Source organism: Aeromicrobium marinum DSM 15272 (assembly GCF_000160775.2).
Lineage (GTDB): Bacteria > Actinomycetota > Actinomycetes > Propionibacteriales > Nocardioidaceae > Aeromicrobium > Aeromicrobium marinum.
This window is the reverse complement of record NZ_CM001024.1, coordinates 54,686-160,915: the sequence shown is the minus strand read 5'-3', so window position 1 is coordinate 160,915 and position 106,230 is coordinate 54,686. Positions and strand designations below refer to the sequence as shown.

General features: G+C 69.8%; 121 protein-coding genes, 1 tRNA gene and 2 pseudogenes (1 of these 124 running past the window's edge). 71 read left to right on the top strand and 53 right to left on the bottom strand.

Features of this window, described 5'->3' with window-relative positions; genetic code table 11:
* On the bottom strand, window positions 1-1,105 hold a 1,105-nt coding region (locus tag HMPREF0063_RS00925; protein ID WP_156793994.1), incomplete at its 3' end, for a S8 family peptidase.
* Between the two features lie 192 nt (window positions 1,106-1,297).
* The gene (locus HMPREF0063_RS15495; protein ID WP_007076760.1) at window positions 1,298-1,927 is read right to left on the bottom strand and encodes a TetR/AcrR family transcriptional regulator; all 630 of its coding nucleotides are present in this window, start codon (window positions 1,925-1,927) and stop codon (window positions 1,298-1,300) included.
* A gap of 78 nt (window positions 1,928-2,005) precedes the next feature.
* Between HMPREF0063_RS15495 and HMPREF0063_RS00915 the strand changes: the two genes are divergently transcribed.
* Window positions 2,006-2,644, top strand: coding sequence for a hypothetical protein (locus HMPREF0063_RS00915; protein ID WP_007076759.1), 639 nt, complete (start codon window positions 2,006-2,008; stop codon window positions 2,642-2,644).
* Between the two features lies 1 nt (window position 2,645).
* Here HMPREF0063_RS00915 and HMPREF0063_RS00910 read toward each other — a convergent pair whose 3' ends face one another.
* Entirely contained in the window at window positions 2,646-3,119 is a 474-nt protein-coding gene (locus HMPREF0063_RS00910; protein ID WP_040320010.1) for an SRPBCC family protein, read from the bottom strand.
* Window positions 3,120-3,224: 105 nt separating this feature from the next.
* Here HMPREF0063_RS00910 and HMPREF0063_RS00905 point away from each other — a divergent pair, with 105 nt between their 5' ends.
* Window positions 3,225-4,337: a ferredoxin--NADP reductase gene (locus tag HMPREF0063_RS00905; protein WP_050760867.1), complete on the top strand. Its 1,113-nt coding sequence runs from the start codon at window positions 3,225-3,227 to the stop codon at window positions 4,335-4,337.
* A gap of 97 nt (window positions 4,338-4,434) precedes the next feature.
* On the opposite strand, the gene HMPREF0063_RS00900 is transcribed toward HMPREF0063_RS00905, so the two are convergent.
* A complete protein-coding gene (locus HMPREF0063_RS00900; RefSeq protein ID WP_040320009.1) occupies window positions 4,435-5,607 on the bottom strand; it encodes an aminotransferase class V-fold PLP-dependent enzyme in 1,173 nt (390 codons plus the stop codon).
* A gap of 113 nt (window positions 5,608-5,720) precedes the next feature.
* Between HMPREF0063_RS00900 and egtB the strand changes: the two genes are divergently transcribed.
* From egtB to HMPREF0063_RS00885, 3 genes are all read left to right on the top strand, one after another.
* The gene (egtB, locus tag HMPREF0063_RS00895) at window positions 5,721-7,007 is read left to right on the top strand and encodes an ergothioneine biosynthesis protein EgtB (protein WP_040320008.1); all 1,287 of its coding nucleotides are present in this window, start codon (window positions 5,721-5,723) and stop codon (window positions 7,005-7,007) included.
* Window positions 7,008-7,083: 76 nt separating this feature from the next.
* Entirely contained in the window at window positions 7,084-8,061 is a 978-nt protein-coding gene (egtD, locus tag HMPREF0063_RS00890; RefSeq protein WP_007076754.1) for an L-histidine N(alpha)-methyltransferase, read from the top strand.
* Between the two features lie 12 nt (window positions 8,062-8,073).
* Window positions 8,074-8,901: a hypothetical protein gene (locus tag HMPREF0063_RS00885; protein ID WP_156793993.1), complete on the top strand. Its 828-nt coding sequence runs from the start codon at window positions 8,074-8,076 to the stop codon at window positions 8,899-8,901.
* A 46-nt stretch (window positions 8,902-8,947) separates the two neighbouring features.
* Here the strand turns inward: HMPREF0063_RS00885 and HMPREF0063_RS00880 are convergent, their stop codons facing one another.
* From HMPREF0063_RS00880 to HMPREF0063_RS00860, 5 genes are all read right to left on the bottom strand, one after another.
* On the bottom strand, window positions 8,948-10,258 hold the full coding sequence (locus tag HMPREF0063_RS00880) for an ABC transporter substrate-binding protein (protein WP_007076752.1): 1,311 nt from the start codon (window positions 10,256-10,258) through the stop codon (window positions 8,948-8,950).
* 80 nt (window positions 10,259-10,338) lie between these two features.
* Window positions 10,339-11,433 (bottom strand): branched-chain amino acid ABC transporter permease, encoded by a 1,095-nt coding sequence (locus HMPREF0063_RS00875; protein WP_007076751.1) that lies wholly within the window; start codon window positions 11,431-11,433, stop codon window positions 10,339-10,341.
* Entirely contained in the window at window positions 11,430-12,329 is a 900-nt protein-coding gene (locus tag HMPREF0063_RS00870) for a branched-chain amino acid ABC transporter permease (RefSeq protein ID WP_007076750.1), read from the bottom strand. The genes HMPREF0063_RS00875 and HMPREF0063_RS00870 overlap by 4 nt, the downstream gene beginning before the upstream one ends.
* A 12-nt stretch (window positions 12,330-12,341) precedes the next feature.
* Window positions 12,342-13,064 carry an ABC transporter ATP-binding protein gene (locus HMPREF0063_RS00865; protein ID WP_007076749.1) on the bottom strand — a complete coding sequence of 241 codons (723 nt, stop codon included), beginning with the start codon at window positions 13,062-13,064 and terminating at the stop codon, window positions 12,342-12,344.
* Window positions 13,061-13,795 (bottom strand): ABC transporter ATP-binding protein, encoded by a 735-nt coding sequence (locus HMPREF0063_RS00860; protein ID WP_050760866.1) that lies wholly within the window; start codon window positions 13,793-13,795, stop codon window positions 13,061-13,063. The genes HMPREF0063_RS00865 and HMPREF0063_RS00860 overlap by 4 nt, the downstream gene beginning before the upstream one ends.
* Before the next feature lie 272 nt (window positions 13,796-14,067).
* On the opposite strand from HMPREF0063_RS00860, the gene HMPREF0063_RS00855 reads away from it, so the two are divergent.
* Complete coding sequence (locus HMPREF0063_RS00855) at window positions 14,068-15,042, top strand: winged helix-turn-helix transcriptional regulator (protein WP_007076747.1); 975 nt, start codon at window positions 14,068-14,070, stop codon at window positions 15,040-15,042.
* On the opposite strand, the gene HMPREF0063_RS00850 is transcribed toward HMPREF0063_RS00855, so the two are convergent.
* Window positions 14,997-15,983: a winged helix-turn-helix transcriptional regulator gene (locus HMPREF0063_RS00850; protein ID WP_007076746.1), complete on the bottom strand. Its 987-nt coding sequence runs from the start codon at window positions 15,981-15,983 to the stop codon at window positions 14,997-14,999. The two genes, HMPREF0063_RS00855 and HMPREF0063_RS00850, sit on opposite strands and share 46 nt — an antisense overlap.
* Window positions 15,984-16,072: 89 nt before the next feature.
* Between HMPREF0063_RS00850 and HMPREF0063_RS00845 the strand changes: the two genes are divergently transcribed.
* The 4 genes from HMPREF0063_RS00845 to HMPREF0063_RS00830 all read left to right on the top strand — a co-directional run bounded on the left by HMPREF0063_RS00845 (window position 16,073) and on the right by HMPREF0063_RS00830 (window position 22,238).
* The gene (locus HMPREF0063_RS00845; protein ID WP_007076745.1) at window positions 16,073-17,311 is read left to right on the top strand and encodes an acetyl-CoA acetyltransferase; all 1,239 of its coding nucleotides are present in this window, start codon (window positions 16,073-16,075) and stop codon (window positions 17,309-17,311) included.
* 99 nt (window positions 17,312-17,410) lie between these two features.
* Complete coding sequence (locus tag HMPREF0063_RS00840) at window positions 17,411-18,928, top strand: carotenoid oxygenase family protein (protein WP_007076744.1); 1,518 nt, start codon at window positions 17,411-17,413, stop codon at window positions 18,926-18,928.
* A 421-nt stretch (window positions 18,929-19,349) separates the two neighbouring features.
* Window positions 19,350-20,918 (top strand): acyl-CoA synthetase, encoded by a 1,569-nt coding sequence (locus HMPREF0063_RS00835; RefSeq protein WP_007076742.1) that lies wholly within the window; start codon window positions 19,350-19,352, stop codon window positions 20,916-20,918.
* Between the two features lie 156 nt (window positions 20,919-21,074).
* Complete coding sequence (locus HMPREF0063_RS00830; RefSeq protein ID WP_007076741.1) at window positions 21,075-22,238, top strand: acetyl-CoA C-acyltransferase; 1,164 nt, start codon at window positions 21,075-21,077, stop codon at window positions 22,236-22,238.
* Window positions 22,239-22,712: 474 nt separating this feature from the next.
* On the opposite strand, the gene HMPREF0063_RS00825 is transcribed toward HMPREF0063_RS00830, so the two are convergent.
* Together HMPREF0063_RS00825 and HMPREF0063_RS00820 are read right to left on the bottom strand one after the other, a co-directional pair.
* On the bottom strand, window positions 22,713-24,266 hold the full coding sequence (locus tag HMPREF0063_RS00825) for an acyl-CoA carboxylase subunit beta (protein ID WP_007076740.1): 1,554 nt from the start codon (window positions 24,264-24,266) through the stop codon (window positions 22,713-22,715).
* Complete coding sequence (locus HMPREF0063_RS00820) at window positions 24,263-24,487, bottom strand: acyl-CoA carboxylase biotin carboxyl carrier protein subunit (RefSeq protein ID WP_007076739.1); 225 nt, start codon at window positions 24,485-24,487, stop codon at window positions 24,263-24,265. The genes HMPREF0063_RS00825 and HMPREF0063_RS00820 overlap by 4 nt, the downstream gene beginning before the upstream one ends.
* Window positions 24,488-24,572: 85 nt before the next feature.
* Between HMPREF0063_RS00820 and HMPREF0063_RS00815 the strand changes: the two genes are divergently transcribed.
* Window positions 24,573-26,210, top strand: a complete 1,638-nt coding sequence (locus tag HMPREF0063_RS00815) for an AMP-binding protein (RefSeq protein WP_007076738.1) — start codon at window positions 24,573-24,575, stop codon at window positions 26,208-26,210.
* A gap of 258 nt (window positions 26,211-26,468) precedes the next feature.
* On the opposite strand, the gene HMPREF0063_RS00810 is transcribed toward HMPREF0063_RS00815, so the two are convergent.
* From HMPREF0063_RS00810 to HMPREF0063_RS00795, 4 genes are all read right to left on the bottom strand, one after another.
* Complete coding sequence (locus HMPREF0063_RS00810; protein WP_007076737.1) at window positions 26,469-26,756, bottom strand: GIY-YIG nuclease family protein; 288 nt, start codon at window positions 26,754-26,756, stop codon at window positions 26,469-26,471.
* 336 nt (window positions 26,757-27,092) lie between these two features.
* The gene (locus HMPREF0063_RS00805; RefSeq protein ID WP_007076736.1) at window positions 27,093-27,875 is read right to left on the bottom strand and encodes an enoyl-CoA hydratase/isomerase family protein; all 783 of its coding nucleotides are present in this window, start codon (window positions 27,873-27,875) and stop codon (window positions 27,093-27,095) included.
* Window positions 27,872-28,588 carry a VOC family protein gene (locus tag HMPREF0063_RS00800; RefSeq protein WP_040320005.1) on the bottom strand — a complete coding sequence of 239 codons (717 nt, stop codon included), beginning with the start codon at window positions 28,586-28,588 and terminating at the stop codon, window positions 27,872-27,874. Before HMPREF0063_RS00800 ends, HMPREF0063_RS00805 begins: the two co-directional genes overlap by 4 nt.
* Before the next feature lie 2 nt (window positions 28,589-28,590).
* Window positions 28,591-30,303, bottom strand: a complete 1,713-nt coding sequence (locus tag HMPREF0063_RS00795) for a class I adenylate-forming enzyme family protein (RefSeq protein ID WP_007076734.1) — start codon at window positions 30,301-30,303, stop codon at window positions 28,591-28,593.
* A 264-nt stretch (window positions 30,304-30,567) separates the two neighbouring features.
* Here HMPREF0063_RS00795 and HMPREF0063_RS00790 point away from each other — a divergent pair, with 264 nt between their 5' ends.
* Genes HMPREF0063_RS00790 through HMPREF0063_RS00780 form a run of 3 tightly spaced genes read left to right on the top strand, consistent with a single transcriptional unit; the run spans window position 30,568 to window position 33,232 of the window.
* The gene (locus HMPREF0063_RS00790; protein WP_007076733.1) at window positions 30,568-31,377 is read left to right on the top strand and encodes an enoyl-CoA hydratase-related protein; all 810 of its coding nucleotides are present in this window, start codon (window positions 30,568-30,570) and stop codon (window positions 31,375-31,377) included.
* Window positions 31,378-31,387: 10 nt separating this feature from the next.
* Window positions 31,388-32,350, top strand: coding sequence for an NAD(P)H-dependent flavin oxidoreductase (locus HMPREF0063_RS00785; protein WP_007076732.1), 963 nt, complete (start codon window positions 31,388-31,390; stop codon window positions 32,348-32,350).
* 24 nt (window positions 32,351-32,374) lie between these two features.
* The gene (locus tag HMPREF0063_RS00780; protein ID WP_007076731.1) at window positions 32,375-33,232 is read left to right on the top strand and encodes an enoyl-CoA hydratase-related protein; all 858 of its coding nucleotides are present in this window, start codon (window positions 32,375-32,377) and stop codon (window positions 33,230-33,232) included.
* 18 nt (window positions 33,233-33,250) lie between these two features.
* On the opposite strand, the gene HMPREF0063_RS00775 is transcribed toward HMPREF0063_RS00780, so the two are convergent.
* Complete coding sequence (locus tag HMPREF0063_RS00775) at window positions 33,251-33,658, bottom strand: nuclear transport factor 2 family protein (protein ID WP_007076730.1); 408 nt, start codon at window positions 33,656-33,658, stop codon at window positions 33,251-33,253.
* Entirely contained in the window at window positions 33,655-35,391 is a 1,737-nt protein-coding gene (locus HMPREF0063_RS00770; protein WP_007076729.1) for a class I adenylate-forming enzyme family protein, read from the bottom strand. The genes HMPREF0063_RS00775 and HMPREF0063_RS00770 overlap by 4 nt, the downstream gene beginning before the upstream one ends.
* Before the next feature lie 183 nt (window positions 35,392-35,574).
* Between HMPREF0063_RS00770 and HMPREF0063_RS00765 the strand changes: the two genes are divergently transcribed.
* From HMPREF0063_RS00765 to HMPREF0063_RS00750, 4 genes are read left to right on the top strand one after another with little or no spacing between them, the layout of a single operon-like run.
* Window positions 35,575-36,132 carry a nuclear transport factor 2 family protein gene (locus HMPREF0063_RS00765; RefSeq protein ID WP_007076728.1) on the top strand — a complete coding sequence of 186 codons (558 nt, stop codon included), beginning with the start codon at window positions 35,575-35,577 and terminating at the stop codon, window positions 36,130-36,132.
* Window positions 36,129-36,899, top strand: coding sequence for an SDR family oxidoreductase (locus HMPREF0063_RS00760; protein WP_040320004.1), 771 nt, complete (start codon window positions 36,129-36,131; stop codon window positions 36,897-36,899). Before HMPREF0063_RS00765 ends, HMPREF0063_RS00760 begins: the two co-directional genes overlap by 4 nt.
* Window positions 36,896-37,951: an NAD(P)H-dependent amine dehydrogenase family protein gene (locus HMPREF0063_RS00755; RefSeq protein WP_007076726.1), complete on the top strand. Its 1,056-nt coding sequence runs from the start codon at window positions 36,896-36,898 to the stop codon at window positions 37,949-37,951. Before HMPREF0063_RS00760 ends, HMPREF0063_RS00755 begins: the two co-directional genes overlap by 4 nt.
* A 26-nt stretch (window positions 37,952-37,977) precedes the next feature.
* Window positions 37,978-39,567 carry a long-chain-fatty-acid--CoA ligase gene (locus tag HMPREF0063_RS00750; RefSeq protein WP_211208744.1) on the top strand — a complete coding sequence of 530 codons (1,590 nt, stop codon included), beginning with the start codon at window positions 37,978-37,980 and terminating at the stop codon, window positions 39,565-39,567.
* A gap of 157 nt (window positions 39,568-39,724) precedes the next feature.
* Here the strand turns inward: HMPREF0063_RS00750 and HMPREF0063_RS16465 are convergent, their stop codons facing one another.
* The 8 genes from HMPREF0063_RS16465 to HMPREF0063_RS00715 form a co-directional block, all read right to left on the bottom strand.
* Complete coding sequence (locus tag HMPREF0063_RS16465; RefSeq protein WP_156793991.1) at window positions 39,725-41,203, bottom strand: hypothetical protein; 1,479 nt, start codon at window positions 41,201-41,203, stop codon at window positions 39,725-39,727.
* Window positions 41,204-41,289: 86 nt separating this feature from the next.
* The gene (locus tag HMPREF0063_RS00745) at window positions 41,290-42,114 is read right to left on the bottom strand and encodes an IS3 family transposase (protein WP_007076723.1); all 825 of its coding nucleotides are present in this window, start codon (window positions 42,112-42,114) and stop codon (window positions 41,290-41,292) included.
* Window positions 42,115-42,161: 47 nt separating this feature from the next.
* Window positions 42,162-42,449 carry a transposase gene (locus HMPREF0063_RS00740; RefSeq protein WP_007076722.1) on the bottom strand — a complete coding sequence of 96 codons (288 nt, stop codon included), beginning with the start codon at window positions 42,447-42,449 and terminating at the stop codon, window positions 42,162-42,164.
* A 370-nt stretch (window positions 42,450-42,819) separates the two neighbouring features.
* Complete coding sequence (locus HMPREF0063_RS00735) at window positions 42,820-44,781, bottom strand: serine/threonine-protein kinase (protein WP_040320003.1); 1,962 nt, start codon at window positions 44,779-44,781, stop codon at window positions 42,820-42,822.
* Between the two features lie 188 nt (window positions 44,782-44,969).
* Complete coding sequence (locus tag HMPREF0063_RS00730; RefSeq protein WP_083788822.1) at window positions 44,970-47,627, bottom strand: type I restriction endonuclease subunit R; 2,658 nt, start codon at window positions 47,625-47,627, stop codon at window positions 44,970-44,972.
* On the bottom strand, window positions 47,627-48,883 hold the full coding sequence (locus HMPREF0063_RS00725; protein WP_083788821.1) for a restriction endonuclease subunit S: 1,257 nt from the start codon (window positions 48,881-48,883) through the stop codon (window positions 47,627-47,629). The genes HMPREF0063_RS00730 and HMPREF0063_RS00725 overlap by 1 nt, the downstream gene beginning before the upstream one ends.
* The gene (locus tag HMPREF0063_RS00720) at window positions 48,880-50,625 is read right to left on the bottom strand and encodes a type I restriction-modification system subunit M (protein WP_007076718.1); all 1,746 of its coding nucleotides are present in this window, start codon (window positions 50,623-50,625) and stop codon (window positions 48,880-48,882) included. Before HMPREF0063_RS00720 ends, HMPREF0063_RS00725 begins: the two co-directional genes overlap by 4 nt.
* 272 nt (window positions 50,626-50,897) lie before the next feature.
* Window positions 50,898-52,157, bottom strand: coding sequence for a hypothetical protein (locus HMPREF0063_RS00715; protein WP_156793989.1), 1,260 nt, complete (start codon window positions 52,155-52,157; stop codon window positions 50,898-50,900).
* 209 nt (window positions 52,158-52,366) lie between these two features.
* Here HMPREF0063_RS00715 and HMPREF0063_RS00710 point away from each other — a divergent pair, with 209 nt between their 5' ends.
* Together HMPREF0063_RS00710 and HMPREF0063_RS00705 are read left to right on the top strand one after the other, a co-directional pair.
* Complete coding sequence (locus tag HMPREF0063_RS00710; RefSeq protein ID WP_050760865.1) at window positions 52,367-54,529, top strand: AAA family ATPase; 2,163 nt, start codon at window positions 52,367-52,369, stop codon at window positions 54,527-54,529.
* Complete coding sequence (locus HMPREF0063_RS00705) at window positions 54,526-55,599, top strand: 5-methylcytosine restriction system specificity protein McrC (RefSeq protein ID WP_007076715.1); 1,074 nt, start codon at window positions 54,526-54,528, stop codon at window positions 55,597-55,599. The genes HMPREF0063_RS00710 and HMPREF0063_RS00705 overlap by 4 nt, the downstream gene beginning before the upstream one ends.
* Window positions 55,600-55,705: 106 nt before the next feature.
* On the opposite strand, the gene HMPREF0063_RS00700 is transcribed toward HMPREF0063_RS00705, so the two are convergent.
* Both HMPREF0063_RS00700 and HMPREF0063_RS00695 read right to left on the bottom strand, forming a co-directional pair.
* The gene (locus tag HMPREF0063_RS00700) at window positions 55,706-56,110 is read right to left on the bottom strand and encodes a hypothetical protein (protein ID WP_007076714.1); all 405 of its coding nucleotides are present in this window, start codon (window positions 56,108-56,110) and stop codon (window positions 55,706-55,708) included.
* 44 nt (window positions 56,111-56,154) lie between these two features.
* Complete coding sequence (locus tag HMPREF0063_RS00695) at window positions 56,155-56,691, bottom strand: TetR/AcrR family transcriptional regulator (protein ID WP_007076713.1); 537 nt, start codon at window positions 56,689-56,691, stop codon at window positions 56,155-56,157.
* A gap of 93 nt (window positions 56,692-56,784) precedes the next feature.
* Between HMPREF0063_RS00695 and HMPREF0063_RS00690 the strand changes: the two genes are divergently transcribed.
* The 5 genes from HMPREF0063_RS00690 to HMPREF0063_RS16710 all read left to right on the top strand — a co-directional run bounded on the left by HMPREF0063_RS00690 (window position 56,785) and on the right by HMPREF0063_RS16710 (window position 60,783).
* Window positions 56,785-57,735 carry an alpha/beta hydrolase gene (locus HMPREF0063_RS00690; protein ID WP_007076712.1) on the top strand — a complete coding sequence of 317 codons (951 nt, stop codon included), beginning with the start codon at window positions 56,785-56,787 and terminating at the stop codon, window positions 57,733-57,735.
* Window positions 57,732-58,526 carry an SDR family NAD(P)-dependent oxidoreductase gene (locus tag HMPREF0063_RS00685; RefSeq protein WP_007076711.1) on the top strand — a complete coding sequence of 265 codons (795 nt, stop codon included), beginning with the start codon at window positions 57,732-57,734 and terminating at the stop codon, window positions 58,524-58,526. The genes HMPREF0063_RS00690 and HMPREF0063_RS00685 overlap by 4 nt, the downstream gene beginning before the upstream one ends.
* Before the next feature lie 53 nt (window positions 58,527-58,579).
* Window positions 58,580-59,653 (top strand): helix-turn-helix domain-containing protein, encoded by a 1,074-nt coding sequence (locus HMPREF0063_RS00680; RefSeq protein WP_007076710.1) that lies wholly within the window; start codon window positions 58,580-58,582, stop codon window positions 59,651-59,653.
* A 4-nt stretch (window positions 59,654-59,657) separates the two neighbouring features.
* Window positions 59,658-60,401: a nucleotidyl transferase AbiEii/AbiGii toxin family protein gene (locus HMPREF0063_RS00675; RefSeq protein ID WP_007076709.1), complete on the top strand. Its 744-nt coding sequence runs from the start codon at window positions 59,658-59,660 to the stop codon at window positions 60,399-60,401.
* Between the two features lie 97 nt (window positions 60,402-60,498).
* Entirely contained in the window at window positions 60,499-60,783 is a 285-nt protein-coding gene (locus tag HMPREF0063_RS16710; protein ID WP_007076708.1) for a helix-turn-helix domain-containing protein, read from the top strand.
* Window positions 60,784-60,859: 76 nt separating this feature from the next.
* Here the strand turns inward: HMPREF0063_RS16710 and HMPREF0063_RS00665 are convergent, their stop codons facing one another.
* Genes HMPREF0063_RS00665 through HMPREF0063_RS00645 form a run of 5 tightly spaced genes read right to left on the bottom strand, consistent with a single transcriptional unit; the run spans window position 60,860 to window position 66,942 of the window.
* Window positions 60,860-61,576, bottom strand: a complete 717-nt coding sequence (locus HMPREF0063_RS00665) for a VOC family protein (protein WP_040320001.1) — start codon at window positions 61,574-61,576, stop codon at window positions 60,860-60,862.
* The gene (locus HMPREF0063_RS00660; protein WP_007076707.1) at window positions 61,573-63,132 is read right to left on the bottom strand and encodes a long-chain-fatty-acid--CoA ligase; all 1,560 of its coding nucleotides are present in this window, start codon (window positions 63,130-63,132) and stop codon (window positions 61,573-61,575) included. The genes HMPREF0063_RS00665 and HMPREF0063_RS00660 overlap by 4 nt, the downstream gene beginning before the upstream one ends.
* Window positions 63,129-64,145 (bottom strand): winged helix-turn-helix transcriptional regulator, encoded by a 1,017-nt coding sequence (locus tag HMPREF0063_RS00655; RefSeq protein ID WP_007076706.1) that lies wholly within the window; start codon window positions 64,143-64,145, stop codon window positions 63,129-63,131. The genes HMPREF0063_RS00660 and HMPREF0063_RS00655 overlap by 4 nt, the downstream gene beginning before the upstream one ends.
* 10 nt (window positions 64,146-64,155) lie before the next feature.
* Window positions 64,156-65,673: a carotenoid oxygenase family protein gene (locus HMPREF0063_RS00650; RefSeq protein ID WP_007076705.1), complete on the bottom strand. Its 1,518-nt coding sequence runs from the start codon at window positions 65,671-65,673 to the stop codon at window positions 64,156-64,158.
* A 33-nt stretch (window positions 65,674-65,706) separates the two neighbouring features.
* Window positions 65,707-66,942, bottom strand: coding sequence for an acetyl-CoA acetyltransferase (locus tag HMPREF0063_RS00645; protein ID WP_007076704.1), 1,236 nt, complete (start codon window positions 66,940-66,942; stop codon window positions 65,707-65,709).
* Between the two features lie 97 nt (window positions 66,943-67,039).
* Between HMPREF0063_RS00645 and HMPREF0063_RS00640 the strand changes: the two genes are divergently transcribed.
* The 4 genes from HMPREF0063_RS00640 to HMPREF0063_RS00625 are packed head-to-tail and all read left to right on the top strand — an operon-like array spanning window position 67,040 to window position 70,868.
* Window positions 67,040-68,251: an acetyl-CoA C-acyltransferase gene (locus HMPREF0063_RS00640; RefSeq protein ID WP_007076703.1), complete on the top strand. Its 1,212-nt coding sequence runs from the start codon at window positions 67,040-67,042 to the stop codon at window positions 68,249-68,251.
* Window positions 68,248-69,141 carry an SDR family NAD(P)-dependent oxidoreductase gene (locus HMPREF0063_RS00635; protein ID WP_007076702.1) on the top strand — a complete coding sequence of 298 codons (894 nt, stop codon included), beginning with the start codon at window positions 68,248-68,250 and terminating at the stop codon, window positions 69,139-69,141. The genes HMPREF0063_RS00640 and HMPREF0063_RS00635 overlap by 4 nt, the downstream gene beginning before the upstream one ends.
* 39 nt (window positions 69,142-69,180) lie before the next feature.
* Entirely contained in the window at window positions 69,181-70,011 is an 831-nt protein-coding gene (locus tag HMPREF0063_RS00630) for a DUF1295 domain-containing protein (RefSeq protein WP_007076701.1), read from the top strand.
* Window positions 70,008-70,868, top strand: a complete 861-nt coding sequence (locus HMPREF0063_RS00625) for an acyl-CoA thioesterase (RefSeq protein ID WP_007076700.1) — start codon at window positions 70,008-70,010, stop codon at window positions 70,866-70,868. The genes HMPREF0063_RS00630 and HMPREF0063_RS00625 overlap by 4 nt, the downstream gene beginning before the upstream one ends.
* Window positions 70,869-71,339: 471 nt before the next feature.
* Here HMPREF0063_RS00625 and HMPREF0063_RS00620 read toward each other — a convergent pair whose 3' ends face one another.
* The 4 genes from HMPREF0063_RS00620 to HMPREF0063_RS17180 all read right to left on the bottom strand — a co-directional run bounded on the left by HMPREF0063_RS00620 (window position 71,340) and on the right by HMPREF0063_RS17180 (window position 73,963).
* Window positions 71,340-72,200 carry an RNA polymerase sigma factor gene (locus tag HMPREF0063_RS00620; protein ID WP_007076699.1) on the bottom strand — a complete coding sequence of 287 codons (861 nt, stop codon included), beginning with the start codon at window positions 72,198-72,200 and terminating at the stop codon, window positions 71,340-71,342.
* Window positions 72,200-72,550, bottom strand: coding sequence for a hypothetical protein (locus HMPREF0063_RS00615; protein ID WP_007076698.1), 351 nt, complete (start codon window positions 72,548-72,550; stop codon window positions 72,200-72,202). Before HMPREF0063_RS00615 ends, HMPREF0063_RS00620 begins: the two co-directional genes overlap by 1 nt.
* 448 nt (window positions 72,551-72,998) lie before the next feature.
* Complete coding sequence (locus HMPREF0063_RS00610) at window positions 72,999-73,733, bottom strand: GAF and ANTAR domain-containing protein (protein ID WP_007076697.1); 735 nt, start codon at window positions 73,731-73,733, stop codon at window positions 72,999-73,001.
* 95 nt (window positions 73,734-73,828) lie between these two features.
* Window positions 73,829-73,963: a hypothetical protein gene (locus HMPREF0063_RS17180; protein ID WP_007076696.1), complete on the bottom strand. Its 135-nt coding sequence runs from the start codon at window positions 73,961-73,963 to the stop codon at window positions 73,829-73,831.
* A 129-nt stretch (window positions 73,964-74,092) separates the two neighbouring features.
* On the opposite strand from HMPREF0063_RS17180, the gene HMPREF0063_RS00605 reads away from it, so the two are divergent.
* Genes HMPREF0063_RS00605 through HMPREF0063_RS00595 form a run of 3 tightly spaced genes read left to right on the top strand, consistent with a single transcriptional unit; the run spans window position 74,093 to window position 76,122 of the window.
* Window positions 74,093-74,704, top strand: coding sequence for a flavodoxin family protein (locus HMPREF0063_RS00605; protein ID WP_007076695.1), 612 nt, complete (start codon window positions 74,093-74,095; stop codon window positions 74,702-74,704).
* 3 nt (window positions 74,705-74,707) lie between these two features.
* A complete protein-coding gene (locus HMPREF0063_RS00600; protein ID WP_007076694.1) occupies window positions 74,708-75,127 on the top strand; it encodes a hypothetical protein in 420 nt (139 codons plus the stop codon).
* Window positions 75,124-76,122 carry a DNA topoisomerase IB gene (locus HMPREF0063_RS00595; protein ID WP_040320366.1) on the top strand — a complete coding sequence of 333 codons (999 nt, stop codon included), beginning with the start codon at window positions 75,124-75,126 and terminating at the stop codon, window positions 76,120-76,122. The genes HMPREF0063_RS00600 and HMPREF0063_RS00595 overlap by 4 nt, the downstream gene beginning before the upstream one ends.
* 12 nt (window positions 76,123-76,134) lie before the next feature.
* On the opposite strand, the gene HMPREF0063_RS00590 is transcribed toward HMPREF0063_RS00595, so the two are convergent.
* Complete coding sequence (locus HMPREF0063_RS00590; protein WP_007076692.1) at window positions 76,135-76,824, bottom strand: GAF and ANTAR domain-containing protein; 690 nt, start codon at window positions 76,822-76,824, stop codon at window positions 76,135-76,137.
* Window positions 76,825-77,273: 449 nt separating this feature from the next.
* Here HMPREF0063_RS00590 and HMPREF0063_RS00585 point away from each other — a divergent pair, with 449 nt between their 5' ends.
* Window positions 77,274-77,942 (top strand): sigma-70 family RNA polymerase sigma factor, encoded by a 669-nt coding sequence (locus HMPREF0063_RS00585; protein WP_169309960.1) that lies wholly within the window; start codon window positions 77,274-77,276, stop codon window positions 77,940-77,942.
* A 75-nt stretch (window positions 77,943-78,017) separates the two neighbouring features.
* Here HMPREF0063_RS00585 and HMPREF0063_RS00580 read toward each other — a convergent pair whose 3' ends face one another.
* From HMPREF0063_RS00580 to HMPREF0063_RS16885, 4 genes and pseudogenes are all read right to left on the bottom strand, one after another.
* Window positions 78,018-78,317 (bottom strand): DUF4235 domain-containing protein, encoded by a 300-nt coding sequence (locus HMPREF0063_RS00580; RefSeq protein ID WP_007076690.1) that lies wholly within the window; start codon window positions 78,315-78,317, stop codon window positions 78,018-78,020.
* Window positions 78,317-78,583, bottom strand: a complete 267-nt coding sequence (locus tag HMPREF0063_RS00575; protein WP_007076689.1) for a DUF3618 domain-containing protein — start codon at window positions 78,581-78,583, stop codon at window positions 78,317-78,319. Before HMPREF0063_RS00575 ends, HMPREF0063_RS00580 begins: the two co-directional genes overlap by 1 nt.
* A pseudogene (locus HMPREF0063_RS17040) lies at window positions 78,580-78,968 on the bottom strand (phage holin family protein). Before HMPREF0063_RS17040 ends, HMPREF0063_RS00575 begins: the two are co-directional and overlap by 4 nt.
* Window positions 78,961-79,260, bottom strand: coding sequence for a hypothetical protein (locus tag HMPREF0063_RS16885; protein ID WP_007076686.1), 300 nt, complete (start codon window positions 79,258-79,260; stop codon window positions 78,961-78,963). Before HMPREF0063_RS16885 ends, HMPREF0063_RS17040 begins: the two are co-directional and overlap by 8 nt.
* A gap of 181 nt (window positions 79,261-79,441) precedes the next feature.
* On the opposite strand from HMPREF0063_RS16885, the gene HMPREF0063_RS00560 reads away from it, so the two are divergent.
* A complete protein-coding gene (locus HMPREF0063_RS00560; protein ID WP_007076685.1) occupies window positions 79,442-79,873 on the top strand; it encodes an SRPBCC family protein in 432 nt (143 codons plus the stop codon).
* Complete coding sequence (locus HMPREF0063_RS00555; RefSeq protein WP_040320000.1) at window positions 79,870-80,547, top strand: alpha/beta hydrolase; 678 nt, start codon at window positions 79,870-79,872, stop codon at window positions 80,545-80,547. Before HMPREF0063_RS00560 ends, HMPREF0063_RS00555 begins: the two co-directional genes overlap by 4 nt.
* Before the next feature lie 3 nt (window positions 80,548-80,550).
* Here the strand turns inward: HMPREF0063_RS00555 and HMPREF0063_RS17280 are convergent, their stop codons facing one another.
* Window positions 80,551-80,739: a Rieske 2Fe-2S domain-containing protein gene (locus tag HMPREF0063_RS17280; protein WP_425358315.1), complete on the bottom strand. Its 189-nt coding sequence runs from the start codon at window positions 80,737-80,739 to the stop codon at window positions 80,551-80,553.
* A 266-nt stretch (window positions 80,740-81,005) separates the two neighbouring features.
* Window positions 81,006-82,043 (bottom strand): annotated as a pseudogene (locus HMPREF0063_RS17035) (NAD(P)/FAD-dependent oxidoreductase); the annotation flags it as partial.
* A gap of 207 nt (window positions 82,044-82,250) precedes the next feature.
* Between HMPREF0063_RS17035 and HMPREF0063_RS00545 the strand changes: the two are divergent.
* Window positions 82,251-82,703, top strand: a complete 453-nt coding sequence (locus HMPREF0063_RS00545) for an SRPBCC family protein (protein WP_007076683.1) — start codon at window positions 82,251-82,253, stop codon at window positions 82,701-82,703.
* 257 nt (window positions 82,704-82,960) lie between these two features.
* Here HMPREF0063_RS00545 and HMPREF0063_RS00535 read toward each other — a convergent pair whose 3' ends face one another.
* The 4 genes from HMPREF0063_RS00535 to HMPREF0063_RS00525 all read right to left on the bottom strand — a co-directional run bounded on the left by HMPREF0063_RS00535 (window position 82,961) and on the right by HMPREF0063_RS00525 (window position 84,542).
* Window positions 82,961-83,599 carry an RsmD family RNA methyltransferase gene (locus HMPREF0063_RS00535; protein WP_007076681.1) on the bottom strand — a complete coding sequence of 213 codons (639 nt, stop codon included), beginning with the start codon at window positions 83,597-83,599 and terminating at the stop codon, window positions 82,961-82,963.
* A complete protein-coding gene (locus HMPREF0063_RS16460; protein WP_007076680.1) occupies window positions 83,596-83,832 on the bottom strand; it encodes a hypothetical protein in 237 nt (78 codons plus the stop codon). The genes HMPREF0063_RS00535 and HMPREF0063_RS16460 overlap by 4 nt, the downstream gene beginning before the upstream one ends.
* Window positions 83,829-83,969: a hypothetical protein gene (locus HMPREF0063_RS16455; RefSeq protein WP_007076679.1), complete on the bottom strand. Its 141-nt coding sequence runs from the start codon at window positions 83,967-83,969 to the stop codon at window positions 83,829-83,831. Before HMPREF0063_RS16455 ends, HMPREF0063_RS16460 begins: the two co-directional genes overlap by 4 nt.
* Before the next feature lie 75 nt (window positions 83,970-84,044).
* On the bottom strand, window positions 84,045-84,542 hold the full coding sequence (locus HMPREF0063_RS00525; protein WP_007076678.1) for a hypothetical protein: 498 nt from the start codon (window positions 84,540-84,542) through the stop codon (window positions 84,045-84,047).
* 126 nt (window positions 84,543-84,668) lie between these two features.
* Here HMPREF0063_RS00525 and HMPREF0063_RS16450 point away from each other — a divergent pair, with 126 nt between their 5' ends.
* From HMPREF0063_RS16450 to HMPREF0063_RS00480, 10 genes are all read left to right on the top strand, one after another.
* Complete coding sequence (locus tag HMPREF0063_RS16450; protein WP_007076677.1) at window positions 84,669-84,809, top strand: hypothetical protein; 141 nt, start codon at window positions 84,669-84,671, stop codon at window positions 84,807-84,809.
* Window positions 84,799-85,068: a DUF7218 family protein gene (locus HMPREF0063_RS00520; RefSeq protein WP_007076676.1), complete on the top strand. Its 270-nt coding sequence runs from the start codon at window positions 84,799-84,801 to the stop codon at window positions 85,066-85,068. Before HMPREF0063_RS16450 ends, HMPREF0063_RS00520 begins: the two co-directional genes overlap by 11 nt.
* A 34-nt stretch (window positions 85,069-85,102) precedes the next feature.
* On the top strand, window positions 85,103-85,318 hold the full coding sequence (locus HMPREF0063_RS00515) for a hypothetical protein (protein WP_007076675.1): 216 nt from the start codon (window positions 85,103-85,105) through the stop codon (window positions 85,316-85,318).
* Window positions 85,315-85,974: a cysteine hydrolase family protein gene (locus tag HMPREF0063_RS00510; RefSeq protein WP_007076674.1), complete on the top strand. Its 660-nt coding sequence runs from the start codon at window positions 85,315-85,317 to the stop codon at window positions 85,972-85,974. Before HMPREF0063_RS00515 ends, HMPREF0063_RS00510 begins: the two co-directional genes overlap by 4 nt.
* Window positions 85,961-86,917, top strand: a complete 957-nt coding sequence (locus HMPREF0063_RS00505; protein WP_007076673.1) for an iron-containing redox enzyme family protein — start codon at window positions 85,961-85,963, stop codon at window positions 86,915-86,917. The genes HMPREF0063_RS00510 and HMPREF0063_RS00505 overlap by 14 nt, the downstream gene beginning before the upstream one ends.
* The gene (locus HMPREF0063_RS00500; RefSeq protein ID WP_040320362.1) at window positions 86,914-87,162 is read left to right on the top strand and encodes a CDGSH iron-sulfur domain-containing protein; all 249 of its coding nucleotides are present in this window, start codon (window positions 86,914-86,916) and stop codon (window positions 87,160-87,162) included. The genes HMPREF0063_RS00505 and HMPREF0063_RS00500 overlap by 4 nt, the downstream gene beginning before the upstream one ends.
* Complete coding sequence (locus HMPREF0063_RS00495) at window positions 87,159-88,031, top strand: SDR family oxidoreductase (RefSeq protein ID WP_007076671.1); 873 nt, start codon at window positions 87,159-87,161, stop codon at window positions 88,029-88,031. The genes HMPREF0063_RS00500 and HMPREF0063_RS00495 overlap by 4 nt, the downstream gene beginning before the upstream one ends.
* A gap of 27 nt (window positions 88,032-88,058) precedes the next feature.
* Window positions 88,059-89,000, top strand: a complete 942-nt coding sequence (gene ku / locus HMPREF0063_RS00490) for a non-homologous end joining protein Ku (RefSeq protein ID WP_007076670.1) — start codon at window positions 88,059-88,061, stop codon at window positions 88,998-89,000.
* Window positions 88,990-91,323, top strand: coding sequence for an ATP-dependent DNA ligase (locus HMPREF0063_RS00485; RefSeq protein ID WP_007076669.1), 2,334 nt, complete (start codon window positions 88,990-88,992; stop codon window positions 91,321-91,323). Before ku ends, HMPREF0063_RS00485 begins: the two co-directional genes overlap by 11 nt.
* Window positions 91,324-91,463: 140 nt before the next feature.
* The gene (locus HMPREF0063_RS00480) at window positions 91,464-92,084 is read left to right on the top strand and encodes an FMN-binding negative transcriptional regulator (RefSeq protein WP_007076668.1); all 621 of its coding nucleotides are present in this window, start codon (window positions 91,464-91,466) and stop codon (window positions 92,082-92,084) included.
* A gap of 123 nt (window positions 92,085-92,207) precedes the next feature.
* Here HMPREF0063_RS00480 and HMPREF0063_RS00475 read toward each other — a convergent pair.
* Window positions 92,208-92,278 (bottom strand) — tRNA-Thr (locus tag HMPREF0063_RS00475).
* Window positions 92,279-92,356: 78 nt separating this feature from the next.
* On the opposite strand from HMPREF0063_RS00475, the gene HMPREF0063_RS00470 reads away from it, so the two are divergent.
* The gene (locus HMPREF0063_RS00470; protein ID WP_040319999.1) at window positions 92,357-93,595 is read left to right on the top strand and encodes a tyrosine-type recombinase/integrase; all 1,239 of its coding nucleotides are present in this window, start codon (window positions 92,357-92,359) and stop codon (window positions 93,593-93,595) included.
* On the opposite strand, the gene HMPREF0063_RS16445 is transcribed toward HMPREF0063_RS00470, so the two are convergent.
* The 3 genes from HMPREF0063_RS16445 to HMPREF0063_RS00455 are packed head-to-tail and all read right to left on the bottom strand — an operon-like array spanning window position 93,592 to window position 95,018.
* Entirely contained in the window at window positions 93,592-94,140 is a 549-nt protein-coding gene (locus tag HMPREF0063_RS16445) for a hypothetical protein (RefSeq protein ID WP_007076666.1), read from the bottom strand. The genes HMPREF0063_RS00470 and HMPREF0063_RS16445 overlap by 4 nt on opposite strands.
* A 48-nt stretch (window positions 94,141-94,188) precedes the next feature.
* On the bottom strand, window positions 94,189-94,647 hold the full coding sequence (locus HMPREF0063_RS00460; protein WP_007076665.1) for an ImmA/IrrE family metallo-endopeptidase: 459 nt from the start codon (window positions 94,645-94,647) through the stop codon (window positions 94,189-94,191).
* Window positions 94,644-95,018 (bottom strand): helix-turn-helix domain-containing protein, encoded by a 375-nt coding sequence (locus HMPREF0063_RS00455; RefSeq protein WP_040319997.1) that lies wholly within the window; start codon window positions 95,016-95,018, stop codon window positions 94,644-94,646. Before HMPREF0063_RS00455 ends, HMPREF0063_RS00460 begins: the two co-directional genes overlap by 4 nt.
* 98 nt (window positions 95,019-95,116) lie before the next feature.
* Between HMPREF0063_RS00455 and HMPREF0063_RS00450 the strand changes: the two genes are divergently transcribed.
* Together HMPREF0063_RS00450 and HMPREF0063_RS00445 are read left to right on the top strand one after the other, a co-directional pair.
* On the top strand, window positions 95,117-95,356 hold the full coding sequence (locus HMPREF0063_RS00450) for a helix-turn-helix domain-containing protein (protein ID WP_169309959.1): 240 nt from the start codon (window positions 95,117-95,119) through the stop codon (window positions 95,354-95,356).
* Window positions 95,353-95,559 carry a helix-turn-helix domain-containing protein gene (locus HMPREF0063_RS00445; RefSeq protein ID WP_007076662.1) on the top strand — a complete coding sequence of 69 codons (207 nt, stop codon included), beginning with the start codon at window positions 95,353-95,355 and terminating at the stop codon, window positions 95,557-95,559. The genes HMPREF0063_RS00450 and HMPREF0063_RS00445 overlap by 4 nt, the downstream gene beginning before the upstream one ends.
* A gap of 254 nt (window positions 95,560-95,813) precedes the next feature.
* Here HMPREF0063_RS00445 and HMPREF0063_RS00440 read toward each other — a convergent pair whose 3' ends face one another.
* Window positions 95,814-96,011 (bottom strand): hypothetical protein, encoded by a 198-nt coding sequence (locus tag HMPREF0063_RS00440; RefSeq protein ID WP_007076661.1) that lies wholly within the window; start codon window positions 96,009-96,011, stop codon window positions 95,814-95,816.
* Window positions 96,012-96,100: 89 nt separating this feature from the next.
* Between HMPREF0063_RS00440 and HMPREF0063_RS00435 the strand changes: the two genes are divergently transcribed.
* From HMPREF0063_RS00435 to HMPREF0063_RS00325, 22 genes are all read left to right on the top strand, one after another.
* On the top strand, window positions 96,101-96,532 hold the full coding sequence (locus HMPREF0063_RS00435; protein WP_211208742.1) for a hypothetical protein: 432 nt from the start codon (window positions 96,101-96,103) through the stop codon (window positions 96,530-96,532).
* A gap of 200 nt (window positions 96,533-96,732) precedes the next feature.
* Window positions 96,733-96,978 carry a hypothetical protein gene (locus tag HMPREF0063_RS00430; RefSeq protein WP_007076659.1) on the top strand — a complete coding sequence of 82 codons (246 nt, stop codon included), beginning with the start codon at window positions 96,733-96,735 and terminating at the stop codon, window positions 96,976-96,978.
* Entirely contained in the window at window positions 96,975-97,538 is a 564-nt protein-coding gene (locus tag HMPREF0063_RS00425; RefSeq protein ID WP_007076658.1) for an ASCH domain-containing protein, read from the top strand. Before HMPREF0063_RS00430 ends, HMPREF0063_RS00425 begins: the two co-directional genes overlap by 4 nt.
* Window positions 97,535-97,741, top strand: a complete 207-nt coding sequence (locus tag HMPREF0063_RS00420; protein ID WP_007076657.1) for a hypothetical protein — start codon at window positions 97,535-97,537, stop codon at window positions 97,739-97,741. The genes HMPREF0063_RS00425 and HMPREF0063_RS00420 overlap by 4 nt, the downstream gene beginning before the upstream one ends.
* 271 nt (window positions 97,742-98,012) lie before the next feature.
* Window positions 98,013-98,201 carry a hypothetical protein gene (locus HMPREF0063_RS00415; RefSeq protein WP_007076654.1) on the top strand — a complete coding sequence of 63 codons (189 nt, stop codon included), beginning with the start codon at window positions 98,013-98,015 and terminating at the stop codon, window positions 98,199-98,201.
* Between the two features lie 2 nt (window positions 98,202-98,203).
* Complete coding sequence (locus tag HMPREF0063_RS00410; RefSeq protein ID WP_007076653.1) at window positions 98,204-98,455, top strand: hypothetical protein; 252 nt, start codon at window positions 98,204-98,206, stop codon at window positions 98,453-98,455.
* 26 nt (window positions 98,456-98,481) lie between these two features.
* Window positions 98,482-98,667, top strand: coding sequence for a hypothetical protein (locus HMPREF0063_RS00405; RefSeq protein ID WP_156793987.1), 186 nt, complete (start codon window positions 98,482-98,484; stop codon window positions 98,665-98,667).
* On the top strand, window positions 98,667-99,413 hold the full coding sequence (locus HMPREF0063_RS00400; protein WP_007076651.1) for a hypothetical protein: 747 nt from the start codon (window positions 98,667-98,669) through the stop codon (window positions 99,411-99,413). The genes HMPREF0063_RS00405 and HMPREF0063_RS00400 overlap by 1 nt, the downstream gene beginning before the upstream one ends.
* Window positions 99,410-99,682: a hypothetical protein gene (locus HMPREF0063_RS00395; protein ID WP_007076650.1), complete on the top strand. Its 273-nt coding sequence runs from the start codon at window positions 99,410-99,412 to the stop codon at window positions 99,680-99,682. The genes HMPREF0063_RS00400 and HMPREF0063_RS00395 overlap by 4 nt, the downstream gene beginning before the upstream one ends.
* On the top strand, window positions 99,679-100,404 hold the full coding sequence (locus HMPREF0063_RS00390) for a ParB/RepB/Spo0J family partition protein (RefSeq protein WP_007076649.1): 726 nt from the start codon (window positions 99,679-99,681) through the stop codon (window positions 100,402-100,404). The genes HMPREF0063_RS00395 and HMPREF0063_RS00390 overlap by 4 nt, the downstream gene beginning before the upstream one ends.
* Window positions 100,401-100,610, top strand: a complete 210-nt coding sequence (locus HMPREF0063_RS00385) for a hypothetical protein (RefSeq protein ID WP_007076648.1) — start codon at window positions 100,401-100,403, stop codon at window positions 100,608-100,610. Before HMPREF0063_RS00390 ends, HMPREF0063_RS00385 begins: the two co-directional genes overlap by 4 nt.
* Window positions 100,610-100,855: a hypothetical protein gene (locus HMPREF0063_RS00380; RefSeq protein ID WP_007076647.1), complete on the top strand. Its 246-nt coding sequence runs from the start codon at window positions 100,610-100,612 to the stop codon at window positions 100,853-100,855. Before HMPREF0063_RS00385 ends, HMPREF0063_RS00380 begins: the two co-directional genes overlap by 1 nt.
* Window positions 100,852-100,989: a hypothetical protein gene (locus HMPREF0063_RS16440; protein WP_007076646.1), complete on the top strand. Its 138-nt coding sequence runs from the start codon at window positions 100,852-100,854 to the stop codon at window positions 100,987-100,989. The genes HMPREF0063_RS00380 and HMPREF0063_RS16440 overlap by 4 nt, the downstream gene beginning before the upstream one ends.
* Window positions 100,986-101,645: a hypothetical protein gene (locus tag HMPREF0063_RS00375; RefSeq protein ID WP_007076645.1), complete on the top strand. Its 660-nt coding sequence runs from the start codon at window positions 100,986-100,988 to the stop codon at window positions 101,643-101,645. Before HMPREF0063_RS16440 ends, HMPREF0063_RS00375 begins: the two co-directional genes overlap by 4 nt.
* On the top strand, window positions 101,642-102,301 hold the full coding sequence (locus HMPREF0063_RS00370; RefSeq protein WP_007076644.1) for a helix-turn-helix domain-containing protein: 660 nt from the start codon (window positions 101,642-101,644) through the stop codon (window positions 102,299-102,301). The genes HMPREF0063_RS00375 and HMPREF0063_RS00370 overlap by 4 nt, the downstream gene beginning before the upstream one ends.
* Window positions 102,298-103,092, top strand: coding sequence for a hypothetical protein (locus HMPREF0063_RS00365; protein WP_007076643.1), 795 nt, complete (start codon window positions 102,298-102,300; stop codon window positions 103,090-103,092). The genes HMPREF0063_RS00370 and HMPREF0063_RS00365 overlap by 4 nt, the downstream gene beginning before the upstream one ends.
* Window positions 103,089-103,871, top strand: a complete 783-nt coding sequence (locus HMPREF0063_RS15480) for a hypothetical protein (RefSeq protein WP_007076642.1) — start codon at window positions 103,089-103,091, stop codon at window positions 103,869-103,871. The genes HMPREF0063_RS00365 and HMPREF0063_RS15480 overlap by 4 nt, the downstream gene beginning before the upstream one ends.
* A gap of 435 nt (window positions 103,872-104,306) precedes the next feature.
* Window positions 104,307-104,630, top strand: coding sequence for a hypothetical protein (locus HMPREF0063_RS00345; RefSeq protein ID WP_007076639.1), 324 nt, complete (start codon window positions 104,307-104,309; stop codon window positions 104,628-104,630).
* A complete protein-coding gene (locus tag HMPREF0063_RS00340; RefSeq protein ID WP_007076638.1) occupies window positions 104,623-104,916 on the top strand; it encodes a hypothetical protein in 294 nt (97 codons plus the stop codon). Before HMPREF0063_RS00345 ends, HMPREF0063_RS00340 begins: the two co-directional genes overlap by 8 nt.
* Entirely contained in the window at window positions 104,909-105,169 is a 261-nt protein-coding gene (locus tag HMPREF0063_RS00335; RefSeq protein ID WP_007076637.1) for a hypothetical protein, read from the top strand. Before HMPREF0063_RS00340 ends, HMPREF0063_RS00335 begins: the two co-directional genes overlap by 8 nt.
* A gap of 14 nt (window positions 105,170-105,183) precedes the next feature.
* Window positions 105,184-105,528, top strand: a complete 345-nt coding sequence (locus HMPREF0063_RS00330) for an HNH endonuclease (protein ID WP_050760985.1) — start codon at window positions 105,184-105,186, stop codon at window positions 105,526-105,528.
* Window positions 105,525-106,230 carry the 5' portion of a hypothetical protein gene (locus tag HMPREF0063_RS00325; protein WP_007076635.1) on the top strand. It continues 284 nt past the right edge of the window, so 706 of the gene's 990 nt are visible here — the first part of the coding sequence; its start codon is at window positions 105,525-105,527; its stop codon lies off the right edge, out of view. Before HMPREF0063_RS00330 ends, HMPREF0063_RS00325 begins: the two co-directional genes overlap by 4 nt.

Below are 106,230 nucleotides of genomic sequence, written 5' to 3'. Positions count from 1 at the left end.
GTGCGGGCGCTGGAGCGGCGGGTGGAGCGCCCCCGGCGACGAACAACAGCGACCGGGTCGACCCGGGGCCGGCGTCGGCGACGACGCCGGGCGTGGCCGCGGACACGACCGCAGCCTGGGCGGCGGACGCCGACAGGCCCGGGTTCGCGCCGCGCACCACGGCCAGGGCACCGGCGACGTGCGGCGCGGCCATCGACGTCCCGCTGAGCGTCCGCGATCCCGTGGTCGAACGGTGGGCCGCGCCCTCGATCCGGTGGCCCGGCGCGAACACGTCGACACAGGTCCCGGTGTTGGAGAAGTCGGCCCGCTGGTCGGTGCGCGTGGTGGCGCCCACCGTCAGCACGCCGGGCACCGCACCCGGGGAGAAGCGGCAGGCGTCACTGGAACTGTTGCCGGCCGCGACGCTGACGGCGATGCCGGAGTCGAGCAGGCGCCGGGTCGCCCGGTCCAGGTCCGCCGACCGCCCCGAGCTGCCCAGCGACAGGTTGACGACGGCGGGCCCCTGCTGGTTGCGCATCACCCAGTCGAGGCCGGCGAGGATCGCCGCACCCGTCCCGGAGCCCCGGCAGTCGAGCACCCGCACGGCATGGACCGTGGCCCGCTTCGCGACGCCGTAGGTCGAACCGACGGCCGTCGACGCGACGTGGGTGCCGTGACCGTTGCAGTCGCCCCAGCCTGCCGGGTCGAGACCACCGAGCAACCCACCCGACACGAAGTTGCGGCTCACACCGACGCGTCCGGAGAAGTCGGCGTGCCCGGCGTCGAGACCGGTGTCGACGACGTACACGTGGGCGCCCGCCCCGGCCGCGTCAGGGAAGCTGTACCCGCCGTCGAGCGGCAGGGCCCGCTGGTCGGAACGGTCCAGCCCCCAGGGCGCGTCGGACTGGGTGCCCGAGGCGGTGACCTCGATGTCGGGGCGGACCGACTCGACCTCGGGGTCGGCGCGCAGCGCCTCGGCCTCGGCTGGGGTGAGCTCGGCCGCGAACCCGTAGGCGGCCTCGGTGTACACGTAGGTGGGTCCGGCCGAGCCGGGCGACAGCAGGCGGTTGACGACCTTGAGCACGTCCAGCAGGGCCAGCACCCCGGGATCCTGCGCTTCCTTCAACTGCACGATGTAGCCGTCGGACTCCGGCGCCGTGGGCTCGGCCGCTGCCGGGGGGCGCGAGCGCGAGGCCGGTCATGATCATGGCCGCGACGAGCAGCAGGGTCGGTCGGGTCCGCCGGTCCATCGTTCCTCCATCGGCTCCCACCTGCCCGAAGGATACAACGCGTCTGTGACCTGGGCCACAGATCCGGATCAGGCGGGACGTACCACCGACTCGATCGCGGCGGTCAGGAGGCTCACGAGTCCCTCGGTCATCCGCTGCCGGGTGATCCGGTCGGGATGCGACAGCCAGTGCGACACGACACCGTCGGCCATGCCGACCAGACCGACCGCGAACACGTCGTCGAGCGGCACCCCGAGCTCGTCGGGTTCCTCCATCAGCTCGGCCGCTGCGGCAGCGACGACCGCGACGACGACCGCACGGATGCGGTCGACGACCTCGGCCCCGGGCCGGCCACGGTCGGCCGAGCGGGTGAAGTCGTAGAGGTGACGGTGCTGCAGCACGAAGTCCAGGTAGGTGTCGACGGCCCGCCGCAGGCCCGCCTCGATGCCGCCGTCGGCGCTGAGCCGGCCCTGCAGGTGGTCGAGCAGCATCAGCGAGCACCGGTCCGCGATCGCCCGGTCGAGGTCGTCCCGACCGTCGAAGTGCCGGTACAGGACGGGCCGCGTGATGCCGCACGCGGCGACCACGTCGGCCACGGACGCCGTGGGGCCGACCCGGGAGATCACCTCGACCGCCGTGTCGACGATCTCGGTCCGCCGACGCTCACGCTGGCCGCGCCACCGGGCGGTGCGGCCGTCGACGACGTTGGCGGTGCTCACGTGACGCACTCTACCTTGTCTGCTACCTCATGTAACTGATACTTTGCGTCGCAGACAACGTCGTCGAGAGGCACCACCATGAATCCGCTCAGCTCCCTGCCCCCGTGGGCCACGCGCGTCATCGCGGTGCAGCTGGTCGTGGTGCTGACCCTGGCGATCGTCGGGTTGGCCATCTCGGTCCCGTTCCTGGTGCAGCTGGCGCGCACCGCCCCCGAGCTCACGACGGCAGCCGGAGTCGTGCAGGACGCCCCCGAGACGATCGAGCAGGTCGAGCGCATCGACGGCAACGTCCAGGACGTCGTGCCGTCGGTGCTGGAGGTGGTCGAGCAGATCCCCCTCGTCGGCGACCAGCTGACGCAGCTGCTGGAGGTCGCCACCGGACTCTCCAGCAGTGCGGCCGGCATCGAGGTCGCAGCCGGTACGCTAGCCACCCTGAGCGACGAGATCGGCCCCATCCGCGAGCAGATCGCCGCGCTGCAGGCCCAGCTGGCCGCACTGGAAGCCATCGGCGCACCGCTGGACTCGTTGGCGGTCTCGGCCGAGCCGCTCCCCGGCCAGCTCGCCGATCTGACCACGGCCGCCGTGACGATCGCCAGCCTCGTCGACGTCGTGCCGCAGCTGCTCGCGGCGATCGAACGCATGGAACAGCACGTGGCCAACCTGGACCGCAAGACCGGCCCGGTGCTGCTGCCCGACCTGACCGGCGTGCGCCGCTAGGTCAGACCGTCCGCGCCTCGGCAGCCGCGGCGATGTCGGCCAGGTCGGTCCGCATGACCTTCGACGTCAGCTTCAGGCCGAGACCCCCGAACGCCCGCCACACCAGCCGCTGCACGACCGACGGCGTGCCGACCTGCTCCCCGCTGAACCGGAACACGATCGTCGTCCCGGAGCCGTCGGGGACCAGCTCGAACTCGCTGCGGTAGTGCACGCCCCCGCCGTCGGCCTCGACGACGGTGCGCGAGGTGGGCTCGACCGCCGTGACCACCATCTCCTCGCTGGCCGACTTGCCCATCATGGTGCGCGTCTCGCGCCACCGGGTGCCGACGGCGTAGCCCGGCCCCTCGATCCGTTCGACCCGGTCGACCCCGCTGAGGACGTCGGGGGCCGCGTCGAGGTCGGTGATGACGTCCCAGACGGCGGCCGGCGGGGCCGTCGTGGCCTGGGTGAGCTCGATGCTGTGGGAGGTGGCCATGACCCATGCTGGCACAGCTCGTCCACCTCATCCGGTATTCGACATTGGTCAATGGCACATCAGGCGCTAGGATCGTTCCATGCTGATCTCCCAGGACCGACAGTGGTGAGCGCGACCGGGCTGATCGGTTCGGGTGTCAGGGAGGGTGCACGCCTGCTGGCGTCCATCGCCCCCGGACCGCGGACGAGCCCGCGGTCGGCCGCCGCGCCCCGCCGCATCACGTGGGAGGTCACCGACGTCCGGCCCCTCACCGGGTCCTCCGCCGCCCTCACCCTGCATCCGGCCGACGGCCGGGAGGTGACCTTCCGCCCCGGCCAGCACGTCACCCTCGACCTGCCGGTGGGTGGCACGACCCTCACCCGCTCGTACTCGTTGTGCGGCCCTCCCGGCGAGGGAGCGATCACGATCGGCGCCAAGCGCACCGCCGACGGCCGCGGATCCGCGTGGCTGCTCGACGAGGCCCGACCCGGCACCCGGGTGCGGTCGTCGGTGCCCAGCGGCACCTTCGTGCCCCGCGACCTCGACCACCGCTTCCTGCTGGTCGCCGCCGGCAGCGGCATCACCCCCGTGCTCGGCATCGCCCGCACCGTGCTGGCCGGTGGCACCGGCCGCGTGGTGCTCCTGCGTGCCGACACCACGGCGGCCGAGGTGATGTTCGCCGAGGACGTGGCGCAACTGCAGGCCGAGCACCCCGACCGCCTCGAGGTGGTGTCGAGGTACGACGACACCGACGGGCTGCCCCACCCCGACATCTGGGCCGAGCTGCTGCGCGACCGCGTCGATGCCGACGAGCTGTTCGTCTGCGGTCCACCGGCGTTCCTCGCGGTGATCGAGTCGGCCGCCGAGCGTCTCGGACTCGGGCCCGACCGGTTCCGCACCGAGCGGTTCAGCGTCGCCACCTCCTCCGCCGCCCCGCCGCCGGGTGCGGTGGTCGCGGGACCTCCCGTGGAGGCCCTGGTGGAGGTAGGTGGCCACCACAGCAGGGTCAGCTGGTCGCGGGACCGGGTGCTGCTCGACCCGCTCATCGACGCCGGGCTGGACATCCCGTACGTGTGCCGCGAGGGGCACTGCGGTGGTTGCCTCTTCACGCTCGTGTCCGGCGAGGTCACCCTGCTGGAGGGCCACAGCCTGGACGGCGTCGACCTCGCCGCAGGACGACGGCTGGCCTGTCAGTCCCTCCCCGTCAGCGACTCGATCACCGCCCGCTTCACCGACTGACCCCCTCGCTGATTCCCAGGAAATCCCAGAAAACTGTCACCTGACCCCTGTTGCAACCTGTGATCGGTGTCAGTTTCCCAGGATTTCCTGGGAAACCTCAGCGGAGGTGGGCGACGGCTGCGGCGGCCTGTTCGAGCTGGGCGTCGGTGACGAAGTAGTGGGGCGAGGCCCGCACGATGCCGGTGAGGCCCCGGGCCGTGAGGTCGAGGAGGGTCGAGTGCCGGCCGCCGACCGTCACGGTCACGCCGTCGGCCTCCAGCCGGCCCTTCACCTGTGCCGGGTCGATCCCGTCGACCGTGAACGTCACGATCCCGCACAGCGGGTCGCCGTGGTCGTGGACGTTCACCCCCGGCACCGCTCCCAGCAGGGACCGCAGGGTGTGGCCACGCGCAGCCACCGCTCGCTCGACCTCGGCCGGCCCCAGCCGCAGCAGCAGCTCGGCGGCGACGCCGAGCCCCAGCCGGCCGGCGACGTCGCCCTCCCACAGCTGGAAGCGGGTCGCATCCGCCGCGAGCTCGTAGGCGTCGGCGCCGGTCCAGGTACCTCCGTGCAGGTCGACGACGGCCGGCTCCAGGGTCGACGCCAGGCCCGGCCGGACGTACAGGAACCCGGTGCCGCGCGGTGCCCGCAACCACTTGCGACCCGTCGCCGACAGCGCGTCGACGCCGAGGGCCTGCACGTCGACGTCGATCTGCCCGACCGACTGGCAGGCGTCGAGCACCACGAGCGCTCCGTGCCGGTGGGCGAGGTCGACGACCTCCCGCACCGGGTTGACGATCCCGCTGGTCGACGGCACGTGCACCAGCGAGACCAGGCGCACGCGGTCGTCGATCATCGCGTCGAGCGCCTCCAGGTCGACCCGACCGGCGGCGTCGCTCGGCACGACCTCGACCGAGATGCCGGCCGCCCGCACCCGCTGCAGCAGCATGATCGCGTTGCTGGCGTACTCGACCCCGGTGATCAGCACCCGGTCCCCGCGCTCCAGCGGCACCGCGGAGACGAACTGGGCCCAGGCGCGGGTGGCACTGTCGGTCAGCGCGATGGTGCCCGCCTCGCCGCCGACGACCCGCGCGAGCGCGAGCGGCAGCGCGGCCAGGTCCTCGGCGCGCTCGGTCGCGGCCCGGTACCCGCCGACCTCCGCCTCCCGCCGCAGGTGGCCCACGACGGTGTCGACCACCTGGCGCGGCGGCAGCGAGGAGCCGGCGCTGTCGAGGAACACCTGGTCGGCACACGCGGGGGTGTCGGCCCTGACGGTCTCGATGTCGATCACCGTCCCAGCCTGCCACGACAGATGGTGAACACCTCCTGACATCGGGTACCGACACCGTGCACATGTCCGAGCCGGTGCCTAGGCTGGAAGAACGCTGCTGCGAGGAGCCCCTCATGACGACGTCGTCCGACGCCGACACCTTGATCGCCCGGTACGACGAGGTCCGGTCCCACACCGAGACGCTGGCGGCACCGCTGTCGCCGGAGGACCAGACCGTCCAGTCGATGCCCGACGTCTCCCCCACCAAGTGGCACCGCGCCCACGTCACGTGGTTCTTCGAGACCTTCCTGCTGGCCGAGGCCGAGCCTTCCTTCGCGCCCTTCCAGGACACCTACTGGTTCCTGTTCAACAGCTACTACGAGGCCGTCGGCCCCCGCTACTCCCGCTCCGAGCGCGGCCACATCACCCGGCCCGGCGCGCACGACGTGGGCCTGTACCGCGGCAACGTCGACGCCCGGGTCCGCGACCTGGTCACCACGATGGACGGCGGCATGCTCGACAAGCTCTCGGCCACGATCGAGCTGGGCTTCCACCACGAGCAGCAGCACCAGGAGCTGCTGCTCATGGACATCAAGCACGTGCTCTCGGTCAACCCGTTGCAGCCGGTCTACGCCGGGTCGCCCCTGCCGCGCAGCGAGCCCGACACCGCCGGGTGGGTCGACGTCGAGGGCGGACTGGTCGAGGTCGGCCACCCCGGCGGCGGGTTCGGCTTCGACAACGAGCTGCCGCGCCACCGGCAGTGGCTGGAGCCGTACCGGATCGCCGACCGGCTGGTCACCAACGGCGAGTGGATGCACTTCATGGCCGACCGCGGCTACGCCCGGCCCGAGCTGTGGCTGTCCGACGGCTGGGCCGCGGTGCAGGCGCAGGGTTGGTCCTCACCGTTCTACTGGACCGAGCTCGACGGGGTCTGGCACGAGCACACGCTGCACGGCACCCAGCCGGTCGACCCAGGCCTGCCGGTCACCCACGTCAGCCACTACGAGGCCGACGCCTACGCCACGTGGGCCGGTCGCCGGCTGCCGACGGAGGCCGAGTGGGAGCACGCGGTGGTCGCCGACGGCCAGGGCGACGCGTCGGTCGCGGGCGGCAACCTCGCCGATCTGCAGACGTTCCACGCCCGTCCCGCCGGGCCGGCCACCGGTCACCTGCGCCAGGTCTACGGCGACTGCTGGGAGTGGACCAGCTCGTCGTACCTGCCCTACCCGGGCTTCCACCCGGCGGCCGGCGCGATCGGCGAGTACAACGGCAAGTTCATGTCGAACCAGATGGTGCTGCGCGGCGGCTGCGCCCTCACCCCGCCCGGTCACGCCCGCCTGACCTACCGCAACTTCTTCCCGCCCGGCGCCCGCTGGGCGATGTCCGGCGTCCGCCTCGCCGACGGCGGGGTGCCGGCATGAGCGAGCGTCAGCGAGTGAACCAAGGAGCCTTCATGCCGGTGACTGCGTACCGTGCCTTTCCCACGCAGGTGCCGGCATGACGAACCGTCGAGAGCCCGTCGTGTCAGTGCTGCTGGATCCCGACTGGGCGTCCGGCAGCCTGGTCGACGACGTCCGTCGCGGACTGGGCGGATTCCCGCGCACCCTGCCGCCCAAGTGGTTGTACGACGACCGCGGGTCCGAGCTGTTCGACCGCATCACCCGGCTGCCGGAGTACTACCCCACCGAGGCCGAGCGTGCCCTCATCGCCGCCCACGCCGACGAGATCGTCACGCTCACCGGCGCCGACACCGTCGTCGAGCTCGGCAGCGGCACCAGCGACAAGACCCGCACCCTGCTCGACGCGTTCAGCAGCGCCGGCGCACTCGACCGGTTCGTGCCGGTCGACGTCTCCGAGGCCACGTTGCGCACGGCGGCCGCCGAGCTCGCCGAGCGGTACCCCGGCCTGCTGGTCGAGGCCGTGGTGGGCGACTTCACCCTGCACCTGGGGCACCTGCCCGCCGGGGGGCGCAAGATCGTCGCCTTCCTCGGCGGCACGATCGGCAACCTGTACGTCGAGGAGCGGGCCGCCTTCCTCGGGGCCCTCGCCGACTCGCTGGCGCCCGGCGACTTCGTGCTGCTCGGCACCGACCTGGTCAAGAGCAGCGACCGGCTGATCGCCGCCTACGACGACTCCCAGGGCGTCACCCGGGAGTTCGTCACCAACGCGCTGCACGTGGTCAACCGTGAGCTCGGCGCCGACTTCGACGCCGGCTCCTTCAGCTACGTCCCGTTCTGGGACCCCCACATGGAGCGCATGGACCTGCGCCTGCGGTCCGAGATGCCGCAACGGGTCCGCATCCCCGGTGCCGACCTGCAGATCGACCTGGCCAGCGGGGAGGAGATCCGCGTCGAGATCTCCACCAAGTTCCGCCCCGACGGGTTGCGTGCCGAGCTCACCGCTGCCGGGTTCGCGGTCGACCAGCTGTGGAGCGACGGCGACTTCGCTCTCACCCTCGCGCGCCGCAGCGACTGATCCGCGACACCGATGCGCAGACTGGTGGCAGGACTGATGGTCCTGGCGTGGATCGTCGCGCTGCCCGCCGCGGTGTCCGCGGTGTGGCTGGAGGCGCGGGTGGCCGACACCGACCGGTACGTCGCCACCGTCGGCCCGTTGGCCGACGACCCCGACGTCGTCGCGGCCCTGTCCGAGCTGTCGACCAGCACCGCGCGGGACCAGGTGGCAGACCTGCTGGGGCCCGACATCGCCGACCTCGCCGGTGGTCTGGTCGCGGACTCCGTCGCCGCGGTGGTCGCCAGCCCGCAGTTCCGGCCCGTGTGGGAGGCGGCCAACCGGTCGGCCCACGAGCAGACGATCGCCGTGCTGCAGAGCGACGCGCCGGTCGAGGGCGGTGCCGACGTCACCCTGGACTTCGGCGCGATCCTGGCCGACACGATGACGTCGCTGGGTCCGCTGCCGACTGCCGACCTCCCACCGCTCACCGTGTCGTTCACGGTGCTGCCGGCCTCGACGGTCGACACCGTCCGCGACGACTACCGGCGCCTCGACACCCTGGCGCGCGTGCTACCGCTGGTGGCCGCGGGCCTGGTCGTCGCCGCTCTGGTCATCTCACCGCTGCGCACCCGGACCGTGCGGAGCCTGGCGGTCGGAGGGGTGCTGGGCGCCGCGCTGGTGTGGCTGGCGGTGGTCCGGGCCCGGTCCCGCCTGACCGACGCGGCGGCACCGGAGAACCGGGCCCTCGTCGACGCCGTGGTCACCTCCACCACCGGCTCCCTGCTGACCGTCGCCGCGGTCCTCGCTGCCGTGTCGGCCGCGGTCGCCGTGCTGACGCTGTTCGTCGGTCGCCGTACATGACGACGGGACCGCAGCCGGTGGCTGCGGTCCCGTCGCCTGACTCAGATCACTCCGGGCGGATCGAGATGACCTCTCCGGCCGGCTCGAAGCGCTGCTCGGCAGCGTTCCAGGTGATCGGGCGGAACCCGTCGATGCCGGTCAGCAGCTCGGGGGTGCTGTACCACTGGATGCCGTTGATCAGCATCGGCGAGGCGTAGTCCTGGTCGCGGGCGGCGGCCATGACGCTGAGGCGCGTCAGTCCGTCGTCCGAGGCAGCAGCCTGCTTCAGCGTGTTGATGACCAGGTCGGCCTGGGTCCAGCCCGACACGGCCACGGCGTTGCCGATGACGTCCTCCGGGACACCGGCGGCCTCCATCTGCTCACGGTAGAGGGCGACACCCTCGTCGTCGGCGTTCTCGGGGGCGTTGGGGTCCTTGCCGAACGCACCCAGCTCGATGCCGTCCGCGGCGTCACCGGCGGAGATGTACTCCACGGCGTTGACGCAGTTGCTGGGCTTGAGCACCAGGTCGGGCTCGTAGCCCACGCGGCCGCTGGCGATGTCGAACGCGGCACAGGTGCCGGTCACGCCACCGTGGTAGACGACCTCGACGTCCTGCGACAGCAGCTCGGTCGCCGCGGCGACCGGGTCGGCGTCGGAGACGATCGCGGTGATCTCCAGCCCGGCGTCCTCGGCGGCGGCCTGGAAGGCCTCGCTCTGGACCGAACCCGACGCGGTCTCGTTCTCGGCGATGCCGACCTTGACGTCCTCGTCGTAGCGGTCCTGGATCAGGTCGACGAGGAACTTGGCCTCGTTCTCGGCCAGCGGCAGGATCGTGGTGGTCCACGGGAACTCTTCGATGTCGACGTAGTCCTTGGTCGACGAGCTCGGGTACAGCATCGGGACGCACGCGGCGTTCTGGTCGTCGACCATCGCGCTCAGCGGGCCGGTGCCGAAGGTCGCGAGGGCGTCGACGCCGATGCTGTCGATGAACTCGGTGCCGTTGGCCTTGGCCTTGTCGGGCGCGAACGCGTCGTCCTTGTAGATGACCTCGATCATGACGCCGTCGATGCCGCCGGCCTCGTTCTCGGCGGCGATGCGGGCGTCGTAGCCGGCCGTGGCCAGCTCGACCGCACCGGCGACCGGACCGGACAGCGGGGCGCTGTAGCCGATCGTGAAGGTGTCGGTGATCTCCTCGGTGACCGCGGCCGGATCGGTGCAGTCGTCGAGGTTGATGCTGAAGTCGGCCGGGTCGATCGCCGAGTCGGCGGCCTCTCCGGACTCCTCGCTGCCGGACCCGCAGGCCGAGAGCGTCAGCAGGGCGGCTGTCGCGAGGGGAAGGGCGATGCGGGTGTACCGCGTGCCGGGGGTGGTCTTCATGGCTTACCTTTCTGCGTTTCTGCGCGGCGGGGTGCGGGGGTGCATCCCGTCGGGACAACTGATGAGGGTGGAGCGGGTGTCTAGGTGGCGCGCTCCTTCTTCGATCGGCGCGGATCGGACGGCACGATCACGAGGACCTTGCGGACCGCCTTGGTGACGCCACCGGCGATGCCGGACGGTGCCACGAAGATGACGAAGATCAGGACGACCGCGAACAGCACGGCGGCCGACTGACCCTGCCCGATGTCGGACGTGTAGTAGGGCACGTACACGACGGCGAGCGCTCCCAGCAGCGGTCCGCTGCGGGTGGCCTCACCCCCGATGACCAGGCCGATCAGCAGGGTGATGCCGGCCAGCAGGGTGAACGAGCCCTCGGCGAACAGGCTGCCGAGGTACATCGCGAAGAGGCTGCCGCCGACCCCGGTGATCGCACCGGAGACGCCGAACGCCGTGGTCTTCATGACGGCGATGTCGATGCCGGACGCCGAGGCGGCGACCTCGTTCTCGCGGATCGCGATCATCGCCATGCCGTAGCGGCTGCGCACCAGGTTGTGGATCAGCAGCATCACGATCAGCAGGACGACGACGCACAGCCAGTAGAGCCACTGGGTCCGCTCACCGAGGGTGAAGCCCGACCACTCCGGCGGCCGCAGGTCGGTGCGGCGGATGATCATGCCCTCCGCGCCACCGGTGAGGTCGTCGAAGTGCGCGATGATCTCGGGGAACGCGACACCGAACGCCAGCGTCACCATGGCCAGGTAGAGCCCTCGGATCCGCAGTGCTGGGAGCCCCACGAACAGACCGACGATGAAGCACAGCACGAGCGCCACCGGGATCGTGGTGAGCGGGTCCCAGCCGTAGCTGACGACCAGGACTCCGGTCGTGTAGGCGCCCAGGCCGAAGAAGGCCGAGTGGCCGACGGACAGCAGGCCGATGTAGCCGGTGGCCACGTTGAGGCCGGCGATCGCGATCGCGAAGATCGCGACCCGGGTCAGCTGGCCCTGGTTGAAGGCGCCGAGGCCGCTGCCCCAGAGGATCACCAGCAGGGCGGCCACCGCACCCACGGCGAGCAGGATCGTGTGCGGCCGGGTGCCCCGCTCGATGACCCGCGGGCCCTTGCCGGCGGGGGTGGGCTCGGACTGCGTCTCCGCAGGCGAGGCGATGTCGGTGCTCACACGCGCTCCAATCGTCGGGTGCCGAAGAGTCCGGTGGGCCGGACGGTGAGGACGAGCACGATCACGATGAGCGCGAACGTCAGGGAGAGGGTCCCGCCGATGAAGCTGACGTAACCGTTGATCAGGGCCAGCCCGACGCCCAGGATCAGGCCGCCGACGACGGCACCCTTGATGCTGTCGAGCCCGCCGAGCAACGCCGCGGCGGCGGCGAAGATCAGGATGTGGAACATCGAGGCCAGGTTGAGCTGGCCGGGCGGGATGGTCGGCACGAGCATGACGCCGGCGAGCGACCCGATGGCGGCCGAGAGGCCCCAGCTGAGGGTCAGGATGCGGCCGACCTTGATGCCGCACAGCGCCGCGGACTCCGGACTGGTCGCCACGGCCCGCATCTGCAGGCCCAGGTTGGTGCGGGTGAACAGCAGCGTCAGCCCGAGCACCACGGCCGCCGTGGTGATCATGACCAGCAACGAGTCGTAGTGCAGGCGGGCGCCCATGATCGTGAAGTAGGTGCCCTCGGCCGAGGGGAACATGTTCGGGAAGACCTTCTCGTCCGAGCCCCAGATCCAGCCGTCGAGGCCGTTGAGGCCGGTGAAGAGGCCGAGTCCGATGATGAGGATCGCGGTCTCGTCACGTTTGCGGACCGGCCGGATCAGGAACCGTTCGGCCAGGGCTCCCATGATGAAGCCGAGGATGATGACCGGCAGCAGGACGACCCAGATGTTCAGGCCGCGCTCGGTCAGCCACCACGCGACGTAGGTGGTGAACAGGGCGAACTCACCCTGCGCGAAGTTGATGGTGCTCGAGCTGCGGAAGACGACCACGAGGGCCAGCGCGATCAGGATGTAGATCGAGCCCGAGGTCATGCCCGCGAACACGCGGGAGAGGAGAATGTCCATGGAAGTCGTGTCCTAGTAGCCGAGATACGCTTGACGGATGTTGTTGTTCTCGCGGAACGACGCGGCCGTCCCCGAGGACGCCACCTCGCCGACCTCGAGCAGGTAGACGCGGGCCGCGATGTCCAGCGCCAGCTCGGCGTTCTGCTCGACCATGAGCAGCGCCGTGCCGGACTCGACGCTCACGGTGCGCAGCGTCTCGAAGAGCTCCTGCACGATCAGCGGGGCCAGACCCAGGCTGATCTCGTCGCACAGCAGCAGCCGCGGACGGCTCATGAGCGCCCGGGCGATGGCGAGCATCTGCTGCTCGCCGCCCGACAGCGTGCCGGCGACCTGCTTGCGTCGCTCGGCCAGCCGCGGGAAGACCCCGAACCAGCGGTCGATCTCGTCGTCGACCTCGCCCCGGTTCGCCAGTGCCGTGCCGCCGACGCGCAGGTTGTCCTCGACGTCGAGGGCGGTCAGCGTGCCGCGTCCCTGGGGGACGAGGCTGAGGCCACGGTCGAGCATCTGGTCGGGACGGGCGTTCGAGACGACCTGTCCGTCGACCCGGATCTCGCCGGTGTGGCCGATGAGGCCCGAGACGGCCCGCAGCAGGGTGGTCTTGCCGGCACCGTTGGCGCCCAGCACCACCACGGCCTCGCCGGTGCCGACGGTCAGGTCGATGTCGTGCAGCACCGACACCTGGCCGTAGCCGGCGCCGAGTCCGCGGACCTCGAGCAGCGGGGCGGCGGCGTTCACGCGGCACGCCCCAGGTAGGCGGCGGCCACGGCCGGGTCACGCTGCACGTCGGCGGGCGAGCCGTCGGCGATCACGCGACCGAAGTCCATGGCCACGACGTGGTCGGAGATGCCCATGACCAGCCCCATGTGATGCTCCACGAGCAGCGCGCTGAAGCCGTAGTCGCGGCGCAGCTGCAGGATCAGCTCGCCCAGCTCGTTGACCTCCGAGTGGGTCAGGCCGCCGGCGGGCTCGTCGAGCAGCAGCAGCGACGGGCGACTGATGAGGGCACGGGCGAGCTCGACCCGCTTGAGGGTGCCGAACGGCAGCCCGGCCGCGGGGTGGTGGGCCAGGTCGGCCAGGTCGAGGCGCTCCAGCAGGTCCCAGGCGTCGAGCTCGACGGCCTTGCGGGCCTTGCGGGTGGTGGGCAGGCCGAGCATCGTCGGGATGAGGTGCGGCTTCTTGACGCTGTGCGCGCCGACCATCGTGTTCTCGAGGACCGAGAGGGTCGGGAAGAGCGCCAGGTTCTGGAAGGTGCGCACGATGCCGTGCTGCACGATCTGGTGGCGGCGGGCCGAGAGCAGGTCCTCGCCGTTGAAGGTGACCGTGCCCTCGTCGGGGCGGTAGACGCGCGTGACGCAGTTGAACAGCGAGGTCTTGCCGGCTCCGTTGGGGCCGATCAGTCCGCAGATCTCGTTGTCCGCGACGGCGAACCCCACGCTGTCCAGCGCGGTGACTCCGCCGAACCTCATCACCAGATTCGATATCTCCAGCACCTGTTCGCCTCTCCTGGTCGGGCTGATCACCCCGACTACCGGAGCGTGATCACCGTCACTATAGTTAGCAACGTGACCAAGGTATACCCCATCAGGTTCAGCCGGTCAACAACCCGGGCACGACCTGCCAGCAGCACACCGGAGCCTCGCCCCGGTGCCCGTGTCGAGCCCTGCAACGGCGGGCCTCACACGGCATCGGAGCAGTTTCAGGGGGCGCTGTCGCGACCTTCATCTGATACTGATGTGCCATGACCAGCGCCCCGGACGTCCGCCTGGACGAGCACGGCGAGGTGACCCCGCTCGAGGCGGGAGGACCCAACGCCATCGCCGTCTCGAACGGCGTGCTGGCCGACGAGTGGTCGCTGTGGATCATCCGGCACGCCCTCTGGGGTGCGACCCGGTACACCGACTGGATGAACCTCGGACCGATCCCCGGATCGGCCCTCACGACCCGGCTCGCCTCGCTCGTCGCAGCCGACATCCTGCGCAAGCAGCCGTACAGCGAACGGCCCGTGCGCCACGAGTACGTGCTGACCGCGCGCGGTCGTCAGGTGTGGCCGATCCTCATCGCGATCTGGGCCTGGGAGCGCGGCTGGGTGCACGAGGTCGACCTGCCCCGCATGCGGCACACCACCTGCGGCGAGTTCTTCGACCCCGTGCTGACCTGCGGAGGCTGCCGGCACCCGATCCAGTGGCGCGAGGTCGACGCCAAGATCGGCCCCAGCGGCGACTGGAACCGCAACCTGCCGACCACCGCGCGGCGTCAACGGTCACGCAACGACCCGCGCCCCAGTGAGGTCATCGACGAGACCATGGAGCTGATCGGCAACCGCTGGTCCAGCGCCATCCTCGGTGCGTCGTTCCTCGGGGCCACCCGGTTCAGCGACTTCCAGAAGCGACTGTCGGCCTCACCGACGATCATCGCCGACCGGCTGCGCGTGTTCGCCGAGCTGGGGGTGCTCGCCCAGACGCCGACCGCCGAACGCGCCGACTGGATGGAGTACCGGCTCACGGCCAAGGGGCAGGCCTTCCTGCCGGTCGTGCTGCTGATGATCGAGTGGGGTCACCGCTGGTACGAGGCACCGGACGGACCGGCGCTGCTGCTGCACCACATCCCCTGCACGGCCACGCTGCACTCGATCCTGCACTGCAGCGCGTGCAACGAACCGCTCAACGGTCACGCCATCGAGGCCGTGCCCTCCGACGGCACGTCGTCGGTCTGACTGCCGGCCACGATCCCGGGCCCCTCGAACCGGATCTGTCGTCGCTCCAGCACGCCGTTGCAGGAGTTGCAGGTGAACTGCGGCTCCAGCTCGGCGCCGCAGGCCGAGTGCACGAGCGACAGCCCCGACCGGCCGTCGTCGGCGAACCAGCGCGCCGCCCAGCTGTTGAGGGTCGTGGACACCGAGAAGAAGTCCAGACCCTTGGGCGTGAGGCGGTACTCCTGACGGCGGGCTCCGGCGCTGACGGCCTCACGCGTCATCATGCCGGTGTCGACGAACAGCCCCAGCCGCTGCGTGAGCGTGACCGGTGAGATCTTCAGGTGCGCCTCGAACTCGTGGAACCGCCGGCTGCCCATGAGCGCGTCGGACAGGATCATCGTCGACCACCGGTCCCCCAGCACGCCGGCCGCGTCGATCGGGCTGCTCATCGCCGGTGAGCGGCGGGAGCGGCGACTGACCACGTCGAGCAGGAGCCGGTCGTCGACCGTGCCCACGACGTCACGCGCGGTCAGGCCGATCGCACCGCAGCGACCGCACCCGAAGACCGGCCGGGTGGAGTTGCCGCACACGAGGTGCCGCAGCCGCAGACCGGCGTCGGGGTGGTGCGGCCCCGCCCAGGTCCGGTCCCAGGTCCACAGCGCGACCATGACCCGCCACAGGTCCAGACCGGCCTCGGTCAGCAGGTACTCCGACCGCGGAGGTTTGAGCTGGTACTCCCGGGTCGTCAGCAACCCGTCGCCGACCAGTCCGCGCAACCGGCGCGACAGGACCGGGTCGGAGATCGCCAGCGCGTCGCGCAGGTCCTGGAACCGACGCTGGTCGGCGAACACCGCCCGGACCAGCCGGACGGTCCACATGTCCCCCATGAGCACCAGGGCACGGCCCAGGGGGGACGCCGATCCGGTCCGCTCGTCGACCTCGGCACCGCCGCGCGTCGTCATTCGGCCCAGCGTAGTGCACCCGGACCCGCCTACCGTGACGACGGGCAGGATCCATTGACATGTCACTGTTCTAACTGTAGTAATGAATCATGGACCAGGACCTGTACGTGCTCGGAGGCGCCCAGACCGACTTCGCCCGCAACTGGGCGGCCGAGGGGGTGGGGCTGTTCGAGGTGCTGACCGAGGTCCTGCCCGCGACCTTCACCGACGCCCGGGTCGTCCCCGGCGACGTCGAGGTCATCCACGTCGGCAACCTCGCCGCCGAGATGTTCGCCGGACAGGCGCAGCTGGGCGGGCTCGTGGTGGCGGCCGAGCCGCAGCTGGCCGGGCTGCCCTCGACCCGCCACGAGGCGGCGTGCGCCTCGGGCAGCACCGCGATCGTCGCCGCCGGCGCCGACATCGCCTCGGGCCGCTACGACGTGGCCCTCGTGGTGGGCATCGAGCAGATGCGCAACGTGCCCGCCCAGACCGCTGCCGACCACCTCGGCACCGCGGCGTGGGCCGGTCGCGAGGCCCTCGATGCCACCTACACGTGGCCGGCACTGTTCGCCGACGTGGCCGAGGAGTACGACGCCCGCTACGGGCTCGACCACGACCCCCTGGGCCGTTTCGCCGAGATCGCCTTCGCCAACGCGGCCGACAACCCCCTGGCCCAGGCCCGTGACTGGTCGTTCGGCACCGGCAGCTTCTCCGAGGACGACGACGCCAACCCGCTCGTGGAGGGCCGCCTGCGGCGCACCGACTGCGGCCGCATCACCGACGGCGCGGCCGCCGTGGTCGTGGCCGGTGCCGCGTTCGCGCGGCGGTGGGCCGCCGAGCACGGTCTCGAGCTCGACCAGGTCCCCCGCATCAGCGGCTTCGGCCACCGCACCGACACCCTGCTGCTGGAGGACAAGTTCGCCGCGTCACGCGGCGGCGAGCACCTCTTCCCCCACCTGCACGGCACCGTGCACGACGCCTACCGCCGGGCCGGACTGTCCGGCATCGACGACATCGACGTCGTCGAGATGCACGACTGCTTCAGCATCACCGGCCTGGTGACCCTCGAGCACCTCGGCCTCGTCGGCGGCGGCAAGGGGCCCGAGCTGATCCATGACGGCTCGATCGAGCGCACGGGACGGCTGCCGGTCAACCCGGGCGGCGGCCTGCTGGCCGCCGGACACCCCGTCGGCGCCACCGGCGTGCGCATGGTGCTCGACGCCGCCCGCCAGGTGACCGGCACGGCTGGCGCCCAGCAGATCGAGGGCGCCCGGCGCGTCCTGACCGTCAACGTCGGCGGCTCGTTCACCACCGCCGTCTCGTTCGTGGTCGAGACCACCTCCCCCTGACCCCAACCCAGAAGTGCTCCCACATCCACCCTTTTCCCATCTCAAACGGTTGATGTAGGAGCACATCTGGGTGCCTCTTCCATCGATCAAGGAGCCCCCATGGACCTCGACGTCGTCGGACGCCTGCTGTCGACCCTGCCCGCGGACGACGACCACCCGTACCGCACCGGTCCGTGGCAGCCGCAGACCACGGAGTGGAACGCCGAGAACCTCGACGTGGTGCAGGGCGAGATCCCGGCCGACCTGGACGGCGTGTACCTGCGCAACACCGAGAACCCGCTGCACCCGGCGATCCAGAACTACCACCCGTTCGACGGCGACGGGATGGTGCACGTGGTGGGGTTCCGCGACGGCACCGCGTTCTACCGCAACCGGTTCGTGCGCACCGACGGCCTGGCGATGGAGGCCGACGCCGGGCACGCCCTGTGGGCCGGCCTGGCCGAGCGACCCAGCCAGTCGCTGATGGATCACGGCTGGGGTGCCCGCACGCGCATGAAGGACGCGTCGAGCACCGACGTCATCGTCCACAACGGCGTCGCGCTCACCAGCTTCTACCAGTGCGGCGACCTCTACCGGGTCGACCCGCTGACGGCCGAGACGCTCGGCAAGGAGACCTGGAACGGCGCGTTCCCCTTCGACTGGGGCGTCTCGGCCCACCCGAAGATCGACGACGCGACCGGCGAGATGCTGTTCTTCAACTACAGCACCGAGGCGCCCTACATGAACTACGGCGTGGTCGACGCCGCCGGCGAGCTGGTGCACTACACGCCGGTGCCGCTGCCCGGCCCCCGCCTGCCGCACGACATGGCGTTCACCGAGAACTACGCGATCCTCAACGACTGCCCGCTGTTCTGGGACCCCGAGGGGCTCGCCAACGGCGCCTACGCGGCCCGGTTCCACCGCGACATGCCGATGCGGCTCGGCGTCATCCCGCGGCGCGGCGGACCCGACGACATCCGGTGGTTCGACGCCGAGTCGACCTTCGTCCTGCACTGGGTCAACGCCTACGAGGACGGCGACGAGATCGTGCTCGACGGGTTCTTCGAGAGCGACCCGTCGCCGGCCGACAACGGCATGGGCGACAAGTGGCAGCGGGCGTTCCGGTTCCTCGCCAACGACCGCATGCAGCCTCGCCTGCACCGGTGGCGGCTGAACCTCGTGACCGGCTCGGTGCGCGAGGAGTCACTGACCGACACGATCACCGAGTTCGGGATGATCAACGGCTCCCACGGCGGCCGCAAGCACCGGTACGCGTGGGCGGCCACGAGCAAGCCGGCGTGGTTCCTGTTCGACGGCATCGTCAAGCACGACACGTGGACCGGGCAGGAGCAGCACTTCCGCTACCCGGAGGGGGTGTACGGCAGCGAGTCGGCCATGGCGCCGCGCGTCGGCAGCACCGCGGAGGACGACGGGTATCTGATCACCCTGACGACCGACATGAACGCCGACGCGTCGTTCTGCCTGGTCTTCGACGCCTCCGACATCACCGCCGGCCCGGTGTGCACGTTGCGCCTGCCCGAGCGGATCTCCAGCGGCACGCACTCGACCTGGGCACCGGGCCACGACCTGCCCACCTGGGCGACGGCCGACGACCCCGCGACCGCCGTCGGCCTGTGAAGCCGTTCGCCAGCCCGAGGAACGAGGGCCTGAACGCAGCTGATCCGTTCGCCAGCCCGAGGAACGAGGGCGTGAGCGCAGCTGATCCGTTCGCCAGCCCGAGGAACGAGGGCGTGAGCGCAGCTGATCCGTTCGCCAGCCCGAGGAACGAGGGCGTGAGCGCAGCTGATCCGTTCGCCAGCCCGAGGAACGAGGGCGTGAGCGCAGCGAGGCGAACCCCACGCGAGAGCCGCCTCGGGCTCCGCCCTCACGGTCGCTCCGCTCCCTGGCGACCACACGAGTTGCGTTCGCCAGCGACGAGCTCTGCGAGGAGCGTAAGCGCAGCGAGGCGAACCCCACGCGAGTGTCGCCTCGGGCTCCGCCCTCACGGTCGCTCCGCTCCCTGGCGACCACACACCCGCGCAACGAGGGTGACCCAGCCATGACGTACCCGTCGGCCCACGCCGCGATGTTCCCCGACAAGCCGGCCGTCGTCGTGGCCGAGTCGGGCGAGACCCTCACCTACCGCGAGCTCGACGACGGGTCGATGCGGCTGGCGCAGCTGCTGCACGCCGCCGGCCTTCGTCCCGGCGACCACCTCGCGGTGCTGGTCGGCAACCACCTGCGGTTCCTGGAGGTGTACTGGGCCGCGATGCGGTCCGGGCTCTACTTCACCCCGGTCAACACGTACCTGACGGGCAGCGAGGCGCGGTACGTGGTCGAGAACTGCCAGGCGTCGGCGCTCGTGGTCGAGTCCCGTCTGGACGACGTGGCGGCCGAGCTCGCGGACCTGCCGCTCAGCGTGAGGCTGAGCCTCGACGGCGCGATCCCCGGGTTCGACGACTACACCACCGCCGTCGCGGGGTACCCGGCCGAGCCGCTCGCCGACGAGCCGCTCGGCGCCCACCTGCTGTACAGCTCGGGCAGCACCGGGCGGCCGAAGGCGATCACCCGCGAGCTCACCGGCAAGCACGTGTCGGAGGGCAACGAGGCGCTGCGCATCTGGATCAACCAGGCCTACGAGGTGGAGCCCGGGACGGTCTGCCTCAGCCCGGCCCCGCTGTACCACGCCGCACCCCTGTCGTTCTGTGCCGCCATCTCGTCGATCGGCGGCACGATCGTGCTGATGGAACGGTTCGACGCCGCGGGAGCACTCGACGCGATCAGCCGGTACCGGCCTTCCCACGCGCTGCTCGTGCCGACCATGTTCATCCGGTTGTTGCGCCTCGACGACGCGACGAAGGCGGCAGCCGACACCAGCTCGTTGCGCTACGTGGTGCACGGGGCGAGCCCGTGTCCGGCGAGCGTCAAGCGCGGCATGATCGAGTGGTGGGGCCCGGTGATCCACGAGTACTACGCCGGCAGCGAGGACAACGGATCCACCCTCATCGACTCCCGGGAGTGGCTGGAACGGCCGGGGTCGGTCGGCACGGCCAGCCCGGGCTGCACCGTGCACGTCTGCGACGCGCTGGGCCGGGAGCAGCCGGCCGGCACCGACGGCGTCATCTACTTCGAGACCGACGGCGCCGAGCGGGCGTTCGAGTACCGCGACGAGCCGGCCAAGACCGCCGCCACCCGGCACCCGGACCACCCCACGTGGACGACGCTCGGCGACGTCGGTCACCTCGACGCGGACGGCTACCTCTACCTGACCGACCGCACCGACTACATGATCATCTCCGGCGGCGTGAACATCTCACCGCAGGAGATCGAGGACGTGCTGATCGAGCACCCGGTCGTGCTCGACGTGGCGGTGTTCGGGATCCCCGACGACGAGTTCGGTGAGCAGGTCAAGGCCGTCGTGCAGCTGACCGACCCGGCGGGCGACCCCACCGCCGTTGCCGCCGAACTACGGGAGTTCGCGCGTGGACGGCTCGCGCGGCACAAGGTCCCCCGCACCGTCGACGTGATCGAGGAGATGCCGCGGTCGCCGGCCGGGAAGCTCTACAAGCGCAGGCTGCGCGACACCTACCTGTCCCCCCGCTCGCCAGCCCGAGGAACCAGGGCGTGAGCGAAGCGAGGGGTGGTTTCGAGGCTCGCAGGCTCGCACCTCAACCACCGAGGACGCGCGGCCCCGTGTTCGCCAGCCCGAGCTTGCGAGGGCGTGAGCGAAGCGAGGCGAACCCACCACCGCGCACCCCACTCCAGCCAAGAAACGAGGCACCCCATGGATGACGCCGTCATCGTCGCGACCGCCCGCACCCCGATCGGCCGGGCCTTCAAGGGCTCGCTGCGCGAGGCCCGACCGGACGACCTCGGCGGCTTCGTGGTGCGCGGGCTGCTCGACCAGGTGCCGCAGCTGGACGGTGCGGAGGTGGAGGACGTCATCGTCGGGACCGCGGTGCCGGAGGGCGAGCAGGGCCTGGGCATCGGCCGCATCGTCGCCGCGCTGAGCGGGCTTCCCGAGACCGTCCCCGGCAGCACCGTGAGCCGAGCCTGCGCGTCGTCGCTGCAGGCGATCGCGGCCGCGTTCCACGCCGTGCGCGCCGGTGAGGGCGACGTGTTCGTGGCCGCCGGGGTCGAGTCGGTGTCGCGGGTCCCCGGCGGTGACCCCTCCGGCCACCTCAACCCGCGCTTCCTCGACGACTCCCGACCGGACTTCGTCAGCCGGATGTACACCTCGATGCTGCAGACCGCGGAGAACGTCGCGGTGCGCCACGACGTGTCCCGCGACCGGATGGACGAGTTCGCGATGCTGTCGCAGCAGCGCGCCGCCAAGGCCACCGGTGACGGCTTCTTCGCTCGCGAGATCCTGCCGTGGACGACCCCCGACGGCACCGTGGTCGACTCCGACGACTGCCCCCGCCCGGGGACGACCCTCGAGGGTCTCGCCGCGCTGAGCCCGGCGCTCGGCGAACCCCACCGCGTCACCGCCGGCAACGCGTGCCCGCTCAACGACGGGGCGGCGGCAGTGCTGGTGATGTCGGCGACCCGGGCCCAGCAGCTGGAGCTGCGCCCGATGGCGCGGATCGTCGCGTCAGCCGTGTCCGGGCTGGACCCGGAGTACATGGGGGTCGGTCCGATCGAGGCCTGCCGCAAGGTGCTGGACCGCGCGGGCATGACGATCGGCGACGTCGACATCGTCGAGCTCAACGAGGCGTTCGCGGCGCAGGTGCTGGCCGTCACCGACGCGCTGGGCGTCTCGGTGGCCGAGCAGCTGAACCCGCACGGCGGCGCGATCGCCCTCGGTCACCCGTTCGGCATGACCGGCGCGCGCATCATGACGACGCTGCTGAACGGGCTGCGGACCCGCGACCAGCAGATCGGCCTCGAGACGATGTGCGTCGGCGGCGGCATGGGTATGGCCATGCTCGTCGAACGCCTCGACTGACCACCGTTCGCCAGCCCGAGCCTGCGAGGGCGTGAGCGAAGCGAGGCGAACTCACTCGAGTGTCGCCTCCGCCTCGGGCTCGTTCCTCGCCCTCACGGTCGCTCCGCTCCCTGGCGACCACACACCCGCGCAGCACGGTCAACTGGCGCGACCCGCGTTCGCCAGCCCGAGCCTGCGAGGGCGTGAGCGCAGCGAGACGAACCCCCACCCGAGCCTCCGCCTCGGGCTCGTTCCTCGCCCTCACGGTCGCTCCGCTCCCTGGCGACCACCACCCGCGTTCGCCAGCCCGAGCCTGCGAGGGCGTGAGCGCAGCGAGGCGAACCACCACCACCTGCGTTCGCCAGCCCGAGCTTGCGAGGGCGTGAGCGAAGCGAGGCGAACCTGACGCGAGTGTCCGCCTCGGGCTCGTTCCTCGCCCTCACGGTCGCTCCGCTCCCTGGCGACCGCATGCGCGCGCAGCGAGGCGAACCCAACTCAGGGACGCAGGCCGTGGCCTGTCGCTCCGGGTCGCCGCAGCTTCGCCGCGTCGGCGGCGAACTCGCACAGCAGCGCCCGCGACTCCCGCGGGTCGACGATGTCCTGGATGTCGAACGCCTCCGCGGTGCGGAACGGCGACATGAGAGCGGCGACCTCCTCACGCTTGGCCCGCACGAACTCCGCCGGGTCGTCCGACGCCTCGATCTCGGCCCGGTACGCCGCCTCGATGCCACCGGTCGAGGGCAGCGAGCCCCACTCCGCCGACGGCCAGGCGAACCGTCTCTGCAGCCGCCGGTGGTGCGACTGCCCGGCCCCACCCACGCCGTAGACCTTGCGGAGCAGCACCGAGCACCACGGCACCGACGCCTGGTAGATCGCGGTCAGCGCCCGCATGCCGTGCCGGATCGACCCGGCCCGCTCGCCGGCCGTCCCGATCATGAAGCCCGGGTTGTCGACCAGGTTGACCACGGGCAGGTGGAACGTGTCGGCCAGGTCGATCAGCCGGATCGCCTTGGCCGCCGACGTCTCGGTCCAGCTGCCGCCGTACACGTAGGGGTCGCCGGCCATCACGGCCACCGGCCAACCGTCGAGGCGCGCCAGACCGGTCACCACCGACCGGCCGTACGAGGCGCCCAGCTCGAAGAACGAGCCGGTGTCGACGAGCGACTCGATGATCGGCCGGACGCGGTAGACCTGCCGCGGGTTCCGCGGGATCGCGTCGGCGAGCCAGTCGTCGGCGCGTGCCGGGTCGTCGGTCACCGGCCCCCGCTCGGCCACCTCGTGCACCGACGACGGCAGGTACGACAGGAAGCGTCGGGCGCTGGCGAACGCCTCGTCCTCGGAGTCGACGACGGCGTCGACGGTGCCGTTGGGCCCGTGCACGTCGACCCCGCCGAGCTCCTCCTTGGTCACGTCCTCGCCGATGCCGGCGACCACCGGCGGGCCGGCCACGAACGTCTGACTGAGACCCCGGACCATCACGCTGTGGTGGCTCATCACCAGCCGCGCGGCGCCGAACCCGGCGACCGGACCGAGCCCGAGGGCGACGACGGGGACGGTCGACAGGTTCTGCACGGTGAACTCGAACCCGGGCAGGTAGGGCACGTAGCTGCGGCCCATCTCCTCCAGGCTGCGGATGCTGCCGCCGCCGCCGGTTCCGTCGAGCAGGCGCACCAGCGGCAGCTGCAGCTCGTGCGCCATCTGCTCGCAGTAGGCGAGCTTCTCGACGACGGACCCGTCGGAGGCGCCACCCCGCACGGTGAAGTCATCGACCCCGAGCACGACCTTGCGACCGTCGAGCCGTGCCGTGCCGGTGACGAAGTTGGCCGGCACGACCTCGTCGGGACCGCCCTCGACCGGGCGACGCTTGGCGGCCAGCACGCCGACCTCGCGGAAGCTGCCGTCGTCGACGAGCCGGTCGATGCGTTGGCGGGCGTCGAGCTTGCCGCGTGAGTGCTGCCGCTCGACCTTCTCGGGCCCGCCCAGCTCCAGCGCGGCCGTTCGCCGACGGGCGATCTCGTCGAGCTCGTCCTGCCAGACCGAGTCGCTCATGACGCCGTGGTGACGACGGCGACGACCTGGTTCTCGGCGACCTGGTCGCCCACCGCGACGTGGACGGCCGAGACGGTTCCGGCGGCCGGGGCCGGCACGGGGATGTCCATCTTCATCGCCTCGACGAACACGAGCGACGCGTGCGCGGCGACCTCGCTGCCGACGGTCGTCCCCACGTGGGTGACCGTGCCGGCCACCTCGCTGCGCACATCGATCTCCATGCCCGCTCCTCTCGCCGTCCGGCCGGAGCCATGACAGGCACTAGTGACTTACGTTACTGTAGCGCTAAGCGACGGAGGAGGGCTGATGACGACACCCGCGTCGCGTCCGGACGCCGAGGATCTCGACGGTATGACGGCCCCGGAGCTGATCGCCCACCGGGCCTCCACGAGTCCCGACGAGGTCTTCCTGCGCGACACCGCCGGCGCGGAGATGACCTACGCCGACCTGCACCTCACGGCGCTGGCCTGGGCCCGGGCCCTCGACCGCGACGGCGTGTCCGCCGGCACCGCCGTCGGGTCGATGCTGCCCAACTCGCCCGAGCACTACGCGGCATGGCTGGGCATCGCGTGGCTGCACGCCCACGAGGTGGCCATCAACGTCGACCTGCGAGGAGGGGTGCTGCACCACGTGCTGCGCTCGGCCCGGGTCGAGGTGCTCGTCGTCCACGTCGATGCGGTCGACCGGGTCATCGGACTCACCGACGACCTGCCCGACCTGCGTCACGTGGTCGTCGTCGGCGCCGACCGGGTGGAGCCCGACCCGCGGTGGCGGACGTCGGTTCGTGACGACCTGCTCGCCGCTGCCGCCGACCACCCGGTCGAGCTGGTGCCCCCCGCTCCCCACGACGTGGCCTCGGTGCTGTTCACCTCCGGCACCACGGGACCGTCGAAGGGGGTCGTGGTCCCGTGGGCGCAGCTGCGCGCGGGTGCCGTGCCCACGGTGCGGTTCGCGACCCGCGACGGAGAGGACCGCTTCTACGCGACCGGATCACCGAGTCACGTGGTGTCGAAGGGCGCGTTCTCCACCATGGCGCTCACCCGCGGTCAGCTGGTCGTCCGACCGGTCTTCAGCCTGACGGAGTTCTGGTCGGACGTACGTCGTTTCGGCATCCGGTCCACCGTGCTGGTGGGGGCGATGGCGGACTTCCTGCTGTCGGCAGGGCCTCGGCCCGACGACGCCGACACAACCCTGACGAATGTCCTGATGGCGCCGGTCACGCCGCGGCACCACGAGTTCGAGCTGCGGTTCGGCACCCGCACGTGGACGGCCTACAACATGACCGAGATCAGCGTGCCGTTCGCGTCGACCGACTGGGGCATCGACGACCCGCGGTCGTGCGGCCGGCTGCGCACCGACTTCCCGTACTACGAGGCGCGACTGGTCGACGAGCACGACCACGAGGTGCCCGTGGGCGAGGTCGGCGAGCTGGTGGTGCGCACCGCGGTGCCGTGGACCGTCACGCCCGGCTACCTGCACCTGCCGGAGGCGACGGCCGCCGCGTGGCGCAACGGCTGGTTCCACACCGGCGACGCCTTCACCCTCGACGAGTCCGGCCGGTACTTCTTCGTCGACCGGATGAAGGACACCATCCGGCGACGCGGCGAGAACATCTCGTCCTTCGAGGTGGAGGCCGAGGTGCTGCAGCACCCTGCCGTGGCCGAGTGCGCGGCCGTCGCGGTCCCGGCGGACGAGATCGAGGACGAGATCAAGATCGTGGTGGTCGAGACGCCTGCGGGCGCACTGGACCCGGCCGACCTGGTCGAGTTCCTCACCGACCGGGTCCCCCGCCACATGGTGCCCCGCTATGTGGAGATCGTGGCCGAGCTGCCCCGCACACAGACGCTGCGGGTGCAGAAGTCCGAGCTCCGCCGGGCCACCGCGTCCGGCCACATCTGGGACCGCACCGCCGCACGTTCGCCAGCCCGAGGAACGAGGGCGTGAGCGAAGCGAGGCGAACCTGACGCAGGTGTCCGCCTCGGGCTCGTACCTCGCCCTCACGGTCGCTCCGCTCCCTGGCGACCGCATGCTCGCGCAGCGAGGCGAACCCCACCCGACCACGCGTTCGCCAGCCCGAGGAACGAGGGCGTGAGCGCAGCGAGGCGAACCCCACCCGAGTGTCCGCCTCGGGCTCGTACCTCGCCCTCACGGTCGCTCCGCTCCCTGGCGAACGCGTGCTCGCGAAGCGAGCCGAACCCATCGCTACCCGGTACCGAAGAGATCCGAGTCGTCCTCCACCTTCACCCCGGGGCCGTCGCGCACCAGCATCCGCTTCTTCCCGTGGGTCCAGCCCTGGATCTTCTTCTCCCGCCAGAACGCGTGGGCGACGTGCTCGTGCTCCTCGTAGTAGACGAGCTTCACCGGTCGTCGTCGCTTCGTGTACTCGGCACCCTCACCCTCACGGTGTTGGCGAAGTCGGACGATCAGGTCTCTGGTGCTGCCCGTGTAGAAGGTCTTGTCAGAGCACAGAAGGATGTACGTGAAAGGCATCCCGCATGCTGCGACACATGGCGCGGCGAGTGCTCACCTCTGTCCACAGGCTGCCGCGGGTCCGCCTCGGGCTCGTTCCTCGCCCTCACGGTCGCTGCGCTCCCTGGCGATCGTTCGCCAGCCCGAGCTTGCGAGGGCGTGAGCGCAGCGAGGCGAACCTCACCCGAGTGTCCGCCTCGGGCTCGTTCCTCGCCCTCACGGTCGCTGCGCTCCCTGGCGAACACAGGCCCGTTCGCCAGCGACTTCCCCTGCAGCGAGGCGAACCTGACGCAGGTGTCCGCCTCGGGCTCGTTCCTCGCCCTCACGGTCGCTCCGCTCCCTGGCGAACGGAGCGGGTCAGTGGCCGGTGAAGACTGCCGGGCGCTTCTCGAGGAAGGCGGCGACTCCCTCGCGGTGGTCGTCCGACAGCTGGCACTCCGTCATCGCGGCCACGTGCTCCACCAGGTGCTCGTCGCGCGTGCGCGCACCAGCACCGTTGATCAGCCGCTTGACCCGCTCGGTCGCGAAGGGTGACCCGCTCGACACCCGCGCCGCCAAGTCACGAGCCGCGGCAGCCAGGTCGCCCGGCTCCACCACGTCGAGCACGAATCCGATGCGCAGAGCCTCCGCGGCGTCGATGAAGTCGCCGGAGAACACCAGCCGCTTGGCCATCTGCGGGCCCACCAGCGACGGCAGCAGCCACGTGCCCGCGCCCGTGTCGGGCACCAGCCCACGCTGCACGAAGATCCACGAGAACCGGGCCGCGGTCGACGCGATCCGGAAGTCGCACTGGGTCGCCAGCTCGACCCCCAGACCGGCCGCCGGCCCGTCGACGGCCGCGATCACCGGCTTGGCGCAGTCCGCCAGGAACCAGTGCCGGCCGTCGGTGTGCTGCGTGCGCTCAGCAGGATCGGTGCCGGGCTCGACGTCGTGCAGCTCGGTGAGGTCGGTGCCGGCACAGAACTGCCCGGGCACCCCCGTCAGCACGATCGCCTTGACGCCCTCATCGGCCTCGGCCGCCGCCGTGTGGGCGCGGATCGCGTCGAGCATCGCGTAGCTGAGGGCGTTGCGCTTGGCCGGCCGGTCGATCGTGATGACGCCGATGCCGTCCTCGACGGCGTAGTGCACGAACTCGCTCATGCCGGCGCCCCGGCCACGAACCGGAACTCCACACCGAACAGCTCGACCGCCTCCCCCGCACGGGCCGGGTCGGTCGCGGCGACATCGACAGCCACCAGCCCGGTCGAAGTGTCCGACGCAGCCACGAACCGCAGCTCGGTGCCCGACAGATGCAGCGTCGTGGCGTCGGTGAGCGCCACATCGAGCACGGTCGACCATCGCTGCGCCATCACCGCCGGGTCGTCGACGGCCAGCTCGGCGCCCACGATGTCACGTGCCACGTCGGTGCACGACGCCTCGAAGATGCGCGGCGCGAAGTGCCAGCTGTCGGCCGGCTCGATCTGGTCGAGCTCGGCCAGCGTGCCCAGGGCCTTGGGGTGCCACTGCGAGATCTGGTTGCCCTCGAAGGGCTGGGCGAACAGCGGCTGCACCTCGATCGCCGCCGCCCGCTCGACCGCCGCGTCGAGGTCGTCGACCTGCACGACCAGCATGTAGCCGAGCGAGCCACGCCGCTCCACCAGCCGGCCCGACGCGGAGTCGGCCGACAGCGGGGCGCAGATCTCGAGGAACGTGTCGGCGAACGAGCAGACCTCGTGCTCGAAGCCGAGGTCGGCCATGGACTCGACGTCGCGGGTACCGGTGGTGAAGCCGAACGTCTCGCGGGCGGCGCCGATCGCCTCGTCGAGGTCAGGCACCAGCACGACGGCCTGGCGGATGCGGGGCAGGTGGGCCATGGTCACTCCTGGTGGGTCGGGACGGCGAGCCGCTCGCGCAGCTCGCGCTTGAGGATCTTGCCGACGGGGTTGCGGGGCAGGGCGTCGACGACCTCGAGCCGTTCGGGCCGCTTGAACGTGGCGACCCCCTGCGCGGTCACGTGGTCGATCAGCTCGGCCAGGGTGGGCGGCTCGGCAGGGTCGCGCGGCACCACCCACACGCAGACCTTCTCGCCCACCCGCTCGTCGGGCATCGCGGTGGCGGCGACCTCGGCCACGCCGGGGTGCGAGATCAGCAGCCCCTCGACCTCGGCGGCCGAGATCTTGTAGCCGCCGCGGATGATCAGGTCCTTCGCGCGGTCGACGTGGGTGAGGAAGTCGGGGTCGTCGGCGCTGATCTCGAACACGTCGCCGGTGCAGAACCAGCCGTCGTCGTCGAACCCGTGCCGACCCTGCTGCCAGTAGCCGGAGAAGATCGTCGGGCCCTTGAGTCGCAGCTCGCCGGCTCGACCGGGCTCGGTGATGTCGGTGCCGTCGTCGATGCTGACCAGGCGCGCTGACATCGCCCGCGCCACCGCGACCCGGTAGGGCATGTCGGGGTTGCCGTAGCGGGGGAAGAACCGCCCGCGGCGGGTCGGGTCGGGCACCGTCTCGGGATCGGCGAACAGCACACCGCCCTCGTTGGAGCCGAACAGGTTGAGCACCTCGACCCCGTGGTCGGCCTCCCACCGCGAGATCATCCAGCCCGACAGCGGGGCCGACCCCGAGCCCACGGCCCGCAGGCTCGACAGGTCGTGCCGGGTGAACTGCTCGTCGTCGGCCACCAGGGTGTCGAGCACCAGCGGTGGCGCGCACGTGTAGGTGACCCGCTCGGACTCGATCTGCTCGACGAACACGGCGAGGTCGAACGGGTGGTGCTGGGCCAGGGTCGCGCCGAGCGTCAGCCAGGGCATGAACATGCCGGCCAGCCCGCCGCCGTTGACCATCGGGAAGGGGTTGAGCAGCACGTCGTCGCCGGTCAGCCGCGGCGCCTCCGCGCACGCCTGCCCGAGCACAGCCCAGTCGCCGTGGGCCCGCGGCACGCCCTTGGGCCTGCCCTCGGTGCCGGAGGTCCACACCAGGGTCGCGCAGTCGTTGGGGTGGGGATCGAAGGAGTCGAGATGCTCCTCCAGATCGGCGGAGTCGCCGTGCGCGTCGGCGGCCTCGGCGTCGAGGCCCACGACACCGGCGGGCACGTCGGGACCGAACGCCAGTACGGTACGCAGCATCGGCAGGTCTCCCGACAGCTCGACCGCCTCGGCAGCGAGGTCCCGGCCGACCGCCCGGGCGGCGGTGACGAACGCGACCAGGCCGGCCGCCTCCCCCATGCCGCCCAGCTCGTGCCGGCGGTACTGCACCGGGAAGGGGGTGACGATCGCGCCGAGTCGGGCGACCGCCAACAGCACCATCGGCAGCTCGACGGAGTTGGGCAGCTGCACGCCGACGACGTCGTCGCGCCGGATGCCGTGCGCGAACAGCACCCGCGAGATCCGGTCGACCTGGTCACCGACCTCGGCCCACGTGAGCCGCCGTGGCTCACCGTGCAGGAACGTGGCGCGGTTCGGCGGATCGACCAGCGAGGGGTGGTCGGGGCGGTGCACCCGGTGGTCGGCCAGCGCGTCGAGCCAGGTCCGACCGGACCACCAGCCCTGCGTGATCCAGTCGTCGACCGCAGCCTCGGGGAACAGCCTCACCATGACCTGCCTTCCGCACCGACTCGCGTCATCATGCCATCGGTTCTGCCTGCGTCCCTGACGGCGCAGGATGTCGCCAGACTAGTGGAGTCGACACATAACTACAAGATAGCAAGTGACTGTACTTTTGGTCCCCGGCCGGGCACCATGGGTGTCAGACCACTACGTGTCCATGCGGACAGGCCACACGAAGGAGCACCGGATGACCAGCACGACTGGCCAGTCGCTTCGCTCCGTGGCTCACTTCAACAGCAGCAGTGACATCGCATGAGTGACGACCAGCCCGTCCTGCTCGAGGTCACCGACGGCGTCGCCACCGTGACGCTGCACCGGCCCGAGCGCCGCAACGCCTGGACCGTCGGCATGCAGGCCGGCTACTTCGGGGCGCTGCAGACCTGCTGGGAGGATCCTGAGGTCCGCGCGATCGTGGTGACCGGCGCGGGCGGCTCCTTCTGCCCGGGCGCCGACACCGCGGCCCTCACCACCTACACCGAGACCGGCACCACCAACCCGCTGGCCGACGAGATCGAGCAGCCGGAGTGGTTCCCCTCCACGGTTCCCAAGCCGCTCGTCGCGGCTATCGAGGGCCCGTGCGCCGGGGTCGGCCTGGCACAGGCGCTGATGTGCGACCTGCGGGTCGCCGCACCGACCGCCCGCTTCTCGACCGCCTTCGCGCGCCGCGGCCTGCCCGCGATGCACGGCGCCGAGTGGCTGCTGGAGCGCATCGTCGGCGCCGGCGTGGCCCATGACCTGCTGCTCACCGGCCGCACCTTCGACGGCGCCGAGGCGGCCCGGCACGGAGTGGTCACCGAGACCGCCGACGACCCGCTCGCCCGCGCGACCGCGATCGCCCGCGACCTGGCCGACCACTGCTCGCCACAGTCGATGGCGCAGATCAAGGGCCGGCTGTGGACCACCCGCGAGCGCACCCTCGCGACCGCCGTCGCCGAGACCGACGCGATCGTCGACGACTTCCTGGCGTCGGCGGACTTCCGCGAGGGCGTCGCCAGCTTCATGGAACGCCGTCCCCCACAGTTCTCCGGGCTCGAGGGCCCGACCCGACCCGCCACCTCGTAGGAAGAACCTGATGAGCCCGAGCCTGCCCAGTCCCCTCCGCCTGCCCGTCGTGGCCGCGCCCATGTTCCTCATCTCCGGGCCCGAACTCGTCGTCGCGGCGTGCACCTCCGGCGTGGTCGGCGCGTTCCCGGCCCCCAACTGCCGGACCGCCGAGGAGCTCGACACCTGGATGGGCACGATCGGCGACGGCCTGCGCGCCACCCCGAGCTCGGCCAGCAGCCCGGTGGCTCCGTGGGCGGTCAACCTGGTCACCCACCGCACCAACACCCGCCTGGCCGACGACCTGCGCCTCGTGGCCGAGCACCAGCCGCCGATCGTCATCACCGCGCTCGGTTCCCCCGCCCCCGTCATGGAGACCGTCCACGGCTACGGCGGCATCGTCATCGCCGACGTGGTCAACCTGACCCTGGCCCGCAAGGCGGTGGCGCTCGGTGTCGACGGCCTCGCGTGCGTGTCCAGCGGTGCCGGCGGCCACACCGGCCACCTCTCACCGTTCGCGTTCGTCTCGGCGGTGCGCGAGTTCTTCGACGGCATCATCACCGTCGGCGGCGGCATCAGCGACGGCTACGGCGTGGCCGGGGCGATCGCCGCGGGCGCCGACCTCGTCTACATGGGCACCCGGTTCCTGGTGACCACCGAGAGTCTGGCCCCCGAGGCCTACAAGCAGATGGTCGTCGACCACGGCCCCGAGGACCTGATCGTCAGTTCGGGCATCACCGGCACCGACGCCTCGTGGCTGCGCCCCAGCCTGGTGGCCAACGGCCTGGACCCCGACAACCTCGTGGCGCCGGAGGCCCGCAACTACGACTCCGGGCAGAGCCCCGCCGGCCGCTGGAAGGACATCTGGGCCGCCGGCCAGGGCCTGCAGACGATCCGCGCGATCGAGCCCGTCGCAGTCGTCGTCGACCGGCTCGAGCAGGAGTACCGTGCCGCCCACGAGCGCTTCGCGGGCCTGGCCCTCGCCCCCGCCTGACCTGCCCGACCCCGAGGAGACCCCATGACCTACTCCACCCTCGCCACGCGGGTCGAGGACCACGTGATGACGATCGAGCTCGACCGGCCCGAGCAGCTCAACAGCATCACGCTGCAGATGTGCGCCGACCTGGCCGCGGTGTTCGCCGACGCCGACGCCGACCCCGACGTGCGGGTCGTGGTGATCACCGGCCGCGGCAAGGCCTACAGCGTGGGCGCCGACCTGAGCGAGGGCGCCGGCGCGCTGGACTCCCAGGACCGCCCCGACAGCGACGAGCCGTTCCGTGACGAGGGCGGACTCATCACGCTGCAGATCTTCCGCTGCACCAAGCCCGTGATCGCGGCGGTCAACGGCATCGCCGCCGGCCTCGGGGCCACGATGCTGCTGCCGATCGACATGGTGCTGGCGTCGGAGAAGGCACGGTTCGCGTTCGTGTTCGCCAAGCGCGGCATCGTGCCCGAGGCGGCATCGACGTGGTTCCTGCCCCGCCGGGTCGGCATCAGCACGGCCGCGGAGTGGATGTTCACCGGTCGCACCGTCTCGGCGGTCGAGGCCAAGGAGGCCGGACTGGTGCGCAGCATCCATGCCCCCGACGACCTGCTGCCCGCCGCCTACGAACTCGCCCGCGAAATCGCCGACAACACCTCACCCGTGGCGGTCGGCATGATCCGGCAGATGCTCTGGCGGTTCAGCGGCTCGAGCCACCCGATGGACGCGCACCGCGTCGACACCGCACTCAACCTCGAGCTCGGCCGGTCGGCCGACGTCGTCGAGGGCGTCACGTCATTCCTCGAGAAGCGCCCGCCACAGTTCCCCGGCACCATGCCGGGCAACGCACCGGATGCCTTCCCCTGGTGGACCGAGCCGGACTTCAACGCGTAGGCCCGGCCCACCCGCGGGTCAGTGCGCGAAGTCCTCGCTGGGCTTGATGCCCATGCCGGCCAGCAGGGTGGGCCGGTCGTAGTACTCCAGCCACTCCGTCACCTTGTCGTCGGCCATCCGCATGATGCCGACCACCGGCACCTCGGCGTGGTGGCCGTCGTAGTCGAAGTCGTCGACGCGCTCCACGAACACCCGGCCGTCGATGACGCCGATGGTCTTGATGTGCAGCTTGAGCCGCTCGGCCTTGGCGCCCAGGATGCCCATCCGCTCGGCGATCGCGGCACGGCCGACGACCGGCTCGCCCATGACGCTGTGGAGCACGCCGTCGTCGGCGAACAGGTCGACCACGCCGTCCCAGTCGAGGGTGTCCCACTTGGCGAACATGCGGTGGGCGAGGTCGATCTTCTGGTCGTCGGTCATGGTCATGCGGAGGCTCCTTCGGGGTGGCTCGAGCGCAGCTCGCGCTTGAGGATCTTGCCGACCGGGTTGCGCGGCATCTCGTCGCGCACCTCCAGCCGTTCGGGCAGCTTGAACGAGGCGATCTTCTTGCCCCGCAGGAACTCGACCAGCTCCTCGAGCGTCAGCTCGGCGTCGGGCGCGAGGGTGACGATGGCGGCGATCCGCTCGCCCAGCACCTCGTCGGGGTCGCCGATCACGGCCACGTCGACCACGGCCGGGTGGTCGCCGATCAGCCCCTCCAGCTCCACGGGCGCGATGTTCATGCCGCCCCGGATGATCAGGTCCTTGGCCCGGTCGAGGTAGTGCAGGTACTGGTTCTTGTCGCCGGCGATCTCGAACAGGTCGCCGGTCTTGAGGTACCCCTGCTCGTCGAACGGGCTGGGTCGCTGGTCGCCGTTGAGGTAGCCGGCGAACACCGACGGGCCGCTGATGCGCAGCTCGCCGCTGTGGCCGGGCTCGGTGATGTCCTCGCCGGTGACGACGTCGACCAGGCGCACGTGCATCCACTCCGAGATCCGGCCCGACCACTTCACGCCGGGGGTGCCGTAGCGGGGGAAGAACTGCGCCCGCTCGTCCGGGTCGGGGAAGTCCTCGGGGCCCGACAGCAGACCGATGCCCTCGTTGGAGCCGAAGAAGTTGATGACGCCGATGCCGAACTTCTCCTGCCAGCCGCGCACCATCACCGGCTGCAGCGGCACCGAGCCGGACCCGACCCGGGTCAGGCTGCTCAGGTCGGCCTTGGCCAGCAGGGCCTCGTTGTGCAGCAGCGTCCACAGCAGCGCGGGCGGGGCGACGGTGTAGGTGACCCGCTCGACGGCGATCTGCTGCAGGAAGGTCATCAGGTCGAACGGGTGGTGCTGCACCAGCACGCAGCCGGTGCGCAGCCACGGCAGGAACATGCCGTTGATGCCTGCCATGTTGACCATGGGGAACGGGTTGAGCAGCACGTCGTCGCTGGTGATGGACGGCAGCTCGACGGTGGCCCAGCTGACCGCGATCCAGTCGTAGTGGCAGCGCGGCACGCCCTTGGGCTCGCTCTCGGTGCCCGAGGTCCAGCAGATGGTCAGGCAGTCGTTGGGGTCGTTGGGGTCGGCGGCCACGTGCGCCTCGACGGCGGCCCGGTCGTCGGCCGCGACCGGGGTGGGCGCCAGGTGCAGCACGCCGTCGGGGAGGCCACCGGCGGCCTCCTCGGCCGGGCCGAAGGCGATCACGGTGCGCAGCGAGGGCATCTGCTCGCGGGCCTCGTGCACCTCGGTCACCGGGGAGCGGTCGCCGAAGCTCGCGACGGTGAGGTAGGCGGCGAACTCGGCCTGGTTGGCCATGCCGACGATCTCGCGCTCGCGGTACTGCATGGGCAGCGGCGACACGATCACGCCGATCATCCACGCAGCCACGTAGGCCTCGACCAGCTCGATGGTGTTGGGCACCTGCACGCCCAGCACGTCGCCGCGGCGCAGGCCCAGGTTGAGCAGCCGCGCGGCCAGGTGGGTGGACTCCGCGTCCAGCTCGGACCACGTGAGCCGGCGCGGTGCGGCACCGCTGAGGGCGGCGCGGTTGGCCGGGTCGACCACCGCCAGCTCGTCGCCGCGAGCGGCCACCTGCTGCGCGAACAGCTGGTCGACGGTCTCGTCGGACCACCATCCCTTGGCGCAGTAGTCCTCGACCTTGTCGGCCGGATGCAGTCCCCTGGCCATCGTCATCGCGTCTCCCTGTGGTGGTCCGGTACGGGTGAAGTGGGCGCCTCGTGGGCGGCCGCTCGGGTGGCGGATCGACCGCTCCCACCCGATGACACTTCAGTTAACAATGTGATACACATTACTACAGTAACCAGAGTGAGTCGTCAACGACGGCGACCCCCTCCCCGACCGGAAGGACACCGCGCCGTGACCACCACCTCGCCCCCCACGATCGACGCACGACTCGCGGCCCTGCTGGACAAGCAGGAGATCTCCGAGCTGCTGGTCCGCTACATGCGCGCGGTCGACCGCGGCGACGTCGAGACGGCCCGCGCCTGCTACCTGCCGGGTGCCACCGAGGACCACGGCGGCGTGTTCACCGGCACCGCCGACGACTACATCGACTCGGTCGCCGAGGCGCTCTCGCACCCCAAGGGCGTGTCGAGCCACGTGACCACCAACATCCTCATCGAGCTCGACGGCGACCGCGCCCAGGCCGAGTCGTACGTGCTGGCCTTCGCCCGCGTGCGCACGCCCGAGGGCACGGTGGGCGACTCGCTGTGCGGCGCCCGTCTGCTCGACGACCTCGAGAAGGTCGACGGCCGCTGGGGCCTGCGCCACCGCGCGCTGCGCTGGGACTGGAACCACGACATGGAGCGTTCCGAGGGCTGGGTCTACGGCCTGCTGACCGACCCGTCGAACCTGGTGAAGAGCAAGAAGTTCCCCGACGACCTCGTCTACCGCTCCTTCGGCGAGAACGCATGAGCACGCTCAAAGGGGCACGCGTCGAGGGCGCCCGCGTGGTGGTGACCGGCGCCAACCGCGGCATCGGCCTCGGCTTCGTGCAGGAGGCGCTGGCCCGAGGGGCCGCGAAGGTCTACGCCGGCGTGCGTGACCCCGACGACGTGACCGACGAGCTGCGCGCCACCGGCGCCGACATCGTGCGCCTCGAGGTCACCAGCCCCGACGACATCGCCGCCGCTGCTGCCAGCTGCGCCGACGCGAACGTGCTGATCAACAACGCCGGCCTGCACGCCAACACCCGCCTCGTGATGACCGACGACCCCGACGCCGCCCGGCGCGAGATGGAGGTCAACTACTTCGGTCCGCTCATGACGACCCGCGCGTTCGCGCCCGTGATCGCCGGCAACGGCGGCGGCTCGATCGTCAACGTGCTCTCGGTCGCGGCCCTCGCGCCGACCGCGTTCATGGGTGGCTACTCCCCCGCCAAGGCCGCCGCGCTGTACCTGGGCGGCATCGCCCGGGCCGAGCTGGAGCCGATGGGCATCAGCGTCACCTCGCTGATCGTCGGCTCGGTCGACACCCGCATGGCCGCGCACGTGGACGGCAAGAAGGAGGCCCCGCGCGACATCGCCGTGGCCGGCCTGAAGGCCATGGAGCGCGGCGAGTGGACCGCCGACACCGACAAGATGGCCGTGGAGTCCCGCGCCCGGATGGCGATGGACCCGGTCCGCTACGAGCGCGGCCTCGGCAAGCTGCTGTTCATGTCCGAGCTGAGCACGAAGGCATGACCGCTCCCCTTCGCGTCGCCCAGTGGGCGACCGGCGCGGTGGGCAAGACGATCCTGCGCGGCGTCATCGACCGGCCGGATCTCGAGCTGGTGGGCCTGTACGTCTACGGCGACAAGAAGGTGGGCCGCGACGCCGGCGACATCGCCCGCCGCGACCCCACCGGCGTCACCGCCACCCGCGACCTCGACGAGCTGATCGCCACCCGTCCGCAGGTCGTCATGCACGCCCCCCGCCTGCAGGTGCCGTACGAGAAGCACGACCACGACCTGCTGCGCCTGCTGCGCGAGGGCATCAACGTCATCACCACCGCGGGCCAGCACTTCCCCCGCGCGCACGGCCCCGAGCGCGAGCAGATGTTCCTCGACGCCTGCCACGCGGGAGACAGCACCCTGTTCGGCATCGGCGTCAGCCCCGGCATCATCGGCGAGCGGCTGGCCCTGGGCCTCACCGGGGCGTCGGTGACCCTGGACCGCATCACGATCGACGAGGTGCTCGACGCCCGCTCGATGCCCGACCCGGACTTCGCGTTCACCGTGATGGGCATGGGCTCGGACCCGGCCAAGCTCGACGGCTCGGGCCCGCTGCCCACGCTCTACGCGTCGCTGTACCTGGAGACGATCGCGTTCATGTGCGAGCGCATGGGGGTCACGTACGACGAGGTCGTGCCCGACCACCGGGTCGTGCCCGCCAGCCGCGACCTGGAGGTCGCCGCGGGCCACATCGCCGCCGGCACCGTGGGCAGCACCGAGTGGCGCTGGCACGCGATGGTGGGCGGCAAGCCGTTCCTCACCCTGGCGATCATCTGGACCATGGAGCCCGACCTGCCGGACTACGCCGGCCGCGACGAGTGGACGATCCACTTCTTCGGCAAGCCCGAGATGGTCGTGACGCTCAACATGGTCGAGCCCGACGAGCCGGGCGTGCGCACCACGGCCGGCCAGTACATCACCGCGGGCCCGGCCCTGCGCGCGATCGAGCACGTGGTCGCCGCCCCGGCCGGCATCTTCGAGCCGCCGGTGTTCGCCCCGTTCCACCTCGGAGGTGCCCAGTGACCGATTCTCTTGCTCAGGCTGTGAGCGTGCCGACGCCGCCGGAGTACAAGGACCCGCACTACTCGTTGCATGCCGACGGAACCCGGGTGGAGGACCTGGCCGACATCCTGCGCAAGCGCGCGGCCGCGACACCGGACCTGCCCGCGGTGATCACGCCGACCGGCACCACCTCGTTCCGCGAGCTGGACCTGGAGGCCAACCGGGTGGCGCAGGCGTTGCTGCGCGACGGCGTGGTGGCCGGCGACCGGGTGTCGTACATCGGCGAGAACGCACCGTCGTTCCTCGCGGTCATGTACGGCGCGTCGAAGATGGGCGCGATCCCCACGGCACTCAACTTCCGCCTGGCCCCGGCCGAGGTCGACTACATCCTGGGTGACGGCGAACCGGCCGTGGTGGTGCTGGGCGCCGAGCAGGAGCGGCTGGCCGAGGTGGCCGCCGCGGTTGCGAGCGTGCACACCGTGGTGACGGTGGACGACGGCCCGCACAGCCGCAGCTACGACGCCTGGCTCGACGGCGTGGACGACACCGACCCCGGCTACCGCCGCGGGCCCGACGACACGGCGCTGATGTTCTACAGCTCCGGCACCACCGGCCGCCCCAAGGGCATCGAGCTCACCGGCCCGAACCTGGGTCAGGCGCTGGCGGCGATGCACTACCTGCTCGAGCTGGACACCACGGCGGTGGCGTTGGCGCCGGTGCCGTTCTTCCACGTGTCGGGCCTGGGCCTGGCGCTGGTCACCAATCTCAACGGTGGCGCACTGCTGCTGCGCAACCCCACGTCGCCGGCCGACCTGTGCCGGATCCTGCAGGAGGACCGGGTGACCCACGCGGTGGCGGTGCCGACGGTCATCCAGTTCCTCATGTCGCTGCCGGAGGTGCACGAGGCCGACTGGTCGCACCTGCGCTACATGATCTACGGCGCAGCCCCCATGCCCGAGTCGGTGCTGCGGGAGGCCACGGCCGTGATGGGCTGCAAATTCCTGCAGAGCTACGGCCTGACCGAGTCGACCGGCGGCGTCACGATGCTGTCGCCCGAGGACCACGCGACGGACGGCTCGACCACTCACCGGCTGCGGTCGGTGGGCCGCCCGATGCCCAACGTGCCGGTGCGCATCGTGGACCCCGAGACGTTGGAGGACCTGCCGGCGGGTCAGCGTGGCGAGGTGCTGATCGGCGGCGGCCACGTGATGAAGCGCTACTGGCGCAACCCGGGCGCGACCGATGCGAGCATCACGCCCGACGGGTGGCTGCGTTCAGGCGACGGCGGCTCGTTCGACGAGGACGGCTACCTGTACCTGCACGACCGCCTGAAGGACATGATCGTGTCCGGCGGCGAGAACGTGTACCCGGCGGAGATCGAGAGCGTGCTCACCGGCCACCCGGCCGTGGCCCAGGTCGCGGTCGTCGGCGTGCCCTCGGAGCGCTGGGGCGAGTCACCCCTCGCGGTCGTCGTCGCAGTGCCGGGTCAGACCGTCACCGAGGCCGAGCTGATCGAGTGGGCCCGCGAACGCATGGCGCACTTCAAGTGCCCGACCGCGGTGGCGTTCGTGGAGGCGCTGCCGTTGAATGCGAGCGGGAAGCTGCTGAAGACGGAGTTGCGGTCGCGGTTCGGGTAGTGCGCCGAGTTCCGCAGCCCGAGCCTGCGGACTAGGGTCGTGAGTGGACTGGAGATCCAGTGATCTCCAGTCCAAGCATAAATTCGGTGGCGGTGGGATCTTGACCCATGGGGAGACCGCGGGTGACCGACCTATACCTCGCGCCGGGCCATATTCATCACACTGGGCTTCGTACGTAGTTGCGCAGCGAAAGCGCACCCACCACAAGCGGTACCGCAGTGAGAGCACGCATGAGATACAGACCGGCGCTCGCCTCGCCGCCTAAACCTGTACCGAGCAGGGACCCGACCGGGCCGATGGCACGGTCGAACCACAGCCTCAGCCCGCCGCTGAGGTTGCTGATATCCCAGCCTCCCGGAGACGCAAGGGCGAAAGCAAGAACTAAGGAGAGCACGAGCCAAGTCGCGAACGCGGGCCCAGGTCGCTCTCCGTACCCGAGACATCGGTAGAGACCTAGCCAGAAGCGCTCCACCCGCCCGGATGTCACGCGGTGCCTCAGGCGCTGAGCGCACCATCCGACCTTTGTCCTCGCTGAGCCGGAAGCCCCCTTCTCCCTAGATAGCTCTTGGAGCTTGCGAAGAAGCTCCGCATCGAGTCGAAGGTCGCGCTGATCGGCTGCCGACTGGGGTCTGGTGAAATCCCACCTAAGCTCCCAGCCGGGCAGGTCTGAGGTCACTGGCTCAAGGCGATGGGCGTCATCCATCGCATTCAAGATGCTCCGTCCGTCTACACCTCGCGGGACAGTGAAGTTCGACAGCAGCGACTCGGCGAGAGGGCCGGGGTGGCTTCCTCCACTACCCGAGGCAGCTGCAACTGCGGCGATCCGAAACCCTTTTCCTGGCATCCCATCGATGGTCGCCCCGCTGCACTTTCCGAGCGTGACCTCGCCCCTGACATCGGCTACTACCGCACGACGGCCGACCGACAAGGTCGGGCCGCCCTGCCCAAACGATCGGAACTCAACTCCGCGAGCAGTCGCACCAATCCCGAGTTGAAATGCAATCTGCCCCACGACGGATACGTCGGTAGCACTCACTGACACTCCTATCGCGCACTCATGCTTGGAGCGAAGTTCCAGACGAGCGATACTGGCCACGCCGAGTTTGGCCGCGGGGTTGGAGCTTGCATCCCGACCGGTTCCCGTCGTCGGCGAAATCCAAAGCTCGGCGCGATCACCCGAGGGAACGATGGACTTAATGACACCCCTCGAACTACCGACGAAAAGCTCAGCCTTTCCCTCAACTACAAGGCGGTCAATTTCCGCATCTCGGCCTGCGTCCGCCAGGCCGAGGCGGCCGCTGACGTAAACCGTCTCGAATAGCCCCCCGAGAATGGATGGCTCAGCAACCTCCGCCGAGCCATCCTCGACGTGCAGCACCCCGACACACTCGCCTTCCATCGAGACTTCTAGCCCGCCCGCGCGCAGCACTAGGTTGCCTCTGAAGCCAGCTTCCAGCTCCAGTCGCACTGCTTCCGCTGAATCTACGATCACCGTGCCAAGGACGGAAGCCTCAACACGAACGCAGGGCCTCTCGGACGTGTGGTCTTGCCGTGCCTCGACGATCAGCGTCGCGTCGCGATGAAGACCAGATATCGCCATAGACTTTCGAGCGCCCCCGGCGAACCGCAGGCGCATGCTGCTGGCACCGGGGACGTGGCCAGTTGCAACGATGACACTCGCGTGACCTGTCCCGGGTTTCCCGGACGGTTCTTGTGTGTTGATCATGCCGCTTGGTCGGTGGCGGTGTGAAGGGTTTCGTACTCGATTGGGCTGAGGTAGTCCAGGCTCGAGTGGCGGCGGGTCGGGTTGTAGAACGCTTCGATCCACTCGAAGATCCCGTTGGCCAGCTCGGCGCGGGTTGACCAGTTCCGGCGGTCGAGCAGTTCGATCTGCATCGAGCCGAAGAACGACTCCATGAGGGAGTTGTCGTAGGCGCAGGCGACCTTGCCCATCGATCCCATCAGTCCGGCCTCGCGGAGCCGGTTGCCGAACAGCCAGGACGTGAACTGGGTTCCGCGGTCGGAGTGGACCACCGTTCCCGGCAACGGCTTGCGACGCCATCTGGCCATGTCGATCGCGTCGACGACCAACTCGGTGCGCAGGTGATCGGCGATCGACCACCCGACGCATCGGCGGGAGTAGACGTCGATCACCGCAGCGCAGTAGACCCACCCTTCGACGGTTCTGTGTTGGGTGATGTCGGTGACCCACAGCTTGTCGGGCGCATCAGCAACGAACTCGCGTCTGACGTGGTCCTCGAACACCGCCGGCGACCGGCCACCTGCGTGGCGCCATTTGCGGCGGTGAACACCCTGCAGGCCGCCCAGGACCATGAGCCGTTCGACCCGGCCGCGACTGCACCGGATCTGGCGGCCCAGGCGCAGTTCGGCGTGGACCCGCCGGACCCCGTAGGTCTGCCGCGACGCGGCATGGATCTCGCGGATGACGTTCAGCAGGTGCGCGTCGGCGACATCACGCGCCGATGGCGGCCGGCTGCGCCACTCGTAGTAGCCCGACGTCGAGACACCCAGGACCCGGCAGATCACCGCGACGGCAAAGCCATCCGCGGCGAGCTCGTGGACCAGCCGGAACCCTATTTTGGGAGGACGTTCTCCTTGGCGAAGTACGCCGACGCCCGCTTCAGGATCTCGATCTCCATCGCCTGAACACGATTCTCACGACGAAGACGCACCAGCTCGGACCGCTCGTCCTTGCTCAAACCGGGACGCTCACCGTTCTCGACCTCGGCCTGCGCCATCCACCGGCGAAGACCGGACTCGCTGATCCCCAAGTCCTTCGCGATCTGCGCCACCGGCTTGTCACCGGACCGCGCCAACTCCACCGCCCTGCGACGGAACTCCTCGGGCTTTGCTGCAGGCATCCAGACTCCTCTCGTGAAGCGATTCTCGCTCCAACATCGGTGTCCGGGGAACTCGGGACAGGTCAGCGGGGCTCTGACTTGAGTCGAAACTAAGGCCTAGGGTCCCGCCGCTTTCGAACTCTTGGATGCGAAAGTGGTTCGACTCTCCTTGAGTCGCTTTCGCAACCGCCTTCAACTCGTCTGAGGTCACAGATCTCGCCGCTTTTACTTGCTCGACTGCCACGACGAGTTCCTCTCCGACGCTGGTGCGCGATTTGCCGACTAGGAATGTTACAGATCTGCGCGGCGGCCCCTACTCCGGCGCCGAAGACGCCGAGAAGTTGCGAAGAGTCTCCAGTGCAGTGGCCTGACCGATCCGGCACAGCAGGCTTTAGAGTTGATCCAAGATTCGTTGCGCGTCACGGTGAGCAGTGAACGCAGTCTGATAGCCGCTCGGTCCCGTGTCGAGAAGCCGCTCCAGAAGTTGCGCAGTCTTCGGCGAGACACTCGAACGCATGACGAGAACCAGATCGTCCATGTTGTCTCCGACAAGCGACTCGCCCGCAGCTGCCTGGAGCAGTGTCACTCCGAGTTGATGGATGTCCACCCTCGGAGACCAAGAGGTGCCTATGAGCTCAGGTGGTAGGTACCCCGGAGTTGCGCTGACAGTTTCAACGGCGACGCTAACTCGTGAGGAGATGTTGAAGTCCACCAGCACTGGGCCGCGCTTTGTCACAATAACGTTCTCAGGTTTGATGTCGCGGTGCACGTAGCCGTAGCGGGATTCGAGCAGAACCTGAATTGACTCCTCCGACCCCGACTCTGCACGAAGTCGACGTCGTTGAGTCTCCTTCGGGTGCATATGAACCAAGGCTCCCATGAGCGCCGTCGTCCACGACATCAACCGCTGCTCCGACGGACGAGTCGCAGCTTCGCAGTACGCACGGAGTGTGGGCCCTTCGAGATACTCCATCGCGAGGTACACCGCCCCGCTTTCCAGTCGGCCTGAGTCAACGAACTGAACGATGTTCTTATGCTCGAATCCCCGAAGAACTTCGACCTCTCGTTCAAGAACTGAGAGTCGTCCGTTCTTGAGTACCTTGAGCGCCACCGCGGAGGGGGTGCCCTCCTGTTGATCCAAGCTGGCAGCCCGATAGACGTTAGCGAAACCACCGTCAGCAGAGATCAGCGATTCAACCCGATATCGGCCGTCTACCACCTGCCCCACAATGTTTGCTGCCGTCGACCCCGAGTCGACTCCGGGCCGGGCAGAACTCTCACGACGTTGAAGGTAGGTCTGGAGCAGCTGTGAGGTGACCCGGGTCGTCTCGTCTGGTTGACCGCAAAGTCCATATCCGATCAGGTGAGCGGTGTCCTCAGGGAATGCCCTGGCCATATCTCGAAACTCATGCACTTTGCCTAGCGCGAGCGTCCGCAAAATCTCAAACTCGTCGGCGTACTGGTCCTCGAGAATCGCAACAATCTGGGCTAGCAAGGGGCCCTGCTCGGTCAAGAAGCGCGCCGATGTATCCCGTGCTTCCTCTAGAGCGGGAGATACCGAGCCATGCCTCGGGTGGCTATTTCGATGCACCATCGATGCGAACGTCCTCAGGAGCGCGGGGTGTCCGCCCGTGTCGTCAAACACGCGGGCAATCACTGAGCTCTTCCATTCAAGGCCCATCCGCGCACCGTAGGTGCCCAACAGTTCCTGTGCTTCAAGCTCGCTGAGAGGTCCCAAGTAGGTCGTAGAGAAGTAGCTGTAGATGGGATTGTCTTCACCGAAGATCGCATGGCTCTCAACGCATTGCGGGTTCGTACCCGAAATAACGAAGCGGAGGATTCCTGGTCGCTCCTGATCAAAACCTCGCAAAAGTTGCCAGAATCGTACGAAGTCCTTACGCCATACCGAGTCCTCTGAACTAGGAAACATCCGCTCGATCTCATCAAGCATAATGATGACGGGCAGACCAATTCGATCGTGGACCGTCCGCAAGTCGTGATCAAAGAGTTCGAACACGCTGGCCCGGTCTGGCACCTCAGAATAGGTCTCGTAGCGGCCGAACAGCTTGAGATCGCTGACGCCACGCACTCGGCGATTCCCATCCCACAATGACTCACCCAAGTGCCACAGCAAATAGTCTGCTGATGGGTTGATTGCGTTCGACCGCTGGAGGTCTGCTTGGGCGATAAGGCCGGCTTCACGGTTGCGCAAGGCCTCTCGCAGCCGGAAGAGGAATGAGGTCTTCCCGATCTTCCGTAGGCCGAAGAGCGCTACGTGCGTCTGTCCTTGAGTGATGTTCCGTTCAAGTTGTCGCAGCAGCACCGACCGCCCGAAGAAGTCGCCGCCGCGCACGACGGGGGATCGTAGGTCGTAAAGATCTCGCGCAAAGAGCCCGACCCGAACCGCGTCCGCGAAGGGCCTCTCCCCCGACGGACGGAATTGCCGAAGGGACGGAGCTGGCAGGGCCAGCAGCGTCAGGCTGGCCGCTTCGGCTGCCTCCTGCAACACAGATACCCCGCCAGGATCACCCGAGATGAATATCAAGACGTCCTGAGCGCACCTAACGTTGTGGCGACGATCGGGACGGTTCGTTCGGTGTTCTTGATGAGGCGTTCGAGCATCCGCAGGAAGATGACGCGCTTCTCCAGGTGCGCGTCGCCGTAGTCGACGATCTGGCTCATGAAGTCGTAGACCCGCACGAACGTGCCGACGTCCTTTCGGAACATGTCGAGTTCGTCGCGGGCGGCGGTGTCGTCGTCGAGGGTCGCTGACCGGTAGCGCTCGCCGAACCGCTTGGCCGCGGGCGCCATTGCAGCGGACAGGGCGTTGTTGCCCTTACCCGTCACCCACAGTTCGGCGACCTGGTCGACCTCGGCGTCAGTGAAGATCGCGGCTTGGTCGAGCTTGGTGGCGATGTCGTAGACGAGGTTGGGGTCGGTCGAGGTCTCGAGGAACGCGGTCTTGTAGTACGGCTCGAACGCGGCGCGGATCTCCTCGGGTTCGTTGACGAAGTCGAGTACGAACACGTCGTTCTTGGTCTTGCGCAGACCCGACGGGCGCCGGTGGGTGCGGTTGAGCCGGCTGAGGGTCTGCACCGCGGTCACCCCGGACAGTTGCCGGTCGACATACATCGCGCACAGCAGTTGCTGGTCGAACCCGGTCTGGAACTTGTTCGCGACGATCATCACCTTGTAGGCGTCGCCGTTGAAGGTGGCGGCGAGGTCGCCGACACCGGGGTTGAGGTTCGCCTCGGTGAAGTCGTCGGGCCCGTACTCGGGGTCGGTGACCGATCCTGAGAACGCGACCAGGGTCCGGTAGGCGTAGCGGGGGTCCTTCGCGGCGCGGGTGGCCAGGTATCGGTCGATCTCGAACTTGTACCGCACGGCGGCTTTGCGCGAGTCCGACACCACCATCGCCTTGGCGTTGCCCTCCAGCACGTGGGCGACGTTCTCGTGGAAGTGCTCCACGATCACCGCGGCCTTCTGCGCGATGGTCTGCGGGTTGATCCGCACCCACCTCATGACCTGCTTGGTGGCCTCGGACTGGTCGACCTCGGTGGCCTGCGCGGCGCCCTCAACCTTGCCGGCGATCGTGAACACGCTCCGGTAGGAGTGGTAGCCGTGCAGCACGTCGAGGATGAACTCCTCCTCGATCGCCTGCTGCATCGAGTACACGTGGAACGCCTGCGGCTTGCTGTCCGGGTCGTCGGGGTCGGGCTTGCGGCCGAACAGGTCAAGCGTCTTGCCCTTCGGTGTCGCGGTGAACGCGAAGTACGAGATGTTCTCACTCGCCGCCCGCTCGGATGCTTCTGCGGCCAGGTGGGTCTCGATGTCGATCTGACCGCCGTCCTCAACAGCCTTCAGCTCCTCGGCAGTCAGCACCGCCTTCAGTTTCGCCGCGACCTGCCCCGACTGCGACGAGTGCGCCTCGTCAGCGATCACGGCGAATCGCTTGCCCTTGAGACCGGAGTTCGCACGGATCTCGGCCATCGCGAACGGGAACGTCTGAATGGTGACGACGATGATCCGCTTGCCGTCGGTCAGCATCTTCGCCAACAGGCCCGACTTCGACCCACCGGCACGACGAGCGGCGTCGGCGTCGATCGCGCCGACGAATCCGGTGCCCTTGTCGAGCTGCCGGATCGCGGCCTGCAATTGGGAGTCCAGCACGTTGCGGTCCGTGACCACGATGACTGAATCGAACACCGGCGCGTCGTCGACCTGCAGGCGCGCGAGCCGGTGTGCGGTCCACGAGATCGAGTTGGTCTTGCCCGACCCAGCCGAGTGCTGGATCAGGTACCGGTGGCCGGGCCCCTCGCTTGCTGCGGCGGCAACGAGTTGTGTGACGACCTCCCACTGGTGGAACCGCGGGAACACGATGCGGTCACCGTCGACGAGCACGAACCGGTGCAGGATGTTCAGCCACGCCTCACGTTCCAGCACCCGCTCCCACAGGTAAATGGTGGCGGACCCGTTCGGGTTGGGCGGGTTCCCGGCGGCACCGTCGTGGCCCATGTTGAACGGCAGGAAGAACGTGTCGTCGCCCTGCAGGCGGGTGGTCATCCACACCTGGTCGTTCGAGACCGCAAAGTGCACCAGCGCCCGGTTGCCGAACCCCAGCAGCGGCTGCACCCGGCCGGTGCCCTTGTCCTTCGGCAACCGGTCCTTGCGGTACTGCTCCATCGCGTCGGCGACGGACTGGGTGAAGTCGGTCTTTAACTCAGCAGTCGCCACCGGGATGCCGTTGACGAAGAACACCAGATCGATCGACCGTCGGTCGGCAGTTGAGAAGTGCACCTGCCGCATCACCCGCAACCGCACCTGGTCGTGCCGGTCGACGGTGGCTGGGTTCTTGGTGTTCTCCGGCTTCGGCTCACTCATCTGGAACCGCGCTGGCGCAGATTGGAACCCGTTGCGCAGCACGGCCAGCGAACCGCCACCGTTACTCAACGGGGTGTCCAGCACCTTCACCAACCGGTTCAGCAGCAGTTCAGTCTGCTGGGCCTCCTGCGGCGAACCAGCCTTGACGATCTTGGCCAGCTCGTCAGGCTGGGTGTCAGCCAACCAACCGATCACGTCCTCGGGGAACAGCGCCCGCTCCGCGTCATAGCCGGCATCGGTGGGCGAGTAGAGCCACCCGGCTGACTCCAGGTGCTGGCAGATCTCAGACTCAAACTCGATCTCGTTGTAGATCGCCATCACGCAGCCCCCCGCACATCGATCTGACCAGTCACCGCAGCAGTGATCAGCGCGGACCGTCTCTCGCGAGACAACTCGATGAACCGCGCGGTCTCGGCCATGAGTTCGTCGATCTTGCCGGTTTGATCTCGTGCCGTTTGGACGATCTGCACTTGTTCCGAGACTGGAGGCAAAGGAATGCGGAACCCGCCGATGATGCTCATACCGATCGTGCGGAGGGTCGACCCGTTGGTCAACGAATCGAAGTACGGCTGCATAGCCCCAGTGAATAGGAGCCACAGGTACTCCGGCAGTAGCCGATCGCCGCAGATCCATGCTGCAAAGTGCTGGGAGGTAGCCATCGGGACTCCCATGATGCTGCTTCTCCCGATGGTCGCGTCTCTTGAAAGAACAACCGTTCCCACTGGCAGAACTTGGGCAGAACTAGCTGCGATTCCAGCTTCGCTGATCAGGTTGACCGTCTTGGCAATGACTGAACTTTCGGACAGTCGGCCGACGTCGTTCAGCGTTATCCACGGAGTCTGGCAGTCGAGCCACAACTCTGGTCGAGTTCGACTTGGGGTGTGGCCGCTGCGAAGCTCTGCGACCGACGTCAGCGGAACCACCGACCAAGTTGGCGGAATCTCAGGGCACCAGAACAGTCCTGTTTCCTCCGTCGGCTCTCCGGAGCCTCGAGCGATGCTCACGATAGACGCTCGAAGCGCTCGTCTCCTTTCGCGGAGAACTTCCATCAGTCGCTGCTGCTCATCGATGAGGGTGTCGATCCGGACGGTCTCACGGTCGAGGTAGTCGGCGACGGCACGCTGCTCCGAGTATTCGACGACCTCGACTGGGTACCTACTCAGAAAGCCAGCCGGCACTCGTCTGAGGTTCCCTACCCCTTGGAGGCGTGTCGCACCGTCCTGCAAGAACTGCTGGCTACGACAGAGGTATGACACGAAGCGTGGGTCAACCTCGGGCCGCGCGCGAAGCACGTGAAGTTCGGTCGTGCCAGCGCCCAGTTCGGTCTCTAGGTGAGCAACAGCGACCCTCCCGGCCTCGAACGTCGGAGTGATCTTCGGGAGCAGGACGTCACCATTGCTGAATACGGTGTAGCCGTTGGATACCGAACCGGCCGAGGCCCGCCGAGAAAAGTCACCTCGCCCGTCGGGCCAAACACATTCGAGCGGAACGAATGTGACCTCGCGCTCCGGATCGACGGCAAAGTCGGGAACGGACGGGTTGATCTCGACCAATCGGCCAAGCGGGACGCTCACCCCTCCACCTCCCGCAGGAGCTCAAGGATCTTGGCGACTTGCTTCTCGAGGTCGGCGTCGATCTCGGCAAGGGGGCGGGGTGGGACGTAGGTGTAGAAGTGGCGGGTGAAGGGGATCTCGTAGCCGACCTTGGTCTTCTTGTGGTCGATCCACGCGTCGGGAACGTGCGGCAGGACTTCGGCGTCAAAGTAGGCCTTGATGGTTGCGTCGCGTCCGTGGTCGCCGGTGGTGTTGCCGCCGTAGTTGAAGGGGATGTTCTCGGTGTCGCGCTTCTTCGAATCGGGCTTGCGAATGCCCTTCCGGTCGGTGACCGGGTCGCCTTTGTCGTCGAGCAGGGGGCGTTCGACGGTGATGGTCCAGTAGCCGAACTCGGTGGTGTCGAAGACCTTCGACAGGTCGGGGTCGGCTTCGTCGAACGCGTCGTACAGCGCAAGGACTCGTTCGCGGCTGGTGGTGTCGATCTCCTTGCGCTTGGAGCCGAGGCTCTTGCGCATCTTGGTGCCCATGCCGCTAGCGTCGATGAGCTGCACCTTGCCGCGGCGTTCGGCGCGTTTGGTGTTGTCGAGGATCCAGATGTAGGTGGAGATGCCGGTGTTGAAGAACATGTCGGTCGGTAGCGCGACGATCGCCTCGACCAGATCGGTCTCCAGCAGCCAGCGGCGGATCTCCGACGGACCCGACCCGGCCGCGCCGTTGAACAGCGGGGAGCCGTTGAGGACGATGCCGACCCGTCCGCCGCCCTCGTGCTCGGGGCGCATCTTGTGGGCCAGGTGGGTCAGGAACAGCATCTGGCCGTCCGACACCGACGGCAGGCCGGGCCCGAAGCGCCCGTGTTCGCCGTCGCGGGCGCGTTCTTCCTTGACGGACTTCTCGGCGGCCTTCCAGTCCACCCCGTAGGGCGGGTTGGACATGCAGAAGTCGAAGGTACGGCCGGCGAACAGGTCGTCGGAGAGGGTGTCGCCGAGGCGGATGTTGGACGAGTCCTGGCCCTTGGCGATCATGTCGGACTTGCAGATGGCGTACGACTGGTCGTTCAGCTCCTGGCCGTACAGGGTCAGGCGAGCGTCGGAGTTGCGCTCCAGCAGCCGCTCCTCAGCGACCGAGAGCATGCCCCCGGTGCCGGCGGTGGGGTCGTAGATGGACCGGACCGTGCCCGGCTCGAGCAGACCTTCCTGTTCCTCGGCGAACAGGAGGTCGACCATCAGGCGGATCGCGTCACGCGGGGTGTAGTGCTCGCCCGCCTCCTCGTTCGAGGCCTCCGCGAACTTGCGGATCAGCTCCTCGAACAGGTCACCCATCGCGGCGTTGGGCACCACGTCGGGGTGCAGGTCGACCTCGGCGAACTTCTCCACCACCAGGTAGAGGCGGTTCTTCTCATCCAGGGTGGCGATCTCGTTCTCGAACTTGAACCGCTCGAACACGTCGATGTTGGCCGAGAACTTCGTCAGGTAGTCGACCAGGTTCGCGCGCAGGCCGTCGGGATCGGCCAGCAGGCTGGCGAAGTCGAACTGTGACGTGTTGTGGAACCCCAGCCCGGTGGCCCGCTTGACCTGCAGCGCCAACGCACCCGGGTTGTCATGCTTGGCCGTCAGGGCACGGACCTCGTCGCGGGTCGGCTCCATGATGCAGTCCAAGCGCCGCAGGATCGTCATCGGCAGAATGACGTTGCCGTACTGGTGCGGCTTGTAGACGCCCCGCAACTGGTCGGCGATCGACCAGATGAAGTTGCCGAGATTGCTCATGGGGTCCTTGGGAGTCGAGGTGCCGTGGGTAGGTGTCCATCCGACCACAGGTGCGATCAGCGGTCACCGTATTGACGCGCCGAGACAGAATCGGTGTCGAGCACGCGGAGAATGATCGATCAGTCCTGATGCAGACGCATCGGTGCTGCGAGGCGAACAATCGGAGCACGCGACATGCCTGCTGCGACCGCGATAGGCGCCAAGCAGAAATTGGCTAGAGGTAGGCCTTTGCGGTGCCCGCGCTTTAGTCGTCTGTCACTGCGAACCAAGAGCTACGAGTCCAAGGCGATCTGCTCGTCCGTCCTGTCGTCGCGATCGACCGCGATCACCTGCAGAATCTCACCCTCGGCCGTCGTAACAAACTGCAACCCGCTCTCATCGACGTTCGTCGGCGCCACGAGTGCGCGGATGCGCTCCTGCTTCGCCAGCGCCTTCGAGATTGACCAGCCGCCCTTGAGCTGAATCGCCGCAATTCGCTCGGTCACGTCGCCCAAGAGAGTCTCTGTCGCTGTGAGCTGACCAGCCTGGGAGTCGAAGAACCTGCGCATCGCCGAATATGGATTGTTCGGGTCTTGAAGGGATACCGCCGCCGCGTCCGCCACGAGCGCTTTCCTCCTGATCGAAACCGCTGCTCGTGCCAGATTGAGATCTCGGCTGAAGTGGTCGAGCTCATCGGTCTTGCCGAACTTCGCCTCGAACTTTCGGTAGTCAATTTTTCCGTCGGGCTCGGTAAGCATTTCGATAGTCTCTTGGTGCTTCTTCAAGGACTCGTGTGCTCGATGGAACTCGTCGTAGGAGCTTTTGAGAGCGAGTTCCATGTGCGGATTGCGGCCGTCCAACATGAGGCTGATGGCACGCGTTAGTTGGTCATCTGCCGACCGTTGAGCCGTGATCCGACCGACATAGTCTCTCTCCTCCTGCCGCCCGAGTATCGCCTCAACATTCCGCTGGTGAGCCCGCAGCTCGCGTTGTGCCGCCATGTCCACGGCCATGACCGTGCCGGCCACGGCGAAGACTGGCCAACTCACGGCGAGGGCGCCACCGACAGCGACCGGCTTCAACACGGCCTGCGCGGTCTTTCCGCCCGTTCGCGAGAACCCTCGGAAACCGGACTGACCGACGGCCTTGACCAGTTTGGCCCCCTTGGGCAACACCACGGTGTAGAGAGTGGGACTCTTCGGATCGAGTGCCTTTACGATCTCGGCAACTGACTGCTGGGCGGACGCATTGATCGGCATCGTGGTGAACCTCTTGATCTCGACCTCAGTCACCGGGCGGTACTCCACCGCGATCGGCACCGCCGCCACCTCAAGTGCGTCCCAGACGGAGACCGAGCCTGAGTTCGCGGAGCGTAGTACTGCCTCAGAGACGAGAAGTCCTGATGGCGGGTACGCGGGTGGGCTTGCTTCGACGTTCGAGTTCCAGAACCTGGCCGGTCGCTGCCCCCCAACCGCTCGGCGGGAGCGTTGCCACAGGAACGAGGCCACGATTATCGCGCCGAGAGCGGCGATGGCAATCAGGGTGGGAAACACACGGTCAGGCTAGTTCGCAATCCGGCCGGTTGGCTGGGAATGAGTTGGCAGACCCAACCGCCTTCCGTCGGGAGTAGCGAATGTTCTACTGAACCAGGACCAGAACGCAACGCCGGCGCGCGTGACCACCTGCTTGCCGGGCCTGCGGCAGGCCGAATTTGCAGACTCGGGCCTATCGGATCCTCGCCGGTTCCGCGAGGCTGTTCACCATGACTACCACGTGGGGCATCCACAACAACCAGATCAGCGTCGATCCGGTGGCAGATGCCGCCGTGCGGATTGGCTGGGACGAGCTGGGCGACTTGTCGGAGCTCGAGTCGACTCGGGACGCCTTCAAATCGGCAGTGGCAGAGCGGATGCCTCAGGTCGACGAGGCCAGCATCCCCAATCAGGCTGGCACGGTGTATCGCTTCGTCCACGCCGTGAAGGTGGGCGACATCGTGGTCTCCCCGGATCGCCGGACCAGTACGCTCAACATCGGCCGCGTCTCTGGTCCGTATGAGTTCCGTCCTGAGAGCGACGTGCACAAGCAGTGGCGGCCTGTGGAGTGGATCCGCACGGGCGTTGCACGCGACGAGTTGTCGTACGCAGCCCAGGAGGAGATCAGTTCCGCGACGACCCTGTTCAAGATCACGACCGGCGAGGATGAGATCGGACACCTCCTCGCAGCGCCCCAGCCGGACACGGAGCCGGACTACTCGTGGTCCGACTTCTACCCGCGTCTCACCGATGCGCTCATGAACTTCCGCGAGGACAGAACAGCGCTCCTCGACAAGATCTGGGCTGCTTCTACGACATCCCAGCGCTCACAATTGTTCAAGTATCTGCGCGGAGACCAGCGCACTGACGGTTCCCGAGGCCCGATCCGTGACGTTGACCCGTTCACTGTGTTTGGCACGTTCAACCGCGGCATCCGCAACGACGCGCGCGCGCTCATCGGTTCGGCATACGGAGAGGAGTTTGGCGTCGAACCGCCGTACCCCACTTCATTCGCCGGTGTGCCGGTGCTCAACAACCTGAACTCGTGGTTCTTTTCCTGGGAGAAGGACCGCGGGGAGCACGACATCGACGCGCTGTGGGAACTCGGACGCGCAGCGATCGACTACGCGGCGGATGCCAACGAGGCGACGCGTGAACGCCTCGTCACCACATTCGACGGATGTCCCGGGGTCGGGGCGCGCAAGTTGTCGATCGCGATCTACTGGATCCGTCCAAGGTCGTTCGCCTCCTACGACTCCACAACCACAACTTTTCTGAAGGCGAACTTTCCCGAGCTTGCCGCCCGGCTGTCTCTCGGCGCCAAGCTCGACGGTGAGCAGTTCCTGGCAAACACCGAGATCTTGGCGGCCTGGATCGCGGACTCCGACTCGCCCTTCAACTCGTTTCCGGAGTTCTCTCACGCAGCGTGGAACGCCTTGACCGCACCTGACCCGAACCCGGATCCCGATGATCCGATCATCACTGACACCGACGTGCTCGATGGTGAGAACTACGACTTGGAGTCAGTTCGCGACGAAGGCTGCTTCATCCCTGAGGCCGAACTGGAACCGATGCTTGAGCGGCTCCGGTCCAAGAGGAACTTCATCCTGCAGGGGCCCCCCGGTACTGGAAAGACGTGGTTGGGCCGACGGCTGGGTTGGGTGCTCTGCAACCAGAGGAACAGCAAGCGGGTCCAGGTACTGCAGTTTCATCCGTCGCTCACCTACGAGGATTTTGTTCGCGGGTGGCGGCCGACTTCAACGACAGGGCTCGAGCTCGCGGACGGCCCATTCCTGGACATGTGTGCGCAAGCAAGCGCGGACCCGGACCACGACTACGTCTTAGTGATCGAGGAGATCAACCGCGGCAACCCGGCGCAGGTTTTCGGCGAGTTGTTGACGTTGCTCGAGGCGGACAAGCGATCTCTGGAACAGGCGATGCGGCTGGCCTACCCGCGGAGTATGGACGAGGTGTTCTTCGTTCCATCGAACCTTCACGTGATTGGCACGATGAACGTCGCCGACCGGTCGTTGGCCATCGTGGACATGGCGCTTCGGCGGCGGTTCGCCTTTATCGAACTCAAGCCGGAATTCGGTGACGACTGGGTCGAGCACGTTTCAGGGCTCGGTTACGACCGAGAACAGCTTGAGGTTTACGGCAAGCGGCTAGGCGCACTCAACGAGAGCATTACTCAAGACGCCGCACTCGGGCGGCAGTACTGCGTTGGTCACAGTTACTTCACACCGGCAGTACGACTCGACCAGACCGGGCTAGACACGCCGGCTTGGTGGCGGCGTGTCGTGGAAACTGACGTTCGTCCGCTACTGGAGGAGTACTGGTTCGACCGGCCCGACCTCGCCGAAAGCTCCTGTCAGGCACTGGTTGGATCGTGACTCCAAAGATCCCGATCAAGAACGTGTGGCTACTTCAGCTCTACGCCTCATCCCTCTACCGCGCAGTCGGCCAGCGGCTGGTGGCCGCCGAGGACAACCCCGAGGACCTCCCAGCATTCGTAGCAGGCATGCTCGCCGATGCCGTCACGCAGCGGTTGCACACCGGTCTTTCTGTCGGCTTCCAACGGACTTCACGGCCCTTGACCAGGGTCCGCGGCAGGATCGACGTTCTGCCGACGGCGCGGCACCAGTTGCTGAGCCGCGGGCAGGTGCACTGCACCTTCGACGAGGTCGTCGCCGACACACCGGCCAACCGCCTAGCGAGGGCCGCGCTCTGGCGGGCTGCAACGCTCGTTCCCCATGAGCCGCGCTTCCGGTCGCTCGCTCTCCAGCTCGAGGCTGCAGGCGTGCGTGGCCCGTGCCCGCCGCTGAGCCGAGTACCAGGCTTGCACCGCGAACGACTTCTTGTGCGTGACCGACAGATGATCGCAACCGCCGACCTGCTGCTAAGCCTCGCGATCCCCACGACAGATGAGGGCGGCAAACTCCTGCCAGCGCCGGATATGGACGAGCGCTACCTTCGCGTCCTGTTCGAGCGTGCGTGCGTGGGCTTCTTTCGGCTGCGCCTTGAGCCGCAAGGGTGGAAGGTGAATCACAACTCGCCGCTGAAGTGGGACACCTCATTCATGTCCTCGGGGATGGGGGCCATCCTTCCTGGCATGGAGCTCGACATCGAACTCGTCCACCATGACCTCACAGGCCCTGGCAGGCGACGGGTTGTCATTGACACCAAGTTCACGACGATCACCAAGATGAACCAGTATGGCAACCTCAAGTTGAGAAGCGGCTACATCTACCAGATCTACGCCTACCTAATGTCACAGGAGGCCTCCGAGACCGACCCCAAGTCAGAAGGGCTGATGCTGCATCCAGTAGTGGGCGAGCGGGTCGACGAAGAAGTGGTGATCCAGGGTCACCGAATCAGATTCGCCACGGTCGACTTGGCGGCCGACTCGGCGACCTTGGCAGAGCAGCTTCTCGCAACAATCACCCCTCACGTAGCCGACTGACACGGGTCTGCGCGGTCGTCGAGAGGTCCGCGGCCCCGCGCACGAAGCTCCAGCCCATTCCGCCACCACCGCCGACCTTCGCGCGCCCTGCTATCGGCCGACTGTTCTAGATCCCCGTCTCGCCAGTGCCAGCCGCGGACTGCTTGGACAGGTTGAACTGCCAGACGGCGCCGACGACCCAGGCGATGCCGGCGAAGAGCGTCAGGTAGAGGCCCATCGCTGCGGCGCCGTTCATGTCGACCAGACCGATCAGCGCCACGATCGTCGCGAGGATGATCAGTGCGAGCTCCGACCGCGTGCCCGGAGTCTTCGGCTCGCCGATCACCCCGGTCGTCATCGCCAGGACGACAGCGCCGGCGACCGCCGCGACCAAGGTGATGACGCCGTCTCCCTCGACGCCGAGGGCGCTGACGCCGAAGATCGAGACCCACGGCAGGAACGCTGCCAACGCCACCACCCCGATCGAGGCGGCCGAGATGCGCTGAGGGGTCGAGAGCCGAGAGAAGTTCATCGCTCGACCGTACGCGCTCACGGGACGCTGGTGTGCGGTTCAGCTCAGCGGGGGCGGCTGACCGCCTCGATGATGCTGCGGCGCTCGGCCGGTTCGAGCGGGTGGGTGAGCAGCCCCTCCACCACGAACACGCTGATGCGGGTCATCGCCTCCAGGTCGTCGGCCGCCACCCCGGACCGGGACAGCCCGTGCGCCAGCAGCGTGTCCATGAGGGAGTGGAAGTCGCTGTGCCACGCGTCGATCACCGGGGAGATGGCGCAGCGGGCGTGCACCACCGTGACGAGCTTGCTGTAGCGCTCGAGTCGCTCGACGGCCCACAGCATCTGGTCGACCCACGCGTCGTCGGCGTGCGCCGCGGACTCCTCCAGCGCCTCGGTCAGCAGCCGCTCCAGCACCGCGACCAGCAGCGCGTCCTTGTCGGCGAAGTACCAGTAGATCGTCGTCGGTGTGACGCCGGCCGCCGCCGCGACCTTGGCCATCGAGCTCTCCTCGAAGCCGACCTCGGTGAACAGGTCGGCAGCGGCGACGACGATCTCGTCGAGCTTCTCTCCCCGGTCGACGGGGCGGCGGTTGCGAGGCATGCCTCACAGTATCTTGACTGCCAATCAAGAGTCCACCTACGATCTAGATCGGCAGACAAGAGAGCCCTCCCCCGGGCCACAGAAGGAGAACCTGTGACGTTCGACGGCGAGACCCCCACCTGGACCGAGGAGCACTTCACCTCGACGGGAGTCCGGTGCGCGGCCCGCGTCTACCGGCCCGCGACGGCGTCGGTCCCCGGCGCTCCCGTGGTGGTGCTGGCGCACGGCTTCGGTGGCGTCCGCGCCCTGCGGCTCGACACCTACGCCGAGCGGTTCGCCGCGGCCGGCTACGTCGCGATGGCGTTCGACTACCGCGGCTTCGGCGACAGCGACGGCGAACCGCGTCAGGTGCTCGACGTCGGCATGCAGCTGGCGGACTGGAAGTCTGCGCTGGCCTTCGCCCGCACCCTGCCGGGCGTCGACCCCGAGCGCGTCGTCGCCTGGGGCACCTCGTTCGCCGGAGGACACGTGATCCGGCTGGCCGGCACCGGTGAGCCCCTCGCGGCGATCATCGCCCAGGTGCCCCACGTGAGCGGCCCGGCCGCCGTGCGCGCCACCGGCGTCCGTAGCAGCCTGCGCGTCGGCATCCCCGGCATCCGCGACCAGGTCCGCGCGCTGACCGGCCGCCCGCCGGTCTACACCGACATCGTCGCCGAGCCCGGCGGGACGGCCGCCATGACCACCCCCGATGCCGCCCCCGGCATGGCCCGGCTGATCGCCGAGTCCGGCCTCACCGAGGGCGACTACCCCCAGCACGTGGCCGCGCGGATCGTGCTGAAGATCGGGATGTACTCGCCGAAGCGCGTCGCCTCCGCTGTCACCTGCCCCGCGCTGGTGCAGATTGCCGAGGACGACGCCATCACCCCACGGCACGTCGCCGAGGCCACCGCGGCCCGCATGCAGCAGCCGACCGTGCGGGTCTACCCAGGCGGGCACTTCGACCCCTACGTCGAGCCGCTGTTCGACCGGATCATCACCGACCAGATCGACTTCCTGCGCACCCACGTCCCCGTCGACCCCACCGGAACCGGAGCCACCTCATGACCACGACCCGTCCCAACGCCCTGGTCACCGGCGCGTCAGCCGGCATCGGCGCTGCGTTCGCCGAGCTCCTGGCCGCGGAGGGTCACGACCTCATCGTCGTGGCACGCCGCGCCGAACGGCTCGAGGAGCTGGCCGAGCGCCTCACCGCCGAGCACGGCATCACCTGCACCGTCCTGACCGCCGACCTCACCGACCCCGGCGCACCCGAGGCGCTCATGACCACGATCGGCGAGCGGGGCCTGACCGTCGACGTCCTGATCAACAACGCCGGCATGTCGAGCTCGACGGCCTTCGCCGACGCGCCGTGGTCCGGACTGGTCGGCGAGATCCAGCTCATGGTGACCGCCGTGACCCAGCTGGCGCACCTCGTGGTGCCGGGCATGAAGGAACGGGGCCACGGCCGGATCGTCAACCTGTCGTCGCTCGCGGCCTTCGCCCCTCCCGGCGAGAGCCTGCTCTACACCGGCATCAAGACCTACGTCCTGGCCATGTCGCAGGCGCTCGACATGGAGCTCATGCCGCACGGCGTGCACGTGACCGCCCTGTGCCCGGGGTTCACCCACAGCGAGTTCCATGACGTCATGGGCACCCGGGACTCCGCCTCCGCGCTGCCGTCGATCCTCTGGCAGCAGCCCGAGGCCGTCGTGCGGGAGGGGTGGGACGCCGTCAACAAGGGCAAGCCCGTGTGCGTGCCCGGCGCGGTGAACAAGGTCATCTCGCACGCCATGCGACCGGTGCCGTTCCGCGCGCAGTACGTGCTCGGCCGGAGCCTCAACCCCTTCAAGCACTGACACTCGGGGCGACCTGACGCTGGCTCACCTCAGGTCGAGGTCAGGGCGTCGAGTTGCTGGATCATGCCCAACGTTCGGTGTTCGGTATTGACCGAACACCGAACATCAGCGACCATGACGTCATGGACACCGAAGCTCTCGTGATCGACGCCTTCGCGCAGTTGGGGATTGACGCCCGGCTGCCCGTCGGTGCGCCCGAGAGCGTCGCAGATCTCGTGCTCGACCCGGATGGTCTCGCTGAAGCCATTCACGCAAAGCGCCGCGCACTGGTGACCGACGACGCGGCCCTGCGACTCATCGCCGATTCCCCGGCTGACGGCACTCTGCTGGTGGTCGCCGACCGGGTCACCGAGGCCGCTCGCAAACTCCTGACAGGCAACAACGCCGGCTACCTCGACCTTCGAGGCCGCCTGGCGATCCGCACGAACCGGCTGGTCATCGACGCAGAAGTCCACCCCGCACTCGACCGACCCGAGCGCTCCCACGCACTGGGAGGCAAGGCCGGCCTGGAGGTCGCAACAGCGCTCCTGATGCAGCCCGAGCGACGCCATGCCGTGCGAGAGCTCGCACGTGAGCTGGAACGGTCACCGAGCACCGTCTCCGAGATCCTCGCCGCGCTCCGTCGCGACGGCCTGACCGACAAGAGCAACCAGGCCATCGGCACAGACCTGTTCTGGCAACTGGCCGACCGCTGGCCCACGAAACGCACACCCCTCGCCTCCCTCCCCGCGCCCGGCGACTCGACCTTGACCGCACCACTTCGCCTGGGCCTCGACGTCGCCGAGGGCCCCGGCTGGGCCCTGACGGACTCGGCCGCCGCAGCCGCCTACGGCGCACCCGTGGCGTTCCGATCCGGGCAGCCTCTCGACTTCTTCGTGCAGGACCCGGCCATCCTGCGCAGGGCCCAGACCTTGTTGGGGGCGGCGTCGGCCACAGGACAAGCAACCTTGCGGGTGGCACCCGTTCCGGCGGTGGTTCGCCAGCGGGTCGACCTCGACGCCAACCCCACTGAGTGGCCGCTGGCCCATCCACTGTTCGTCGCACTCGACCTCGCCACAGATGTCGGACGCGGACGCGAGATCCTGGACGCCTGGACGCCGGACGGCAGGTGGACCCGTGTCTGGTAGCCGGGTGAGCTTCATCGGCGAAGCGATGGCACCGGTCGTGCAGGGTGTGATCGAGGTGCGCGCGCTCATCGGCCAGCCGCCGGTCGTTGTCGGTGGGCTGGCCGTGCTGTCCCGTCTGTTGACCCCCTACCGCGCGACGGTCGACCTCGATGTCGTGGACCGCCGGATGGGTGGGTCGCCGCAGCTCGACGTGTTGAGAGCAGCCATCGGGACGGAGGCTGTTGAACCGTCGGCGGTCCTTCTCCCTACCGCGCACGGGAAGGTGAGGGTAGACGTGCTCCCCGTGCGGCAGGTCGAACTCGATCAGCCGAGCGATGATCCCGGCGACCGACTGCACGCCTCAGCACACGCCTGGGCCCATGACACCGCGACCGATCTGACGATCGTGGTCGAGCGAACACGCGGCGATGCTGTCGAGGTGACAACCCCGGTGGCCGAGCCTGGACCGCTGGTCGCCATGAAGCTCCAAGCGGTGATGAACCGATCGGCCGACAAGCAAGGCACCGACCTGCTCGACATCGTGCGTCTGACGTTCGACAGTGCCACGAGGCCAGTCGCGCTGGCTCAGCTCGGCGGCGTCGACGAGGCGATCGCTCAGGACATCGCGCTCCACGTCGACCTGTGGTTCGCCCGCAAGAAGCAGCAGGCACTGCGGTCGATTCACCGGGTCGGTGGAGGGGATGTCACGGCTGACGACCTTGACCTCGTCGCGGAACTGCTCACTGCGGCCGCTGCTCGCCCCTCCTAGCGAGAACAGACCGGTCGGCGTGGTGCAAGTTCAGATCGTGTCGGAGTACTGCTACTTTTTTGAAAGTCGGAGTACTGCTACTTCAGAGGAACCAGCCGTGGACATCGTCACTCCAGCCGATCTCGGCACCCTCGTCCGCAACTCCCGTCGGGAGCGCGGACTCACCCAAGCCGACCTGGCCGATCTGGCGTACATCTCGCGCGACACCGTCATTCGCATCGAACAGGGCCATCCCCGTATCGAGATCGGCAAGGCACTGGCCGCGCTGGCAGCACTCGAACTTGCCTTGGCGAGCACCTCGTCACCCCACGTGGGCGGTCCGCAGCAGGCATCGTTGGCCGTGCTCGATTCGGTGTTCGCCGCACTCCATCAGGGCGACTGACCGTGAAGGCTCACTGATAGCCCGCACACACAACCGCCGGCGACCGTGACCGGTCGCCGGCGGTTCGCGTCGGGCCTCACACCAGGGTGAAGGTCACTCCGCTGACGGTCACCGAACGCTCGGCGGGCTGGGCGCCCGATGCGACCTGGACGTCGCAGCCGGTCATCATCTTCTGGTCGCCGGCGACGAACCGCATGGTGCGCTCACCGATGGAGATCTGGGGCCTGCCGTCGACCGACTGCAGCTCGACACCGAACAGGGCCGCCATCTTGGCCGCCTGGGCGTCGGGATCGGCCGAGCTGACCTCGACCGCGAGCACGTCGTCGATGACCGGGTTCTCGGACTTCTCGGCGTCGACGTCGTCCCAGAACCACTTGCCCGGGTCGGCAATCTCGTCGAGCTCGATCAGCAGACCGAGGTCGGCCGGGTGCAGCTGCACGATGCGGTGACCGTAGACCTCGAGGTCCTCGATCTTGCGGACACCGAGCTTCTCGGCGTTGGCGAGGAAGGGCGCGAGGTCGCTGACCTGGATGGCCAGGCCGTAGCCGCCACCGCCGCCGACCTTCGCGGTCCACGCGGCGATCGGGGCCTCGGGCTTCAGCGCGCCGACCAGCTCCAGGTGCACCTCGGCGCCGACCCGGAAGGTCTCGTCGTCCATGCCGATGTCCTCCAGCAGGGGGTCGGCGAAGCCCTTCGCGAGCCCGAAGGCCTCGCGCAGCTCCTTGCTGGCGACCTCCATGTCACCGGCGCCGATGATGACCTGACGAATGATGGGGAACGTTCCGTGCTTCATCCGATACTCCTGTCGTGTCCAGCCCAGAACGGAGCACGCAGCTCACGCTTGAGCACCTTCCCGGAAGGGTTCCGGGGCAGCTGTTCGATCACCTCGACGGCCGTCGGGCACTTGAAGTGCGCCAACCGCTCACGGGTGAAGGCGATGAGCTCGTCGGCGTCGACGGACTCGCCCTGCTTCGGCACCACCACCGCCAGCGGGGTCTCGCCCCACTTCTCGGACGGCACGCCGATGACGGCGACCTCCTGCACCGCGGGGTGCGCCATGATCGCGTTCTCGACCTCGGCGGGGTAGATGTTCTCGCCGCCGCTCATCAACAGGTCCTTGATGCGGTCCTTGAGGAACACGTACCCCTGCTCGTCCATCGAGCCGGCGTCGCCGGTGCGGAACCAGCCGCCCGGCCAGAACGCCTGCTCGGTGGCCTCGGGGTTGCGCCAGTAGGCCTTCGTCACGCCGGGGCCGCGGGTCACGATCTCGCCCACCACGCCGGGGGCACAGGTCTCGCCGGTGTCGGGGTCCATCACGGCGACCTCGAGCCCGGGCACGGCACGACCGGCCGAGCGCAGCTTGCTGTCGGGCCCGACCACGTGGTCCTCGGGCCGCAGGAACGTGGTGACGCCGATGGTCTCGGTGAGGCCATAGCTCTGCGACAGCTGCGCGCCGAACACCCGCTGCGCGCCGAGCATCACGGTCTCGGAGATCGGGGAGCCGCCGTAGACGACGTGCTCGACGCTGGAGTAGTCGGCGGCCGACGCCTCCGGGCTGGTGATGAACAGCTGCATCACCGTCGGCACCATGATCACGTGGGTCGCCTTGTGGCCCACCAGCAGACCCAGCATGTTGGCCGGGGTGACCTCGGTGAACTGCACGATCGTGCCGCCCGCGGCCAGCGCGATGAGCGACCAGCCGCCCGCGGCGATGTGGTAGTACGGCGTGGGCACGAGGCTCACCGAGGCGGGTGACACGTCGAACATCGCGCCGAACGCGTCGACCGCCCACAGGAACCCGGCCACCGTGGTGGTCACGCCCTTGGGCCGGCCGGTGGTGCCGGAGGAGTACATCAGGCACGCGAGCGCGTCGCCGCCGAGGTCACGCTTGGGGTCCTCGACCGGCTGCGCCGCGAGCCACCGCTCGAACGGCTCCCAGCCCTCGGGAGCCTCGGGCTCACCGGTCTGGTTGAACACGAGCTTGTGGCCGGCCCAGTCGGCCGGCAGCAGGTGCGTCAGGTGGTCCTCGGCGAGGATCGCGGCGGGCTCGCAGTCGCCCAGGATCCAGGTGACCTCGTCGGCCGACAGCCGGAAGTTCAGCGGCACGACCGCCAGGCCGGCCTTGGCCGTGGCGAAGAACAGTTCCCAGTACTCCGTGGCGTTGCGGGCCAGGTAGGCGACGCGGTCGCCGGGCTGCAGGCCCCACGCCACCAGGCCGCCGGCGATCGCGCTGGAGCGGTCGGACAGCTCGGCGTAGGTGACGCTGCGGCCCTCGCCGACGATCGCGGCGGAGTCGGGGTGGGCGGCGGCGCTCGCGCGGATCACGTCGGCCAGGGTGTGGTTGCTCATCGGGGGTCCTCTCGACGGGATGGGGTGTCGTCGCCCGGCTCCTCGCGGGGGACGATGGAGATCTCGTGGCCGTGCAGCACCTCGTGGCACTGGTCGCAACGGAACGTCGCCACGAACGGCTCGTCGCACGCGCGGTGCACCTGCACCAGGGCCGGGCCCTCGGGGGCGACGAACCAGTCCTCAGCCCACTGCAGCGACGCGGCGACGACGGGGTAGAAGGCGCGGCCCTTGGCGGTCAGGCGGTACTCGACCCAGTCGGGGCGGCGGTCGTTCTGCGTCGCCGACAGCACGCCGATGGCGCAGAAGGCGCGCAGCCGGTCGGCCACGAGGGTCGGCGGGGCGGCCAGGTTGGCCTCGAAGTCCGAGAACCGGGTGACGCCGCGGAAGGCCGCACCCAGCAGGGCCGAGGCCCACCGGTTGCCGAAGATCATCATGGTTTCTGGAAACAGGCCGGCGGTGGACCGCACGACCTCGGCGTCGGAACGCCGGCGGGTGGCCGACTCCGGCACCGAGCGCGACCACGCACCGCTGGGGCCCCACTCGGCGGCGACGTCCTTGGCCTCGACGGCCTTGCCGCACCCGCCGCAGCTCATCAGCGGCGAGAAGTCGTGCCCGCAGGTGTCGTGGTGCATGGCGGGCAGACCGTCGGCGTGGTCCTGCACCCACTGGCGCTCCCACTCCCAGATGGCCAGCATGAACGGCCACAGGGCCCGGCTCCGGGGGGTGACGACGTACTCGGCCCGCAGCGGGTTGGTCTGGTAGACGTTCCGCCGCAGCAGGCCCTCGCGCACGAGCAGGTTGAGCCGGCCGGTGAGCACCGAGTTGGAGATCGGCAGGGCGTCCATCAGCTGCCCGAACCGGCCCACCCCCTGCAGCGCCTGCCGCAGGATCAGCAGGGTCCACTCGTCGCCGAGCAGGCCGAGCATCCGGCCCACCGCGTTGGTGGCGCCGGGCTCCAGCCGGGTCGGGTGGGTCGCCAGCTCGGCCGACCCGCCGTCGAGGTCGAGAGTCACGAAGTGGACCTCACAGGCCGATCGCGTCCGCGGCCGTGTCGGCGGTCTGCCAGCGGCGCAGGTCCGCACCGGGCGCCCACGTGGCGTGTGTGCCGCTGGAGATCCGCTCGGGCAGGCGCAACGTGCACACCGGACCGTCGGACACCCGGGCGGCATCGAGGACGACGCAGAACGAGGCGTCCTGGTTCATGTCGGTCGTGAGCGTGATCAGGTAGCCGTCGTCCTCACCGGTGGCGCCGATGCGCGGGGCCATGGCGGTCTCGCTGCCGTAGACGCCGTCGCCGAAGCCGAACCGCTCCTCGGTGCCGTCCTTGAGGTCGTGCTTGACCAGGCCGTCGAACAGGAACCACGAGGGCTTGCCGGTGGCGGCGTAGGCGTAGCGGTACTCGCCACCGGTGTAGGCGCCGTTCATCACACCGAACTCGGTGATGCTGTCGCTCAGCTGCTCCTCCTTGACCAGACCGGTCACGAGGTTGAGCCGCCACCGGTGCAGCCGCGACTGCATGCGGTCGAGCGCCAGGAACCGGAAGGCGCGCTGCCACTGGTCGCCCATGCCGTTGTCGGCCGGCTCCGGGTCGGCCTGGAAGAAGCCGTCGAGCACGATCTCGTCGCCGTCCTCGTAGGCGTTGACGAAGTGCAGCACGTAGGTCGACTCGGCCTCGAACCAGCGGATGTCCTTGGTCTCGCCCTTGCGGGGGATGACGGCGAACCGGGTCGGCAGGTCGGGGCGGAACCGCGCCACGTGCGCGTCCTTCTTCAACAGCTCCTCGTCCCAGAACAGCGGGCAGTCGTTGAGGATCGCGTAGTTCTCGGTGAACGCCATGTCGTGCGGCAGGCGCGGGCCCGGCAGCGGCACGTCGACGTAGTGAGTGAGCGTGTTGGTGTCGTCGACGACGCCGTAGTGCATGTACGGCGCCTCCTTGCTGTAGTTGAAGAACAGCATCTCGCCGGTGCGGTCGTCGACCTTGGGGTGTGCCGAGACGCCCCAGTCGGACGGGAACGCGCCGCCCCAGGACTCCTTGCCCAGGGTCTCGGCGCTCATCGGGTCGACCCGGTACAGGTCGCCGCACTGGTAGAAGCTGGTGAGCGCGGTGCCGCGGTGCACGATGACGTCGGTGCTCGACGCGTCCTTCATGCGGGTGCGCGACCCCCAGCCGTCCTCGCGCAGGGCGAGCTTCGGCGGCTCGGCCAAGCCGGCCCACAGCGGGCCCCCGGCCTCGGCCTCGGCGGCCAGGCCGTCGGTGCGGATGAACCGGTTTCGGTAGAAGGCGGAGCCGTCGCGGAACCCGACGACGTGCAGCATGCCGTCGCCGTCGAACGGGTGGTAGTTCTTCAGCGAGGGGTGCACGGGGTTCTCGGTGTTGCGCAGGTAGACGCCGTCGAGGTCGGCCGGGATCTCGCCCTGCACGACCTCGAGGTCGTCGGCCTTCCACTCGGTGGTCTGCGGCTGCCACGGACCGGTGCGGTAGGGGTGGTCGTCGTCCTCGGGGAGCGTGGAGAGGATGCGACCGACGACGTCAACGTCCATGGGGGACCGCCTTCAGGGGGAGGTGGATGAGGGTCATGCCGCCGGCGCCTGTCCGACGACGAGGCTGACGGTGGTGGCCGTGCTGCCGCCGAAGTTGAGCGTGCCGACCGTGGTGGCGCCCTCGACTTGGTAGTCGCCGGCGGTGCCGCTGACCTGCTTGGCCGCGTCGAGCAGCATGCGCACGCCGCTGGCGCCGACCGGGTGGCCGCCGCCGATCAGGCCGCCGCTGGGGTTGATCGGCAGCGTGCCGCCCATCTCGGTCTCGCCGTTCTCGATGGCCTTCCACGACTCACCCGGACCGGTGAGGCCGATGTGGTCGATGGCCAGGTACTGGCTCGGCGTGAAGCAGTCGTGTGTCTCGAGGGCGTCGAGCCCGTCGAGGTCGGTGCCGGCGCGACCGAACGCGTCCTGCACGGCCTGGCGCAGGTGCGGCAGCACGTAGGGGTTCTCGGCGTCGCGGTCGAACTTCTGCTGGAGCCCGAGACCGACGGTGCGGTGGCCCCACCCGCGGATCACCGCGGTGACGCGGCCGACCGCGTCGGGGTGGTCACGCAGCCAGGCGTCGTTGACGAGCACCACGCCGGCGCCGCCGTCGGTCACCTGGCTGCAGTCGAACCGGCGGATGCGGCCCTCGACGACCGGGTTGGTGGCGTCGTCGACGCCGAACCCGGCGACGAGGTCGGGCACGTCCCAGCCGCGGGTCTGCGCCAGCGGGTTGCGCCTGGCGTTGGCGAAGTTGACCTGGGCGATCGCGCGCAGGTGCACCTCGTCGAGGCCGTAGCGGGCGTCGTACTCGTCGGCGATCTCGCTGAACATGAACGGCCACATGAACGTCGCGTCCTGGCCCTCGTGACCGATCCACGCCGCAGCGCCCAGGTGGGCGGCGGCGGTGTCGCCGGGCACGGTCTTCTCCAGCTCGAGGCCGACGACCAGCGCGCTGTCGTAGTGGCCGGCCCGCAGGTCGGCCATCGCGGCGAGCACCGCGATGCTGCCGGAGGCGCAGGCGGCCTCGTGGCGGGAGGCGGGCACGCCCCACAGGTCGGGATGGACGGTCGCGGGCATCGCGCCCATCTGGCCCTGGCCGGTGAACAGCTGGCCGAAGGCGTTGGCCACGTGCACCACGCCGATGTCGCCGCCGCCCAGCGAGGACGCCTCCAACGTGCCGTTCACGACCTCGGTCGCGAGGTCGGCCATGTCGAGACCCTCGCGGGTCAGGTTGCGGCTGAAGTCGCTCTGGTAGCCGCCGAGGACCCAGATGTTGTCGTTCATCACCACTCCTGTGCCGCCACCGGGGCGGGGGTTGTCATTTGCTTCGGACCGTACTACAACTAACAGAGTATCTCCACCAGTTGAACTAAGGAACCCCATGACCGACGCCTACGTGCTGGACTACGTGCGGACCCCGCGCGGCAAGGCCAGTGCCCGCGGATCGCTGTACCCGCACAGCCCGCTCGACCTCGTCGTCCACCTGCAGAAGGCCCTGGTGGAGCGCACCTCGCTCGACCCGAGCCGGGTCGACGACATCACCCTGGGCTGCGCGTCGCAGGTCGACGAGCAGGGCAGCAACATCGCCCGCACCGCCGCCCTGCTGGCCGGCTGGGGTGACGACGTGCCGGGCGGCACGATCAACCGGTTCTGCGCGTCGGGCGTCGACGCGGTCGGCCAGACCGCCGCCCGGATCCGCGGCGGCGACCTGGGCCTGGCCGTCGCCGGCGGGGTCGAGAGCGTCTCGCACGTGCCGATGTTCGTCGACCGCGGCCCGCTGTGGCACGACCCCGAGATCGTCCGCACGATCGGCTCGGTGCACATGGGCATCGCCGCCGACCTCAACGCCACCATCGAGGGCTTCAGCCGCGACGAGCTGGACGCCTACGGCCTGGAGACCCAGCAGAAGGCCGCCCGCGCGCGTACCGATGGCGCCTTCGCCCGCTCGCTCGTGCCGCTGCCGGCCACCGACGACTCCCCCGGGCTCGACCACGACGAGCTCGTGCGCCCCGACACCACCGCCGAGGGTCTGGCCGCGCTGCCGCCGGCGTTCGCCGAGCTGGGTGCGTCGGGGCAGGACGCCATCGCGCTGGCCGCGTACGACCGGGTGCCCGCGATCGATCACCTGCACACCGTGGGCACCTCGCCCGCCATGGCCGACGGCGCCGCCCTGCTGCTGATCGGCACCGCCGAGCAGGCCGCTGCCAACGGCATGGCGCCCCGCGCCCGGATCATCGGCTCGGCGTCGACCTCGGTCAACCCCGTGCTCATGCTCACCGCCGGTCAGACCGCGGTCGAGACCGTGATCGCCCGGGCCGGCCTGACCCCCGCGGACATCGACGTGTTCGAGTTCGCCGAAGCCTTCTCCGCGCTCTGCCTGCGCTTCCGTCGCGACCTCGACGCCGGCCCCGACCGGATGAACCCGAACGGGGGGACCATGGCGATGGGCCATGCGTTCGGCGCGACCGGCGCGATCCTGGTGGGCAGCTGCGTGGAGGAGCTCGAGCGCCGCGACGGACGGTACGGGGTCGCGGCCGTCAGCGGGGCCGCCGGCCTCGGCGTCGCGGTGCTCGTGGAACGGATCCCGGCATGACCGCTCTCGCCCTCGACGGGCGGGTCGCGGTCGTGACCGGGGGCGGCAAGGGGCTCGGGCGCGCGTTCGCCCTGCACCTGGCCGAGCTCGGCGCCGCGGTGGTGGTGAACAACCGCCACCGCGTCGTCGACGCCGACGGGCTCAGTGCCGCCGACCACGTGGCCCGCGAGATCACCGACGCCGGGGGCCGCGCCGTGGCCGACCACGGCGACGTCGCCGACCACGGCACCGGGCCGGCCCTCGTGGCCACGGCCCTGGACGCCTTCGGCCGGCTCGACATCTGCGTGACCAGCGCCGGCATCAGCTCGCCGCAGATGTTCCACCGCACCACCGCCGAGAACTTCGAGCACGTCATGGCCGTCAACGTCACCGGCACCGCGCTGGTGGCCGCCGCCGCGTCGGCGCACATGCGCGAGGCCGGGTTCGGTCGCATCGTCATGATCGCGTCGGCGGCCGGCCTGCACGGCGAACCCACCGTCTCGGCCTACGCCGCCAGCAAGGGCGCCGTGATCGCGCTGGCCCGCACCGTCGCCGCCGAGGGCGAGCGCCGCGGCGTGCTCACCAACGTGCTGCTGCCCTACGCCCACACCCAGATGACCCAGGAGGGCATGGACCCGGCCCACACCGACGCGATGCGCTCGGAGCTGGTCGCGCCCGTCGTCGGCGCGCTGGTCGACCCCGCCTGCACGCTCAACGGTGAGGTGATCGTGGCCGGCGGCACCGGGCTCCGCTCGGCCGACGCGGTCGAGCACGGCACCGTCCGCCTGCCCGACGGCCCCCTCGCCCCCGCTGACCTCGCCGAGCTGCTCGCCACGAGCCGCTCCGGACCCGACCACCGGTACGGCCACGCCCAGGACGCGTTCCTGGACCTGGCCGCCGACCTCGCCTGACCCCTCCCGCCTGACCTGGCACCGACGAACAGGAATCACATGTCCGACTTCCCCTGGGGCGACCTCGCCCTCAACCTCGCCGTCTCGGCGGCCGCCGTGGTGGTGTTCATCGGCGTCATCATGGCCGCCGCCATCCGCCTCAAGAACCAGTCGATCATCGACATCTTCTGGGGCCCCGGCTTCGTCGTGGTCGCCGTCGTCTCGTACCTCATGTCGATGGGGTCCGAGGGTGACGACGCCCGGCGCCTGGTGGTGCTGGCGCTCACCTCGGTGTGGGGTCTGCGACTCGGCCTCTACATCGGCAACCGCAACCGCGGCCACGGCGAGGACCGCCGCTACACGTCGATGATGCGCCAGCGCAAGGGCGCGCTCATCCCGTTCCTGATCCGCCGCATCTACGGGCTACAGGGCTTCCTGATCCTGCTGGTCTCGGTGCCCGTGCAGTTCGCCATGTACCAGTCGCAGGCCATCGGCGTCGTCGGCTCCATCGGCATCGCCATCTGGCTGGTCGGGTTCACCTTCGAGGCGGTCGGCGACGCGCAGCTCAAGCGGTTCAAGGCCGACCCCGCCAACGAGGGCAAGGTCATGGACGGCGGCCTGTGGAAGTACACCCGCCACCCCAACTACTTCGGCGACGCCTGCGTGTGGGTCGGACTGTTCCTGCTGGCGCTCGGCAGCCCGGTCGGCCTGATCACGATCGTCTCGCCGATCGTCATGACCAAGCTGCTCGTCAGCTACAGCGGCGCGGCCGTGCTGGAGCGCGGCATGAAGCGTCGCCGCGGCCAGGCCTATGAGGACTACATCGCCCGCACCAGCGGGTTCTTCCCCCGACCCCCTCGTCGCCTGCCCGCGACGAGCACGGAGTCGTGACCCAGGCGACGGTCGGCCTGACCGACCTGTTCGAGCTGGAGGAGCACGGCGACGACGTGTGGCTCGGGCACAGCGACGGCGTGCCCCTGCCGCAGCTGTTCGGCGGCCAGCTGGTCGGGCAGTCGGTCATGGCGGCCGGGCTCAGCAACCCGCCCGGGTCGCTCGTGCACTCGGTGCACACGACCTTCCTGCGCGGGGGCCGCTCCGGTGAGCCGGTCGAGCTGCGGGTCGACCGGCTGCGCGACGGCCGGCTGTTCACCATCCGCGAGGTCAGCGCGTGGCAGGGCGACCGGCTGGTGTGCCGCTCGACGATCTCGTCGGCGCAGGACATCGACGGCATCGCCCACAGCCGCCCGCACCCGGGGGCGCTGCCGCCGGAGGACAGCGTCGACCTGCAGGTGCTGGCCGAGGCCGACGGCGGGCTCGGCGAGTTCTGGGAGAACTTCTCGGCCATCGAGATCCGGGTGGCACCCGACGACGACCCGCAGTCACCGCACTCCGCGTCGCCCGCCCGCAACATCTGGATGCGCGCCGTCGAGACCCTCCCGGACGACCCGATCATCCACCGGGCCGCCATCGCCTACGCCAGCGACCTGATGCTGATGTCGAGCGCCGTGGAGCCGCACGGCCACCGCGTCGGGCAGGAGAACACGCTCGGTCGCCTCTGGAACGCGGTGTCGCTCGACCACACGCTGTGGTTCGCCGGGCCGGCTCGGGCCGACGAGTGGCTGCTCTACGAGCACACGACACCGATGGCGTACGGCGCGAGGGCGCTGATCAACGCCACGGTGTTCGACACCGGCGGCACCGCGGTCGGCATGGTCGCTCAGGAGGCCCTGGTCCGCCCCAACGCCTGAGCTTGGTTGCGCGACCCCGCGAGGGCGAAGCCCGAGGCGACACTCGAGTGAGTTCGCGTCGCTCCGCTCACGCCCTCGCAAGCTCGGGCTGGCGAACACCTGCTCGCGCATTCTCGGTGGTTGAGGAGCTGCGAGGAACGAGCAGCCTCGAAACCACCACTCTGGTCGCCAGGGAGCGGAGCGACCGTGAGGGCGGAGCCCGAGGCGACACTCGCGCAAGGTTCGCCTCGCTGCGCTCACGCCCTCGCAAGCTCGGACTGGCGAACACGTGCTCGCGCATTCTTGGTGGTTGAGGAGCTGCGAGGAACGAGCAGCCTCGAAACCACCACTCTGGTCGCCAGGGAGCGCAGCGACCGTGAGGGCGAAGCCCGAGGCGACACTCGAGTGAGTTCGCCTCGCTCCGCTCACGCCCTCGTTCCTCGGGCTGGCGAACACAGGTCGCGCTCTCGGTGGGCGGCTCGGTGGGCTTGGTCAGTCGCGGTCGGCGAGCGGGGGGCCGACGGCGCGGCCGGTGCGCCGCAGGGCGGCCGCGCACACCGTGATCGCCTGGGCGATCTCGACGATGTCGCTCCCCGTCGTGGTCGCGATCGCCGACGCCGGCCGCCGCATCGACATCGCGTAGTACGCCACCGCAGCCGCGTCCGCACCGATCTCGGTCGCCAGCCTCAACGACTCCTCCGGGCGTTCGCGGACCAGCTTGACCTGGTCGGCGACGGCGTCCTCGATGCGCTGGGAAAGCGTGCCGACCGACTGGTGGTGGCGCAGCGCCATCCGCAGGTCGTCGAGGGAGTCCACCGCCGCGACCGCCCCCGAGTCGGTCACGGCGGTGGCGGTCCGGAGGCCGTCCATCCCGGCGGTGTACCACGCGGACAGCTCGTCGGCCGAGCACTCCAGCGCCTCGCCGGCCAGCTCGGTGGAGTACCCGTAGACGCGCGTCAGCGTCACGGCCGCGGCGTGACGCGGCGACAGCTCGCCGAGCGCCCGCCAGGTGGCCAGGGCCGGGTCGCGCAGCTCGAGGGGCAACACCCCCTGCGCGGTCGCGGCGCCGACCGCCGCCACCAGGTGCTCACCCCAGGCCGGCTTGGAGACCACCACGTCCATCGTCTCGCGCCGCACCAGGGTGACGGCGAAGGCCAGCGGGTCGTCGACCCGGTCCAGCAACCCCGCCGCGAACAGCTTGATGGCGGTGCGGAACGCGCTCCGTACCGCCTCCTCGGCGTCCGGGACGGAGTGCGTCATCCGCACCGCGGGACGCAACAGGTCGGACGAGATCTCCAACAGGGACTCGGCGTAGTACTCGACCTCGACGAGATCGGGCAGCTCGATGGTCATCACGTACCTCCGGAGAAGCGGGAGTCGGGGAATCGACGCGGTCCGTCCGGATCGGTCGTGGGCCTGGAGGCGAGCAGGTCCAGCACGGAGTCCGGCGGCGACGGAGCCGCGAGCAACGCCGCGGTGATCTCGTCGAGGTACGCCGAGACGATCCGGAGCCGGGGGCGGCGCGCACCGATCTCGCGGACCAGCGACCCCAGGTCGGAGACGACCTGGGCGCGGGTCTCGGTGTCGATACCGACCAGCCGGGTCGCCATCGCCAGACCGTGCGCGTAGGCGCGCCAGGTCGGGACGTCGACGGCGTCGTCGTCGGTCGGCACGGTGATGCTGTCGTACGACAGCGCGGTCATCCGGTGACCGAGGGGTTCAGGACGTGGGAGCAGCTCATGGTCCACCTGTTCCTGCGAGGTGTGTCCACGGCTGCTGCTCAACCGCTTCCTGTTCCAAGGTGTATCACGGATGTCTGCGAGGGTCGACCGTCGTCGGGCCGTCGTCATGCCCGGGCCCCGTCGACCACCAGCTGGGTCACCTGCTCCACGAGCAGCGTCAGACGCTCCCACCACGGGACATCAACGGTCGTCCGACAGGACGGCGAACGGCGGCGCCGGTCATCTCAGAGGATGCGGGTGCAGTTGATGACGGATGCGGGCCTGGCGACCACGCCCCAGCGGTCGCCAGCCCGAGGAACGAGGGCGTGAGCGAAGCGAGGCGAACCTCACGCGAGAGTCGCCTCGGGCTTCGCCCTCACGGTCGCTGCGCTCCCTTGCGATCACGGCCCGTCTACCGGCAGGCCGAGGCTCAGCTGCCGGAGGGCACCGACGTGTCCTCACCGGACCCGAGGATCTCCGGCACGTCCATCTCGTCGAGCGGGGTGCCGTCGACGATGCGAGCGGCCACGTCCCGCAGCTTGACGTTCAGCGACTGCGAGAACCGCCGCAGGATCTGGAACGCCCGGTCGGCGTCGACGGAGTAGCGCTCCATGAGCACGCCCTGCGCCTGCCCGATGATGACGCGCGAGTCGAGCGCGGCGATCAGTCCCTCCTCGGTGCGCAGCGACGAGATCGCGGCGGCAGCGTGCGGGGCGACGGACTGCAGAACCCGCAGGTCGGCTTCGTCGAAGTCACGCGAACCGTCGCCGTAGAGGTTGATGGCGCCGATCCGCTGCTCGCGGGCGAACAGGTCGACGGCGAGCATCGAGCGGAAGCCCAGCTCGACCGCAGCCGGCCCCCACGTGGGCCATCGCTCGTCGTTCGCCAGGTCAGGGGAGATGAACGACCTCGCCTCGGTGGCCGCGTCGACACACGGTCCCTCCTTCAGCGAGTACTGCAGGTGGTCCGCCTCCACCACGCTGCGACGGGTCGCCGCGAAGGTCTCGAACCGCCGGCCGGGATTGATCAGCGTGAGTCCGGCGTGGTCGGTCCCGACCAGGTCGGACGCCACCGCCACGACGATCTCGGCGGCGTCGTCGATGCGGCGGGCGTTGGCCAGGTCCCTGGCGAGATCGGCCACCCACTGCTGCACGTCATCGGGCATGCGTTCGTTCCTTCGTCGCTCAGTCCTGTCGACGGATTGTAGTCCGGAACCGGTCATGCCACAGCGAGTGGTCGGGCGTCAGGTTGCCTGCGCCTCTAGCGGTCCGGGCGTGGCGACGGTGCCGGCTGCTCCGGCACGGTCCGCGGGTCCTCCGCAGGGTTGGGCGGGGTGACCGGATTGGCCTCGGTGTCCGGGTCGGCGGGCGCGTCGGGGTGCGGGTGCGAGTCCATCTCAGCTCCTCGGGGTGGGGTCGGATCACCCGCCCGGTACCCGCCCGGGGCGCGGCCATGCGGGTTTCGCCGGCGGTGCCCCGGGTACCGGGCCGACCTGGACCTGACACCCGACGAAAGGACGTCATCATGGCTCCCTCCCCCACCGCCCTCGTGCTCAACTGCACCCTGAAGCCGTCGCCCGAGCCCTCGAGCACCGACCTGCTGGCCCAGCAGTTCCTGGACGCCCTGTCCGACCACGGCGTGTCCGGCGAAGCGGTCCGGGTCGTCGACCACTCCGTCGCGCCGGGTGTCGAGACCGACATGGGCGACGGCGACGACTGGCCGGCCCTGCACGACCAGGTGCTGGCCGCCGACATCCTGGTCGTGACGACCCCGATCTGGCTGGGCCACCCGTCGAGCGTCGCCCAGCGGGTGCTGGAGCGCCTGGACGCGATGATCTCCGAGGAGCGCGACGACGGGAACCCGGTGGCCTTCGGCCGCGTGGCGCTGGTGGGGGTCGTCGGCAACGAGGACGGCGCGCACAAGGTGACGTCCGACCTCTACCAGGGGCTCAACGACATCGGCTTCACGATCGCCGCCCAGGGCGGCACCTACTGGGTCGGGGAGGCGATGCAGGGCACCGACTACCGCGACCTGGACGAGACGCCGGACCCCACCGCGACCGCCCTGCGGACCGCCGTGGCGAACGCGGTGCACCTGTCCGGGCTCCTGCGTGAGCAGCCCTACCCGGCGTCCTGACCCGTGGACACCGTCGACCCCGTCCTGCGCGCACCCATGCCGTCGCCCGAGCCGGGGGCGGCGGTCGAGCGTGCCCTGCAGCACGGGGTCGTCGGTCTGGCCGGCGGTCCCGACGAGGCGACCACGCGCCGGGTCGAGCGGTTCGCCGGTCACCCGGTCGGCACGTTCGTGTGGACCCGGGACGTCGAGGGCGCCCTGTACCTGGGCCGCGTCACCGGTGACCTGCGCGACGACCCGGCAGGGTCCGAGGTCATGCTCGACCACGTGCGTGACTGCGACTGGCTCCCCCAGCCCGTTCCGGATCCCGACGTGCCCGCCGCGGTCCGGCAGACCTTCGCCCGCGGAGGCCGCAACCTGCAACAGATCCATCCCGGTGACGTCGAGCGGCTGACCGCCGACCTGTGGCAGCGGCTCGCCCGGTGACGCGCCTGCGCCGGGTCTCCCCCGCCGACCGGGGGTGGCGGCGGGTCGCCCGCGGTCGCGGCTTCTCCTACCTCGACGGCGACCGCCTGCTCGACGGCCCGGACCGCGACCGGTGCGTACAGCTGGTCATCCCACCCGCATGGACCGACGTGTGGATCTGTCCGCACGACAACGGCCACCTGCAGGCCGTGGGCACCGACGCGGCCGGACGACGCCAGTACCTGTACCACCCGTCCTGGCGCGAGCGACGCGACCGGGAGAAGTACCTCCACATGCTGGAGTTCGCCGAGCGTCTGCCCCGGGCGCGGGCCCGGGTGCGCAAGGACGCGCGGGAGGGCGACGGGCTGCAGCAGGCGTGCGCCCTGGCGTTCTCGATGCTCGACGTGGGCGCGTTCCGGATCGGCTCGGACCGGTACACCGAGGAGAACGGCAGCCACGGGCTGCTCACCCTCGAGCGCCGACACGTCCGGCTCCGCGACGGCGACCTGCACGTGTCCTACGTGGGCAAATCGGGCCAGGAACAGTCCGTCGTGATCGTCGACCCGGGTGTGCTCTACGGCATCACCCGACTGCGGGCGCGCCGGGCCGCGCCCGACGCCAAGCTGCTGGCCCACAAGACCGGCGGCCGGTGGTGCGACCTCACCACCGAGCAGTTCTCCGCGTACCTGAAGGACGTCGTCGCCGACGACGCCACGGCGAAGGACTTCCGCACGTGGCGCGCCAACGTGTTCGCCGCGGCCGCCTTCGCGGTGACCGACGCGACGACCCCGGCCGCCCGCCGCCGGGCGGTCGCCGGCGTCATGCGGCAGGTGGCCGACGGGCTGGGCAACACCCCGGCCGTCGCGCGCTCGGGCTACGTGGACCCCCGCCTCGTCGACCTGTTCGAGGAGGGCACCACGGTCGGCCGCGAGCTCGCGGCCCGCTGGCCGCCCCGGGCCGGCGCAGCCACCCGTCCCGCACTCGAACGCGCCGTGCACGACCTGCTGGCCGAGTGAGGCGCGGGCGACCTACTCGGGGCGCGCGTTGGCGTCGCGCTGCTGGACGATCGCCTCGGCCACGGCCACCAGGCGCAGGTTCTCGTCCTGCGAGATCCGCTTGAGGAACGAGAACGCCGCCTCGGCGTCGATGTCGAACTTCTGCATGAGGATGCCTTGCGCCTGGCCGATCACGGTCCGGCTCTCCAGCGCGTCGGTCAGCCCCTGCTCACGGTCCGACCAGGCCAGCGCGGCCGTGGCGTGTGCGGCGAGCATCTCGGCCACCTCGGAGTCCCGCACCGAGAAGGCGTCGAGGCCCCGGTCGTAGATGTTGAGCGAACCGTAGCCGCGGGTCCGGGTCGCCAGGCGCACCCCGAGCGCGCTGCGGATGCCCAGGTCCGTCGCCGCCGGACCCCAGCGAGGCCAGCGGGGGTCGCGCGCGGTGTCACCGGTCCGGTAGGTCGCCTTGCCCTCGATCGCGTCGAGGCAGGGACCCTCCCCGAGCTCGGTCTGCAGCATGTGCGCCTGGTGCACGACCGCCGACGTCGACGCCGGTGTGTCGAAGCGTCGTCGTGAGTGCATGATCAGCACGCCGGCGTCGTCGGCTCTCAGCATCTCGCAGGCGTAGCCGCTGATCATCTCGATGACGGCGGCCGGGGTGCGGTGCTGTTCGAGGTCGGCTGCCATCGCCGCGAGGCGCTGGTGGATGGCGTCGGAACTCATGGGTCGGGCGTACCCCTGCTCCGCGCGGACAAACCCGTGCAGGAATACCCGGCTGCCGGGGGTTACGACTCCTGACCGCGGGTACGCCCCGAGCGAGGGTGGTGACGGTGCACCGTGTCCACCCTCGGAGACGCTCAGGCGTCGGGGCGGTCGGTTGAAGAAACAGCCGGCCGCCTTTTCCACGGACCCGGTCCTGATGCCTGATGGCCCGGGAGAACCAGTCCACATGGCCCGCCCGGGCCACCCCGGGGCTTGCCAAATGACCGGGCACCTGCCACGGTGAAAGGGATTCGTTCGGTTAGGACGTAGCCGGATCGACGCACTCGACCCAGGGGTCAGTTGTGGAATCCATCACGTCAGCCATCCCATCTTCGGAGGAAACTTCCCTCCTCCTCACCCGCGCCGCCGATGCAGAACCGGCGGAACGCGCCCAGCTCGAGGACGACGTGGTGCGGAGCCATCTGGGCTTCGCCAACTCGCTCGCCTCCCGGTACCGCAACCGCGGCCTGGAGCTCGACGACCTGCGCCAGGTCGCCAACCTGGCCCTGGTCAAGGCCGTTCGCCGGTTCCGGGCCGACCGGGGCGACTTCGCCTCGTTCGCCGCCGTCACGATCTCCGGCGAGCTGAAGCGGCACTTCCGTGACCACGGCTGGACGATCCGTCCGCCGCGGTCCATCCAGCAGCTGCAGGTCGACCTCCGCAAGGCCAAGGAGGAGGCTGCTCACGAGTCGTCGGTGGAGCCGACCCTCGACGAGCTGGCCGCACGCCTGCACGTGCCGCGCGAGGCCGTGGCCGAGGCGAGCGCCGCCAACGGCTGCTTCCGCACCACGTCGCTCGACGAGCCGCGGGGCGCGAGCGAGGCTCCGCTGGCCGACCGGCTGGCCGCGGTCGGCGACGACATGGAGTTCGTCGAGGAGTGGTGCGACTTCACTCCCGCGTGGGAGGGACTCACCGACGAGGACAAGGAGCTGATCAAGCTCCGGTTCTTCGAGGGACTCACCCAGCGCGAGATCGGTGAGGCCGTGGGCGTCAGCCAGATGCAGATCTCGCGGCGGCTCAGTCGGGTGCTGCAGTCGTTGCGCACGTCGATGGGGGTCGACCGCCGGCAGGCGGTCTGATCCCCGGACCGGCACGCCGGGGTCCGCGCAGATCGAGCGGGCCCCGGCGCTCCGGCCCCGTGACGGGGCGCGGTCTCAGGACCCCGGCCACTCACCGGTGACTCGCTGGAAGGCCCTCGCCCCGCCCCGCTGGGTCGCCGCCTTCACCACGGCGTAGATCGCGCCCTGGATCAGGGCAGCCGGCAGGATCTGCCGCAGTCCGTACTCGCTCTCCAACGGCTGGGGCGCCTCGCCGTCACTGCCGCTGACGGTGCGTCCCCACACGGCACGGAAGACCGCGGAGGCGATCAGGCCTGCGGTGATCGAGCTCACCAGCCCGACCGGCCGGTACAGGATCTTCGCCGAGGTGCTGGGGCGCGCTCCTGCGCGGCCCATCAGAGCCGCTTCCAGGCGACCCAGGCGACCCCCGCCGCGACGGACGCCACGGCGACCTCGGGGGCGTGGGCGATCAGCGACCGTCGGGCGCGGTCCGCCGACGAGGCCACCTGGTGGCCGACCTCGTGCGCCGAATCGGTGACCTGTCGCTTGACGTCGAGGCGCTCACCCAGCTCGTGCACGGTGGCGCCGAGCTGCTCGCGCGTGTGGGACAGCTCCTCGGCAAGGTCCGCCGTGTCGGCGTGTCGACCTGTGGTGCTGGTCATGACGATCCTCCTCTGACTGCGGCGACGTCGAGTCGCACGTTCTCTGCGGTCTGCTTCGGTGGTCCGACCCGTCCGAGCTGGGCCCGGCCCGCCAGCGTGGCCAGGGCCGCGGTCAGCAGGTGGGCACCGCCCACGACGAGCGCTGCCGCCCACACGTCCATGACCAGGGCGAGTCCCGCCACGGCCGCGCCGGTGAGCGTCAGCAACGCCAGCACCACGAAGAGTCCGGCGCCCCGAGAAGACCGGCGCCGGATCCTGCGTGTCGTGCGCTGTCCTTGATCTCGGCGGTGGCCAGCCGGATCTCGTCGCGGACGAGATGGCTCGCCTGCTCCGCCGCCTGGTCGACCAGCTCGCCGACGGACTGCTGCTCCGTCCGGTCAGACACCGGTCGCACCACCCGGCACGCCCTTCGCCGGCGCCGGCTCGGCCGAGCGGGCACCGTCGGTGTCGTCGGACCGGCCGGTCACCTCGGCGCCCGCCTGCTGGGCGGATTCCTTGAGGTCGTCGACGACGTCCGACGCGGCGGACCGGGCGTCCTGGGCCGCCTGCTGCACCGTGGGGTCGTTGCGCAGACCCTCGACGCGGCTCATGATCTGCTCGTACCGCTCGCGGCCGGCGCGCGCGCCGAGCACGTAGCCGGCGCCACCGGCAGCGAGCAGGAGTGTCTTCCTGAACATGCGTTCCCCCTCGGGGTCGGGAGTGGGCCGGAGTCCCGGACCACCTGTCCGGCAGTCCTTACCCAGCCGGCAGGGCGGGAAACGAGGCGCGTGGCCGAGAGGGCCGGTGTTTCGTTCCGTGGACGGCGGGAACCTCGCGGGTGTCGGACTCATGCCGGCACCACGACCACGAGGAGGAGCCATGCCCGAGATCAGCCGCACCGTCACGGTCGACCAGCCCCTGGAGCGGGTGTGGACGTTCCTGACCGACTTCACCACCACCGAGGAGTGGGACCCGCCGACCGTCTCGACCGAGCGGATCAGCGGCGACGGGACCGAGGGCACGGTGTACCGCAACGTGTCCAAGGTGCTGGGCCACGAGACCGAGGTGGAGTACACCGTGCTGACCTTCGCGCCGATGCGCGAGTTCGTGCTCGAGGGGCGCACCACCGGCCTGGAGCTGCTGGACACCCTGGAGTTCGAGGGGGACGACCGGCGGACCACCGTGACGTACACGGCCGAGTTCAGCCCCCAGGGTGCCGCCAAGCTCGCCGAGCCGCTCATGCCGGTCGCGCTGAAGAAGATCGGTGACGATGCGGCCGAGAGCATGGAGCGTACGCTCGAGTCGTTGTGACGTCCTCCTCCCGCCTCGTGGCGACCCACGTGCCCGACCGGCCGGAGGGCTCCGTCCTGGTGCTCCACGGTGGCGGCTCCCGAGGCCCCGACGCGACCGTGTCGCGGCGGCAGCTGTCGGTCCTGCGGATGGTCCCGCTGGCCCGGCACCTCGCCCACGCGGAGCCGTCACGTCTAGCGGTCTTCCGGCTGCTCAACTCGGCCCGCGGGTGGAGCGGTCCGCCCACGCCGGTGGACGACGCCCTCCGTGCCGTGGAGGAGGTCGGTCGACGTGTCGGACCCGACCTGCCGGTCGGGCTGGTCGGTCATTCCCTCGGCGGCAGGGCCGCACTGCTGGCCGGCGGTGCAGCGCCGGTCACGAGCGTCGTCGCCCTCAACCCCTGGGTCATGGCCGACGACAGTCGAGCCGACCTCGCCGGCCGTCAAGTCCTGGTGGTGCACGGGGGTCAGGACCGGGTGGCGTCGCCCTCCCGATCGCTCGGGGTGGCCGACCGGATCGGACGCCGGACCCGCTGCTCCTACGTCCGCGTCGAGGAGGGTGGGCACGCGATGGTGCGCCACCACCGGACGTTCACCGGACTGGCCACGGAGTTCACCCGCTCGGTCCTGCTCGACGCCCAGGTGTCCGACCTGGTGACGGCACTGGCCCGCGGAGGCGGCCGGATCCGGCTCTGAGCCTCAGCGGTCGCGATCGACCGGGACGAGCGGTGAGGTCGCCGGCCCCTCGAGCAGCTCGCCGTCTGGGGCGAACCGCGACCCGTGCAGCGGGCAGTCCCACGACCTTTCGGCGTCGTTCCATCGCAGGATCCCGCCCAGGTGGGGGCAGACCCCCGAGACCGAGCGCGTGCGTCCGTCGACCGTGGACACCGCCACGGCGGGCCCCGACCGCACCGGCCGACCGCGCCCTGACCTTCGGGCGGTGAGTCCGGAGCCGAGCCCGTGACGGTCCCCAGCCACCCGGCGGACATCCGCGTGCCGACCTCGGCGTTGTGCAGCACCGCTGCGGCGGTGGACCTGAGCTCGACGACCCGACCGCGGCCGCGGCTCGACGGAACGTCGGCCCCGCCGAGGATCCGCTCGGTGAGGGCCAGGGCGCTGGCGACGCCGTTGGTCATGCCCCACTTGTCGAACCCGGTCGCCGCGAGGACCCGCCCGTCGCCGAGGGGCAGTGCTCCGGCGAACGGCAGCTGGTCGACGGGCGCGTAGTCCTGGGCCGACCACCAGTGGGTCTCGCGCGCACCCGGGAAGTGCGTGGCGGTCCACTCGCGCAGCTCGTCCAGGTGACGCAGGGGCGAACGGCTGCGACCGACCCCGTGCCCGGCGCCGCCGACGACCAGACGGGTCGAACCGTCGCCCCGCGGAGCGGTCCGCAGCGACCGCGACGGCGCGTCGGCCGACAGGAACATCCCGTCCGGCGGATCGGTCACCCCCTCGAAGGCGATGCAGTAGGAGCGCACCGGCTCGGCGGTCGCGAAGTGCAGGCCACGGTCGAGCACCGGCACCCCGGTGGCGAGCACGACGTTCCCGGCCTTGACGGTGGCGACGTCGCACGTGATGACGCACGGGTCCCCTGCGTCGACCCCGGTGACCCGGACCCCCTCGTGGACCATTCCTCCGCGCCCGCGGAGGTCCTCGGCGAGTGCCGCGAGCACGTCCATCGGGTCGAACTGCGTCTGGGCATCGAGCGCGACGGCGCCGTGGGTCTCGAACGGCACACCCGGCTCGTCCTCCCACCGCACGTCGAGTCCGGCGGCCGCAGCCACCTCCATCTCCCGCCGCACCACGGGGGTCCCGTCCTCGGTCCCGGCGTAGGTGAACGCGGTGCGGTGCTGGAGCGGGACGCCGTGGTCCTCGCAGTACCTCGTCAGCCACTGCTGGCCCTCGACGTTGTCCGCGACGTAGGCGCGCACGACCTCGGGACCGTGGTGGCGGTCGATCGCCGACAGCTTGGTGCCCTGCAGGACGCTGAGCTTCGCCGTCGTGTTGCCGGTCGCGACGGCCCCGACCTCGCGGGCCTCCAGCACGCCCACCCGGCGGCCCGCGCGGGCCAGCAGCAGGGCCGTGGTGAGGCCCGTCAGTCCGGCACCCACCACCACGTCGTCGTACTCCTCCTCGGCGGGCAGGGGGTCGGTGGGGATCGCGGGCGATCCGTCACGCCAGATCGAGACCATGGGAGCTCCTCGGGGTAAGGACCGGTGGTACAGGCGTCGGCGGGTCGGTCAGCCCCCCACAGGAAACTCCCACCGACGCCTGCCACCCCGGACTACCCCAGCAGTGCCGACCCGAAACGGTGCCCGCCGACCGGCGGTGCGCGCGATTCACCCGGGCGGCCGCGGGTACTGCACCGGGCAAGCAACCACCACGAGAGGAGACACCGGATGAGCACCATCACGGCCACCTGCGAGGTCGCGACCGACGTGACCAGCACCTACAACCAGTGGACGCAGTTCGAGGACTTCCCGCAGTTCATGGAGGGCGTCGACGAGGTCACCCAGAAGGACGACACCCACCTGCACTGGAAGATCAGCATCGGCCCGTCCAGCCGCGAGTTCGACGCCACCGTGACCGAGCAGCACCCGGACGAGCGCATCGCCTGGAAGTCCGACTCCGGCCCGGAGCACGCGGGCCAGATCAGCTTCCGTGCGTTGCCGGACGGCGGCACGGAGGTGACCGCCCGGATGGAGATCGACCCCGAGGGGTTCGTCGAGAACGTGGCGGACAAGACCGGCATCCTGACCCGCCGGGTCGAGGGCGACCTGGGACGGTTCAAGGAGTTCATCGAGAACCGGCACGGGATCGAGACCGGCGCATGGCGCGGGGACGTCTCTTGATCCAGACGCGTGACCACCGCCCGGGACCGGACGACCTCCGGTCCCGGGCGGCCCTGCCGTTGCACCACGACCTCGACGACCCGCCGCCGCCCTGCCGTTGGTGTCCGGGCTGGTTCGAGGAGATCGTGCCCGGCCCCGACGGACGTCTCCTCCGCCGCGAGTGGCACCGCCCGACGTGCCCGACCTACCTCGACCGGCGGTGAGCCGGACGCGGAGCCGCTCCGCCTGATCGTGCGCGACGACGACCTGCCGGAGCGTCAGGCCGGCCGGCGGGTCAGTCCGACGAGCGCCCCGCGGTTGAACTCCCTGACCTCGCAGATGCTGAGGCCGGTGTCGAGACCCTCCACGGCCTCCCGCACGGCGGGCACCTGGGTGGGCCCGACCTGGAGCACCGCCAGACCGGAGGTGACCAGATGGGCACCGATCACTTCCAGCGCCGCTCGCACCAGCTGCAGCCCGTCGGCGCCCCCGTCGATGCAGAGTCGGGGGTCGGCCGGGTACTGGTGCACGAGCTCGGCGTCGACCCACGGCGGATCGGCCAGGATCAGGGGGAACGCCTCGTCCGGGGCCAGCGCGGACTCCACGGGGGCGCACCGCACCTCCACCAGGTCGGACAGGCCGGCCGTCTCGGCGTTCAGGTGGGCGAACTGCGCGGCCCACCGGTCGATCTCGACCTGGACGAGGATCCGTCCTCGTCGGCGTGCCGCGGCCAGACCGATGTGGCCGACCCCGGCGAACAGCTCGAGCATCGGGCCGGGCGGCACCTCGGCCGCCGCCTCGGCGACCCACTCCGCCTGTGCGATCGTCCACGGGCGGGGCTCCAGCACGTGCTGGTCGTAGGCGATCTCGAGGCCGTCGAACAGCATCGTCCGCGGGTCGGCGGGCTGGACGCTCATGCGTGTCCGGGGCCGTCCGGCCCGGTCGACCGTGCCTTGGCCGTCGCGACCGTCAGGCCGACGGTCGCCGGCGCACAGGCGATCGCGACGGCCAGTCCCAGGTATCCCCAGCCGGCCGCGACATCGCCCCACCGCGCGAGCGCGATGAGGCCCAGGCCGATCAGCCAGGCCAGGCCCAGCGGGACGTAGGCCAGGCCGAGCCGGCGGGGCGTCCGGGGTTCCGGCTGGTTCACTCCGGACCGTCCGGGGCAGGAGCGGTGTCGGGGTCGGCGTCCGGGACGACCGGAGCACCTCCGGGATCCGACGAGGGGGTGATGTCCGGGTCGCCATCGGGTCCGGGCTCGATGACGGGTTCAGGCGCGATGGTCATGTGCTCTCCTTGCTCGGTCGTTCCCGGGTGCATACCCCGGGGTCGTCCGCCCAAACGTGACGTCGCACGCGGACGTCATTCCTCCGACAGCGCCCTCGGTGCCACCAGACGGTGCAGGCGCTGCAGCTCCTCGAGCTGGGCGTGGCTCTGGTCGATCAGCTCCCGCAGGCGGACGGCGTCGAGCTGCGGGAACCGGTCGGCCGCCTCGAGCAGGGCCTCCCACCCCGCGGTCTTGCCGGCCACCGCGTCCCGCAACGTCTCGAGCTCGATGAGGTCGGCCATCGCGGTGCGCTTGACCAGGTGCCCGTTCGGCTTCAGCTGCCCCACCTTCGTCCCGAACCGGGCGACCAGGCTCAGCACCCCGTGCGGTGACGCGCCGAGGTCGGCCGCCACCTGCTGCATCTCGCGACGCTCGGCCACCACCTGGTCCCGCAGGACGGCCAGGGCCTCCCGCACCTGCGGGTCGGTCTGGGATCCGGCGCTGCGCCGGAACAGCTCCACCCCGGCGGCGGCACCGTGCAGGTGGGTGCGCACGTAGGAGTGCACGTTCGGGCGGGAGAGGGGGTTGCGCATGGTGGCTCCTCGGGTCGGTGGTGCAGCCCCCGTACCCCGTCCCGACACGTTTGGACAGGGGCGGCACGGGTACCGCAGGCATCGCCGACCACGCGTCGGCGTCACCGAGCGAAGAGGAGCTGACCGATGACCCAGTCACCGCCCGAACCGTCGCCGATCGATCCCGACCCCGAGGAGCGTCCCGACCTCTCCCCGGACGAGCCGCAGCCCCCGGGCCGCGGCGACACGCCCCCGGAGCCGACCGACGGAGGCTCCCATGCCCGCTGATCCCGACAACCCCCAGCTGAAGAAACCCGACATGTACGAGTCGCTGCGCGACGACGGCGCGTCGAAGGAGAAAGCCGCGCGCATCTCCAACGCGGCCGCCCGTGACGGCGAGCAGCAGGTCGGTCGGCGCGGCGGTTCGTCGCCCTCGTACGAGGAGTGGACCGTGCCGCAGCTGAAGGACCGGGCCAAGGAGCTCGACCTGCACGGCTACTCGGACATGACCAAGGACGAGCTGATCGACCTGCTCCGCGACCACTGACCGCGAGCACGCACCCAGCCCCAAGGAGGCCCCCATGACGTCCACACCCGACCACCGGCGCGACGCCGAGACCGACCCCTCGCTCGACGACGGGACGTCCGCGGACTGGACGTCCGAGGGCGGAGCCACCCCCGAGGGGCCGGCCACCGAGGAGCCGGCCGGCACCCCGGACGACGACGGCTTCGACGTCGACGGAGGTGGCGACTCCCAGGACGCGCAGGGCGACGACCCTGCCAGCGGCGGGTCATGAAGCACCCGCCCGGAGCCCTGGTGGTCGTCGATCTCCAGCAGGACTACTTCCGCGCCCCCAGTCTGTCGCGTCTGCGGCCCCGGCTGGTGCAGCGCGTGCGCAGGGCGGCCGAGGCGGCCCGCGCGGCCGGTGCGCCGGTCATCGAGGTCCGTACCGAGAACGCCCGCCACCCCTCGACGTGGGCCCTCAACATGCGCGAGGACGGACAGCCTGTCGCGCTCGCCGGCAGCGACGGCGCCGCCCCCCTGCCCGAGCTCGACCTGCGTCCGGACCACGTGGTGGTGAAGACGCGCGACAGCGCCTACCACCACACGACGCTGGGCCTCGTCCTGGACTCCCACCACAACGACGCCTACGCCCTGTGCGGCGTCACCACCGAGTCGTGCATCGCCGCAACGGCGACCGACGGCTACGCCCACGACCACCGGGTCTCGATCCTGGTGGACTGCGTCGCCAGCGACGTCCCCGCTCAGCTCGAGCCCACGTTGGAGCGGCTCTCCCGGCTCTACCGGCAGGAGGGCGTCCGCGCGGACCGGGTGCAGTTCCGGCCACCGCAGGCCCGGCCGACCCCCGTCACCGACTGCCGAGGAGCCACGCTCCACACCGGCCTCCCGCCCACCGATCGTCTGGAGGACGAACCCTGTGCGCCTACCTGATCCCTGCGGCCGACTGACCGGCCACCTGTTCCCGTCGCTGCGCAGCGACGGGCGCGAGACGGCGGTGCCGGTCACCGTCGAGCCGGACTCCACCCACGACGAGCAGCTCGCGCTGTGGGTGCTCTACGAGCTGCACTACCGCGGCTTCGACGACGTGTCGGCCGAGCTCGAGTGGGAGCCGTGGGTGCTCACCGTCCGCCAGCAGCTCGAGGCGTCGTTCGAGCAGCGCCTGCGGTCCACCTGCGTCGTGCCGGACGGCCTCGACCCGGCCGCACCGGTCGGCGAGACGCTGTTCGCCCTGGTCGACGCCCACCCCGGCACGTCCGTGGCCGCCCACGTCGGCGGCCGCGCCGATCTGGCCACCGTCGAGGACCTGCTCCGGCAGCGGTCGCTGTACCACCTCAAGGAGTCCGACCCGGTCGCGTGGTCGGTGCCGCGGCTGCCTCCCGCCGCGCAGGCGCGGCTCATGGAGCTGCAGTTCGACGAGTACGGCGCGGGTGATCCCGACCGTCTCCATGCCTCGCTGTTCGCCCGCGGCCTGCGCCAGGCCGGCCTCGACGACGCGTACGGTGCCTACGTCGGCGAGACGACCGTCGAGGCGCTGGAGCAGAACAACGCGATGTCGCTCTTCGGCCTGCACCGCCGGCACCTCGGGGCGGCGATGGGGCACCTCGCCGCCTTCGAGGCGAGCAGCTCGCTGCCGTCCCGGCGGATGGCCAAGGGGCTGCGCCGGGTGGGCATCACCGGCGACCTGGCGGCGTACTACGACGAGCACGTCGAGGCCGACGCGGTGCACGAGCAGCTCGCCGCCCGTGGGATCTGCGGGGCACTCGTCGCCGAGCAGCCGGAGCTCGCACCCGACGTGCTCTGGGGCGCCCAGGTGTGTCTCGACCTCGAGCACCGGTTCGCCGAGGCGATGCTGTCACGGTGGGCCGCGGCATGAGCGCGTCCACGAGGGGTCCCGGACGGGCCGACGTCGTGGTGTGTCCCGACGGCCCGCTGCTGATCCGCGGCGACCACGTCGTGCAGGCCGCCGACGGCAGCCTGCACGAGACGACCCGACCCGTGAGCGCGGTCTGCCGGTGCGGCACGTCGTCGATCGCGCCGTGGTGCGACGGGTCCCACCGTCTGCTCGACCGCGCCACGGGCCCCGCCCCGACCACCCCGACCAGCAAGGAGGCCCCATGAACGACAGCTCCGACGACGCCGCGTTCCCCGCGCAACGGCAGGACCCGCCCGGCGTCACCGACGAGATGAGGCCCCAGCCGGACCACGGTGAGTCCTCCTACCGGGGCCACGACCGCCTGGCCGGCAAGGTCGCGCTGATCACCGGCGGCGACTCCGGCATCGGGCGCGCCGTCGCGATCGCCTACGCCCGCGAGGGGGCCGACGTCGCGTTCACCCACCTGCCGGGCGAGGAGCGCGACGCCGAGTCCACCTCGGCCCTGGTCGAGTCGGCCGGCCGGCGGGTGCTCGCCATCGAGGCGGACCTGCGCGACTCCTCGGCCTGCCGCGCCGCGGTGCTGGACACCGTGGAGCGCCTGGGCACCATCGACATCCTGGTCAACAACGCCGGCCACCAGATGGCCCGCGACGCCGGCATCGAGGACATGGACGACGAGCGGATCGACCGCACGATCCGCACCAACCTGCACGCCCTGCTGTACCTCGTGCGCTCGGCGCTGCCGCACCTGCGAGGCAGCCGCGGCTGCATCATCAACAACACGTCGATCCAGGCCTACGAACCCTCGACGTCGTTGCTCGACTACGCCGCCACCAAGGCGGCCATCAACAACCTGACCGTCAACCTCGCGGCCGACCTGGGGCCCGAGGGCATCCGGGTCAACGCCGTGGCCCCCGGCCCGATCTGGACCCCGCTGCAGCCCGCCACCCAGCCGGAGGAGAAGCTCGCGAACTTCGGGCGCGACACGCCGCTCGGCCGGGCCGGGCAGCCGGCGGAGGTCGCCCCCGCGTTCGTGTTCCTCGCCGACGAGGCCAGCGCCGGCTACGTGTCCGGCACCGTGCTGGGCGTCACCGGCGGCAAGCCCGTCTTCTGACCCACCACCCACCCCGAGGCGGACATCATGCGATCCATCTGGAAGGGCTCGATCAGCTTCGGGCTGGTCAGCGTGCCGGTGTCGCTGTACAGCGCCACCTCGAGCCACGACGTGCCACTGCACCAGGTCCACGAGGCCGACGGCGGCCGGATCCGGTACCAGCGACGGTGCGAGGTGTGCGGCCAGGTGGTGGAGTACGACGACATCACCCGGGCGTTCGACGACGGCCAGCGCACCGTGGTCCTGACCGAGGAGGAGCTCGACGAGCTCCCGGCCCGGGCCGACCACGAGATCGAGGTCGTGGAGTTCGTCCCGGCCGAGCAGATCGACCCGATCCGGCTCGACCGCGCCTACTTCCTGGAGCCGGAGGCTCGCGCCCTCAAGCCGTACACCCTGCTCCGGCGCGCACTCGAGGACTCCGACCGCAGCGCCGTCGTGACCTTCTCACTGCGACGGCGCACGCGCCTCGGGGTGCTGCGGGTCAGCGAGGGCGTGCTGCTGCTGCAGACCCTGTTGTGGGACGACGAGATCCGCGAGGCGGCGTTCGAGGTGCTCGACACGACGCCGCGCATCAGCGCCAAGGAGCGCGAGCTGGCTGCGGCGATCGTGGACTCGATGGCCTCCGACTTCGACCCCACCGACTACGCCGACGAGTACAGCGAGCAGCTGCGGGCGCTGGTGGAGTCCAAGCTCGACGCGGACGACACCACCGCCCCGGCGCGGCCGACCTCGCAGGACGACGACGGCGAGGGTGCCGAGGTGGTCGACCTGATGGAGGCCCTGCAGCGCAGCATCGACCGGTCGGCCCGGAAGCCGGCCCGCAAGAAGGCGCCGGCGAAGAAGGCCACGGCCTCGAAGACGTCGTCGAAGAAGTCGTCCACCGCGAAGGGCACGTCGAAGAAGACCGCCTCGAAGAAGAAGACCACGTCGAAGAGCACCGCCTCGAAGCGGACCGCGCGTGGCGCGTGACGCCGCCCCCCGCGAGCTGCAGGTCGGCGACCGGACCGTCCGGCTGACCCACCCCGACAAGGTCCTGTACCCGTCGACCGGCACCACCAAGGCCGAGGTGGCCGACTACTACACCCGGATCTCGCGGCACCTGCTGCGGCACGCGTCCGACCGGCCGGTCACCCGCAAGCGCTGGGTCGACGGGGTCGGGACCGCCGACGACCCGGCCGAGCCGTTCTTCGAGAAGAACCTGCCCCGGTCCGCGCCACGATGGGTCCGGCGGGTCGAGATGGCCCACCGCAGTCGCGTCACGACCTACCCGGTCGTGGGCGAACCGGCCGACCTGGTCTGGTTGGCCCAGCTGGCGGCACTGGAGCTGCACGTGCCCCAGTGGCGGGTCGACGCGGCCGGCGACCCATTGCCTCCGGACCGGCTGGTCATCGACCTCGACCCCGGCCCCGGCACAGGGCTGCCCGAGTGCGTCGAGGTCGCCCGGCACGCGCGGCGCCTGCTGCGGGACGTGGGGCTCAGCGCGGTGCCGGTCACGAGCGGCAGCAAGGGTCTGCACCTCTACGCCGCGCTCGACGGCGGTCACGACGCCTCCTACGTCAAGGAGTTCGCCCGGCGACTGGCCGAGGGGCTCGTGGACCAGCTGCCCGACCTGGCCGTCAGCACGCAGCAGCGGTCGCTCCGGGAGGGTCGGGTGCTGGTCGACTGGAGTCAGAACGACGCGCACAAGACGACCGTCGCCCCGTACTCCCTGCGCGGCCGGACCGAGCCCACCGTGGCGGTCCCCCGCACCTGGGCGGAGCTGGACGATCCCGGACTCCGGCAGCTGCGGTTCGACGAGATCCTGGAGCGCATGGAGGGTCGTCGCGACCCGCTCGCCCGGGTGGCCCGTTCCCCGCGCCCGACCGAACGGGACCGCCTGACCACCTACCGGTCCAAGCGCGATGCCGGCCGCACCCCGGAGCCCGTGCCGGACCGGGTCGGCGCCCCGAACGACGGTGCTCCGCGCTTCGTGATCCAGGAGCACCACGCCCGCAGGACCCACGACGACCTGCGCCTCGAGCGCGACGGGGTGCTCGTGTCCTGGGCCCTGCCGCGGGGTGTGCCCTCGGCGGGCGACGAGAAGCACCTCGCGGTGCACACCGAGGACCACCCCGTCGAGTACCTGGACTTCGAGGGCACGATCCCCGCCGGCGAGTACGGCGCCGGGACGATGACCGTGTGGGACACCGGCACGTACGAGGTGCACCGGTGGACCGACGACCGGGTGACCGTCACGCTGCACGGCCGGAGCGGTGGCGGCCTGGGCTCGCCCCGACGGATCGCGCTGGTCCGGACCGGCGGCGACGACTGGCTGGCGCGGGCGGTCGCCCCCGACCGGGCGGCCGCGGCTCCTCCCGCCCCCATGCTGGCCACCCTCGGACCCACCGCCGGCGACGCCGCCGCGACCGGCCGGTTCGACGACGCCTGGGCGTTCGAGATGAAGTGGGACGGCTTCCGGGTGATTGCCTCGGTGGACGACAGCACCGTGACCCTGCGCTCGCGGTCCGGCAACGACCTCACGCCAGCGGTGCCGGAGGTGGTCGATGCACTGGCGGACGCGGGACTGTCGGACTGCGTCCTCGACGGCGAGCTCGTGGCCCGCGACACCGGGGGCGCGCCGTCGTTCGGCCTGCTGCAGCGCCGCCTCGGACGTGACGCCGGCCCGCAGGACGTGCCGGTCGAGCTGCTGGTGTTCGACCTGCTGAGGTCCGGCGGCGACGACCTGCGCTCCCGCCCGTGGAGCGAGCGACGGGCTGCCCTCGACGGGCTGACGCTGCAGCCGCCCGTGTCGGTGCCGGCCGTCCACGACGGCGACCTGGCCTCGGCGGTCGAGGCGAGCCGCGCGGCACGGCTCGAGGGGGTCATGGCCAAGCGGCGGTCGTCGCCCTACCGCAGCGGAAGACGCTCCCCCGCCTGGGTCAAGCTCAAGCACGAGACGGTGGCCGACGTGGTCGTCGTGGGGTGGCGACCAGGTCGTGGTTCGCGGTCGGGTGGTCTCGGGTCGGTGCTGGTGGCGGTTCCGGACCCGTCGGGCGGTCTGCTCTACGCCGGGCGGGTCGGCACGGGCTGGACGGCCGAGGAGCGCGACGACCTGCGCAGGCGTCTGGAGCGGATCGCCCGCCGCACCCCTCCGGTCGACACCCCGCGCGACGTGGCATCGGACGCGCACTGGGTCACGCCCCGCCTGGTCGCCGAGGTCGCCCACGCCGGCACGACGTCGGCAGGCCGCCTGCGTCACCCCGTCTGGCGCCGCCTCCGGACCGACCTCTCACCCCCCGACCTCCCCACCTGACCCCTCCCCCTCCGCGAAATTACGGAGCCGGCACGGCTGTCTGTCACATGGCACGGCAGATCTGCCGTGCCATGTGACGGGTTGCCGTGCCCAGTACGTGGTCGTCGCGATCCGGTGGGCTCGCGGGATAGCCTCCCGCCATGTACGTCCCCCCACCCCACGCCGTCGACCACACGCAGATCCGCTCGATGGTCGAGGCCATCGGCGCCGCCGAGCTCGTCACGACTGCGGCTGACGGGTACCCGGTCGCGACGCTGCTGCCGATCCTGTGGAGGGGCGACACGGTGGTCGCCCACATGGCACGAGCGAACCCGCACTGGCGCGAGCTGTCCGACGACCAGCCGGCCCTGCTGGTCGTGACCGGGCCCCAGGCCTACGTGTCGCCGAGCTGGTACGCCGCGAAGGCCGAGCACGGGCGGGTCGTCCCGACCTGGAACTACACCTCCGCGCACCTCACCGGGCGGCTCACCGTCCATGACGATCCGGAATGGCTGCTGCACGCGGTCACCGACCTCACCGACCGGCACGAGGGTCATCGCGCGCAGCCCTGGGCGGTCGACGACGCACCGGCGGCATTCGTGGCGGGCCAGCTGCGCGGGATCGTCGGGATCTCGATGCGGGTCGAGCGGGTCGAGGGCAAGGCGAAGCTCAGCCAGAACCGCTCGACGGCCGATCGTGCGGACGTGGTGCACGGTCTTCGGCAGGAGGGCGTGCCCGGCGCTGCGGCCGTCGCCCGCGCGATGGACGCCGACGCCACCTGAGTCATCGCCTCCATCCGCCGCGATGACCGGACGCGGCACGGTTCGTTCTCACATGGCACGGCAGATCTGCCGTGCCATGTGACAGGTTGCCGTGCCGGCTCCGTAACTTCGCGCCGGTCGTGCTGGAGCCCCCGACAGGAGTCGAACCCGCGACATCCTCATTACAAGTGAGGAAGTCCGGTAGAATGGGAGGCAGAATCAGCCGTTATTGCAGTGCATAGAAATGCGTAGACATGCAGACGAATGGGTACAGAACGGGTACAGTCACTGAGGTGAACAAGAAGAACCCCCGCGACTACGGCTCAGGCTCGGTGTTCCAGCGCTCCGACGGGCTGTGGATCGGCCGCATCGAAGCCGGGTGGACAGCCAAGGGCGAGCGCCGGCGGATCCAGGTCAGCGCGAAGACCGAGGCGGAGTGCAAGCGCCGCCTCGTCAAGAAGAAGCGCGAGCTCGCCGAGCACGGGGTCCCGACCGAGGGGCTCGCCAGCACCACCTCGGTCAAGGTCTGGTCCGAGCAGTGGCTCCTCGAGCAGCAGCGCCGCCTCGCGTCGCACACCTGGGGCTCCTACGCCGGCACCGTCCGGAAGTGGATCGTGCCGACCATCGGCCACAAGCGCCTGGCCAACCTCACGCCCGGTGACCTCCGCGCCGTCACGCGCGCCGAGGAACAGGCCGGCAAGAAGCCCGCCTCCACCCTGGCCACGCGCCGCATCCTCGTGAAGATGCTCCGCGACGCCCGCATCGAGGGCCACCCCATCCCGGCTCGGATCTTCGACGTCAAGGCTCACACCCCACCACCATCAGACCGAGACGCCATCCCGCTGGCCGACGCGATCGCGATCATGAACGCGAGCCTCACGCTCCCCCACACGTCGCGCTGGATCGTCGCGTTCTTCGAGGGCATGCGACAGGGCGAGGTCCTGGGCCTCACCTGGGACCACGTCGACCTCGACCGCGGAATCATCGACATCGAGTACCAGCTCGACTCCCTGGCCTACCTCGACCGGGAGGCCGGCACCTTCCGGCACCCCGACCGGATCACGCCCAAGCAGCTCTGGCGCTCGTACCACCTGGTGCCACCGAAGTCGAAGAGCGGCCGGCGCATCATCCCGATCGTCGGGCCGGCGCTCGCCGCGCTCCAGCAGTGGCGCGAACTCGCTCCCCCATCACCCCACGGACTGGTCTGGCCGCGCCCCGACGGCCGGCCCATCAACCCCCAGCACGACACGGCGGAGTGGATCGACCTGCAGGACCGCGCCCAGGTCGCGAGCGTTGACGGCAACCAGGGCCGTCGCTACGCCGGCCACGAGATCCGCCACACCACCGCCACGATCCTGCTGGAGATCGGCGCCGACCCCCGCACGGTCGAGGCGATCCTCGGGCACTCGTCGATCGTCACGAGCCGCGGCTACCAACACGTGCGCGACGAGCTCAGCCGCGAGGCCATGCAGAAGGTCTCCGACCGATTCGCCTTCACCTTCCCTGAGTCACCGCGACCGATCGAGTCTTAGCTCAGAGTCCACGTCGATAGGTCTTCGCCGTCAACGGACCAGACAACTGACTCGATCTGGGCGTCCGCGGCAACCGGGAAGACGATCCAGCCTTGGACGCAATCTCCGATCTGCAGGTTGATATCCGATGGGTACACGGGCACCGGAAACTGGCGGTACTTCACGGTCGATGCCTCATACCGTCCACCAGCACCGTCTCGCAGTTGCCACGCACGCTCGTTGAACGCAACGGTCGTCGCCTCGGTCTCCGTCACCGCGTCGTTGCAAGAGGAGACCAGCGCGGCGTCCCAGCGCTGACCCGGTTCCGCGACCTCTGCGGGAGGAACCGAGGTCTGGTATTCGAGCACAGCAGCACGTGCGCCGCCGAGGGTGATCTCTGTGCCCACTGGGGTGGGACTGGGCTCGGGGTCGACCTGGGAACTTGGACGTTCGATCTCGACCGGTCCAGTCGGCGAAGGCGTCGACGTCGTCTCACTGCTGGCCGAGTCACCATCCCCGCAGGCGACGCAGACGAGCAGGGTCAGGGCGACGAGGCTTCTGCGCATGGGCAAAGGGTCTCGCACCCGTGCCACCGAGTCCACCAGATCGGCGACTCAGGCTCCGCAAGACTCTTGGATCGAGGCCACAGACCTGAGCACGCCGTCCCGTTCCATCGCGTCCAGGTCGTGCAGCCGGACCTCGAGCAGGTCGCGGGTCACGTGCAGGTTCCGGGCTGCGTGGCCGTGGTGGCTGGTCGTGGCCAGCTCAGTGGCGACTGCACGGAGATCGGGCAAGAGCACGCGGGCCGCGAACCGGTCGGCCTCGAGTTCGACGCGCTGGTCGTAGAACTTGTTGTCGCACGCCGGCCCGTGGCCGAGCACCACGTGCGCAAGCTCGTGCATCAGGCTGCAGCGCGCAGCCATCCGGCTAAGGCTGGCGTCCATCGCGATCGTGCGGACACCAGGGAACCAGCGAGCACGTCGGCCCTTCAGGATGCGGTCGTCAGTCGTCCACTCGAGGCGCACGTCCGGCATGTCGGCGAGGATCTGCCATGGGCCGGTGCTGCTCCTCATGCGTGATCGTCCCCGCTCTCGTCGTCCCGTCGCTCGGGCTCTGCTGCCGATGGTTCGTTGGCGAGGTCGACGGTAAGCGGGTCGTAGGACGGTTCCGGGTGCAGTTGCACCACGTTGCCGGCCAGCGCCGCGTCGACTGCTCGAGTGATCAACTCGGCGGGGTGGACACCGACAGCCGCGCCGAGCGCCGCGAGGTCTCGCACGTTGAAGACGACCTCGCCGGACATGCGCTTGTTCAGCGAGGTGTGTGTCATGCCGGCGCGCCGCGCCAGTTCGCGCACGCTACCGATCCGAGCGTCCCACCGCGCCTGGTCGATGACGCCGATGAGCTCCTGCGCTACCCGCAGAGCGTGATCGCGTGATGCATTCATGCAGCGATCGTCCCACATCCCCGACCCGAATGGAACGTTTCTGATTCGATTGTTTCGGTTGCTTGACACTGGAACGATATCGATCCATGCTGGTTGGCATGAACACGTTCCACGCAGCGGCCGAAGCGGTGGCCGGGGAAGTCCGGGCCGAGATGGCTCGCCAGCGGAAGACCCAGGCGGAACTGGCCACCATCCTCGGGACGACCACGGCGACCGCCGGCCGACGCCTGGATGGATCGGTCCCGTTCGACGTCGTCGAGCTCTGCATGGTCGCCGGGTGGCTGGGCACCAGCCCTGACCGCTTCACCGCGACGCTTCCGACGGTGGCTGCCTCATGAGCGTCAAGCCCGCGATGCTCACCGCTCGTGACGCCGCGACCTACCTGGGCCTGGGGCTGCGCGAGGTCCGCCGCCTGGTGAAGGCCGGCGAGCTCGACATCAAGTACATCGGGGCGAAGAACAACCACGAGTACCGGATCGTCACCGCGTCCGCCGACGCGTACATCGCGGCCCTGCCGTCCGAGCCGAGGCGGTCAGCATGAACGCCCCGCACTCGATCTCCGCCGAAGCCGCCCACGCAGAGCTTGCGAAGGTCCTCGATCGTGCGGCAAGCCTGGTCGCTGAGATCAGGGACGCAGGCCAGCACACTGGTGCGCAGGACGGAGTTTCCTCGGCCGAGGAGAAGTCGACGATCGAGTCGGTGACTGATCAGGTCCTCGACATGCTGTCGCAGTCTCACGCTGACACTCACGCGAGCCGGAGCGGGTTCGACCGTCCGGACCTTCACATGCTGTGGTCAGCTCTTGATGAGCTTCGTCATCAGAAACTCCTGCCGAAGCATGATCGTATTCTGCCGGTCCGCGATCTCACGGATCGCGAGCGAGAGGTGCTCAAGGCACTCACCGACCTTGTAGTCGGTACTGCTGGTGGTTCCGTTCTTGACCTCGGTGGCCTTCATCCATGCGAGGTTCGCTTGAGCCTTCGGGTCGACCATGTCGACTCCTCTTCTTCGGTGACTGGTTATCCCGAAGGTAGCGGCGCGGCAGGGTGCGCATGCTCTGCCGCGCCCTCCGGGGGTGTGTCATGACCGCCGACCTGCAGTGGCTTGCGGACCTGCCCGGCCGTTGCCCGGCCTGCTTCCTTCACGAGGTCCAGGGTCACCGCGCCCGGTTGGACGACGGCGTCACCGTCACGGGGTGCACGAACTCCGGCCCTGTGGGTGTGGCTGCCGGCACCGTCGCCCGTGACCTGGGCATCGCCGCGACCGTCGAGGCGCACCCCGACGACGCGGCACGGGTGGACGAGGTCCTGAACCGGTTCATCCGCTCGGGGAAGCCGTTCACTGCGAACGACACCCGCCCTCTACTGACCGGGGTCAAGGGCTCCGTGATCGGCGGCCGGTTCAACGCTGCCGCACGCCGCGGCCTGATGCGCCGCACAGGCAAGCGGGTGCCCTCGACAGACCCGGGCACCCATGCCCACCGCCTCGACGAGTGGCAAGGGGTCGCGGCATGAGCGGCCACCCGACCTGACCCAGTCCACCGGTGCTGCGGGCCCTCCCTTCGTCCCGGCACCGGAGCCCGACCAACTCCCTCGGTCGGGCAGGGGTCCCCCAGAGCAAGGGGACCCCACCAACTTCACAGCACAACAGATCGGGCCCCCGATCCACGCCAGCGAAGCAGCGACCGAGGGCCCACGAACTAGGAGCAGTCTAGATGAAGAGCACCCGAGAGGCCGGCAACGCCCGCCGGCGCCGGAAGGCGATCGAGCGGCGCGATCGCGTGCGGCTGATGGTCGAGCGGCAGCTCATGCGCGCGGGACGGACCCCGGCCGGCGTGATCATGTGGACCCACCACCGGTGCTGCGGACACGTCGACTACCTCCGCACCTACCCGACCCGGGAGCAGTTCGACGCCCACCGCGCCGCCGTCGCCAGCCATGCCTGCGAGGTGGCGGCATGAGGGTCTTGACCGTGCGCCAGCCGTGGGCCTGGGCGATCATCCACGGCGGCAAAGACGTCGAGAACCGGGTGCGGACGCTGGGTCCATACCGCGGGCCCGTGGCGATCCACGCAGGCCGTGGCTGGAGCGAGCACGCCTGCCAGGGCTGGGCCATGCGCACGGCCGTCCAATCGTCGGAACTTGGCTACCCGGCTGACGATTCTCAGACCTGGGCGGCCGACTCGATCGAGCGCGACGACAAGCGTTTCGTGTTCGGTGCCGTGATTGGTGTCGTCGACCTGATCGGGGTGCACGATTCACAGGACTGCTACGACGCGGACCTCCGACGCCTCGCCGAACTCGCCCGCGAAGATCACCCCGCGTTCCAGGCGATCCCCGATGCGGGTGGCGGTGGACTGATTGGGCGTGTGCGCCGCTGCTCGCCGTGGGCCATGGATGAACACCACCACCTGATGCTGGAGAACCCTCGGCCTATCGAGCCCATACCCGCGACGGGACGCCTTGGACTGTGGCGACCTGCAGCTGGCGTCATTGACCAGATGCAAGGAGCGCTCGCATGACCGCGGCGATCGCGCAGGCGGCCGTCGGTGTCCTGCTGTTCATCATCGCGGTGGTCTCCCTGTTCCTCCTGGCCCGTGAGGCGGTCCGCGTGGGTGACGCCCGTGCGGCGGCGGAGTACCTGCCGACGGTCGCTGGCGAGCACGAGCTGCGGTCGTTCACCGAGCGGTTCGTGGACCGGTCCCTCGAGAAGGCGCTGCTGTGACCGCCCTGTGGCTCGGCCTCACGATGTGGGCCGTGCTGGTCGCGCTGTTCCTGGTCCTCTGCTGGCGCACGGCGAGGTGGCGTCGATGAACGAGCTCCTCGTGGTCCTCCTCGGTGGCCTCGGCTGCTACTGCCTCGGCGTCTGGCACGGGTACCGCCGATGAGCGACCTGCAGATCGTCCTCGCCGGCTTCGCCCAGATCGCCGTGAACGTGTGGCCGGTGCTCGCCGTGCTCGCGCTGTACGGGGCCGTGTCGTGGCGGGAGTCCCGCCGTGGCTGACCGACACCTCACTGCCGTCCCCCAGCGCGACGTGGTCCACACCCTGCCCCTCATGTGCCTGCGGTGCGGCAAGCCCACCGAAGGCTCCGGCCTCGTCGTCGACACCGGCGACTCGTACCAGCTCGTGGTCCGTGACCACGAGATCCAGATCCGCGACAACCACTGCCCCAAGGAGAACTGAACATGGCCACTGCCAAGAAGACCGAGACCCCCGCCGACGAGACCGCGGAGCCGAAGCCCCGGACGCCGCAGGTCGCCCCGCCCACGCACATCGCGTACCTCGCCATCGATGGACGCCTCGTCGACATCGCCGCGTTCGGCACCCGGAAGGCCGACCGCGAGGATTCCAAGGACTACGCCCTGGAGAACGGGTGGAAGGTCGCCACGATCCCCGCCGGCGTCACGGTCCGCACGCACCTGGACCTGACCTCGTGAGCGACACCGAGGCTGTCGCGCCTGACATGCGAGAGCACGACGACCACTTCTTCGCCGTGGGCGACCTGGTGCGTGTCGGCAAGGGCCGGCAGACGTGGGCGATCACTGGCTTCTTCGGGGACGCGTTCTCCTACGCCGCTCTGCAGCGGCCGGACCAGCCCACCTCGTCCAGCAGCGCCCACCTGTCCCGCCTCGTCCCGGTGGTGTCGTGATGCCCCAGGACTACGCGTACCACAAGCTGTGGCGGCACGAGCGGGCCCAGGGGCGGCTGCGGACCGTCGAGACGACCCGAGCCCGCCTGCACATCGCGTCCTGCCTCGGTGCGGGGATGAGCATCCGGGCTATCTCCGCGGCTGCTGGTGTCGCCCCGACCGCGGTCCACAACATCCACCGCGGACAGGAGCGTGCGCGCACCGTCACGGTCGCGAAGATCCTGCAGGTCGTCCCCGGTGTCACCACCGCCGCCTGCAAGGACACGACCGAGTCGTTCGTCCCGAAGGTCGGTGCTGTGCGCCGCATCCAGGCGCTCCTCGCGCTCGGCTGGTCCCACGCGGAGCAGTCCAAGCGGGCGGGCGTGGTGACCGCGACGGCCATGCACCAGCAGGGCCGGTGGATCACCGCCACCACCCACCAGCGCATCGACGACATGTACCGGGATTTGTGCATGACGCCCGGCCCGTCGGAGGTCACCCGCCGACGGGCCGCAGCCCGCGGCTACGTCCCGCCGCTGGCGTGGGACGACATCGACACCGACCCCACCCCGGCCGCTGCTGATGCAACCGCGGGACAGGTCGACGAGGTCGCCATCGCTCGCGTGCTCGCCGGTGAGCGCCTGACCCTGACCAGCCCTGAACGCGCCGAGGTGTTCGACCGGCTGATGGCCGAGGGCCGCGGCTGGAACGAGATCGAACGACTCACGGGCATGAACGTCGCCCGCCAGCTGAGGAGGAGCGCATGAACATCGGCGAGGCGGGCGACTTCTTCGCGGTGCTCCGGGGCATGGAGTCCGACGCAGACTGGGCGACCAGGGACAAGGCCCAGGAGGCGGCCGAGCGTCTGACGAAGCGAGCGAACCGCACCCTGGGTGCCGGGCCGCGGCCCGAGCAGGTCGTGGGCCTGCTCGAGGACGTCCATGCCGCGATCGCTGAGGCGTCGGACGCCGGCCTGGTCGTGCAGTACGCCGACCGCACCGTCGAGACGGCGCCCGCGGTGGGTGGTCTGCTGTGAGCAGGACACGCCAGTCCGTCACCTTCCTGCCGATCGACGCGATCCGCGAGCACGGCAGCAACGTCCGCGACAGCGTCGGCGACGTCACCGAGATGGCCGCGTCGATCCGCGAGCACGGGATCCTCCAGCCCCTCATCGTGACCGAGCACCCCACCACCGCGAAGGCGTTCCTGCTCCTCGCCGGCCACCGCCGCCGCGCCGCCGCGATCAAGGCGGGCCTCGACCGGGTGCCGTGCATCATCCGCCACGACCTCGGGACGGACGAGCGGGAGCACGTCGCGATCATGCTCGTCGAGAACGCCCAGCGCCGACAGCTCACACCCCTGGAGCGTGCCCGCGCGATCGGCCGACTCCTCGAGTCCGGGATGAACCAGTCGGAGGTCGCCCGCGCCACCGGCATGCACGCCTCCTCGGTCAACACCTACGCGCTGCTGCTGGAGCTCGACGACGACGCAGCGGAGGCGGTCGAGGCCGGCGACATCACCGCGGCCGACGCCACGAAGGCCGTCCGCGCCGCCCGCCAGGCACGACGTGACCGCGACGGCACCCCAACCCGCGGACGCCCGGTCATCCTCGACCCCCCGCACCTCACCAAACGCCACCCCCTCGCTGCCACGGCCCGCAAGGCCTGCCGCCACACCACCCGGCCGAAGGTCGGCTATGTCGCCTGCGGCCAGTGCTGGGAGCACGCCATCCGCACCGACGAGAGGACCCAGTCGTGAAGACCTCCGCAACTCACACCCCGGGCAAGCCGGTGGTGACCGACGACGGCTACGTGATCGTTTCCGGTCAGCGCATCGGCCAGGCCCTCCGGTTGAAGTCGCGTCGGTGGATCTACCGCGAGCGCGGCGGCCTGCACTCCCGCCAGTCGTGGCCGTCGCGTGAGCAGCTCCTCGACGACCTGTTCGGTCACGGCGGGTGGTCCTGATGCCGTGCTTCCCCCGCATGCGGATGGGCACCGAGACTGACCCCGGGTGCAAGGCCGACTGCCTCCACCGCCGCCTCGTGCAGGAGTACAAGGCTGAGCGGATCCGTCAGGAGGACGCCGCGGTCGAAGCGTCGATCGGCTACGCCACGGAGTACGCCGAGTACGTCGCCGAGCACCCGCTGATCACGTTCAAGGACTGGCTGATCATGACGAAGGGCCCCGAGCAGCAGCAGGTCGCAGCATGAGCGCCCGCTTCCGGTCCCGGTCCGACGCGTTCCGTGCTGCCCGCGCTTCCACCAACCGGTACGGGGTGCTGCTCGAGGTGACCTACCAGGCTCACACGCTGCTGTGCTGGGTCGTCAGGTCGGTGAGGTCATGAGACTGCACCTCGACGATCTCCGGTCCCTGCTGGGTCCGGTGCTGCCGTTCGCTGACGAGGACGGCGACCGCCTCTACAACGGGTTCGTGCGGATCCACTCCACCGGTGGTGAGCTGTTCGCGACGGTTGTGGGCGCTGGGTCGCAGATCGCCCACTCCCGCGCACGGTTCCCCCACACGGTTCCCGAGGGTGTGCAGGCCTTCATCCCAGCCGAGACCGCCTGGATGCTGCTGGACCGCCCCAGAGCGACGATGGTCCACCTGGCCCAGGGCGCGGACCGTCTGGACGTGACGATCGAGGCCCCCGGGCACACCGAACTGCTCGAGGTCGCGAGCCTGCACCCGTCGGAGTTCCCCAACCCCGCACGGACCATCGCGGCCGCGTTCGACCACCCCGGCGACGGACCCGCCCGCCTCCCCGCCGCGTCCATGCCAGCGGTCGGGGCAGCGGCCCGAGCGTGCCGGCAGCCGGTGCTGATCTACCCGTCGAAGACCGGCCACCCCGTCACCGTCGCCCTGGGAGAGCACGTCCTGATCCTCCTGGGCAACGACTACGGCTACCGCCGGTCGACCACCATCCACTCCCCCTCAGCCCAACCCGTGAAGCCCGAACAGGCGTGGGCCCCGATCCTCAACCCTCTGGAGGCCACAGCATGACCGACCGGATCGAAGCCGCAGTGCCCCACGCTGCCCGCCTGGTGTGCGCTGTCGCTGAGGGCGACGCCCGGGAGGCCCACGACGTCCTCCTGTCGCTGACGGTGGCCGAGCTGCACGCCCTCGCGGTGACGCTGGCGGCGTCGGTCGACCCCGAGCTGCCGCTGCTCGTCGGCCCCCAGGTCCCCCCGGAGGCCGGGCAGGTCGGCCAGGTGGTCCTCGCGGTGGCGGTCGCCCTGCGCATCCCGTCGACGGACATCTACTCGCCCCGCAAGACCCTGGACCTGGTCGACGCCCGACACATCGCGTTCTGGATCTGCCGCGCCCTCGACGTACCGGTGACGGCGATCGGCCGGGCCATGCACCGCGACCACTCCACCGTCTCGTCTGGTGCCCAGAGGGTCACCCGCACGCCCGCCCTGCTGCGCCGTGCGGAGCAGATCCACGCCGACCTCGTCGGTGTCCCGTCACACGATGACGCCATGACCACCCCCGACACCCCCGAACAGTCGCCGGTGTCTCGCAGCCCTTCCAACGCCCACCCGCACGTCCGACGGTCTCTCATCAGGTCCGTCCACGTGCCCGCCGAGGTGCTCGTGCAGGAGTCCCAGGACACCCACAACGACCAGTCCGTCCACAACCTCGGAAGGACCGCATGAGCATGTTCATCAAGCTGTCGGTGCACTACTACGACGACGTCGTCCTCGCGTCCCTGGAGGACGCGCACGAGGTGATGTTCACCCGGGGTCTGGCGTACTGCGGCCGGACGCCGACGGGTGGCCTGATCCTGCGGTCGAAGGTCCTCGAGCTGACCCGCAAGACCACCCAGGCACAGGCCCTGCGCGTCGCCGAGCGGCTGTGTCAGCCCGTCGGGGACTTCGAGGGCCCGTGGGTCAAGGTCGCGGCCGGCTACCAGGTGCGGAACTGGTCGCACTACCAGGACCAGCTCGACCAGATCGAGTCGCGGCGGAAGGCCGACCGGGAGCGGAAGAGGTCCGAGCGGCAACGCAAGACCGTCCGTGGAACGTCACGTGACATGTCACAGGACGAGTCACGCGATGTCACAGGGGGAGATAAAGAGAGAGAGGGAGATGCTGCTGCTGCAGCACGCGGCGGCAGCGTCGACCTCCCCGGAGACCTCCTCGTGCTCCGCACGAAGTTCCGCGAGTGGACCGCACTGGCCGAGGTGTCCTGGTCATCGCTGAAGGCCGACCAGGTCGCGGAGATCTCCCAGCTCATCGCCACCCACGGCGACACCCGCCTCCTCGAGACCGCGAAGGCCACCCACCGGTCAGCAGCGTTCGTCCAGGCGTTCATCCCCACGTGGAGGGACCTCGCCGGCCCCCGATTGGTGGCCGCTGACGAGCCGCGGTGCGACGTCTGCGGCACCACCGAACGCCGCCACGACGCTGCCGCCTACGCCGACCACGAGTTCCAGGAGGCGTCATGACGCGGTACTGGACACCGGCCCTGAAGCCGTTCGGCCCCAGCTCGCTGTCGAAGCGACCGGAGATCGACTCGATCATCGCCGTGAACCGGAAGCCGTGGCGAGTCCTCGAGGTCCGCGACCACCCCGACGCTGACATCGACTACGAGGTGTTCGTGAAGCCGGTCGACGACGAACAGCACTACGGCTTCACCGTCCGGCCCCACGCCGCCCGCCAGTGGTGGGAGCTGCCAGAGCACTACGCCGTGTGCCACTCCTGCGGAGAGCTCGCCCCGTGCCGCGGGCACGAGCAGGCTCAGTACGCGGCCGACCAGGCCAGGCAGCTCGAGCATGAGATGCGACTCCTCCCGGGCTGCTGCCCTGGCTGCCAGGAGCCGATCACACCCCGGCAGCGGTCCATCGAGTTCCCCGGCGAGTACGTGCTCAACCCCCTGATGGAGCCGAGCCCCCGGTTCCACCTGCGGAGCAAGTGCTGGAGCGCTGCGGCGAGGTACGAGGAGAAGTGGGTCGTCGCCTGGCCTGGGCGACAGCGATCGCTCCTGACGCTGAAGTGCGCGGGCACCGTCGTCGTGCACGGAGACGGCTCAGCCGAATGCCACGGGGCCGAGGACAGCGACTGCCCGTCCGTCCATGCCCGCCACCGAGGGATGTCGGCTTGCTACGTCCAGAGCCGCGGTTGCCCGCGCGGCTGCAGCACGGTCGGCCACCCCGGCACTCGCGTCGCCGGCGCACCGGAAGACCCCCGAGACATCCACCCCACCACCGGAGGAGCACCACGATGACTGACTACAGCGACGACCGATACGGGTGCATGAGAGTCCACATCGCAGCCCGCCGTGGTGAGCTCGCGTGCTCCCGCTTCCGCCGGAACACTCTGCGGTCTCACGCGAAGGCGCACGGGCTCAGGCTCGGCTCGTTGAGGAAGACCGATCTCGCGTGGCAGATGGCTCAGCACGGTCTGATCGACGCGAACGGCTACCTGCGCGACGGCTTCCCGGTTCCGGGCGCACCGGGCAAGGGGGCGGGACAGTGAGCGCGGCCTACGTCAGGTCCACCTACGGCGTGGACTTCAAGCGGGGTGATCGGGTCACGGTCAACGGCAGGCCAGGCCTCGTCGTGTCATTCCCCAGCCAGTACGTCGGAGTTCGCTTCGACGGCGAGAAGGTCACGTGTCGCTGTCACCCGACATGGCGCATCGAGCACGCCGAGGTGTCCTCGTGAGCGCCCTCGACAGGGCGACCGAGGTGGTGGCCGAGGCGCTGGCGGGTGCAGGCGACGCGGAGAACTGGATCACCGAGGCCCGCGCCGTCATCGCCGCGCTCGTGGCCGAGATGGGTCTGGTGGAGGACGCGTGGGTCGACTGGTGTGAATCAGAGGCCCGCGACAGCGAGGGCTACTACCACCGCTGTACCAAGAACGGCGACCACGACGGCAACCACGAGAACGACTACGTGCCGTCATGGCCGTGGGACGACAACAGCGACGAGCGCAAGGTTCCCCGCTCCCGCCTCGTCACCCGATGGGAGCCGAGCGATGAGTGAGCCGACCGTGATCCTCTGCGGCAACTCGATGGCCGTCGACATGTGCCTGACGTGCGGAGGGTGGCTGCACCGCGAGGTCCGTGGCGGCTACGTGTCAGGTGCCTGGCGCTACTGCTCCGAGGACTGCGTCGCCGACCAGCAGGAGTTCGAGGACGAGGTGCACCTCCGCTGCCGGGACATGCTCTGCGACTGCCCTGAGGTCTGCGCACCCCGTGGCCTCCCGAACGCTGCCCAGCTCGCGGAGTGGGCGGCCTACCTCGACGCCAAGGATGCCACCGATGAGTGACGCCCAGGACCGCGCCTGCGGCGACATCGACTTCGTCCGTGATCAGGACGGGGTCTCGTGCGCGAACTGCGGCCGGCTGTTCCCTCCTGGGCAGGCGTTCTTCGAGCACGTGGACGCGTCGGTGCGGGAGCACTGGGAGCGGACGGCCTCGGCTGCGGTGAAGGAGATCGCAGTCCTGATCGACGCTGGGGAGCCGTGGAAGTACCGGGCGGCTGCTGAGCGGATCCATGCACACGTCGGTGGTGGCGAGTGAGCGGCTTCTCACCGATGACCCGCGAGCTGATCATCGAGCGCGCTGGTCAATGCTGCGAGCGGTGCTACCGGTACGCCCGGGGCGGGTCGATCCACCACCGCCGGCCGCGGGGCATGGGCGGGAGCCGCCGGCCGGAGACGAACGCAGCGTCGAACGGGGTGCTCTTGTGTGATGGCCCGGCTGCCGCTGACGGCCAGGGCGGGTGCCACCGGTGGGTCGAGAACCACCGCACCGAGGCGCTCGAACTCGGCCTCCTCGTCCCCCAGGGCCACAACCCCCGCACCACCCCAGTCCAACTGCACGTCGGCCTGGTCTACCTGACCGACGACGGCATGTACGAGCACGAGGAGCCCACGTGACCGAAGCAGAGAACAGCGAGACCTGGAGCCCCGAGGCGTTGAGGTTGTCGATCACCAGAGACCTGAGAGACATCGTCCGGCTGTACGGCTCGCTGCCGGATGAAGCGGCACACAACCCTTCGTCGTCTCTATTCCCGGGCGGTGAAGCGCTGAACCTGGCTGCGCCGGCCGCGAGCCTGACGGCGTGGGAGTTCCAGTACGAGACGATCGATGGCCGCGAGTACAAGACCGAAGCAGCACACCAGCGAGCGATTGGGTACGCCGAGGATCAGGTCGGCGAGTTTCACCCCCGGCTGCTGCTGTCAGAGTGGGAGGACCAGCTCAGGTACGCGCACGGCCAACGAACCGACTTGGACAGCACCGTCCCTTCAGCGGCGAAGTACATCGCCGGGAAGATCGACTGGATGATCCAGCCGGACCACAACAACCGGCCCACATTCGGGCCCGTCGGCCAGATGGCCAGAGACCTGCGAACGTGTGTCACCCAGATGGAGAACACCACGAAGGACGGCACCAGAGCCGAGTTCGCACGAGTCACCTGCATCGCCGAATCCTGCGAGAGCAAGCCGCGGCTCATGAAGTTCTGGACCGCGCAGGTCCGGTGGGACCACTACAAGTGCCCGGCCTGCGGGGCCACATACACGCCCCAGCAGTTCATCAACGCCCGCCGACAGAACATGCACAGCCGCGGTGCAGCACGGT

What these genes read in the sequence shown, in the direction of transcription:
- HMPREF0063_RS00575 (WP_007076689.1), bottom strand. Translation starts at nt 78,583, where the DNA reads ATGACCAGCACCACAGGTCGACACGCCGACACGGCGGACCTTGCCGAG.
- HMPREF0063_RS00365 (WP_007076643.1), top strand. Translation starts at nt 102,298, where the DNA reads ATGAGCATGTTCATCAAGCTGTCGGTGCACTACTACGACGACGTCGTC.
- HMPREF0063_RS00610 (WP_007076697.1), bottom strand. Translation starts at nt 73,733, where the DNA reads ATGCCCGATGACGTGCAGCAGTGGGTGGCCGATCTCGCCAGGGACCTG.
- HMPREF0063_RS17180 (WP_007076696.1), bottom strand. Translation starts at nt 73,963, where the DNA reads ATGGACTCGCACCCGCACCCCGACGCGCCCGCCGACCCGGACACCGAG.
- HMPREF0063_RS00440 (WP_007076661.1), bottom strand. Translation starts at nt 96,011, where the DNA reads ATGGTCGACCCGAAGGCTCAAGCGAACCTCGCATGGATGAAGGCCACC.
- HMPREF0063_RS00560 (WP_007076685.1), top strand. Translation starts at nt 79,442, where the DNA reads ATGCCCGAGATCAGCCGCACCGTCACGGTCGACCAGCCCCTGGAGCGG.
- egtB (WP_040320008.1), top strand. Translation starts at nt 5,721, where the DNA reads ATGACGACGTCGTCCGACGCCGACACCTTGATCGCCCGGTACGACGAG.
- HMPREF0063_RS00510 (WP_007076674.1), top strand. Translation starts at nt 85,315, where the DNA reads ATGAAGCACCCGCCCGGAGCCCTGGTGGTCGTCGATCTCCAGCAGGAC.
- HMPREF0063_RS00405 (WP_156793987.1), top strand. Translation starts at nt 98,482, where the DNA reads ATGCGAGAGCACGACGACCACTTCTTCGCCGTGGGCGACCTGGTGCGT.
- HMPREF0063_RS00665 (WP_040320001.1), bottom strand. Translation starts at nt 61,576, where the DNA reads ATGAAGCACGGAACGTTCCCCATCATTCGTCAGGTCATCATCGGCGCC.
- HMPREF0063_RS00755 (WP_007076726.1), top strand. Translation starts at nt 36,896, where the DNA reads ATGACCGCTCCCCTTCGCGTCGCCCAGTGGGCGACCGGCGCGGTGGGC.
- HMPREF0063_RS00810 (WP_007076737.1), bottom strand. Translation starts at nt 26,756, where the DNA reads ATGCCTTTCACGTACATCCTTCTGTGCTCTGACAAGACCTTCTACACG.
- HMPREF0063_RS00480 (WP_007076668.1), top strand. Translation starts at nt 91,464, where the DNA reads ATGTACGTCCCCCCACCCCACGCCGTCGACCACACGCAGATCCGCTCG.
- HMPREF0063_RS00455 (WP_040319997.1), bottom strand. Translation starts at nt 95,018, where the DNA reads ATGAATGCATCACGCGATCACGCTCTGCGGGTAGCGCAGGAGCTCATC.
- HMPREF0063_RS00375 (WP_007076645.1), top strand. Translation starts at nt 100,986, where the DNA reads ATGAGACTGCACCTCGACGATCTCCGGTCCCTGCTGGGTCCGGTGCTG.
- HMPREF0063_RS00335 (WP_007076637.1), top strand. Translation starts at nt 104,909, where the DNA reads ATGAGTGACGCCCAGGACCGCGCCTGCGGCGACATCGACTTCGTCCGT.
- HMPREF0063_RS00395 (WP_007076650.1), top strand. Translation starts at nt 99,410, where the DNA reads ATGAACATCGGCGAGGCGGGCGACTTCTTCGCGGTGCTCCGGGGCATG.
- HMPREF0063_RS00370 (WP_007076644.1), top strand. Translation starts at nt 101,642, where the DNA reads ATGACCGACCGGATCGAAGCCGCAGTGCCCCACGCTGCCCGCCTGGTG.
- HMPREF0063_RS00620 (WP_007076699.1), bottom strand. Translation starts at nt 72,200, where the DNA reads ATGACCATCGAGCTGCCCGATCTCGTCGAGGTCGAGTACTACGCCGAG.
- HMPREF0063_RS00910 (WP_040320010.1), bottom strand. Translation starts at nt 3,119, where the DNA reads ATGGCCACCTCCCACAGCATCGAGCTCACCCAGGCCACGACGGCCCCG.
- HMPREF0063_RS16445 (WP_007076666.1), bottom strand. Translation starts at nt 94,140, where the DNA reads ATGCGCAGAAGCCTCGTCGCCCTGACCCTGCTCGTCTGCGTCGCCTGC.
- HMPREF0063_RS00720 (WP_007076718.1), bottom strand. Translation starts at nt 50,625, where the DNA reads ATGAGCAATCTCGGCAACTTCATCTGGTCGATCGCCGACCAGTTGCGG.
- HMPREF0063_RS00645 (WP_007076704.1), bottom strand. Translation starts at nt 66,942, where the DNA reads ATGAACGACAACATCTGGGTCCTCGGCGGCTACCAGAGCGACTTCAGC.
- HMPREF0063_RS00740 (WP_007076722.1), bottom strand. Translation starts at nt 42,449, where the DNA reads ATGCCTGCAGCAAAGCCCGAGGAGTTCCGTCGCAGGGCGGTGGAGTTG.
- HMPREF0063_RS00815 (WP_007076738.1), top strand. Translation starts at nt 24,573, where the DNA reads ATGACGACACCCGCGTCGCGTCCGGACGCCGAGGATCTCGACGGTATG.
- HMPREF0063_RS00800 (WP_040320005.1), bottom strand. Translation starts at nt 28,588, where the DNA reads ATGGCCCACCTGCCCCGCATCCGCCAGGCCGTCGTGCTGGTGCCTGAC.
- HMPREF0063_RS16455 (WP_007076679.1), bottom strand. Translation starts at nt 83,969, where the DNA reads ATGACCATCGCGCCTGAACCCGTCATCGAGCCCGGACCCGATGGCGAC.
- HMPREF0063_RS00760 (WP_040320004.1), top strand. Translation starts at nt 36,129, where the DNA reads ATGAGCACGCTCAAAGGGGCACGCGTCGAGGGCGCCCGCGTGGTGGTG.
- HMPREF0063_RS00500 (WP_040320362.1), top strand. Translation starts at nt 86,914, where the DNA reads ATGAGCGCGTCCACGAGGGGTCCCGGACGGGCCGACGTCGTGGTGTGT.
- HMPREF0063_RS00495 (WP_007076671.1), top strand. Translation starts at nt 87,159, where the DNA reads ATGAACGACAGCTCCGACGACGCCGCGTTCCCCGCGCAACGGCAGGAC.
- HMPREF0063_RS16885 (WP_007076686.1), bottom strand. Translation starts at nt 79,260, where the DNA reads ATGTTCAGGAAGACACTCCTGCTCGCTGCCGGTGGCGCCGGCTACGTG.
- HMPREF0063_RS00710 (WP_050760865.1), top strand. Translation starts at nt 52,367, where the DNA reads ATGACTACCACGTGGGGCATCCACAACAACCAGATCAGCGTCGATCCG.
- HMPREF0063_RS00535 (WP_007076681.1), bottom strand. Translation starts at nt 83,599, where the DNA reads ATGAGCGTCCAGCCCGCCGACCCGCGGACGATGCTGTTCGACGGCCTC.
- HMPREF0063_RS00460 (WP_007076665.1), bottom strand. Translation starts at nt 94,647, where the DNA reads ATGAGGAGCAGCACCGGCCCATGGCAGATCCTCGCCGACATGCCGGAC.
- HMPREF0063_RS00805 (WP_007076736.1), bottom strand. Translation starts at nt 27,875, where the DNA reads ATGAGCGAGTTCGTGCACTACGCCGTCGAGGACGGCATCGGCGTCATC.
- HMPREF0063_RS00410 (WP_007076653.1), top strand. Translation starts at nt 98,204, where the DNA reads ATGGCCACTGCCAAGAAGACCGAGACCCCCGCCGACGAGACCGCGGAG.
- HMPREF0063_RS00525 (WP_007076678.1), bottom strand. Translation starts at nt 84,542, where the DNA reads ATGCGCAACCCCCTCTCCCGCCCGAACGTGCACTCCTACGTGCGCACC.
- HMPREF0063_RS00590 (WP_007076692.1), bottom strand. Translation starts at nt 76,824, where the DNA reads ATGAGTTCCGACGCCATCCACCAGCGCCTCGCGGCGATGGCAGCCGAC.
- HMPREF0063_RS00825 (WP_007076740.1), bottom strand. Translation starts at nt 24,266, where the DNA reads ATGAGCGACTCGGTCTGGCAGGACGAGCTCGACGAGATCGCCCGTCGG.
- HMPREF0063_RS00630 (WP_007076701.1), top strand. Translation starts at nt 69,181, where the DNA reads ATGTCCGACTTCCCCTGGGGCGACCTCGCCCTCAACCTCGCCGTCTCG.
- HMPREF0063_RS00520 (WP_007076676.1), top strand. Translation starts at nt 84,799, where the DNA reads ATGCCCGCTGATCCCGACAACCCCCAGCTGAAGAAACCCGACATGTAC.
- HMPREF0063_RS00855 (WP_007076747.1), top strand. Translation starts at nt 14,068, where the DNA reads ATGACCAGCGCCCCGGACGTCCGCCTGGACGAGCACGGCGAGGTGACC.
- HMPREF0063_RS00700 (WP_007076714.1), bottom strand. Translation starts at nt 56,110, where the DNA reads ATGAACTTCTCTCGGCTCTCGACCCCTCAGCGCATCTCGGCCGCCTCG.
- egtD (WP_007076754.1), top strand. Translation starts at nt 7,084, where the DNA reads ATGACGAACCGTCGAGAGCCCGTCGTGTCAGTGCTGCTGGATCCCGAC.
- HMPREF0063_RS00790 (WP_007076733.1), top strand. Translation starts at nt 30,568, where the DNA reads ATGAGTGACGACCAGCCCGTCCTGCTCGAGGTCACCGACGGCGTCGCC.
- HMPREF0063_RS00545 (WP_007076683.1), top strand. Translation starts at nt 82,251, where the DNA reads ATGAGCACCATCACGGCCACCTGCGAGGTCGCGACCGACGTGACCAGC.
- HMPREF0063_RS00850 (WP_007076746.1), bottom strand. Translation starts at nt 15,983, where the DNA reads ATGACGACGCGCGGCGGTGCCGAGGTCGACGAGCGGACCGGATCGGCG.
- HMPREF0063_RS00830 (WP_007076741.1), top strand. Translation starts at nt 21,075, where the DNA reads ATGGATGACGCCGTCATCGTCGCGACCGCCCGCACCCCGATCGGCCGG.
- HMPREF0063_RS00915 (WP_007076759.1), top strand. Translation starts at nt 2,006, where the DNA reads ATGAATCCGCTCAGCTCCCTGCCCCCGTGGGCCACGCGCGTCATCGCG.
- HMPREF0063_RS00770 (WP_007076729.1), bottom strand. Translation starts at nt 35,391, where the DNA reads ATGACGATGGCCAGGGGACTGCATCCGGCCGACAAGGTCGAGGACTAC.
- HMPREF0063_RS00650 (WP_007076705.1), bottom strand. Translation starts at nt 65,673, where the DNA reads ATGGACGTTGACGTCGTCGGTCGCATCCTCTCCACGCTCCCCGAGGAC.
- HMPREF0063_RS00695 (WP_007076713.1), bottom strand. Translation starts at nt 56,691, where the DNA reads ATGCCTCGCAACCGCCGCCCCGTCGACCGGGGAGAGAAGCTCGACGAG.
- HMPREF0063_RS00845 (WP_007076745.1), top strand. Translation starts at nt 16,073, where the DNA reads ATGGACCAGGACCTGTACGTGCTCGGAGGCGCCCAGACCGACTTCGCC.
- HMPREF0063_RS00780 (WP_007076731.1), top strand. Translation starts at nt 32,375, where the DNA reads ATGACCTACTCCACCCTCGCCACGCGGGTCGAGGACCACGTGATGACG.
- HMPREF0063_RS00870 (WP_007076750.1), bottom strand. Translation starts at nt 12,329, where the DNA reads ATGGACATTCTCCTCTCCCGCGTGTTCGCGGGCATGACCTCGGGCTCG.
- HMPREF0063_RS16440 (WP_007076646.1), top strand. Translation starts at nt 100,852, where the DNA reads ATGAGCGCCCGCTTCCGGTCCCGGTCCGACGCGTTCCGTGCTGCCCGC.
- HMPREF0063_RS00635 (WP_007076702.1), top strand. Translation starts at nt 68,248, where the DNA reads ATGACCGCTCTCGCCCTCGACGGGCGGGTCGCGGTCGTGACCGGGGGC.
- HMPREF0063_RS00340 (WP_007076638.1), top strand. Translation starts at nt 104,623, where the DNA reads ATGAGTGAGCCGACCGTGATCCTCTGCGGCAACTCGATGGCCGTCGAC.
- HMPREF0063_RS00430 (WP_007076659.1), top strand. Translation starts at nt 96,733, where the DNA reads ATGAAGAGCACCCGAGAGGCCGGCAACGCCCGCCGGCGCCGGAAGGCG.
- HMPREF0063_RS00425 (WP_007076658.1), top strand. Translation starts at nt 96,975, where the DNA reads ATGAGGGTCTTGACCGTGCGCCAGCCGTGGGCCTGGGCGATCATCCAC.
- HMPREF0063_RS00685 (WP_007076711.1), top strand. Translation starts at nt 57,732, where the DNA reads ATGACCACGACCCGTCCCAACGCCCTGGTCACCGGCGCGTCAGCCGGC.
- HMPREF0063_RS00880 (WP_007076752.1), bottom strand. Translation starts at nt 10,258, where the DNA reads ATGAAGACCACCCCCGGCACGCGGTACACCCGCATCGCCCTTCCCCTC.
- HMPREF0063_RS00330 (WP_050760985.1), top strand. Translation starts at nt 105,184, where the DNA reads ATGACCCGCGAGCTGATCATCGAGCGCGCTGGTCAATGCTGCGAGCGG.
- HMPREF0063_RS00640 (WP_007076703.1), top strand. Translation starts at nt 67,040, where the DNA reads ATGACCGACGCCTACGTGCTGGACTACGTGCGGACCCCGCGCGGCAAG.
- HMPREF0063_RS16450 (WP_007076677.1), top strand. Translation starts at nt 84,669, where the DNA reads ATGACCCAGTCACCGCCCGAACCGTCGCCGATCGATCCCGACCCCGAG.
- HMPREF0063_RS00400 (WP_007076651.1), top strand. Translation starts at nt 98,667, where the DNA reads ATGCCCCAGGACTACGCGTACCACAAGCTGTGGCGGCACGAGCGGGCC.
- HMPREF0063_RS00860 (WP_050760866.1), bottom strand. Translation starts at nt 13,795, where the DNA reads ATGAGGTTCGGCGGAGTCACCGCGCTGGACAGCGTGGGGTTCGCCGTC.
- HMPREF0063_RS00615 (WP_007076698.1), bottom strand. Translation starts at nt 72,550, where the DNA reads ATGACCGCGCTGTCGTACGACAGCATCACCGTGCCGACCGACGACGAC.
- HMPREF0063_RS00515 (WP_007076675.1), top strand. Translation starts at nt 85,103, where the DNA reads ATGACGTCCACACCCGACCACCGGCGCGACGCCGAGACCGACCCCTCG.
- ku (WP_007076670.1), top strand. Translation starts at nt 88,059, where the DNA reads ATGCGATCCATCTGGAAGGGCTCGATCAGCTTCGGGCTGGTCAGCGTG.
- HMPREF0063_RS00885 (WP_156793993.1), top strand. Translation starts at nt 8,074, where the DNA reads ATGCGCAGACTGGTGGCAGGACTGATGGTCCTGGCGTGGATCGTCGCG.
- HMPREF0063_RS00660 (WP_007076707.1), bottom strand. Translation starts at nt 63,132, where the DNA reads ATGAGCAACCACACCCTGGCCGACGTGATCCGCGCGAGCGCCGCCGCC.
- HMPREF0063_RS00730 (WP_083788822.1), bottom strand. Translation starts at nt 47,627, where the DNA reads ATGGCGATCTACAACGAGATCGAGTTTGAGTCTGAGATCTGCCAGCAC.
- HMPREF0063_RS00820 (WP_007076739.1), bottom strand. Translation starts at nt 24,487, where the DNA reads ATGGAGATCGATGTGCGCAGCGAGGTGGCCGGCACGGTCACCCACGTG.
- HMPREF0063_RS00835 (WP_007076742.1), top strand. Translation starts at nt 19,350, where the DNA reads ATGACGTACCCGTCGGCCCACGCCGCGATGTTCCCCGACAAGCCGGCC.
- HMPREF0063_RS00380 (WP_007076647.1), top strand. Translation starts at nt 100,610, where the DNA reads ATGCCGTGCTTCCCCCGCATGCGGATGGGCACCGAGACTGACCCCGGG.
- HMPREF0063_RS00445 (WP_007076662.1), top strand. Translation starts at nt 95,353, where the DNA reads ATGAGCGTCAAGCCCGCGATGCTCACCGCTCGTGACGCCGCGACCTAC.
- HMPREF0063_RS00420 (WP_007076657.1), top strand. Translation starts at nt 97,535, where the DNA reads ATGACCGCGGCGATCGCGCAGGCGGCCGTCGGTGTCCTGCTGTTCATC.
- HMPREF0063_RS00840 (WP_007076744.1), top strand. Translation starts at nt 17,411, where the DNA reads ATGGACCTCGACGTCGTCGGACGCCTGCTGTCGACCCTGCCCGCGGAC.
- HMPREF0063_RS16465 (WP_156793991.1), bottom strand. Translation starts at nt 41,203, where the DNA reads ATGCGCCTGCGGTTCGCCGGGGGCGCTCGAAAGTCTATGGCGATATCT.
- HMPREF0063_RS00785 (WP_007076732.1), top strand. Translation starts at nt 31,388, where the DNA reads ATGAGCCCGAGCCTGCCCAGTCCCCTCCGCCTGCCCGTCGTGGCCGCG.
- HMPREF0063_RS00795 (WP_007076734.1), bottom strand. Translation starts at nt 30,303, where the DNA reads ATGGTGAGGCTGTTCCCCGAGGCTGCGGTCGACGACTGGATCACGCAG.
- HMPREF0063_RS00605 (WP_007076695.1), top strand. Translation starts at nt 74,093, where the DNA reads ATGGCTCCCTCCCCCACCGCCCTCGTGCTCAACTGCACCCTGAAGCCG.
- HMPREF0063_RS00775 (WP_007076730.1), bottom strand. Translation starts at nt 33,658, where the DNA reads ATGACCATGACCGACGACCAGAAGATCGACCTCGCCCACCGCATGTTC.
- HMPREF0063_RS00435 (WP_211208742.1), top strand. Translation starts at nt 96,101, where the DNA reads ATGACCGCCGACCTGCAGTGGCTTGCGGACCTGCCCGGCCGTTGCCCG.
- HMPREF0063_RS00580 (WP_007076690.1), bottom strand. Translation starts at nt 78,317, where the DNA reads ATGGGCCGCGCAGGAGCGCGCCCCAGCACCTCGGCGAAGATCCTGTAC.
- HMPREF0063_RS15480 (WP_007076642.1), top strand. Translation starts at nt 103,089, where the DNA reads ATGACGCGGTACTGGACACCGGCCCTGAAGCCGTTCGGCCCCAGCTCG.
- HMPREF0063_RS00450 (WP_169309959.1), top strand. Translation starts at nt 95,117, where the DNA reads ATGAACACGTTCCACGCAGCGGCCGAAGCGGTGGCCGGGGAAGTCCGG.